At 67.9% G+C, this 87,231-nt stretch carries 81 protein-coding genes and 1 tRNA gene; 47 read left to right on the forward strand and 35 right to left on the reverse strand.

All coding sequences use genetic code 11. The features are described from left to right. The first annotated feature begins 45 nt into the window (after nucleotides 1-45). From ubiG to folE2, 4 genes are all read left to right on the forward strand, one after another. Nucleotides 46-774 (forward strand): bifunctional 2-polyprenyl-6-hydroxyphenol methylase/3-demethylubiquinol 3-O-methyltransferase UbiG, encoded by a 729-nt coding sequence (gene ubiG / locus IQ458_RS10115; protein ID WP_192198895.1) that lies wholly within the window; start codon nucleotides 46-48, stop codon nucleotides 772-774. A 5-nt stretch (nucleotides 775-779) separates the two neighbouring features. Next, a complete protein-coding gene (locus tag IQ458_RS10120) occupies nucleotides 780-1,481 on the forward strand; it encodes a phosphoglycolate phosphatase (RefSeq protein ID WP_203322749.1) in 702 nt (233 codons plus the stop codon). Between the two features lie 40 nt (nucleotides 1,482-1,521). Continuing rightward, complete coding sequence (locus IQ458_RS10125) at nucleotides 1,522-2,226, forward strand: isoprenoid biosynthesis enzyme family protein (RefSeq protein WP_192198897.1); 705 nt, start codon at nucleotides 1,522-1,524, stop codon at nucleotides 2,224-2,226. A 128-nt stretch (nucleotides 2,227-2,354) separates the two neighbouring features. After that, nucleotides 2,355-3,287, forward strand: a complete 933-nt coding sequence (gene folE2, locus IQ458_RS10130; protein WP_203322699.1) for a GTP cyclohydrolase FolE2 — start codon at nucleotides 2,355-2,357, stop codon at nucleotides 3,285-3,287. 248 nt (nucleotides 3,288-3,535) lie between these two features. Here folE2 and IQ458_RS10135 read toward each other — a convergent pair whose 3' ends face one another. The 3 genes from IQ458_RS10135 to yidD all read right to left on the reverse strand — a co-directional run bounded on the left by IQ458_RS10135 (nucleotide 3,536) and on the right by yidD (nucleotide 6,027). Beyond that, on the reverse strand, nucleotides 3,536-4,351 hold the full coding sequence (locus IQ458_RS10135) for a M23 family metallopeptidase (protein ID WP_484573278.1): 816 nt from the start codon (nucleotides 4,349-4,351) through the stop codon (nucleotides 3,536-3,538). A gap of 77 nt (nucleotides 4,352-4,428) precedes the next feature. Beyond that, on the reverse strand, nucleotides 4,429-5,775 hold the full coding sequence (locus tag IQ458_RS10140) for a dihydroorotase (protein WP_192198899.1): 1,347 nt from the start codon (nucleotides 5,773-5,775) through the stop codon (nucleotides 4,429-4,431). Continuing rightward, nucleotides 5,776-6,027: a membrane protein insertion efficiency factor YidD gene (yidD, locus tag IQ458_RS10145; RefSeq protein WP_141452428.1), complete on the reverse strand. Its 252-nt coding sequence runs from the start codon at nucleotides 6,025-6,027 to the stop codon at nucleotides 5,776-5,778. It lies immediately after the preceding gene. Between the two features lie 96 nt (nucleotides 6,028-6,123). Here yidD and dksA point away from each other — a divergent pair, with 96 nt between their 5' ends. The 9 genes from dksA to IQ458_RS10190 all read left to right on the forward strand — a co-directional run bounded on the left by dksA (nucleotide 6,124) and on the right by IQ458_RS10190 (nucleotide 17,161). After that, nucleotides 6,124-7,164, forward strand: a complete 1,041-nt coding sequence (gene dksA / locus IQ458_RS10150) for an RNA polymerase-binding protein DksA (RefSeq protein ID WP_203322750.1) — start codon at nucleotides 6,124-6,126, stop codon at nucleotides 7,162-7,164. 80 nt (nucleotides 7,165-7,244) lie between these two features. Beyond that, nucleotides 7,245-7,694 carry a nucleoside deaminase gene (locus tag IQ458_RS10155; RefSeq protein ID WP_203322700.1) on the forward strand — a complete coding sequence of 150 codons (450 nt, stop codon included), beginning with the start codon at nucleotides 7,245-7,247 and terminating at the stop codon, nucleotides 7,692-7,694. Nucleotides 7,695-7,849: 155 nt separating this feature from the next. Continuing rightward, nucleotides 7,850-8,509 carry an RNA polymerase sigma factor gene (locus IQ458_RS10160; protein ID WP_192198901.1) on the forward strand — a complete coding sequence of 220 codons (660 nt, stop codon included), beginning with the start codon at nucleotides 7,850-7,852 and terminating at the stop codon, nucleotides 8,507-8,509. Nucleotides 8,510-8,552: 43 nt separating this feature from the next. Beyond that, complete coding sequence (locus tag IQ458_RS10165) at nucleotides 8,553-9,620, forward strand: FecR family protein (protein WP_203322701.1); 1,068 nt, start codon at nucleotides 8,553-8,555, stop codon at nucleotides 9,618-9,620. Nucleotides 9,621-9,879: 259 nt separating this feature from the next. Next, on the forward strand, nucleotides 9,880-13,278 hold the full coding sequence (locus tag IQ458_RS10170) for a TonB-dependent receptor (protein WP_203322702.1): 3,399 nt from the start codon (nucleotides 9,880-9,882) through the stop codon (nucleotides 13,276-13,278). Nucleotides 13,279-13,489: 211 nt separating this feature from the next. Then, on the forward strand, nucleotides 13,490-14,035 hold the full coding sequence (locus IQ458_RS10175) for a hypothetical protein (RefSeq protein WP_203322703.1): 546 nt from the start codon (nucleotides 13,490-13,492) through the stop codon (nucleotides 14,033-14,035). A gap of 159 nt (nucleotides 14,036-14,194) precedes the next feature. After that, the gene (locus IQ458_RS10180; protein ID WP_203322704.1) at nucleotides 14,195-15,106 is read left to right on the forward strand and encodes a hypothetical protein; all 912 of its coding nucleotides are present in this window, start codon (nucleotides 14,195-14,197) and stop codon (nucleotides 15,104-15,106) included. A gap of 103 nt (nucleotides 15,107-15,209) precedes the next feature. Beyond that, nucleotides 15,210-16,154 (forward strand): hypothetical protein, encoded by a 945-nt coding sequence (locus IQ458_RS10185; RefSeq protein ID WP_203322705.1) that lies wholly within the window; start codon nucleotides 15,210-15,212, stop codon nucleotides 16,152-16,154. A gap of 50 nt (nucleotides 16,155-16,204) precedes the next feature. After that, entirely contained in the window at nucleotides 16,205-17,161 is a 957-nt protein-coding gene (locus tag IQ458_RS10190; RefSeq protein ID WP_203322706.1) for a hypothetical protein, read from the forward strand. 22 nt (nucleotides 17,162-17,183) lie between these two features. Here the strand turns inward: IQ458_RS10190 and IQ458_RS10195 are convergent, their stop codons facing one another. The 3 genes from IQ458_RS10195 to cysS form a co-directional block, all read right to left on the reverse strand. Beyond that, the gene (locus IQ458_RS10195) at nucleotides 17,184-18,428 is read right to left on the reverse strand and encodes an MFS transporter (RefSeq protein ID WP_183637329.1); all 1,245 of its coding nucleotides are present in this window, start codon (nucleotides 18,426-18,428) and stop codon (nucleotides 17,184-17,186) included. After that, nucleotides 18,425-18,862, reverse strand: a complete 438-nt coding sequence (locus IQ458_RS10200) for a SufE family protein (RefSeq protein ID WP_183637326.1) — start codon at nucleotides 18,860-18,862, stop codon at nucleotides 18,425-18,427. Before IQ458_RS10200 ends, IQ458_RS10195 begins: the two co-directional genes overlap by 4 nt. A gap of 95 nt (nucleotides 18,863-18,957) precedes the next feature. Beyond that, nucleotides 18,958-20,337 (reverse strand): cysteine--tRNA ligase, encoded by a 1,380-nt coding sequence (gene cysS, locus IQ458_RS10205; RefSeq protein ID WP_203322707.1) that lies wholly within the window; start codon nucleotides 20,335-20,337, stop codon nucleotides 18,958-18,960. Nucleotides 20,338-20,517: 180 nt separating this feature from the next. Here cysS and IQ458_RS10210 point away from each other — a divergent pair, with 180 nt between their 5' ends. The 13 genes from IQ458_RS10210 (at nucleotide 20,518) to IQ458_RS10270 (ending at nucleotide 32,224) form a co-directional block, all read left to right on the forward strand. Then, on the forward strand, nucleotides 20,518-21,006 hold the full coding sequence (locus IQ458_RS10210; RefSeq protein ID WP_225562472.1) for a hypothetical protein: 489 nt from the start codon (nucleotides 20,518-20,520) through the stop codon (nucleotides 21,004-21,006). Between the two features lie 243 nt (nucleotides 21,007-21,249). Next, on the forward strand, nucleotides 21,250-22,263 hold the full coding sequence (locus IQ458_RS10215; RefSeq protein WP_203322708.1) for an N-acetylornithine carbamoyltransferase: 1,014 nt from the start codon (nucleotides 21,250-21,252) through the stop codon (nucleotides 22,261-22,263). Nucleotides 22,264-22,330: 67 nt separating this feature from the next. Next, nucleotides 22,331-23,572, forward strand: a complete 1,242-nt coding sequence (locus IQ458_RS10220; RefSeq protein ID WP_183637316.1) for an argininosuccinate synthase — start codon at nucleotides 22,331-22,333, stop codon at nucleotides 23,570-23,572. Then, nucleotides 23,572-23,841: a hypothetical protein gene (locus tag IQ458_RS10225; RefSeq protein WP_203322709.1), complete on the forward strand. Its 270-nt coding sequence runs from the start codon at nucleotides 23,572-23,574 to the stop codon at nucleotides 23,839-23,841. The genes IQ458_RS10220 and IQ458_RS10225 overlap by 1 nt, the downstream gene beginning before the upstream one ends. Then, complete coding sequence (locus IQ458_RS10230; protein ID WP_203322710.1) at nucleotides 23,834-24,928, forward strand: acetylornithine deacetylase; 1,095 nt, start codon at nucleotides 23,834-23,836, stop codon at nucleotides 24,926-24,928. Before IQ458_RS10225 ends, IQ458_RS10230 begins: the two co-directional genes overlap by 8 nt. 18 nt (nucleotides 24,929-24,946) lie before the next feature. Next, a complete protein-coding gene (locus IQ458_RS10235; RefSeq protein WP_183637310.1) occupies nucleotides 24,947-26,263 on the forward strand; it encodes an acetylglutamate kinase in 1,317 nt (438 codons plus the stop codon). A gap of 1 nt (nucleotide 26,264) precedes the next feature. Continuing rightward, nucleotides 26,265-26,882, forward strand: a complete 618-nt coding sequence (locus IQ458_RS10240; RefSeq protein WP_203322711.1) for a GNAT family N-acetyltransferase — start codon at nucleotides 26,265-26,267, stop codon at nucleotides 26,880-26,882. Beyond that, a complete protein-coding gene (gene argC, locus IQ458_RS10245) occupies nucleotides 26,879-27,850 on the forward strand; it encodes an N-acetyl-gamma-glutamyl-phosphate reductase (RefSeq protein ID WP_203322712.1) in 972 nt (323 codons plus the stop codon). Before IQ458_RS10240 ends, argC begins: the two co-directional genes overlap by 4 nt. Continuing rightward, nucleotides 27,847-29,145, forward strand: a complete 1,299-nt coding sequence (argH, locus tag IQ458_RS10250; RefSeq protein ID WP_203322713.1) for an argininosuccinate lyase — start codon at nucleotides 27,847-27,849, stop codon at nucleotides 29,143-29,145. Before argC ends, argH begins: the two co-directional genes overlap by 4 nt. Nucleotides 29,146-29,148: 3 nt before the next feature. Further along, nucleotides 29,149-29,505 carry a cupin domain-containing protein gene (locus IQ458_RS10255; RefSeq protein WP_203322714.1) on the forward strand — a complete coding sequence of 119 codons (357 nt, stop codon included), beginning with the start codon at nucleotides 29,149-29,151 and terminating at the stop codon, nucleotides 29,503-29,505. Next, nucleotides 29,502-29,762 carry a YciI family protein gene (locus tag IQ458_RS10260; protein ID WP_203322715.1) on the forward strand — a complete coding sequence of 87 codons (261 nt, stop codon included), beginning with the start codon at nucleotides 29,502-29,504 and terminating at the stop codon, nucleotides 29,760-29,762. The genes IQ458_RS10255 and IQ458_RS10260 overlap by 4 nt, the downstream gene beginning before the upstream one ends. A 22-nt stretch (nucleotides 29,763-29,784) precedes the next feature. Next, on the forward strand, nucleotides 29,785-30,927 hold the full coding sequence (gene proB / locus IQ458_RS10265; protein ID WP_203322716.1) for a glutamate 5-kinase: 1,143 nt from the start codon (nucleotides 29,785-29,787) through the stop codon (nucleotides 30,925-30,927). Nucleotides 30,928-30,964: 37 nt separating this feature from the next. Beyond that, nucleotides 30,965-32,224, forward strand: a complete 1,260-nt coding sequence (locus IQ458_RS10270) for a glutamate-5-semialdehyde dehydrogenase (RefSeq protein WP_203322717.1) — start codon at nucleotides 30,965-30,967, stop codon at nucleotides 32,222-32,224. A 105-nt stretch (nucleotides 32,225-32,329) separates the two neighbouring features. Here IQ458_RS10270 and IQ458_RS10275 read toward each other — a convergent pair whose 3' ends face one another. From IQ458_RS10275 to pgaA, 5 genes are all read right to left on the reverse strand, one after another. Next, complete coding sequence (locus IQ458_RS10275; RefSeq protein WP_203322718.1) at nucleotides 32,330-33,613, reverse strand: CynX/NimT family MFS transporter; 1,284 nt, start codon at nucleotides 33,611-33,613, stop codon at nucleotides 32,330-32,332. Nucleotides 33,614-33,698: 85 nt separating this feature from the next. Continuing rightward, nucleotides 33,699-34,166, reverse strand: coding sequence for a poly-beta-1,6-N-acetyl-D-glucosamine biosynthesis protein PgaD (gene pgaD, locus IQ458_RS10280; protein WP_183637285.1), 468 nt, complete (start codon nucleotides 34,164-34,166; stop codon nucleotides 33,699-33,701). Continuing rightward, complete coding sequence (pgaC, locus tag IQ458_RS10285) at nucleotides 34,163-35,410, reverse strand: poly-beta-1,6-N-acetyl-D-glucosamine synthase (protein ID WP_203322719.1); 1,248 nt, start codon at nucleotides 35,408-35,410, stop codon at nucleotides 34,163-34,165. Before pgaC ends, pgaD begins: the two co-directional genes overlap by 4 nt. Nucleotides 35,411-35,412: 2 nt before the next feature. Further along, nucleotides 35,413-37,284 (reverse strand): poly-beta-1,6-N-acetyl-D-glucosamine N-deacetylase PgaB, encoded by a 1,872-nt coding sequence (gene pgaB / locus IQ458_RS10290; RefSeq protein ID WP_183637279.1) that lies wholly within the window; start codon nucleotides 37,282-37,284, stop codon nucleotides 35,413-35,415. Beyond that, on the reverse strand, nucleotides 37,284-39,320 hold the full coding sequence (gene pgaA / locus IQ458_RS10295) for a poly-beta-1,6 N-acetyl-D-glucosamine export porin PgaA (protein WP_183637276.1): 2,037 nt from the start codon (nucleotides 39,318-39,320) through the stop codon (nucleotides 37,284-37,286). Before pgaA ends, pgaB begins: the two co-directional genes overlap by 1 nt. 625 nt (nucleotides 39,321-39,945) lie before the next feature. Here pgaA and IQ458_RS10300 point away from each other — a divergent pair. Together IQ458_RS10300 and IQ458_RS10305 are read left to right on the forward strand one after the other, a co-directional pair. Further along, on the forward strand, nucleotides 39,946-41,295 hold the full coding sequence (locus IQ458_RS10300; RefSeq protein ID WP_328805149.1) for a glycosyltransferase family 2 protein: 1,350 nt from the start codon (nucleotides 39,946-39,948) through the stop codon (nucleotides 41,293-41,295). Further along, complete coding sequence (locus IQ458_RS10305) at nucleotides 41,292-42,224, forward strand: hypothetical protein (RefSeq protein ID WP_183637270.1); 933 nt, start codon at nucleotides 41,292-41,294, stop codon at nucleotides 42,222-42,224. The genes IQ458_RS10300 and IQ458_RS10305 overlap by 4 nt, the downstream gene beginning before the upstream one ends. A gap of 133 nt (nucleotides 42,225-42,357) precedes the next feature. On the opposite strand, the gene IQ458_RS10310 is transcribed toward IQ458_RS10305, so the two are convergent. Continuing rightward, nucleotides 42,358-42,434 (reverse strand) — tRNA-Pro (locus tag IQ458_RS10310). A gap of 126 nt (nucleotides 42,435-42,560) precedes the next feature. Between IQ458_RS10310 and hisS the strand changes: the two genes are divergently transcribed. Further along, nucleotides 42,561-43,955, forward strand: a complete 1,395-nt coding sequence (gene hisS, locus IQ458_RS10315; RefSeq protein ID WP_203322721.1) for a histidine--tRNA ligase — start codon at nucleotides 42,561-42,563, stop codon at nucleotides 43,953-43,955. A gap of 385 nt (nucleotides 43,956-44,340) precedes the next feature. Here the strand turns inward: hisS and IQ458_RS10320 are convergent, their stop codons facing one another. Then, a complete protein-coding gene (locus IQ458_RS10320) occupies nucleotides 44,341-46,146 on the reverse strand; it encodes a sensor domain-containing diguanylate cyclase (RefSeq protein ID WP_203322722.1) in 1,806 nt (601 codons plus the stop codon). Nucleotides 46,147-46,331: 185 nt separating this feature from the next. Here IQ458_RS10320 and IQ458_RS10325 point away from each other — a divergent pair, with 185 nt between their 5' ends. The 11 genes from IQ458_RS10325 to IQ458_RS10375 all read left to right on the forward strand — a co-directional run bounded on the left by IQ458_RS10325 (nucleotide 46,332) and on the right by IQ458_RS10375 (nucleotide 56,151). After that, on the forward strand, nucleotides 46,332-46,664 hold the full coding sequence (locus IQ458_RS10325; protein ID WP_183637261.1) for a YerC/YecD family TrpR-related protein: 333 nt from the start codon (nucleotides 46,332-46,334) through the stop codon (nucleotides 46,662-46,664). 10 nt (nucleotides 46,665-46,674) lie between these two features. Beyond that, a complete protein-coding gene (gene hisG / locus IQ458_RS10330) occupies nucleotides 46,675-47,589 on the forward strand; it encodes an ATP phosphoribosyltransferase (RefSeq protein WP_203322723.1) in 915 nt (304 codons plus the stop codon). Beyond that, a complete protein-coding gene (gene hisD / locus IQ458_RS10335) occupies nucleotides 47,586-48,878 on the forward strand; it encodes a histidinol dehydrogenase (RefSeq protein WP_203322724.1) in 1,293 nt (430 codons plus the stop codon). The genes hisG and hisD overlap by 4 nt, the downstream gene beginning before the upstream one ends. Further along, nucleotides 48,875-49,984, forward strand: coding sequence for a histidinol-phosphate transaminase (hisC, locus tag IQ458_RS10340; RefSeq protein WP_203322725.1), 1,110 nt, complete (start codon nucleotides 48,875-48,877; stop codon nucleotides 49,982-49,984). The genes hisD and hisC overlap by 4 nt, the downstream gene beginning before the upstream one ends. Continuing rightward, nucleotides 49,981-51,054, forward strand: coding sequence for a bifunctional histidinol-phosphatase/imidazoleglycerol-phosphate dehydratase HisB (gene hisB / locus IQ458_RS10345; RefSeq protein ID WP_192198926.1), 1,074 nt, complete (start codon nucleotides 49,981-49,983; stop codon nucleotides 51,052-51,054). The genes hisC and hisB overlap by 4 nt, the downstream gene beginning before the upstream one ends. Then, nucleotides 51,051-51,650, forward strand: coding sequence for an imidazole glycerol phosphate synthase subunit HisH (gene hisH, locus IQ458_RS10350; RefSeq protein ID WP_203322726.1), 600 nt, complete (start codon nucleotides 51,051-51,053; stop codon nucleotides 51,648-51,650). Before hisB ends, hisH begins: the two co-directional genes overlap by 4 nt. Continuing rightward, entirely contained in the window at nucleotides 51,650-52,417 is a 768-nt protein-coding gene (hisA, locus tag IQ458_RS10355) for a 1-(5-phosphoribosyl)-5-[(5-phosphoribosylamino)methylideneamino]imidazole-4-carboxamide isomerase (RefSeq protein WP_203322727.1), read from the forward strand. Before hisH ends, hisA begins: the two co-directional genes overlap by 1 nt. Then, the gene (hisF, locus tag IQ458_RS10360) at nucleotides 52,411-53,187 is read left to right on the forward strand and encodes an imidazole glycerol phosphate synthase subunit HisF (protein WP_192198929.1); all 777 of its coding nucleotides are present in this window, start codon (nucleotides 52,411-52,413) and stop codon (nucleotides 53,185-53,187) included. The genes hisA and hisF overlap by 7 nt, the downstream gene beginning before the upstream one ends. After that, nucleotides 53,177-53,779, forward strand: a complete 603-nt coding sequence (gene hisIE / locus IQ458_RS10365; protein ID WP_183637219.1) for a bifunctional phosphoribosyl-AMP cyclohydrolase/phosphoribosyl-ATP diphosphatase HisIE — start codon at nucleotides 53,177-53,179, stop codon at nucleotides 53,777-53,779. The genes hisF and hisIE overlap by 11 nt, the downstream gene beginning before the upstream one ends. An 82-nt stretch (nucleotides 53,780-53,861) precedes the next feature. Then, the gene (locus tag IQ458_RS10370; protein WP_203322728.1) at nucleotides 53,862-55,523 is read left to right on the forward strand and encodes a calcineurin-like phosphoesterase C-terminal domain-containing protein; all 1,662 of its coding nucleotides are present in this window, start codon (nucleotides 53,862-53,864) and stop codon (nucleotides 55,521-55,523) included. A gap of 43 nt (nucleotides 55,524-55,566) precedes the next feature. After that, nucleotides 55,567-56,151 carry a YdeI/OmpD-associated family protein gene (locus IQ458_RS10375; protein WP_203322729.1) on the forward strand — a complete coding sequence of 195 codons (585 nt, stop codon included), beginning with the start codon at nucleotides 55,567-55,569 and terminating at the stop codon, nucleotides 56,149-56,151. 163 nt (nucleotides 56,152-56,314) lie between these two features. Here the strand turns inward: IQ458_RS10375 and mtnC are convergent, their stop codons facing one another. From mtnC to IQ458_RS10400, 5 genes are all read right to left on the reverse strand, one after another. After that, nucleotides 56,315-57,013: an acireductone synthase gene (mtnC, locus tag IQ458_RS10380; RefSeq protein ID WP_183637209.1), complete on the reverse strand. Its 699-nt coding sequence runs from the start codon at nucleotides 57,011-57,013 to the stop codon at nucleotides 56,315-56,317. Between the two features lie 91 nt (nucleotides 57,014-57,104). Then, a complete protein-coding gene (locus IQ458_RS10385) occupies nucleotides 57,105-57,665 on the reverse strand; it encodes a 1,2-dihydroxy-3-keto-5-methylthiopentene dioxygenase (RefSeq protein WP_203322730.1) in 561 nt (186 codons plus the stop codon). Between the two features lie 101 nt (nucleotides 57,666-57,766). Further along, the gene (locus IQ458_RS10390; RefSeq protein WP_203322731.1) at nucleotides 57,767-58,411 is read right to left on the reverse strand and encodes a methylthioribulose 1-phosphate dehydratase; all 645 of its coding nucleotides are present in this window, start codon (nucleotides 58,409-58,411) and stop codon (nucleotides 57,767-57,769) included. A gap of 79 nt (nucleotides 58,412-58,490) precedes the next feature. Continuing rightward, entirely contained in the window at nucleotides 58,491-59,915 is a 1,425-nt protein-coding gene (locus IQ458_RS10395; RefSeq protein WP_203322732.1) for an amino acid permease, read from the reverse strand. A 116-nt stretch (nucleotides 59,916-60,031) separates the two neighbouring features. After that, a complete protein-coding gene (locus IQ458_RS10400) occupies nucleotides 60,032-61,504 on the reverse strand; it encodes an amino acid permease (RefSeq protein WP_183637199.1) in 1,473 nt (490 codons plus the stop codon). A 146-nt stretch (nucleotides 61,505-61,650) separates the two neighbouring features. Here IQ458_RS10400 and IQ458_RS10405 point away from each other — a divergent pair, with 146 nt between their 5' ends. After that, a complete protein-coding gene (locus IQ458_RS10405) occupies nucleotides 61,651-62,250 on the forward strand; it encodes an NUDIX hydrolase (RefSeq protein WP_203322733.1) in 600 nt (199 codons plus the stop codon). 89 nt (nucleotides 62,251-62,339) lie between these two features. Here IQ458_RS10405 and IQ458_RS10410 read toward each other — a convergent pair whose 3' ends face one another. Together IQ458_RS10410 and serA are read right to left on the reverse strand one after the other, a co-directional pair. Next, the gene (locus tag IQ458_RS10410) at nucleotides 62,340-63,023 is read right to left on the reverse strand and encodes an HAD family hydrolase (protein WP_192198935.1); all 684 of its coding nucleotides are present in this window, start codon (nucleotides 63,021-63,023) and stop codon (nucleotides 62,340-62,342) included. A gap of 86 nt (nucleotides 63,024-63,109) precedes the next feature. Beyond that, nucleotides 63,110-64,351: a phosphoglycerate dehydrogenase gene (serA, locus tag IQ458_RS10415; RefSeq protein WP_203322734.1), complete on the reverse strand. Its 1,242-nt coding sequence runs from the start codon at nucleotides 64,349-64,351 to the stop codon at nucleotides 63,110-63,112. A 186-nt stretch (nucleotides 64,352-64,537) separates the two neighbouring features. On the opposite strand from serA, the gene IQ458_RS10420 reads away from it, so the two are divergent. From IQ458_RS10420 to IQ458_RS10430, 3 genes are all read left to right on the forward strand, one after another. Next, nucleotides 64,538-65,929: an FAD-binding oxidoreductase gene (locus tag IQ458_RS10420; protein ID WP_203322735.1), complete on the forward strand. Its 1,392-nt coding sequence runs from the start codon at nucleotides 64,538-64,540 to the stop codon at nucleotides 65,927-65,929. Nucleotides 65,930-66,164: 235 nt separating this feature from the next. Continuing rightward, nucleotides 66,165-66,464: a DUF2388 domain-containing protein gene (locus tag IQ458_RS10425; protein ID WP_183637183.1), complete on the forward strand. Its 300-nt coding sequence runs from the start codon at nucleotides 66,165-66,167 to the stop codon at nucleotides 66,462-66,464. Beyond that, complete coding sequence (locus tag IQ458_RS10430; RefSeq protein WP_425504668.1) at nucleotides 66,461-68,353, forward strand: DUF7844 domain-containing protein; 1,893 nt, start codon at nucleotides 66,461-66,463, stop codon at nucleotides 68,351-68,353. Before IQ458_RS10425 ends, IQ458_RS10430 begins: the two co-directional genes overlap by 4 nt. A 2-nt stretch (nucleotides 68,354-68,355) precedes the next feature. Here the strand turns inward: IQ458_RS10430 and IQ458_RS10435 are convergent, their stop codons facing one another. The 9 genes from IQ458_RS10435 to IQ458_RS10475 form a co-directional block, all read right to left on the reverse strand. Continuing rightward, entirely contained in the window at nucleotides 68,356-68,817 is a 462-nt protein-coding gene (locus IQ458_RS10435; protein ID WP_203322736.1) for a GNAT family N-acetyltransferase, read from the reverse strand. A 75-nt stretch (nucleotides 68,818-68,892) separates the two neighbouring features. Continuing rightward, nucleotides 68,893-69,459 carry an elongation factor P-like protein YeiP gene (gene yeiP, locus IQ458_RS10440; protein ID WP_183637177.1) on the reverse strand — a complete coding sequence of 189 codons (567 nt, stop codon included), beginning with the start codon at nucleotides 69,457-69,459 and terminating at the stop codon, nucleotides 68,893-68,895. A gap of 96 nt (nucleotides 69,460-69,555) precedes the next feature. Continuing rightward, the gene (locus IQ458_RS10445) at nucleotides 69,556-70,326 is read right to left on the reverse strand and encodes an SDR family NAD(P)-dependent oxidoreductase (RefSeq protein WP_203322737.1); all 771 of its coding nucleotides are present in this window, start codon (nucleotides 70,324-70,326) and stop codon (nucleotides 69,556-69,558) included. A gap of 69 nt (nucleotides 70,327-70,395) precedes the next feature. Next, the gene (locus IQ458_RS10450; RefSeq protein ID WP_225562459.1) at nucleotides 70,396-72,993 is read right to left on the reverse strand and encodes a sensor domain-containing protein; all 2,598 of its coding nucleotides are present in this window, start codon (nucleotides 72,991-72,993) and stop codon (nucleotides 70,396-70,398) included. Next, a complete protein-coding gene (locus IQ458_RS10455) occupies nucleotides 72,990-73,883 on the reverse strand; it encodes a hydroxymethylglutaryl-CoA lyase (RefSeq protein ID WP_203322738.1) in 894 nt (297 codons plus the stop codon). Before IQ458_RS10455 ends, IQ458_RS10450 begins: the two co-directional genes overlap by 4 nt. Then, a complete protein-coding gene (locus tag IQ458_RS10460; RefSeq protein ID WP_183637169.1) occupies nucleotides 73,880-74,500 on the reverse strand; it encodes a hypothetical protein in 621 nt (206 codons plus the stop codon). Before IQ458_RS10460 ends, IQ458_RS10455 begins: the two co-directional genes overlap by 4 nt. Next, the gene (locus IQ458_RS10465) at nucleotides 74,497-76,488 is read right to left on the reverse strand and encodes an acetyl/propionyl/methylcrotonyl-CoA carboxylase subunit alpha (RefSeq protein WP_203322739.1); all 1,992 of its coding nucleotides are present in this window, start codon (nucleotides 76,486-76,488) and stop codon (nucleotides 74,497-74,499) included. The genes IQ458_RS10460 and IQ458_RS10465 overlap by 4 nt, the downstream gene beginning before the upstream one ends. A 47-nt stretch (nucleotides 76,489-76,535) precedes the next feature. Then, nucleotides 76,536-76,928: a VOC family protein gene (locus IQ458_RS10470; RefSeq protein ID WP_183637165.1), complete on the reverse strand. Its 393-nt coding sequence runs from the start codon at nucleotides 76,926-76,928 to the stop codon at nucleotides 76,536-76,538. A gap of 51 nt (nucleotides 76,929-76,979) precedes the next feature. Then, nucleotides 76,980-77,780 (reverse strand): enoyl-CoA hydratase-related protein, encoded by an 801-nt coding sequence (locus tag IQ458_RS10475; RefSeq protein ID WP_203322740.1) that lies wholly within the window; start codon nucleotides 77,778-77,780, stop codon nucleotides 76,980-76,982. 109 nt (nucleotides 77,781-77,889) lie between these two features. Here IQ458_RS10475 and IQ458_RS10480 point away from each other — a divergent pair, with 109 nt between their 5' ends. The 3 genes from IQ458_RS10480 to IQ458_RS10490 are packed head-to-tail and all read left to right on the forward strand — an operon-like array spanning nucleotide 77,890 to nucleotide 80,238. After that, nucleotides 77,890-78,135 carry a FeoA family protein gene (locus IQ458_RS10480; RefSeq protein WP_221188910.1) on the forward strand — a complete coding sequence of 82 codons (246 nt, stop codon included), beginning with the start codon at nucleotides 77,890-77,892 and terminating at the stop codon, nucleotides 78,133-78,135. After that, nucleotides 78,132-79,982, forward strand: a complete 1,851-nt coding sequence (gene feoB, locus IQ458_RS10485; RefSeq protein WP_203322741.1) for a ferrous iron transport protein B — start codon at nucleotides 78,132-78,134, stop codon at nucleotides 79,980-79,982. Before IQ458_RS10480 ends, feoB begins: the two co-directional genes overlap by 4 nt. Nucleotide 79,983: 1 nt before the next feature. Next, nucleotides 79,984-80,238, forward strand: coding sequence for a DUF6587 family protein (locus tag IQ458_RS10490; RefSeq protein ID WP_183637156.1), 255 nt, complete (start codon nucleotides 79,984-79,986; stop codon nucleotides 80,236-80,238). Nucleotides 80,239-80,242: 4 nt separating this feature from the next. On the opposite strand, the gene IQ458_RS10495 is transcribed toward IQ458_RS10490, so the two are convergent. The 6 genes from IQ458_RS10495 to IQ458_RS10520 form a co-directional block, all read right to left on the reverse strand. Further along, the gene (locus IQ458_RS10495; protein ID WP_203322742.1) at nucleotides 80,243-81,739 is read right to left on the reverse strand and encodes a J domain-containing protein; all 1,497 of its coding nucleotides are present in this window, start codon (nucleotides 81,737-81,739) and stop codon (nucleotides 80,243-80,245) included. Nucleotide 81,740: 1 nt separating this feature from the next. Beyond that, nucleotides 81,741-83,435, reverse strand: coding sequence for a molecular chaperone HscC (locus tag IQ458_RS10500; protein ID WP_183637149.1), 1,695 nt, complete (start codon nucleotides 83,433-83,435; stop codon nucleotides 81,741-81,743). 100 nt (nucleotides 83,436-83,535) lie between these two features. Then, complete coding sequence (locus IQ458_RS10505) at nucleotides 83,536-83,901, reverse strand: hypothetical protein (RefSeq protein WP_183637146.1); 366 nt, start codon at nucleotides 83,899-83,901, stop codon at nucleotides 83,536-83,538. Between the two features lie 3 nt (nucleotides 83,902-83,904). Beyond that, nucleotides 83,905-84,438, reverse strand: a complete 534-nt coding sequence (locus IQ458_RS10510; protein ID WP_203322743.1) for a bactofilin family protein — start codon at nucleotides 84,436-84,438, stop codon at nucleotides 83,905-83,907. A 155-nt stretch (nucleotides 84,439-84,593) separates the two neighbouring features. After that, nucleotides 84,594-85,343: an SDR family oxidoreductase gene (locus tag IQ458_RS10515; protein WP_203322744.1), complete on the reverse strand. Its 750-nt coding sequence runs from the start codon at nucleotides 85,341-85,343 to the stop codon at nucleotides 84,594-84,596. Nucleotides 85,344-85,346: 3 nt separating this feature from the next. Beyond that, nucleotides 85,347-86,954: a carboxyl transferase domain-containing protein gene (locus IQ458_RS10520; RefSeq protein ID WP_203322745.1), complete on the reverse strand. Its 1,608-nt coding sequence runs from the start codon at nucleotides 86,952-86,954 to the stop codon at nucleotides 85,347-85,349. Between the last annotated feature and the right edge of the window lie 277 nt (nucleotides 86,955-87,231).

Below are 87,231 nucleotides of genomic sequence, written 5' to 3' on the forward strand. Positions count from 1 at the left end.
GTGTGTCCGCACGCCGCGGCCACCGGCTCCTGCCGAGGTGACCCCATGACCTCCACCGCTTCATCCGCGCCCTCCGGCGACAACTTCGATCAGGCCGAACTGGACAAGTTCGGTGCGCTCGCCAATCGCTGGTGGGACGAGCAGGGTCCGCAGAAGGCGCTGCACGCGCTCAATCCGGTGCGCCTGGACTACGTGCGCCAGCGCGCGTCGCTGGCCGGCGCGCAGGCGCTGGACGTGGGCTGCGGCGGCGGCCTGCTCAGCGAAGCGCTGGCGAAGGCCGGCGCGCACGTCACCGCGATTGACCTGGCGCCGGAACTGATCAAGGTGGCGCGCCTGCACAAGCTCGAGTCCGGCGTGCAGGTCGACTACCAGCTGCGTCCGGTCGAATCGCTGGCCGAGGAGCGTCCCGGCAGCTTCGACGTGGTCACCTGCATGGAAATGCTGGAGCACGTGCCGGATCCGGCGGCGATCATCGAGGCGTGCGCGCGCCTGCTGAAACCCGGCGGCCGGCTGTTCCTGTCCACCCTCAACCGCACCCCGGCCGCGTTCGCCCTGGCCATCGTGGGCGCCGAATACGTCGCCCGCCTGCTGCCGACCGGCACCCATCACTACCAGGACTTCATCAAGCCGTCCGAACTGGCCGCCTGGCTGCGCCGGTCCGGCCTGCAGCTGGAGGACGTCAGCGGCCTGGCCTACGAGCCGTGGCGGCAGCGCGCGCGGTTGGCGCGCCGTACCGACGTCAATTACCTGGCCTGCGCGGTGAAGGCGGCATGAGCCGGATGGATGGCGACGCCCCCAGGATCGGGGCCGGATTCCCGGCGGTGGCCCTGTTCGATCTCGACGGCACGCTGCTGGACAGCGCGCCGGATTTCGTCGCCACCGCCAACCGCATGCTCGCCGCGCGCGGCCGCGCGCCGGTGACCCTGGCCGACCTGCGTCCGCACGTGTCCAAGGGATCGCGGGCGATGGTGGGCGCGGCGTTCCCGGATCTGGATGTCGCCGCGCGCGACGCGCTGGTGCCGGAATTCCTGGTGATCTACCAGGAGGAACTGGGCCGCCACAGCCATCCTTTCGAAGGCGTGGAAGCGATGCTGGCCGCGCTGGAAGCCGCCGGCACGCGCTGGGGCATCGTCACCAACAAGCCCGAGTACCTCGCCCGCGACGTGCTGCCGGCCGAAGGCTGGCAGGAACGCTGCGCGGTGCTGATCGGCGGCGACACCCTGGCCGAGCGCAAGCCGCATCCGCTGCCGTTGCAGGTGGCCGCCGAGCGGCTGGGCGTGGCTTGCGGCGACTGTGTCTACGTTGGCGACGACGAACGCGACATCGTCGCGGCGCGCGCGGCAGGCATGCCGTCGATCGCGGCGCTGTGGGGCTACCGTCTCGATGGCGACGATCCCGAAAGCTGGCAGGCCGAACGGATGTGCGACCAGCCCGCCGAACTGCTCGACCCGGACGCCTGGCCGACCTCGGTCGGCGCCTGAGCCCATCTTCACGACCGACTTCCAGCACGTTCCCGTTCCCGTGTCCGATTCCTCCGCCCTCGAAAGCTTCCTCGACAAATGGCGCCAGCGCTGGCCGGAATGGCAGGTCGCCGAGATCTTCGTCGCGCCGGAACGACGCGCGCTGGCCGAAGCGTGGTTCTCGCTGCTCCAGGAATTCGACGACATCCTCAATATCGCAGGCGATCCGTTGCCGGCCGATGCCAAGTTGGCCTGGTGGGGCGAGGAATTGCGCAGTTGGGCGGATCGCCGCTCGCGTCATCCGTTGGGGCGGCGGCTGGAGCCCGTGCCTGCGCCGTGGGCGGAACTGGCCGATGCGCTGCCCGCGCTGATCGCGGCGCGCGATGCCGCCGCCGACGGCGACGACGCCTTCGCCCAACTGCGGGTTTACGGCGCGGCGGTGGCCGCGGTGGAAGCCGCGGTCCTGGGCGGAACGCCGGATGTCGCGGCGGTGATTGCCCGGACCCTGGCGACCCGCCTGGCCGACACCGCGACCGCGGCGCTGCCGCGGTCGGCCGCGGGCAATGACGATCGCACGCGGCTGCGTGACTGGGCGCGCACGCTGGACCGACGCTGGCCGGCGGCATCCGGCGCAAGCCGGGAGCGGCGCATCGCCGACGCCTTCGCCCACGCCCGCCTGCGCCGGTTCGCCAGGGCAGGGGAGGCCACCGCGCTGCCGTCCCGCCTGCGCCTGCTGCTGGGCGCCTGGAACGCCGCGCGCGGCTGAGCGGGAAGCCCGCGATGGACGCGAGCCATCGCTGCGATAGGCATGCGGATTCGCCGTAACGGACTGTTTCATCTGGCGATTCGGGGCTGGGGGTACAATGCGGGCCTGTTTTTCTCCCCCGTACCGACATGGCCTCCGTCCCTCCCGTGGCGCCACGCGCCGATCTTCCCGACGTCGCCCACCAGAGCGTGCCGTTGGCACGCGCGCTGGACTGGGTGGGCATGGAAGGCATCGCCCTGCCGGTGCGCATCGGCGATGGCGAGGGTGGGCAATTGCAGGTGCCGGCGAACATCGACGTGTTCGTCAACCTGACCAATCCGGACGCCCGCGGCATCCACATGTCGCGCCTGTACCTGCACCTGCAGGACGGGCTGTCGCGCGAGGCCATCACCCCGGCCGGGTTGCGCCACCTGTTGCAGGAAGGCGTGGCTTCGCAGCAGGGGCTGGCGAACCAGGCCCGCATCCGCCTGCGCTATGACGCGCTGTTGCGCCGGCGCGCGCTGGAAAGCGAGTACTCGGGCTGGAAGCGCTATCCGGTCGAGATCGACGCCACCCTGGTCGACGGTCACCTGCACCTGGCGCTGTCGTTCTCGGTCGAATACTCCAGCACCTGCCCGGCTTCGGCGGCGCTGTCGCGCCAGGCCAACGCCGAGCGGTTCGCCGAGGACTTCGCCGCCGCGCACCCGCTGTCGGTCGGCGTGGTCCGCGACTGGCTGTCTTCCGAGCGCGGACTGGCGGCGACGCCGCACGCCCAGCGCAGCCGCGCCAGCGTGCGCGTCGAATTGCGTCCGCAGTTCGAGGAACTGCCGCTGGTGGCGCTGATCGACGCGATCGAGGCCGCCCTGGGCACGCCGGTGCAGACCGCGGTCAAGCGGGGCGACGAACAGGCCTTCGCGCGCCTGAACGCGGAGAACCTGATGTTCTGCGAGGATGCCGCGCGCCGCGTGGCCGCCGCGCTCTCGCAGGATCCGCACGTGGCGCGCTACGACGCCACCGTCGCCCATTTCGAAAGCCTGCACCCGCACGACGCGGTCGCCCGCGTCAGCGGCAGCAACGGCTGAGCCGTCTCCCGCGCAAACCGGGAAAAGCTCGCGACTCACGTCGCTCCCACAAAAAGCTTCCCCTGTAGGAGCGACGTCAGTCGCGACCGTAACCTGCGCGTTGCCCGTACCTGTCATCGGCGACGCCTGCCCGCCTCGCTTGCCATTACTCCATCGCAATCGGACCGAAAAGCTCGCGACTTACGTCGCTCCTGCAAGGGGAATTCTTGTGGGAGCGACGTGAGTCGCGAAAGCCGGTGAACCCACAATCACTTCGCCGCAGCCGCCTGCGCGCGCTCCAGCACCAGCAGCGGATCGATGCGCACGTCGAACCAGTTCATGCCCCAGTGCAGGTGCGGGCCGGTGGCGCGTCCGGTGGCGCCGACCGCGCCGATGACCTGGCCCTGCTCGACGCGATCGCCCACCTTCACGTCGATGCGTGACAGGTGCAGGAAATTGGAGCTGACCCCGTAGCCGTGATCCAGCAACAGGGTGCCGCCGGTCAGGTACAGATCCGGGCCGGCGAAGGTCACCACGCCCGCCGCAGGCGCCTTGACCGGCGTGCCATTGGGTGCGGCGATGTCCATGCCCGAATGGCCGGAACCGGGTTGTCCGTTGTAGACGCGCGCGTTGCCGAAGCGGCCGCTGATGCGGCCCTGCACCGGCCAGATGAAGGACTGGGCGAAATCGGTGCGATCGTCGTCGCGCGCGCGCGCGGCGGTGACCTGCGCCTGCTCGCGCCGGATCCGCTCGGCGATCGCCGGTGGCGGATTGACCGTCTTCGGCGGCACGCCGTTGACCCGCTCCACCGGCCAGTCGCGCGGCGTCACCGTGATGCGCGCGGTTTCCCGACGCCCGGAGGGCGTCGTCACCTCGACACTCAGCGGGCCCGCTTCATCGCGGCCGACCCCGAACACCACCGTGCCATAGCCGCTGGTGCGCAACGCGCGGTTGGCATAACGCACCTGGCTGCCGGGCGGCACCTTGCCGAACACCAGCGCGCCCTGCGAGACCTGCGGGGGAAACACCACGCGCTCGTCCTGCGCACCGGCGGACGCGGGGCCGTAGGTACCCTCGGACAGCACCTCCTGCGCCAGCGCAGGACGGGCGGGGGAGAACAGCAAGACCAGGCCCAGCGCGCAGGCCGCGCCGGCCAGGCGCGTCACCGATCGAACTCCAGCCGCTGGCCGTTCGGCGTGCCGACCAGATGCTCGCCGTTCCAGACCAGCCGGCCGTTGACCCAGGTCGCGCCGATGCGCGAACGGAAGGTGGTGCCCTCGAACGGCGACCAGCCGCACTTGGACAGTACGTCCTCGCGGCGCACGGTGAACTCGGCGTCGTCCACCAGTACCAGATCCGCCCAATAGCCTTCGCGCAGGAAGCCGCGCTCGTGCACGTCGAACAGCTGCGCCGGGGCGTGTGACACCTTCTGCACGATCTCGGTCATCGTGGCGCGGCCCTCGTGGACCAGTTCCAGCGCCGCCACCAGCGCGTACTGGACCAGCGGCAGGCCGGACGGCGCCTGCGCGTAGGGCTTGGACTTCTCCTCCAGCGTGTGCGGGGCGTGGTCGGTCGCCAGCACGTCGATGACATCGTCGGCCAGCGCCTTGATCAGCGCCTCGCGATCGCTGGCGTCCTTGATCGCCGGGTTGCACTTGATGAAGTTGCCCAGCCGCGCGTAGTCGGCGCGATCGAAGCGCAGGAAATGGATGCAGGTCTCGGCGGTGATGCGCTTGCGCTTGCCGGACGCGTCGATCAGGGGGCCGGGCGTGAACAGGGCCAGTTCGTCGGCGGTGGAGATGTGCAGCACGTGCAGGCGGGTGTCGTGGCGGCGGGCCAGTTCCAGCGCCAGCCGGGTCGACTTGATGCAGGCTTCGCGGCTGCGGATGTCCGGGTGGTGCTCGGCGGTCAGCGCATCGCCGTAGCGGGCCTGGAACGCGGCCATGTTGGCATCGATGGTCGGCGTGTCCTCGCAGTGCGTGATGATCGGAGTCGGCGCCTCGCGGAAGATGGCGTCCAGGGTCTCCGGGTTGTCCACCAGCATGTTGCCGGTCGAGGCGCCCATGAACACCTTGATGCCCGGCGCGGTCTTCGGGTCGAGCGCGCGGATGGCCTCCAGGTTGTCGTTGCTGGCGCCCAGGTAGAAGCCGTAGTTGCCCCAGGCCCGGCCCGCCGCCCGCTGGTACTTGGCTTCCAGCGCGGCCGAATCGAGGGTCGGCGGCACCGTGTTGGGCATGTCCATGAAACTGGTCAGGCCACCGGCCACCGCGGCGGCCGATTCGGTGGCGATATCGCCCTTGTGCGGCATGCCAGGCTCGCGGAAGTGGACCTGGTCGTCGATCATGCCCGGCAGCAGCCAGCGGCCGGCGGCGTCGACGACCTTTTCATCCGCCCCGGCGGACAGGCCGCTGCCGATGCGGGCGATGCGACCGTTCTCGATGCGCAGGTCGCCTTCGAATTCGCGGCCTTCGCTGGCCATCCGGGCATTGACGATGAGGGTGGAGGGCATTCAGTGCTTTCCTGTGCAGGGGGCGGAGGTTTCACCGGCGGGCGGCACCGGGTCGTGGCCGCCGGGATGCAGGGGATGGCAGCGGCCGATGCGGCGGGCGGCGAGCCAGCTGCCTTTCATCGGACCGAACCGGGCGATCGCTTCCATCGCGTATTCCGAACACGATGGCACGAAACGGCAGCGCGGACCCAGCAGCGGGCTGATGAAGCGCTTGTACACCCGCAGGACAGCAATGAGTACCCGGCCGATCATGTCCGGATGATAACCGTGTTGGGTTGCCGCTGCCCGCCGGGTAGGCTATAAAGTCGCGCTTTCCCGATGCTCGGGAAGAACAAGGAAGCGCTGTTCGTGGCTGCTAAGAAACCTGCAAAGAAGGCCGCCAAGGCCGCCAAGAAAACCGCCAAGCCCGTCGCCAAGAAGCCTGTCGTGAAGAAGGCTGTCGCCAAGAAACCGGCCGCCAAGCCGGTGGCCAAGAAGGCGGCGCCCAAGCCCGTCGCCAAGAAAGCCGTGGCCAAGAAGCCGGCCGCAAAGCCGGCGGCCAGGAAGGCGGCGCCCAAGCCCGCGCCCGCCAAGGCAAAACCGGCCGCCAAGCCGGTGGCGAAGAAGGCCATGGCCAAGAAGACCGCTCCCGTCGCAGCACCGAAGACCAAACCCGCACCGAAGCCCGCCCCCAAGCCGGCTCCGGCCAAGACTGCTCCCCCGAAGGCCCCCGCACCGCGCTCGACCGCTCCCGCCGCACCCCGGCAGGAGGCCAAGCCCGCGCCGGCTCCGGTGGCCAAGGCTCCATCCCCCGCAAAGCCAGTGCCCGCACCGAAACCGACCAGCAAGACAACCAATTCCGCCCCCGTGACCAGCAAGCCTGCCATCGCTCCCCGTTCCACCGGCAAGGTGGCCGTGGCCGTGGCCGCCAAGCCGCAGGCTCCCGTCGTCCGGGAAAAATTCAAAGTGGTGCCCTACAAGACCGATGACGCCACCGGTCGCCCGATCGTTCCCCAAGGCTACAAGCCGGCCGTGGACGAGGAGTACATGAGTCCGCTCCAGCTCGAATATTTCCGCCAGCGCCTGCTGCAGTGGCGTGCGGATCTGGTCGAGGAATCCAAGCAGACCATCGAGAACCTGAAGGACGAGGTCCGCGACATCGGCGACGAAGCCGAGCGCGCCACCCGCGAAACCGAGAACTCGCTGGAACTGCGTACCCGCGATCGCTACCGCAAGCTGATCGGCAAGATCGACAGCACGCTCAAGCGCGTGGATGCCGGCGACTACGGCTACTGCGTCGACACCGGCGAGGAAATCGGCCTGGAGCGCCTGGAGGCGCGCCTGACCGCCGAGCGCACCATCGATGCGCAGGAGCGCTGGGAACACATGCAGAAGCAGCAGGGCGACTGATTCCGCGCCCCTCGTTGCCATCCCCGCGAACCCCGCCCAGGCGGGGTTCGCTTTTTCCGCGACCCGCGACAGGAGGCGGCATGGATCACGAGCAGTTCATGCGCGAGGCAATCGCGCTCGCCAGGGCCAACATCGCCGACGGAGGCCGTCCGTTCGGTGCGGTGCTGGTGCGGGACGGCGAAGTCATCGCCCGCGCCGCCAACGGCATCCATCGCGACCACGATCCCATCGCGCACGCCGAACTGCTGGCCATCCGCCAGGCCGGCGCACGCCTGGGCACGCCGCGCCTGGACGGCTGCGTGATCTACGCCAGCGGCCACCCGTGCCCGATGTGCCTGGCCGCCATGCACCTGTGTGGCATCGGCGAGGCGTGGTTCGCCTATTCGAACGAGGACGGCGCGCCGTACGGCCTGTCCACCGCCGCCGTGTACGCCGAGATGGCGCTGCCGCCGGATGCGCACGCCACCTTGCGGCTGGCACGGCTGCGGCCGGCCGGCGAGGACGGCCTGTACCGGGAATGGCAAAAGTAGAGCCGAGCTTGCTCGGCTCTGCCGCCAACTTCGAACCGGGCCGCTACTGGATGGGAAAACGCGGTGCCGCCTACGGCCCGCCGGCCCGTTGGATATTGCGTTGCAACGTGCGCGGCCCCCGGCGTGTGCCTAGGCTGGCGCACGTACCCGACCGTATGCGCCGTGCCGGCCCGCCCACGGGCACCCGCCGGACGGAGGTCGGATTTCCTTTACTCAGGACGATCGCCAGACAGGGGATGCCGGTGTCCGAACCATCGCCTTTCGCCCAGGGTTCCCCTCGCATCGACGAGGGCAGCGACGGGCGCGACGACCTGCTGAACACCATTTCGCTGCGCTATCGCGCGCCGTTGCGCGGTTTCTTCGCCAAGCGGGTCCGGGATGCCAGCGAAGTCGACGACCTGACCCAGGAAGTGTTCCTGCACCTGCTGCGGCGCGCCCGCGGTGGCGCCATCGAGCATGTGGAGCAGTACGTGTTCCAGGTGGCGGCCAACGTCCTGCGCGACTGGGCACGCCGGCGCAAGGTCCGGGCGATGGATGTCCAGGAGTCGTTCGACGAGGATCTTCACCAGCCCGCTACGGATATTTCGCCGGAGCGCGTCTTACTGGGAGAGGAGGCGGTCCGGGTGATGACCGCCGTCCTGCGGAGCCTGCCCGAACGGACCCGCGACGTTTTCGTGCTGAGGACCATGGAAAAGCGCAAATACACTGAAATCTCGGTCATGCTGGGCATCTCCGTCCGGGCCGCCGAGAAACACATGGCCAAGGCGCTGGCCCGGTTGGGCGGCGCGCTGGGCGGGATGCCGGAGGGCGCATGACCCCGCCGGACAGGCACACGACAGAGGCTGGCGAAACGCACCCATGAACTCGCGGACTCCTCCAACGACCTGGGCGATGGACTTCGCGGCGGACAGCGCCGACGAGGCGGCCGCGCGCTGGAGCGAGATCCTGCGCGACGCGCCCGACCAGCCGCGCCTGCGCGAGGGCTTCGATGCCTGGCATGCGCGGTCGCCGGAGAACGCGGCGGCCTGGCGGCGCATCCAGGCCGCGAATCACTGGGTACGCACGCTGTCGGATTCACCGGAAATGCAGTCGCTGCGCCGCGAGACGCTGGCGCGCGTGGCCGAAGGCAGGCTGCGCTCCTCGCGGCGATGGCGGCGGCTGTCGATTGCCGCCTCGCTGCTGTTGCTCACCGGCGTGGGTCTCATCGCGCTGAGGCCGGAGGCCACCCGCGGGTTGTTCTCCGGCGCGGGCGACACCCTGGCCGGGAATGTCTACCAGACCGGCGTGGGCCAGCGCAGCGTGGTGACGATGGACGACGGTTCGGTGGTGACCCTCAACACCGACAGCCGGCTGTCGGTGCATTACCGCGCTGACGTCCGCGCGGTGACACTTGAACGTGGGCAGGCCCTGTTCAAGGTCGCCAAGGATCGTTCGCGCCCGTTCGTGGTCACCGCGGATGGAAAGCGGGTTACCGCGCTGGGCACCGAGTTCGACGTGCGGGTCGGGGAACGCCTGTTCGAAGTCACCTTGCTGGAAGGCCGCGTGGGTGTCGCGCCGGCGCAGGGCGTCGCACCATCGCCGGCCAATGCGGCGACGCTGGCGGAATTGCATCCGGGCCAGCAGTTCGTCGCCACCGACGGATCCCGGCCGGTGGTGCGGGTGGCCGACGTGGGGCGCGTGGTCAGCTGGCGCACCGGCCAGATCGTATTCGACAACGAGCGATTGGACGCCGCGATTGCCGAAGTGAACCGCTATTCGCGGAGAAAGGTAGTGCTGGGCGACCCACAGCTCGCTTCGCTGAAGATCAGCGGCGCGTTCAATGCCGGCGATACGCATACGTTCGTCGAGGCGTTGACGAATTACTTCCCCATCCAGCGCGATCCGCGCGAAGACGATCGCGTGGTGCTCGAGTCGCGCTCCCGGTGAGCGCACGCACATCCCCGCGCCATGGCGTGCGCGGAATGATCCCGGACTGACGCAGGCCTCCACCCGGCGATTCTTGTTGCGTCGCAAAACAGATCCCGCGGGTCCAGTATTCCAGTCGTGATCTTTTTTTCCGATCACGGTTCGGGTTTTGCGCGGGAGCGCGTCTGTATGGAAGTACGTCGCCATCACGACGTGGCCGCGTGACAAAAAAACTCGGGGAGGAAGCATGGGAGTTCGTTCGTCTCGATTCGCAAAGCACGTGCTCAGGCCTTGTGCCCTGGTACTGGCGCTGTCGCCGATACTCGCGGCGCAGGCGCGAGACGGCACCGACCCGCCCGCGCGTTTCGAGATACCCCAGCAGACCCTCAGTGCGGCCCTGTCCGACTATGCGCGCCAGAGCGGCAAGCAACTGTTGTATTCGCCCGAACTTGCGGTCGGGAGAAGCGGGCGCGCGGTGGTGGGCAGCAAGGCGCCGACACAGGCACTGGAAGAACTGCTCGAAGGCACCGGACTGACCTATACCGTCAGCCCTTCGGGGGCGATCCTGATCAGGGATCCCGCGCAGGCCGCCCGCGAAGCGGCGGCGAAGAAGGACAAGCCGGGCGGGCCGCAGGGAAACGGACAGGAGGTCGCCGCCCTGCAGTCGGCGACGACCTCCGGGACCGTGGCCCAGCAGACTGCAAGCGAAACCGCGACAAGAACTGCTGAAGCGCGCAACGAGACCACGCTGGATACCCTGGTGGTCACCGCGCAGAAGAAGGTGGAGAACATCCAGAAGGTTCCCATCGCCATCAGCGCCTTCAGTGGCGACGATCTCAATGATCGCAAGATCGAGACCGGTGGCGATCTGGTCACGGCGACGCCGAACGTCACCTTCTCCAAGACCAATTTTGCCAGCTACAACTTCCAGATCCGCGGCATCGGCACGCAGGCGCTGTCGGTGACCACCGATCCGGCGGTCGCGGTCAGCTTCAACAGCACGCCGATGATCCGCAACCGCCTGTTCGAGCAGGAATACCTGGACGTGGAACGGGTGGAAGTGCTGCGCGGTCCGCAGGGGACGCTGTACGGGCGCAACGCCACCGCTGGCGTGGTCAACATGATCCCGAACCTGGCCGATCCGGAAGCCTTCGACGCCAGCACCAAGGTCGAGCTCGGCAACTATGACTCGCGCCGGGTCAACGCGATGATCAACGTCCCGCTGAGCGAGACCTTCGCCTTCCGCGTGGCCGCGCAATACACCAAGCGTGACGGCTACGACCACAACACCGTCACCGGCAAGGACGTCAACGATCGCGACCTGATGACCACGCGCCTGTCGGCGACGTTCCGGCCCAGCGAACGCTTCAGTGCCAGCGTGGCCTGGGAGCATTTCCAGGAAGACGACATGCGCGCCCGCACCGGCAAGCAGATCTGCCACAACGATCCGGGGCCCGCCACGATCGGTGGCTACGAGCCGGTCTTCGGCAATGCCCGCAACTATCTCAGCCAGTCCTGCAAGGACGGCTCGCTTTACGGCAACGACGCGTTCGGCGTACCCAATGCCGCGAGCCTGCCCTACATCCTGGGCGCGTCGCCGGTGAGCCTGGGGCTGCTGGTGGACGAGAACGGATTCCCGATCGGCGGATTGCCGCTGCTTCCGCTCGGCGTGGACCCTTACGCCGGACTGCGGCAATCGACCGACCTGCGCGAAATCGCCACCACCTACGACCCCCGTTTCGAGGCGAAGAACGACGTCGTGCAGATCAACCTCGATTTCGGCCTGACCGATCAGCTGAATCTGGTGTCGCAGACGCTGTACACGCGTGACCGTTACTACTCCACCCAGGACTACGGAAGGTTCCAGTCCAATCCGATCTTCAACGACAGCAATGATGCCCTGCAGTTCCTGCCGGACTTCACCCTGGGGCCGGCCTATCCGGCCACGCCGGGTGGCATCTTCTGCGACCCGCAGTTGGGTTGCTCGAACCGGCTGCTGAACGTCGACCTGGTCGATTCCTACAGCACGCAGTGGTCGCAGGAGTTCCGCCTGCAATCGGCGTTCGACGGCAAGTTCAATTTCAGCGTGGGCGCCAACTATCTGGAGTACGAGGTTGACGAAAGCTACTACGTATTCAGCAACATGTTCAGTGCGCTGGCGCAGCTGTTCTTCAACGGCAACGGCAGCGGCACGGCGCCAGGGAATTGTCCCGCGGGAACCGCGACACGGTTCGATCCGAATCAGGGCATCGACGTGCCCTGCGTGTATATCGACCCCAATCCGCTGCGCTCCATCAATGGGCAGGGACACAATTACTTCCGTAGCCGCAACGTCGCCAAGACGCGGTCGGCGGCGATCTTCGGTGAAGGCTACTGGCAGCTGTCCGATACGCTGCGGCTGACCGCCGGTGTGCGGCTCACCCGGGATCGCAAGATCACAACGCCGTACGCGAGCCAGACGCTGCTGGGCGATTCCACCGTGGGCGGCAACTCGTCGCTGTTCGGCGGGTACACCGGATATGGCTATCCCGCCGGCCCGGACATCCGGCAAACCTGGACCGAGCCGACCGGACGCCTGGTGCTGGATTGGTCGCCGGACCTGTCCTTCACCGACAGCACGCTGGTCTACGCATCGATATCGCGCGGCTACAAGGCAGGCGGCACCAATTCGCCAGGCGTGGGAGCCAATCCGGAGGCGCTCAGCTTCGAACAGCGCAACCCCGAGTTCCGGCCCGAGTACGTCAACGCGTTCGAGATCGGCACCAAGAACGTGATGGCCGGCGGCCAGCTGATGTTCAACGCCACTGCCTTCTACAACGACTATAAGGACTACCAGGTCTCGCAGATCCAGGACCGCGCCACCCTCAACGAGAATTTCGATGCGCGCACCTGGGGCGCGGAGTTCGAACTGGTATGGAAGCCGACCGACGCCTTCCAGATCAGCGGCAACGTGGGCCTGCTGCGCAGCCGTATCGGCGCCAACCAGTACTCGATCGACGTGATGGACCGGACCGCGGGAAATCCCGAATGGACCACCGTGCGTCCATGGATGCAACTGGCGTCGAACTGCATCGCGCCGACCGCGCTGGTATCGATGGCGCTGGAGAACTACTTCGCCGACCCGTTCAACCAGATGTACAGCAATGCTGGCTTCCTCAACAGCTTCTGCACCGTCAACTACTACACGGCGATGGGTGGGTTCACGGCGGATCGCGGTTTCAATGGCGGTCCCGGGCCGTACGCCTATCTGTTGAATGGCGCCTATTACAACCCGGAAACCGACGCGCCCAACGGTGGTGCAGGTTTCGCCAAGAACGTCGGTGGAAATGAACTGCCGAACGCACCGCACATTACGGTCAGCCTGAGCCCGCAGTACACCTTCCTGCTGGCGGACAGCGAGCTGACCCTGCGCGCGGATCTCTACTACCAGGGCAAGAGCTGGGCGCGCATCTACCAGGACCGGATCGATCGGCTCAAGGAATGGGGCAACGTCAACCTGTCGCTGACCTGGTACAAGCCGGCCACCGATCTGACCGTGCAGCTGTACGTGAAAAACGCGCTGGATGAGGAGGCCATCACCGGCACCTTCCTCAACAGCGACGATACCGGCCTGACTTCCAATGTCTTCATCCAGGATCCCCGGATCATCGGGTTGTCCATCCGCAAGGGATTCTTCTGACCGACCGAACGGTCCGCGGATGGCGGGTCGAGACAAACCAGACAACAGCAAGCGATGTTTCCGAGGACGCCATGGATGGCGTCCACCTCGGATGACCTCTCCGCTTCGAACACGAAAAAGCCATTTGGGTGCGTCCGCATTCAAATACACCAGCAACCCTCCATCGGAGAAAGGCACCATGTCAAAGTTCAAGGTAAGCTTGCTTGCAGCCATGTCCGCCGTTGCGATGTTCGGCGCCGCATCGGCATCCGCCGCCACGTTCCAGGTTTGGAACGGCAGCAGTTGGGGCGATGGCACCACCCACTTCGTCGGGACCACGACGGCCTCGTATTTCGGCAACTCGCTCCCGTGCTCGTCCGCTGACTTCACCGTGGTGGTAACCAGCGGTGTGGCGCGCATCACCGCGGTCAGTTTCGGTGGCAGTGCCGCATGCGCGGCGATCGTCCCGCGCGGCCTGCCGTGGAAGGTCAGCATCACCGCCACCAGCGGTACCGGCGGTACGCTCACCATCGGCGACACCGCCAGCACGACGACCAATGTGGGTGGCGTGAACGTGTTCATCCCCGCGCCGCTGAACGCGAACTGCCCGAGCGCCGCCGGACGAGCGCCGTTGCCCAACGTGGCGATGACCAACGGTTCGTCCTCCACGGTCGCGAGCATCCAGTTCAGTGGAACGCTGGGCGGTTGCGCCGTCGCTTCGACCGCGCCCACCCATCTGCGTACCACCGGCTACCCGGCGGCGCGGGTGATTCCGTGATCTGAGCCTGTTCCATGCCAGGGGGCTGCCCAGGGGCGATGCCGTCCGTGGCGAGCCCCTCCCGCCACGGTCACACGCATCGAGGCAGCCCCCTGGGCACTTCATCCATCCCGTTGCCGACCCGGACACGCGTCCGGAACGCACATGCAGGAGTCCGTCATGTTGAAGACGTCGTTGTCCGTTGTCCTCGCGGGATTGGCGGCGATGGCCGCCATGCCCGCGGCCATCGCGGGTACGCCATCCGGTCCGTATGCGATGTTCAAGTATTGTCCGTACACGAATCCCAGCGTGGGTTCCTGCGTGATCAACACCACCGACTCGGGCGTGTTCGTCATCGGCAACACCACCTTGCCGATCGACAAGCCCATCGTGCTGCAGGGCGGGGTGGAGAACCTGGGACCGTCGCCGCTGTACCAGGCGGTGGGCGCACCGACGCTTTCGGCGCCGCCGGCCAAGGTGCCGGGTGGCCTGCTGGGCATCATGAACCCCGCCCCCAATTGGCCCGGCCCTCTGTGGACCGCATTCTGGGCGATCGTGGCCACGGTCAACGACGTCACCGCCACCATGGAGCCGGTCGCGTTGGCGCAGACGAACTTCGGCAACGCGCTGTTCCCGCCGACCGACGGCAGCGATCCCACCGCGGCGCAGCTGGCGGTGCGCGTGCACCTGCAGAATCCGTTCCTGGGCAACAACTGCTACATCGGTTCGCCGCAGAACCCGATCATCATCAAGCTGCAGACCGGTACCACCCAGCCGCCGCCGCCGAACCAGCCGATCGCGGGCAATCCCGGCACGGTCGAGACGATCATCACCGACGAAGAGAACTTCATCGGCTATCTGCAGGTGACCGACGCGACCTTCGTCGACAACTCGTTTGCGGTCCCGGCGGCGACCGGGTGCGGCAACATCGCGCTGGGCCTGCCGATCCTCACGCCAATCCTGGAATCGCTGGTTTCGGGCGCAGTCAACCTGAAAGTCGGACTGCCGTCGGCGGCTGGCAAGAACACCGCGGTGCTCAACAGCGATGCCGCGATCGCCGCTTCGGCGTTCGTGCTGGGGAGCGAGCAATAAACGGATGCACGCCGAGGTGAAACGGCGGGGCAGGATGCCAGGGCCAGGGACGGGCGGCGCAGGGTGGCCAGGGAAGGCCGCCTTGCGCGTATCCTGCTAATCCATGCGCAGCAACCGCCTCGTCATTCCCTTGATCGTGGTCGTCCTGGCCGCGCTCGCGGGCGCGTACTGGCTGGGGCGGTCGCAGCCACACGCATCGCAGGGCGATGCGGAATCTTCCGCGTTGGCCGTACCGGCTGATCGGCGAGCCAGATCCGCGCAGCCGGGCCTGCGGAACGGATCTCGCGCACGGGGCTATTTCGCCGAACTGAAGATCGCCGCCGACGGCGGCGACCTGGCGGCGTCGACACGCCTGTATCGCAACCTGGACCTGTGCCGTCGCCTGCGCTCGGCGGACTGGGGCAACGCCATGCTGACCAGCGAGTTGCTCGACACACAGACCCGCGGCATGAGCGCCGCGCAGTTGGAGAATTACCGGGCGCAACTGGATGGAATCGAATCGCGCCGGCAGAACGCGCGACGGATGAGCGAGCTTTGCGACGGCGCCGATGCGGCGACCCTGGACTCGCTGGTACCGAGCCTGCACCAGGCCGCGCAACTGGGAGAACCGTACGCGCGTGCCTGCTATCTGGCGATGGGACCCGGGTTGGACATGCGCGCGCTCGCCAGGCATCCCGAATGGATCGATACCTATCGCACCAGCGTTCCGGGAATGGTCGAGGCCGGCCTGGCCGCCGGTGACTGGGCGATGGTGAATGTCCTGCGAACCGCCTTGCAGCCTGGTGCGGAGGGCTTGCTGGGCGGCGCGCTGGATGCCGATCCCGCGCAACACTTCCGTTATCTCAAGCTCTACCGGCTGGGCGCGGGAGCCGGCGACATCGCGGTGCTGGACCAGCAACTGGCGGTGGCCGCCGCGCGGCTGTCGCCGCAGCAGCGCGCCGAGGCCGAAACCTGGGCCGACACCACGTTCCGGCGCGACTTCGGCGGCCGTCCTTCGGCCGGCGCACCGGGACTGGACCGGGATCCCTGCGTGTTCCCGCATGAGTGAGGGGAACGGATGTACATCGACGAGGATTTGACCGTGGGACGATCCGGACAATGAAGTGGAAACACGCAATCATGGCCTGCACCGCGCTGGTGGCGGTCGCGGGTGTCTACGCGCTCGGCCGCTGGAGCGCCTTGCCGACGCCGGAAACCGCTCCGCGCACCGCGCAAACGCGCTCGGCCGGAGACGGGGCAGGCGGCGCGGACGCCGCACCGGCAACACCTGCGAAGGGCGGCGTCCTGCCGCCGGTCTCCGCATCGCTCGGCGCGACCTTCAGCGATTTGCAGGCCCGCGCGAACGCTGGCGACCTCGACGCCGCGCGCCGGCTGGTTCGCGACCTCGACCGCTGCAGCCGCCTGCGCGCCAACGAGTGGCGCAACGCGGGCACCACCCAGGCGCTGCTGGATCGCAAGACCGATGGCATGAGCGCGGCGCAACTGCGGACCTACCAGGTGTTGCTGGACGCGATGGACGTGCGCCAGCAGACCGCGGGCAGGAACCGGGAAATGTGCGCCGGCGCGGACGACAAGATGCTCGCGACCCTGGTGGCCAACATCGCCCAGGCGGCGCGGCTGGGCGATGCCGACGCACGCGCGTGCTATCTCGGCCGGGGGCCGCTCTACGACGTGCGTGGCCTGATCGAGCACCCCGGCGTGCTGCAGGGCTATCGCCGCGATGCCACCGCGATGATCGACGCCGGTCTGGCGGCGGGCGACTGGCGGGTGGTGGATCTCCTGCAACGCGCCTATGAACCGGGCGCCGAGGGGCTGCTGGCCGGCATGCTGGGCCCCGATCCGGCGCAACACTATCGCTATCTCAAGCTGTACCGGCTGGGTGCGGAGCCCCATCGCGTGGCGCAACTCGATCGGCAGATCGCCGCGATTGCCGCCAGCCTGTCACCGGAACAGCGCTACGACGCCGACCGCTGGGCGCAGGGCACGTTCGAAGACAAGTTCAGCGGCAGCTCGACGACTTCGACGCCGCCAGGCTGGGAGGCGTGCAGCTTCTGATCGCGGATGAGAAACCCTGCGCTCAGTGCAGATCGTTCAAATCGAGCCGGCGCAGCCGCGGTGCCCGCCACGCGGTGGCGGCGACCACCACCAGGATCGCGCCGCCGCCCAGCAGTACCGCCGGAATCAATCCCAGCAGCCGCGCCATCGTGCCGGCGTAGAACGCCCCCAGCTCGTTGGACGAACTGATGAAGATGCCGTTGATCGAGGACACTCGCCCGCGCATCTCGTCCGGCGTCGACAGCTGCAGGATGGTCGAACGCACCACCACCGACACGCCGTCGCACATGCCATAGGCCAGCAGGATCAGCGCCGACAGCCAGAAACTGCGGGACAGCCCGAACGCGATCACGCACAGGCCGAAGCCCGCCACTGCGAACAGCAGTACCCGGCCGGCGTGCTGCTGCAACGGATGCCGCGCCAGCCACACGCCCACGCACACCGAACCCAGCGCTGGTGCCGCGCGCAGGATACCCAGGCCTTCGGGACCGTAGCGGAGAATGTCGTGGATGAATGCCGGCAGCATCGCCACCACGCCACCCAGCAGTACCGAGAACATGTCCAGCGCCATCGCGCCCAGCATGATCTGGTTGCCCCAGACGAAGCGCGCGCCCTGGGCGATGCTGGCGAAGATCGGCAGGCTGGTTGCCGGCGGGCCTGGTTCCTCCACCCGCAGACGCGCGAGCACGCCGCCGGCCAGCACCGCCAGCACCGCCGCCACGGCATAGGACAGCGCGTTGCCGCCGAATCCCACCAGCAGACCACCGATGGCCGGACCGGTCACCATCGCCGCCTGGAAGATCACCGTGCCCAGGCCGGCGCCGCGGACGAAGTCCTCGCGTGCCAGCACCTTCGCGAACAGCGCGTTGTAGATGGGACTTAGGAACGAGCGCGCCATCCCGGTCAGCGCGATGGCGGCGTAGATCGGCCACAGCCGCGTGGTCGGCAACCATCCCGCCGCCGCAAGCACGAGGATCACCGCGGTCAGCGTCAACGCCGCGCAGGCCGCCACGCCCAGCTTGCGTCGCGGCAGGTGGTCGACCAGATAGCCGGCGAACGGCGCCACGCAGAAGAACGGCAGTACTTCGGCCAGGCCGATCAGGCCGAGCGAGAACGGATTGCGGGTGAGTTCATAGATGTGCCAGCCGACCGTCACCGCGACGATCTGGTAGGACAGCAGCGCCAGGATGCGGTAAGCCAGGACCGTGGTGAATCCGCGGTTGCGCAGCAGCGCCCTGACCGGAGAGGAGCTATTGGCCGCGCTCACCGGGCCGCCGCGGCGGTCTCGCGGATGAAGGCCAGCAGCGAGGCCAGTCCGTTGCTGCGGGTCGGCGAGAGATGCTTGGCCAGGCCGATATCGGCGATGTAGTCCGCTTCGGTGGCGAGGATTTCGCTGGCCGGACGGCCGGAGTAGACCCGCAACGCCAGGAAGATCAGCCCGGACACGATCGCCGAATCGCTGACAGCGCGGAAATCCAGCCGGCTGGCGTCACCCTGCGGCACGATCCAGACCAGCGACTGGCATCCGAGCAGGCGATGTTGCTCGGTCTTCCACTCCTCCGGGAACGGCGGCAGCTTGCGGCCCAGGTCGATCAGGTACTGATAGCGCTCGGCCCAATCGCCGAAGAACGCGAATTCGTCCTTGATGGCGTGCTGGGCCTCGGCGGCAGTGGGTTCGAGCGGGAAGACGGTGTCGGTCATGGCGATTCGGAATGCGCCCTTCCGGGGAAGGGAGGCGGCGGCGCTCATCGGCCGCCTGTCCCGGCGCGGTCAGGCGCCGGGGCGGAGGGGAGGACTCAGGCCCGCTTCCAGCGGACGCCCTGCGGGGTATCTTCCAGCAGGATGCCTTCGCTGGCGAGCTGATCGCGGATGGCGTCGGAGCGGGCGAAGTCGCGGGCCCGCTTGGCGGCGGCGCGTTCCTCGATCAGGCCCTGGATGCGCACGTCGTCGTCGTTGGAGGCACCGCGCGCGAACCATTCGGCCGGCGCCTGCTGCAGCAGCCCCAGCGCGAAACCGGCGCCGAGCAGTTCCGCCTTCAGTCGCGCGCGGTCGTCGGCAGTGGAGGCCTTGCGGGCCTCGGCGGCGATGCGGGCCAGTTCGGCCAGCGCCAGCGGCGTGTTGAGGTCGTCGTCCAGCGCTTCCTCGATGGCGGCGGGAATCGAGTTGGCGGCGGAAGCCGGCGCATTGGCGTCGTGCAGATCCCGCAGCGTGCCGTACAGGCGATCCAGGGTTCGCACCGACTGCTCGATCAGCGCGTCCGACCAGTCCAGCGGCTGCCGGTAGTGTGCCGACAACAGGGCGTAGCGCAGCGCCTCGGGCGGGTGCTGTTCCAAGAGGTCGTGCACGCGTTCGATGTTGCCCAGCGACTTGCTCATCTTGGCGCCGCCGAAGTTGAGCATGCCGTTGTGCAGCCAGAACCGGGCGAAGGTCTTGCCGCCGTGGGCGCATTCGCTCTGCGCGATTTCGTTCTCGTGGTGCGGAAATTGCAGGTCCACGCCGCCGGCATGGATGTCGATGGTCTGGCCCAGGTGGGCCGCCGCCATCGCCGAGCATTCGATGTGCCAGCCGGGCCGGCCGCGGCCCCAGGGGGATTCCCAGCCCGGCAGTTCGTCGCTGGAGGGCTTCCACAGCACGAAATCGCCGGGATCGCGCTTGTAGGGCGCCACGTCCACGCGCGCGCCGGCCAGCATTTCCTCCGGGTCCCGGCGCGAGAGCTTGCCGTAGTCCGGGAACGAGGCCACCGCGAACAGTACGTGGCCCTCGGCCGCGTAAGCGTGCCCGCCGGCGATCAGGTCCTGGATCATCGCGACGATCTGCGGAATGTGGGCGGTCGCCTCGGGCTCGATGTCCGGCGGGGCGACGCCCAGCCGCGCCATGTCCTGACGGTAGGCGGCGGCGAAACGGTCGGTGATGGCACTGATCGGCACGCCCTGTTCCAGGGCCGCCGCGTTGATCTTGTCGTCCACGTCGGTGATGTTGCGGGCGTACCGCAGCGCGCCATGGCGCCGGCGCAGCAGCGCCGCCAGCACCCCGAACACCACCGGGCCGCGGGCGTTGCCGATGTGGACGTAGTTGTAGACCGTGGGCCCGCACACATACAGGGTGGGGCAGGCGGGATCGAGGGGGACGAAGTCCTCGACCCGGCGGGTGAGGTTGTTGTGGAGGCGAAGGCTCATCAGGCTGCGGCGTGGGGAAGCACGGTGATTCTACAGCCTGGCGGGGTCCGGCCGGCCGCCGGCCGGGCGCAGGAGGGGATGGTTCAGCCCCTCTCCAGCCTGGTCGCCTACACTAGTGCGCAGGGATTTCCACCAACGGGTCGCATGGGTCGTTTCCGTCATTGCTTGCTGCCACTGCTGATGTTGCCGATCGCCATGGGCGCGATGGCGCAGGAGCGCGTGGTCCAGGCGGAGAACGTGCGGCTGGACTACGCCCAGGTGCTCAACGTCGAGCCGGTCTACCAGACCCTGCGGGCCAGCCGGACCGAGGAAGTCTGCGACGAACTGCCCACGCTGCCGACCACCACGGTCCATCCGACCCGGGAACAGAGCCGCTGGGCGCGGTTCCTGGACTCCATCAAGGGTGTGTTCTCCGGCGACGACGAGGCCAAGGCGGAAGACGCCGACGCGCAGGCCGGCCAATCCACCGAACCGGCCAAGCTCAATTGCCGCAGCGTGCCGGTCGAGCGCGAGTTCCGCCGCCCCATCGCCTACGACGTGGACTACGTCTACAAGGGCACCAAGTACCGTTCCCGCCTGGCCGAGGATCCGGGCAACCGGCTCCGGATCCGGATTTCGGTGATGCCCTACGTGCCGACCGTGCCCCCGGTCGAGGCGCCCGCGCCCTGAGCCTTGCGCTGCGCCGCAGCACGTGCGAGGATTCGCCCCCTATGAAGATGAACGCCCACGCCCATGCTGACAGCGCGGCCCGCCAGGCCTCGGGCATGACCTCGCGTGCGCGTCGACCGGAATCCTGCTCCTAGCTGGGTCGCCCGGACGTTTTCGCCTGTCTTGACGGAACCCAGCCAGAGGCTGGGTTTTTTCGTTTTCCGCCCCCGAATTTCCGCAACATTCCCGAACCAGGATGCCTTGATGAAGCACTTCTTGAACACGCAGGACTGGAGCCGCGCCGAGCTGGATGCCTTGCTGGCGCAGGCGGCGCGATACAAGCAGGACAAGCTGGGCGATGCGCTGAAAGGCAAATCGATCGCGCTGGTGTTCTTCAATCCCTCCATGCGCACCCGCACCAGTTTCGAGCTGGGCGCCTTCCAGTTGGGCGGGCATGCGGTGGTCCTGCAGCCGGGCAAGGACGCGTGGCCGATCGAGTTCAACCTGGGCACGGTGATGGACGGCGATACCGAGGAGCACATCGCCGAGGTGGCGAAGGTGCTGGGCCGCTATGTCGACCTGATCGGCGTGCGCGCGTTCCCGAAGTTCATCGACTGGGCCCATGACCGCGAGGACATCGTGCTGAAGTCGTTCGCCAGGTATTCGCCGGTGCCGGTGATCAACATGGAGACGATCACCCATCCCTGCCAGGAACTGGCGCACGCGTTGGCGCTGCAGGAACACTTCGGCACCACCGATCTGCGCGGCAAGAAGTACGTGCTGACCTGGACCTATCATCCCAAGCCGCTGAACACCGCAGTGGCCAACTCGGCGCTGACCATCGCCACCCGGCTGGGCATGGACGTGACCCTGCTGTGCCCGACCCCGGACTACATCCTGGACGAGCGCTACATGGGTTGGGCCGAGCAGAACGTGGCCGAGAGCGGCGGCTCGCTGGCCGTCAGCCATGACATCGAAAGCGCCTACCGCGGCGCCGACGTGGTCTACGCCAAGAGCTGGGGCGCGCTGCCGTTCTTCGGCAACTGGGAGCCGGAAAAACCCATCCGCGACCAGTACAAGCACTTCATCGTCGACGAGGCCAAGATGGCGCTGACCAACAACGGCGTTTTCTCGCATTGCCTGCCGTTGCGCCGCAACGTCAAGGCCACCGACGCGGTGATGGATTCGCCGCAGTGCATCGCCATCGACGAGGCGGAGAACCGCCTGCATGTGCAGAAGGCGATCATGGCCGCGCTGATGAGCAGCCGGGATTCGTGATTCGGGATTGGGGATTCGCATGAGCGAATCCGGCGTCCCTGACCAACTTCAACTGAGAGATACCCCCATGTCGCAATCGAACGCTTCCACGAATCCCCAATCCCCGACCCCCAATCCCGGCTCCAAGGACATCGTCCTCGCCTTCTCCGGCGGCCTCGACACCAGCTTCTGCATTCCCTATCTGCAGGAGCGCGGCTGGGCCGTGCATACCGTGTTCGCCGACACCGGCGGCGTGGATGCCGAGGAACGCGCCTATATCGAACAGCGTGCCGCCGAACTGGGCGCGGCCAGCCACGTCACCGTGGATGGCGGCCCGGCGATCTGGAACGGCTTCGTCAAGCCGTTCGTGTGGGCGGGCGAGGGCTACCAGGGCCAGTATCCGCTGCTGGTCTCCGACCGTTACCTGATCGTCGATGCCGCGCTCAAGCGCGCCGCCGAACTTGGCACCAACGCGATTGCCCACGGCTGCACCGGCATGGGCAACGACCAGGTCCGCTTCGACCTGGCGGTCAAGGCGTCGGGCGACTACCGCATCGTCGCGCCGATCCGCGAAATCCAGAAAGAGCACACCCAGACCCGCGCCTACGAGCAGCAGTACCTGGAAGAGCGCGGGTTCGGCGTGCGCGCCAAGCAGAAGAGCTACACCATCAACGAGAACCTGCTGGGCGTGACCCTGTCCGGCGGCGAGATCGACAAGTGGGAAGCCCCGGGCGAAGGTGCGCGCGGCTGGTGCGCGCCGCGCAGCGAGTGGCCGGAGCAGGCCCTGCGCGTGACCGTCGGCTTCAAGCAGGGCGAAGCGGTGAGCCTGGACGGCCAGGCGCTGGACGGCGCCCAACTGCTGGCGAAGTTGAACGCGCTGTTTGCCCCGTATGGCGTGGGGCGTGGCATGTACACCGGCGACACCACCATCGGCCTGAAGGGCCGCATCGTGTACGAAGCACCGGGCCTGATCGCCCTGCTGGCGGCGCACCGCGCGCTGGAGGAGGCGGTGCTGACCAAGCAGCAGAACCGCTTCAAGCCGGAAGTGGCGCGCAAGTGGGTGGAAGTGGTGTACGAAGGCTTCTTCCACGATCCGATCAAGACCGACCTGGAAGCCTTCCTGGCGTCCTCGCAGGCGACCGTCAATGGCGAGGTCGTGCTGGAAACCCGCGGCGCCCGCGTCGACGCGGTGGCGGTGAAGTCGCCGCACCTGCTCAATGCAAAGGGCGCGACCTACGCCCAGTCGGCCGACTGGGGCGTGGAGGAGGCGGAAGGCTTCATCAAGCTGTTCGGCATGAGCAGCACGCTGTGGGCCGAGATCAACCGCTGATGGTCTTTCTGGCGCGAACGCGTTCGGGCTTGCGGGAAGCGTTGGATTTGGCGACCGTTGCTGGTGGCGCCGTCTCGTGTAGCGCGGCCGCGATCTCCGAGAATGGTTTCAGGAGTCACCAGGGCGTGCCGCTGACCCGCTTCTCCGATTCGATTTCGTTCGCGCATGTAGAAGATATCGCACGGGCGATCGCGACCATAGATGAGCATCATCCGGGTGTCCGGATATGGCTAGAACAGCACGAGACAAGGGCGGGCTCCAATGAGTGAGTTGCTTGAAAGCAGTTTGCGTCATCTCGAACAGTTGGTGTCCCACGACACCCGCAATCCGCCGCGCGCCATCACCACCGGCGGCATCTTCGACTACATCCGCGCGCAGTTGCTGGACTTCAATGTCGAGGTGATCGACCATGGTGCCGGCGCGGTGTCGCTGTTCGCCGTGCGCGGGCAGCCGAAGCGGGTGTTCAACGTGCACCTGGACACGGTGCCTTCGTCGCCGGCGTGGACCGCCGATCCGCTGAAGCTGCGGGTCGAGGGCGACCGTGCCATTGGCCTGGGCGCCTGCGACATCAAGGGCGCCGCCGCCGGCCTGATCGCCGCCGCGCAGGTCACCTCGGGCGACGCCGCGTTCCTGTTCTCCAGCGACGAGGAAGCCAACGACCCGCGCTGCATCGCGGCGTTCCTCGCACGCGATCATGGTTTCAGCGAAGCCATCGTCGCCGAGCCCACCCAGGGCCAGGCGGTGCTGGCGCATCGCGGCATCAGCGCGGTGCGGATGGCGTTCAAGGGGCAGGCCGGGCACGCTTCGGCCGAGAACGCGTTGTCGCTGAGCGCGCTGCACAACGCGATGCGCTGGGGCACCACCGCGCTGGATCATGTGCAGGCCCAGCACCACCTGCGTTTCGGTGGTCTGACCGGACTGCGCTTCAACATCGGCCGGGTCGAGGGCGGCATCAAGGCCAACATGATCGCGCCCAGCGCCGAAGTGCGGTTCGGCTTCCGGCCGCTGCCGTCGCAGGACATGGACGCGTTGCACGCGCAGTTCCGCGCGTTCGCCAACCCCGACGCGCTGGCCGAGTACGAGGAGACCTTCCGCGGCCCATCGCTGCCTTCAGGCGACGTCGCCCGCGCCGAGGAGCGACGCCTGGCCGCGCGCGATCTGGCCGACGAACTCGGCTTGCCGGTCGGCAACGCGGTGGACTTCTGGACCGAGGCCTCGCTGTTCTCGCAGGCCGGCCTGACCGCGCTGGTGTACGGCCCGGGCGACATCGCCCAGGCGCATACCGCCGACGAATGGGTCGCGCTCGACCAGCTTCAACACTACGCCGCCACCGTGCAGCGGATTTTCACCGCATAACCGAGACCCGCAGAAACGATGGAATCGAACAAGCAAACCCGGCAGACCATCATCCGGCTGCTCTCCAGCATGGCCAGCGCGAAGGAGATTTCGCAGTACGTCAAGCGCTTCTCGCAGCTGGACGCCAAGCGCTTCGCCGTGGTCAAGGTCGGCGGCGCGGTGTTGCGCGACGACCTGGAGGCGCTGACCTCCTCGCTGACCTTCCTGCAGGAAGTCGGCCTGACCCCGATCGTCGTGCACGGCGCCGGCCCGCAGCTGGACGAGGAGATGAACGCCGCCGGCATCGTCAAGCAGACCGTCAACGGCCTGCGCGTGACCACGCCGGAAGTGCTGGCGATCGTGCGCAAGGTGTTCCTGCAGCAGAACCTGGCGCTGGTGGAGGCCCTGCAGCAGGGCGGCGCGCGGGCGACCTCGATCGTGTCCGGCGTGTTCGAGGCCGAATACAAGGACCAGCCGACCTACGGCCTGGTCGGCGACGTCACCCGCATCAACCTGGCGCCGATCGAGGCCAGCCTGCACGCCGGGTCGATTCCGGTCATCGCCAGCATGGGCGAGACCGTCGGCGGGCAGATCCTCAACATCAACGCCGATTTCGCCGCCAACGAACTGGTGCAGGTGCTGCAACCCTACAAGATCATCTTCCTGACCGGCACCGGTGGCTTGCTGGGCGCTGACGGCAAGGTCATCGACTCGATCAACCTGTCCACCGAGTACGACGAGCTGATGGCGCAGCCGTGGATCAACGGCGGCATGCGGGTGAAGATCGAGCAGATCAAGGACCTGCTGGACAAGTTGCCGCTGACCTCGTCGGTGTCGATCACCAAGCCGGCGGAACTGGCCAAGGAACTGTTCACCCATCGCGGCTCCGGCACGCTGGTGCGGCGCGGCGAACGGGTGCTGCGCTTCGATTCCTGGGAAGGCGTGGATCGGCAGCGCCTGCGCGAGCTGATCGAATCGAGTTTCGGGCGGCGCCTGCTGCCGGACTATTTCGAGCGCACCGCGCCGCATCGCGTCTACATCAGCGAGAACTATCGCACTGCGCTGATCCTGACCCACGAGGACGGCTTCGCCTACCTGGACAAGTTCGCGGTGCTCGACGACGCGCAGGGCGAAGGCCTCGGGCGTGCGGTCTGGCACGTAATGCGCGAGGAAAACCCGCAGCTGTTCTGGCGTTCGCGCCACAACAACCCGGTCAACATCTTCTACTACGCCGAGTCCGACGGCTGCTACAAGCAGGAGAAGTGGAAGGTGTTCTGGTACGGCATCGACAGCTTCGACGACATCGAGCGTTGCGTGGCCCATTGCCGCACGCGCCAGCCGACCCTGGTGGATTGAGATGACGACGGACACGACTGGCCTCTGGCAGCAGGTTCCCCGGCTGGAAGGACGCCACGCACGCCTGGAGCCGCTGCAGCGCGCACACGCGGACGGCCTGCGCGCGGCACTGGAAGGCGATGCCCTGGCCGCGCTCTGGTACACCAATGTGCCGCGCGCGGCCGAGGTCGACACCTACCTGGATGGCGTGTTCGCCACCCAGGCGCAGGGCAGGATCCTGCCGTTCGTGGTGCGGGATGCCGCCGGCGACATCGTCGGCAGTACGCGCTTCTATGATCTGGAACCCACGGTGCCGCGCGTCAGCATCGGCTACACCTGGTACGCGCCGCGGGTGCAGCGTACCGGCCTCAATACCGAAGCCAAACTCCTGCTCTTGACCCATGCGTTCGAAACGCTGGGCTGCATCAGCGTGATGTTCGAGACCAGCTGGTTCAACCAGCGCTCGCGCGCGGCCATCGCCCGCCTGGGCGCGAAACAGGACGGCGTGCTGCGCAACCATCGGCGTCATGCCGATGGCAGCCCGCGCGATACCGTCATTTTCTCCATCCTCGACAACGAATGGCCGGCGGTGAAGCGCAACCTGCTTTCGCGCCTGGCCCAGCATGAGTCCTCCCCATGAAAACCGTCGGCATCGTCGGCGCGCGCGGACATACCGGCGCCGAACTGATCAAACTGATTGCCCGCCATCCGCAACTGGAACTGGCGTTCGTGTCCTCGCGCGAGCTGGACGGACAGAAAGTCAGCGACCACATCGCCGATTTCGCCGGCGGACTGCGCTACGAAAACCTCAGCCATGAACAGGTCGGCGGCAGGGGCGCCGACGCCGTGATCCTGGCGCTGCCCAACGGCAAGGCGGCCGAACTGGTCGCCGCCATCGATACGCAGGCGCCGGAGACGGTGGTGGTGGACCTGTCCGCCGATTATCGCTTCAACTCCGACTGGTACTACGGCCTGCCGGAACTGACGCGCGACGCCTATGCCGGGCAGAAACGCATCAGCAATCCAGGCTGCTATGCCACCGCGATGCAACTGGCGATCGCGCCGGTGCTGGACCAACTGGCAGGCCCCCCCCAGTGCTTTGGTGTTTCTGGCTACTCCGGCGCCGGCACCACGCCGTCGGACAAGAACAATGTCGAGCTGCTGCGCGACAACCTGATGCCGTACGCGCTGACCGATCACATGCACGAACGCGAGGTCAGCCGGCACCTGGGCGTGCCGGTGGAGTTCATGCCGCACGTGGCGCCGCATTTTCGCGGCATCACCATGACGGTCAACCTGTATCTGCAACAGGCGGTCAAGCGGGACGACATGCGCGATCTGTACGGGCAGCGTTACGCCGGCGAACCGCTCGTCCGCGTTACCGATGACGCGCCATGGGTGAGTCGCATCGCCGGCCGGCATGGTGTGGAAATCGGTGGATTCACCGTGGCGCCGGGTGGCAAGCGCATCGTGGTGGTGGCGACCCTGGACAACCTGCTGAAGGGCGCGGCGACCCAGGCAATGCAGAACCTCAACCGCGCCTTCGGCTTCGACGAACTGGAGAGCATTCCGGTGGACACATTCCATCACGAGGAGGGCAGGGCATGAGCGACCTGTTGTGGCAGAAGCCCGGCATCACGGTCGACGCGGAAATCCAGCGGTTCCTGGCCGGCGACGACGTGTTGCTGGATCGCGAATTCTTCCTGCACGACATCCAGGCCAGTACCGCGCATGCGGAGGGGCTGCAACATATCGGCATCCTGTCGGCGGACGAGCTGGCCGGGCTGAAGCGCGAGCTGGCTGCACTGGCCGAGGATTTCAGCACCGGCCGCTTCGTACTGGACGAGCGCTACGAGGACGGCCATTCCGCCATCGAGGCGCGGTTGACCGAGCGTCTGGGCGACGCCGGCCGCAAGATCCACACCGGCCGCAGCCGCAACGACCAGATCCTGGTCGCCACCCGCCTGTGGCTGAAGGAAAAGCTGGCGCGCACGGCGGCGCTGTGCCGCGAGGTCGCCAAGGTCGCCCTGGATCGCGCGGTGGCCGAGCAATCGCTGCCGCTGCCCGGCTACACCCATATCCAGCGGGCGGTGGTGTCGTCGGCGGGCATGTGGTGGGCCGGCTGGACCGAGGCGTTCATCGACAACGCCATCCGTGCCGGCGATACCCTCAAACTGGTCGATGCCAATCCGCTGGGCACCGCGGCCGGCTATGGCGTTAATCTGAAGCTGGATCGCGAGCACACCACCGTGGCGCTTGGCTTCGAGCGCATGCAGATCAGCCCCATCTACGCGCAACTCTCGCGCGGAAAGTTCGAGATGGCCGCGCTGGAAGCACTCGGCGCCGCGACCCTGGACCTACGCCGCATCGCCTGGGATCTGTCGCTGTTCACCAGCGCCGAATTCGGTTTCGTCGCGCTGCCTGCGCAGTACACCACCGGCAGTTCGATCATGCCGAACAAGCGCAATCCCGATGTGATCGAACTGATGCGCGCCACCCACGCCAGCGTGGCGGCGGCGCGCACCGAGATCGAACAGTTGCTGTCGCTGCCATCCGGCTACCACCGCGATCTGCAGGCCAGCAAGGGTGCCATCTTCCATGGCTTCAGTCGCGGCCTGCCGGCGCTGGAACTGTTGCCGGCGTTGCTGGCCAACCTGGAATGGCGCGAGGACCGGCTGCGCGCGGCGATCGATTCGGGCATGTACGCGACCGACGTGGCGGTGGAAGCCGCGGTGGCGGGCATACCCTTCCGCGAGGCCTACAAGGCCGCTGCCGCGGCGGCGGACACGGCCGGGCAGGGACGTACCCCGGAAGGCAGCCTGGATGCGCGGGTGTCGCCGGGCGCCGCCGCCGACCTGCGGCTGGATACCCTGCGCCGGCGCCTGGTCGCGTTGGAGGGTTGACTCATGTCGCCGGTCAGTCGCGCCAATGCCGAACACTACGCGTGGGGCCAGGGCTGCGATGGCTGGCATCTGCTCAAGGATGCGGGCCTGAGCGTGATCGAGGAGCGGATGCCGCCGGGTACGGCGGAAGTCAGGCACTTCCACGCCCAGGCGCGCCAGTTCTTCTACGTGCTGGATGGGCAGGCCGAACTGGAAGTGGAAGGCGCCGTTTCCCTGCTCCAGGCCGGACAGGGGCTGCACGTCGCGCCGGGGCAGGCGCACCGGATGCGCAACCGTGGCGGCACGGATGCGCGCTTCCTGGTGATTTCGTCCCCGCGTGCGCACGGCGATCGCCATCCCGCGCCGGAGAATCGTGCATGAAGACCCGCTACCTGGTGATGGCGATGCGGACGCCGGACTTCCGCGATGACGTCATCGCGCCGCACCACGCTTTCCTGGATGGCCTGCGCGAGGCGGGCCTGCTGGAAATGACCGGCGGTTTCAGTGATCGCAGCGGCGGCGCCTATCTGCTGGCGGGCATCGGTTCGCTCGATGAGGCACGCGCCATCGCCGCGCGCGATCCGCTGGCGATCACCGGCAGTTCGCTGCTGACCGTGTACGAATGGAACACCCGTTGAAGAAGCCGCCACCGAGTCCGACATGAGCCACGCCGCCATTCCGTTCGCTGCGCAGACCCTGCCGACGTGGAAGCGCGCGGTGCTGAAGGTCGGCAGCAGCCTGCTGGCCAACGAAGGCGAGGGGCTGAGCCCGAGGCATGCGCTCAATCTTGCGCAGTTCGTGTCCTCCAGCTTGCTGGTCGGCCGTGAAGTGGTGATCGTGTCCTCCGGCGCGGTCGCCGCCGGACGCGGGTTGCTGCATCGCAAGCCGGCCGCGGGCGTCGCGATGGCGGAACGGCAGGCGCTGGCCGCGCTCGGGCAGGCGCAGCTGATTGGCCTGTGGCAGCGCTTCTTCGAGCGTCCGGTCGCGCAGGTGCTGCTCACCCATGACGATTTGCGCAACCGCCGGCGCTATCTCAACGCCCGCGCCACCCTGCAGGAACTGCTGGCGCTGGGCGCGTTGCCGGTCATCAACGAGAACGACACCGTGTCGGTGGACGAACTGAAGCTGGGCGACAACGACAACCTGGCCGCGGTGGTGGCGGCGCTGGTCGATGCGGATGCGCTGTTCATCGCCACCGACATCGACGGTTTCTATTCGGCCAACCCGCGCACGCATGCGGATGCGAGGCCCATACTCGACGTGGAAGCGTTGACGCCCGAATTCTTCGCCATGGCCGGTGGCGCCGGCAGCGGGGTCGGCACCGGCGGCATGCACACCAAGCTCGAAGCCGCGGCCAAGGCGGCGGCGGCCGGTATCGAAACCTTCCTGTTCAACGGTACCCGCGCCGAGACCCTGTCCGCGCTGGCGGCCGGGCGCCTGCACGGCACCCGCTTCCGACCGGCCCAGAACCGCCTTGCCGCGCGCAAGTACTGGCTGCGCAACGTACCGGTGGAAACCGGCGCGATCCTGGTCGATGCCGGTGCGGCCGGCGCGGTGCGCGAGCGCGGTGCTTCGCTGCTGCCGGGGGGCGTGGTCGGCGCCGAAGGCGATTTCCGTCGCGGCGACATGGTCGAGGTGCGCCTGCGCGAGGGCGGTGACCAGTGCATCGCGCGCGGCGTGAGCCAGTACTCGGCCATCGACATCCGCCGCATCGCCCGCCGGCACTCGCGCGAGATCGAGGCCATACTCGGCTACAGCTACGGCGAGAACGTCGTGCACCGCGATGATCTGGTCGTGCTCTGAGCCGGCCATACGAATACCAGCAACGGGACCGAACACGATGAGCACCATCCAGCAACAGGCCCTGCAATGCCGCGACGCCGCGCATTCCATCGCGCAGCTGTCCAGCGACGCCAAGAACACGCTGCTGCGGGCGATGGCCGACGCGCTGGAGGCCGACCGCGAAGCGATCCTGGCCGCCAACGCGCGCGACATGGAAGCCGCCGCCGCCAAGGGTATCACCGGCGCGATGCTGGATCGGCTGAAGCTCGACGACAAGCGCCTGGCCGGGATCGCATCCGCCGTGCGCGAAGTGGCGGATCTGCCGGATCCGGTCGGGCAGGTGACCCGCGAGGAAATCCGCCCCAACGGGATCCGCATCCGGCGCGTACGCGTGCCGCTCGGCGTGGTGGCGATGATCTACGAAGCGCGTCCCAACGTCACCGCGGACGCGGCCACGTTGTGCCTGAAGGCCGGCAACGGGGTGATCCTGCGCGGTGGCTCGGAGGCGATCCATTCCAACACCGCCATCGCGGCTGTGCTGCGCGGCGCGCTGCGTGCGCAGGGCCTGCCGGAGGCGGCGCTGACCCTGGTCGAGGATCTGCGGCGGGAGACCATGGTTGAACTGCTGCAACTCAACGACGTCATCGATCTGGCGATCCCGCGCGGTGGCGAAGGACTGATCCGGTTCGTCGCCGAACACGCGCGGGTGCCGGTGATCAAGCATTACAAGGGCGTCTGCCATCTGTTCGTGGACGCCAGCGCGGATCCGCAACTGGCCCTGCGCCTGCTGCTCGACGGCAAGGCTTCCCGGCCGGGCGTGTGCAATGCGCTGGAGACCCTGCTGGTGCACGGTGACATCGCCCCGGTCTTCCTGCCGCTGGCGGCGGAAGCGCTGCGTGGTCGCGGCGTGCAACTGCGTGCAGACGAGGCGGCGCGGAACTGGATGCCGGAAGCGGCGGCGGCGACCGAGGACGACTACGCGGCCGAATTCCTCGATCTGATTCTCGCGGTGCGGGTGGTGGACGACCTGGAACAGGCCATCGCGCATATCCGCCGGTTCGGTTCCGATCACACCGAGGTGATCGCCACCAACGACGCGGGCAACGCGGACCGGTTCGTGCAGGCGCTGCGTTCGGCGGTGGTGATGGTCAACGCCTCGTCACGCTTCAGCGACGGCGGCGAACTGGGGCTGGGCGCGGAAATCGGCATCTCGACCACCCGCCTGCACGCCTACGGCCCGATGGGCGCCGAGTCGCTGACGGTCGAACGCTTTGTCGTCCGCGGCGAAGGCCAGGTCCGCCACCCCGACCTGCTGTAGAGCGGAGCTCGCTCCGCTCCGTCGGTTTCGGATGGAAGAGCAGCCGAGCAAGCTCGGCTCTACGCTTCTACCAATCCCGAATCCCGATTCCCCAATCCCGGCCCCTCACCACGTATCCTCCAGGAACCGCGGCTTGCAGGCCAGGTAGCCACCCACCAGCAGCACGCCAATGCACAGCACCAGGAAACCGAACGGCCACGACCAGCCGTGGGTATGCTCGTGCAGCAGGCCGAACATCAGCGGTCCCAGGCAGGACAGCGAATAGCCCACGCCCTGCATGAAGCCAGACAGCGACGCGGATCCGGCCGGTGTGCGCGTGCGCAGGTTGATCATCGTCAGCGCCAGCGGGAAGGTACTGGGTCCCATGCCCAGCAGCGCCACCCACAGGGCCGGCGCGGCCATCGGTGCCCACAGCAGGCCGGAAAAGGCGACCGCGTAGAATGCCGCGCACGCGAGCACGACCGTATAGGGATTGCGCATCCGCACCGCCAGCGCCGGCATCGTCAACGACGCGACCAGGCCGAGCGCGGAAAACAGGCCGACCATCGTGCCGCCCAGCGCTTCGCTGCCGCCGGCCTCGATCAGCAACTTCGGCAACCAGGTGAACATCGAATACGTCACCAGCGAGGTCATGCCGAACATCAGCGCCATGCCCCAGGCGACCGGCGATCGCCAGACCCGGCCGCGTGCGGCGGGCGCGGACAGTTCCGGTGCCTCGTCGCCGCCGGTGACGGCCTGGTCATGCATTTGCGCCATCGGCGTGTCGTGGCGCCGTTCGATCCACAGCACGCCGATCCACGGCAGCGCCGCGGCCACCGCGAACAGTGACCACAGGCCCAGCGAAATCTGCCAGTTGCTGGCCGCCATCACCGGCACGGCCAGCAGGGCCGGCAGGATGGTGCCGGCTTGCAGGACGGTGATGTAGAGGGTGCTGACCGTGCCCACACGGTCGGCAAAGTAGCGCTTCACCAGCGGGGGCAGCACGATGTTGCCGATGCCCATGCCGGCCAGCGCCACCGCCGAGGCGGCAAGCAGCGCGCCGCTGCCACCGGCCAGGCTGCGCAGCAGCAGGCCGACGGCGGCCAGCGCCATCGCCAGCAGCGCGGTGCGTTCCAGGCCGATGCGGTGGGCGATGCCGGGCGTGAGCACGCCGAACAGCGCGAACGCGGCGGTCGGCAACATGCCGAACACGCCGGTCATGGTGGCGCCGAAACCGAACAGGTGGCCCAACTGGTCCAGCAGCGGCGTCAGCGAGGTCACCGCCGTGCGCAGGTTGAACGCGGACAGCACGATGCCGGCCAGGATCAGGCCACGTCCGGACCATAGCGGAACGGAGGAACCCGGTGGGGAGGGGGAAGTCGAGGGGGAGGCGTGTTGCGGGGATTTCATCGCCCGCATTATCGCCGATGCGCGCTGGCGACGGTGTGCCGCCAAGGCGACACACCGTCCCGGCAATCCCGTGCGAGGTCCGCGATCAGCCGCCGGTGTTGGCGCTCAGGGCCGGACGGCTCATCGATTCGGGAATCGCGTGATCGTTCATGTGCAGCAGGGTGACCTTGGACTGGCCAAGCTGATTCGCCAGCGCCAGGCTAGCGCCCAGGCGTTCTGCCACCTCGTCCACGCCCACGTCCTCCTGCGGGCTGCGCCGATCCTGGGAAGCGAAGCGCCAGCGGTTGTACTCGGCCCAACCGATCAGTGCGAGTGCGCAGACCGCGGCCATCACCGGGATGGCGACGATCAGGAACGGTTCCACCTGGTGCTGGCGCGTGTACAGCTCGAAGAACGCCGTGCGCACGCCCAGCAGCCACAGGATCAGGGTGACCAGTGGCAGCCACAGGTAGATGTACAACCCCCAGAAGGCGGCGGTGACGAAGCCCCACGCAGCGCGCTTCAGGCGCGGCTGGGCATACGGTTTGCGGATGAGGCGGGAATCGTATTTCATCGGATACCTCGATCAGGACTGACCCACGTGGCGCGCTTGCCGCGCCGTTTCAACAAGGTCTTGGGAAGCGCGACCACGGTGGTGAACAGGCTCAGCAGCCAGTACGCCATCGGGTACCAGATCATCCAGAAGTAATTGCGGCCGACCTGGGTTTCGTAACGGCGGTCGATGATGATGCTGCTGGCGAACTGCGCCATGCAGACCATCGCCAGGATCACGCCGTGCCAAGAGGGCAGGATGGTGTGCACGTACAGCGCCGGCGGCAGGGCGATGAACTTGCCCAGCGCCCACAGCACGATGATCAGCAGCATCGTGTAGGCCCACAGCACACTGAGCAGGTACTCGAGCAGGACGCCCCACATCCGCCGCTTGCGCCAGCTGAGGAAGTCGCGGCCGTGGCGCAGCAGCACTTCCACGCCACCCTGCGCCCAGCGCAGGCGCTGCCGCCACAGGCCCTTCAGGGTCTCCGGCATCAGGATGAAGCACAGCGCGTTCGGCTCGTAGCGGATGTCCCAGTGATCCAGTTGCAGGCGCCAACTGATGTCGATGTCCTCGGTCACCATGTCATCGGCCCAGTAGCCGATACGGTGCAGGGCGGTGCGGCGGAACGCGCTGATCACGCCGGAGACGGTGAAGATGCGTCCATACACGCGCTGGGCGCGCTTGATCATGCCGATGATCGAGGAGAACTCGCCGACCTGCAGCCGGCCCAGCAGGGTCGAGCGGTTGCGGATGCGCGGGTTGCCGGTGACCGCGCCCACGCGCGGGCCGGAGGTCAGGTGCCAGACCATCCAGTGCGCGGCGTATTCGTCCAGCAGCGCATCGCCGTCGATGCAGACCAGGTATTCGGACTGCGCGGCGAGCGCGCCCATGCGCAGCGCGTTGGCCTTGCCCAGGTTGCGATCCAGGTGGATCACCCGCAGCCGGTCGTGGCGCTCGGCCATGGCATTGAGTGCGGCGGCGGTGTTGTCGCGGCTGCCGTCGTTGATCGCGATGACCTCGAAGTCGGGATACTTCTGCAGCAGCGCGCTGCCGATGGTTTCCTCCGCGTTGTCACCCTCGTTGTGGCAGGGGATGAGGATCGAAACCTTCGGGAAGGCGGCCAGCGGCGGCGGATCGGTGCGCTGGCGCGCGTGGCGCTCGCGACGGAAGTAGTAGTACAACCCGCCCGACATCCAGAAGAACGACATGATGATCGGATACAGGAAGGCGAATTCGAAAAGGACGGCGAGGATCTTGTCCATGATCAGCGCTCCTCGTACGGGAAGCCACGGGCGGAGATGCCGGCACGGGCATCGGGCATGCGCGGCAGGTCGGCGATGAAGTCATCCGGGTACCAGCCCAGATGGCGAACGCCCTGGGCCTGCAGGCGACGGATGAGGGCATTGATGCGCGGGCCGGGAATCGGCTTGCGGGTATTCCAGTCGACGGTCTGCAGTTCGAACAGGGTCTGCGACAGTTGCGGGTCCTGCTTGCGTACCGCCGCCACCAGTTCGTCCAGCCACTTCTCCGGACGCCGGCTGCCTTCCATCCACGGCATCGCCATCAGCGCGGTGTGATCGTAGGCGCGGTTGAACAGATCCAGCCGCTGCGCGAACCAGGCCTGGCTCTGCGGTTCCAGCACGGGGCGCGCGTACATGTTGCGCACGGTCTTGAGCTTGGGACGCCAGCGCTCGGCGGCGTTCCTCAGTTCCAGGGTGAAGTCGATCAGCGCCTGCGTGCGCGCCTCGGTGTTGCCGGGAGCGAGCGTGGCCAGTTCGGTGTCGCGCAGGTAGGCATCGTCATGGAACAGGAGTCCTTCCATGTACGAGGCGACCGCCAGGTCCTCGTAGATGCCGGCGATGGTCCGGCGCACGTCCGGACGGGTGAAGTCCAGCCGCGGGATGCCGTCGGCCTCGCGGCTGGCGATGGCCATGCCGGGCACCTGCTGCGGGAGCTTGTAGGCCATCACCGGCAGCCAGGCGAACACCTTGACATGGGCGCGGGTGTACAGCTGCCAGGCGACCCGGTTGTACAGATCCGCGCGTACCGGCATGAAGCGGTTGGGGAAGTACAGCGCGTCGGCGGCACCATCGCCATCCGGGTCGGCGAAGGCCTGCAGGAACACATGCGAGGGGCCGATGCGGTTGACGCGCTCGATCAGCAGGTCCAGGTTGCGCGCCTGCTGTTGCGGGTCAGGGTCGTAGACCGCGTCCAGGTCGATCTGCAGGGCACGGATGCCTTCGGCTTCCGGATCGTGGCGGAGCTCATAGGCCAGTTCGGTGACGGTCGGATTGTCCATCACCAGCAGGCGGGCCAGGCCGTGCAGGTCCGCGGTCACCGGCGTGCTGGGGCCTTCCAGATCGAAGGACACCGGCATGCCCAGCGATTCGGCGATGTCGTTGCTCACGCTGCTGTAGGCGGCGTAGGGCCACACGATGGCGCGCGGCGCCTGGCCCAGGTGCCGGCGGATCAGATCGCTGCTGGTCGCCAGATCCGAGCGCACGCGCTCGCGGTACGCGGCTTCGGTTTCATAACGCCCGGCTGCCGGATCGTAGATGCGGGTGATCGCGGCCGGGGTCTGGTTGCCCTGCGGGTTGGACTGCACGCCTTTGTGCAGGGCGTTGGTGTGGCTGGCGACTTCGACCAGCCCGCTGGCCTGCATCTCCCGCAGTTGATCCCAGGTGACGAAATCGTCGCGGGTGAACATGCGCGGACCGTAGTCGATCTCCTGGCCGGCGGGCATGTCGACCCAGCCGGTGATCACCGCCGCCAGCGCCGGGTAGTTGTAGGCGCGCAGCAGCGGGAAGGCATGCGTGTACAGGCTGCGCAGGCCGTCATCGAAGGTCAGCAGGACCGGCTTGGCCGGCAGCGGCTTGCCGCCGCGGGAGGCTTCCACCACCTGCGACAGCGACACCGGGTGGTAGCCGTGCCCGGCCAGCCAGTCCAGGTGCGCGGCGAAGTTCTGGGTGCTGACCGCGTAGGCGTCGGCGTCGCCTTTCTTGGCGACATCGTCGCGGATGTCGTGATAGCTGAGCACCAGCAGCGGCTCGGCGGCACGCGCGGCGAGCATCGGCGCGAACAGCGCCAGTGCGCACAGGGCCAGCAGCAACCAGGTTGGACGTACGGACTTCATCATCATTCTCCCCACCGCAGTTCGGCATCGAAGCCGAAGCGTTCTTCACGGACCCCGTCGTAGACCGGGCGCGACCAGCTGACCCCGTAGGTCAGCACCCGGCCGAGCGCGAATTTCCATTCGTGCTCGTAGCGCAGCGCCGGCACCCAGTGGGTGCCGAAGCCTTCCTGCCAGTAGCGGCCGGCGGTGGCGGTGAGGCGATGGCGGAAATGGCGCTCGTATTCGCGCCACACCAGGTGATCCGCGCGCAGGCCCAGTTCCAGCGAACCGTCACGCGAGGGATTGAAGTACGGTGTGTCCCGGCGGCTGCCGCGGCTGCCGTAGAGACCGGCCAGGCCGTCGAGCAGGAAGTAGGGACGGGTCCACAGGCGCTGTTCGGCATTGAGGTTGAGCGCGGTGCGGCGGTTGCCGTCCTCGTAACGCCAATGGGTGAGCCCGCCACGGAATTCAGTGCGCTCGTTGCGCTCGTACACCAGGTTGATCGCGGCGCTGTCGGCGGTGATGCCGGCGTCACGCGCCTGCAGCGAGGCGTCGGCGTCATTCCGGCGCAGCGAAAGCTGGCCGTCGAGGGTATCGCTGAAGCGCCAGCCCACGTCCAGCGACACGCCGGTGCCGCCGACGCGGTCACTGGCGTGGTAGACGCCCAGGTGGGTGTCCAGGCGGTCGTAGGCGTAGCGCACGCCGACGCCCTGCCGGCGATGATGGATGCGATCCCGATCGAAGTCCGCCCAGCGGTCGTCGGCCACGGCGGTTAGGCGCCAGCGGTCATCGAACAGCGGCGATTGCACTTCCACGCCATATTCGCCGTCGCGGTTGCCGAACGGTGTGTTGCCGCTGCCGCCGTTGCTGCGCGCGCCGGCCACGTAGGCGCGCCATTGCCAGCCGCGATGATTGCGCCAGAGTTCGTCCATGCGCTGTACGTTCGGCTGGTCGCCGTATTCCCTGACCAGCAGATCGTGCAGATCGCGGGCCTGGTCGTCGCGGCGCAGGGTGACCAGCGCCTCGACCTGGCCGACGCGCGCATTGACGTCGCGTTCGTCCAGCGTGGAGGCCATGCGGAAGCGCTCCAGCGCCCGCTCCGGCCAGCCGCGCATCATGTAGACCTGGCCGAGCGAGGTCTGCATGCCGGCGTTGTTGGGCGCGATGCCCAGCATGGCGGTGATGTCGCGTTCGGCGCTGGGCAGGTCCTCGGAGAAGGCGCGCAGCATCGCCAGGGTGCTGTCCGTGTCGGCGCGGCGCCAGTTCTGGCTGCCCTGGCGCGCGCCCGGCGCGTACAGCCAGGCCGGCTGGGTCTCGCGATAGGCTTCCAGGCCGCGGATGGCGGTGGTGGGCCGCTCGCTTTCCAGATAGGCGTAGGCCAGTTGCATGCGCACGTCGCTGTTGTCCGGATCGGCCTTGAGCGCGGCTTCCAGCACCGGCGCGGCCTCGAACGGACGCTTGAGCGCCATGAACGAATCGCCCACCGCGGGTAGCGCGTAGGCGGGCACCGCGAGTCCGGCGGTGTCGTTCAAGGCCTGGTATTCGTCGACCACCTGCTGGTGGCGTCCCAGCTTCGACAGCAGGATCAGCCGGTCATAACGGATGCGGGTCGGCAAGGTTGGATCGTTCGCCGGACTCCGTCGCAGATATTCCTCGATGGCGCTGTCGGCCACACGCGCCTCGGCCAGGCGGTTGCGCTCGTTTTCCGGGTAGGCCTGCGACCACAGGATCAACCGGGCCAGGTAGTTGGCTTCGAACTGCTCGCGCTGCGCGGCATCGAACAGCTCGGGGCGGGCGCGGTACATCGCCCAGGCCTGGTAGCTGTTGCCGACATCGCCCAGGGTCAGGGTACGCAGGCGGTACAGCTCGGGATCGTCCGGGCGCTGGGCCTGCAGGCGTTCGAATATCGCCAGGGCGTCCAGCCAGCGCGACTCGTCGCGCAGGCGGGCGGCCTGCGCAAGCGAGGCCTCGTGCCCCGGATCGTTGCCGGCGCCGGCCGGCGGGAAGGTGGGAGTGGTGGCGGGTGCCGCTGCCAGAGCCGGCAGGCCGGTCGCACCCATGGCGCATGCAAGCGCCCAAGACAATGTGGTTCTTTTCAAAACGTTCCGCCCCTGTCGCTAACAGTTGGGTCCCCCGGGGGAGACCGTGCTGGTGGTCCTTGGATTTGTGATGAGTCGCACAAATCCTGCCAAGTCTAGGAAGCGGTACCCAAAGGGCGCCCAAACGGGACGATTCTGTTAATAATCCATAAATTTATGTGATGTAACTCACTAAAAATCACGATCAATCGGCCTTGCTTGCCCGGTTTCCCGCCGAAAACACGAGTCGGGGTGGGGTTTGTGAGCGATACGTGACAGGTTCCGCGTGAGGCTCGAAAGCATCCCGAAAAGCGGAACTCCCGGGGCGGGCGGGCCTGAGCCACCGGAAATGCGGCCTTCGGAGCCATCAGGTGGGCAGGACCAAAAGTGACCCTTTGCGTCACAAAACGGTGATTTGAATCACGAAACTGTAACGAAGGCTCGGAGAGGCGATGAGAGGTCACATTGCCCGGCCCGCCGGGTTGGCACGCGAATTGCTCGATGACAGGCACATCCGCTCCGTGTCCACGCCGCCATGTACGACGCCCATTCGCCTTCAGACGCCCCTCCGTGGGACGGTGCCCGTACCCGGCCGCCGGAGCCGCCCGTGCCCGCGCCGGTTCCTGTGCCGGAATTCCGTCGCTTCTATGTGCCGATCCGCCTCAAGTACGTGCTGGTGCTGGCCGTCGCGCTGGCGTGGGCCGGACTGAGCGTCAAGCTGTCCCAGCCCTGGCTGCATGAATTGTCCGCCCACGTGGGCTTCGCCCTGGCGCTGGTCGTGATCATGTTCATCGCCTACGTGCCGGGCTTCATGAACGCGTTCCTGATCGGCTCCATCCTGGCCGACCGCCGTCCGCGCCTGCGCAGGTTCGAACGCCTGCCCGATGTCTGCGTACTGGTCGCCTGCTACAACGAGGCGGAGAACATCGCCGACACCCTCACCAGCCTGTCGCGCCAGGATTACCCGGGCGAAATCGAAGTGGTCGTGATCGACGATGGTTCCATCGACGACAGCGCCGCGATCGCCCGCGCGACCGCGGCCGACCAGGCGCGCCCCGGCCTGCGCATCCGCGTGCTGAACCAGCCGAAGAACGGCGGCAAGTCCAAGGCCCTCAATCGCGGCCTGGCGGAAACCCGGCAGGCGCTGGTGGTCACCGTCGACGGCGATTCCTATCTGCGTCCGGACGCGCTGCGCAAGCTGGTGGAACGGTTCCTGTCGGATCCGGCCGGCACCGTGGCGGTGGCCGGCGCTGTGCTGGTGCGCAACTCGCGCGAGAACTGGCTGACCCGCAGCCAGGAATGGGATTACTTCCACGGCATCGCCGCGGTCAAGCGCATGCAGAGCATGTATCACGGCACGCTGGTCGCGCAGGGCGCGTTTTCGCTGTACACCCGCGAGGCGCTCGAACAGGCCAACGGCTGGCCGGAGTGCGTGGGCGAGGACATCGTGCTGTCGTGGGCGCTGCTGAAGACCGGCGCGCGCATCGGCTACTGCGAGGAAGCCTGCCTGTTCACCCGCGTGCCGGAGAAGCTCGGCCAGTTCTCCAAGCAGCGCCAGCGCTGGTCACGTGGCCTGATGGAAGCTTTCGCTCGCCACGGCAGCCTGCTGTTCAAGCCGCGCATGACCACCTTGTTCATCTGGTGGAACCTGCTGTTCCTGCCGCTGGATCTGGTCTACACGCTGGCCTTCATTCCCGGCTTGATCCTGGCGCTGTTCGGCTTTTACTGGATCGCCGGTATCATGACGCTGCTGGTACTGCCGCTGGCGGCGTTGTGGAACCTGATCATCTTCCGCGTGCAGTCGAAGATGTTCAAAAGCCAGGATCTGCGCGTACGCCGCAACATCAGCGGATTCCTGTTCTACACCCTGGCCTACACCATGATCCTGCAGCCGGTCTGCGTCCTGGGGTATGCCGCCGAAATCCTGCGCCTGCGCAAGACCTGGGGGACCAAATGAGAAAGTGTGCCGTCGCCGCCGCCCTGGGATGGGCGCTGGCGATTCCCGTGTTGTCCGCCCATGCCGCCGAGGATGCGCCGGCCGCGCGCCCGGCGCTGCGGACGGACTTCTGGATGGGCTCCGATGCGGACGACAACGAAACCCGCAAGCTGGCACTGGGCTGGGACATCCAGCACCGCGATATCGAGCACTGGTGGGGCGTGAAGGTCGAACGCGCGCGCTTCTCCGGACGCGACTGGTCCGAATCCGAGAACCGCGCCTACCTGAGTGGCGCCGGCAGCCTGGGCAAGGACTGGCGCTGGGACGGCGACATCGGCAGCAACGGCGACGACCTGCTGGGCCGCGCCTCGATCCACAGCACCGATCCCTGGCGGAAGGAAATCTTCGTCGAGCGCGAAGTCCTGGAAACCCGACGCGGCGTGCGCGAGGGCTGGGTGCAGACCTTCGCCGGCGCGGCCATCGACATGCCCTTCAGCGATCGCTGGTCCGCCAGCCTGGTCGCCGGCGTGCAGGACTTCGGCACCGGCGACAACCTGCGCACCCACCTGCGCGGCAACCTGGTCTATGCGTTCGCGCCGGAGTACGGCCTGAGCGCGCAGCTGCGCACCCGCTACTACCGCAACAGCGAAGCCTTCGAGGCCGACTACTATTCGCCCCCTTGGTACGGCGAAGCGCTCGGCGTGCTGGCCTGGCGCCGCCACATCGGCGGCTACCAGTGGAGCGCGCGCGCCGGCTGGGGCCGCCAGCGCAGTTCCGAGGAGGGCTGGAAGCGCGCCCGCCTGGCCGAGTTCGGCGTGGAGACCCCGCGCTGGAAGGACGCCTGGCTGCGCCTGGACGCCGGCTACACCGATACTCCGGTACTGACCGATACCGGCACCGGCAGCTACGCCTACCGCTACGTGCGCCTGCAGGCGTTCGTGGTGTTCTGAGATCCGGGAAGGTCTTGCCGGCCGGCGAGGTGCCTGCCGGCCTTCGGCCCCGTGGAATGGGGGACTTTCGGTCTTCGGGCACAAAAAAACCCGAAAAACATTCGTTTTCCAGGCTTGATTGCGACCTATCGATTGGTCGGGGAGACAGGATTCGAACCTGCGACCTCTACGTCCCGAACGTAGCGCTCTACCAGACTGAGCTACACCCCGTGTGAGCCGGCTATTCTATTCAGGACGCCGACGGACGGCAACAGTTTTTTGCATGCCTGCCCCCGGCGCGCCGTTCAGTCTTAGAATGACGGCCCTCGATATCGCTCGTCCCCCCGGAGTTTTCGCTTGATCAAGCCACGCACGCCGCCAGGAGTGATGGAACTGCTGCCGCGCGAGCAGATCGCGTTCCAGCGCATGCTGGACACCATCCGCCGCAACTACGAGCGCTTCGGGTTCCTGCCGGTGGAAACCCCGGTGTTCGAGCTCTCGGAAACCCTGCTGACCAAATCTGGCGGCGAGACCGAGCGCCAGGTCTATTTCGTGCAGTCCACCGGCGCGCTGGCCAAGACCGAGGCGGGTTCCGCCGAGGGCCTGCCGGAACTGGCGATGCGCTTCGACCTGACTGTGCCGCTGGCCCGCTACGTGGCCGAGCACGAGCACGAACTGACCTTCCCGTTCCGGCGCTACCAGATCCAGCGGGTGTACCGGGGCGAGCGTGCCCAGCGCGGCCGGTTCCGCGAGTTCTACCAGTGCGATATCGACGTCATCGGCAAGGACGCGCTCAGCATCCGCTTCGACGCCGAGATTCTGGCGGTCATCCACGCGGTCTTCAGTGATCTGGGCATCGGCAAGTTCACCATCCAGCTCAACAACCGCAAGCTGATGCGCGGCTTCTTCGAGGCCCAGGGCATCGCCGACGGCGAACGCCAGGCGCTGGTGCTGCGCGAGGTCGACAAGCTCGACAAGCGCGGCGCCGACTACGTGCGCGAGACCCTGCAAGGTCCGGATTTCAACGTGCCGGCCGAAGCGGTCGCGCGGATTCTCGAATTCGTCGCCGTGCGCTCGACCAGCCATGCCGACGCATTGGCCCGCCTGGAAGCGCTGGGGCAGGGCAACGAGACACTGGCCCGGGGCGTGGCCGAGCTGCGCGAAGTGCTGGAACTGGTGCATGCGCTGGGCGTTCCCGAGAGCGACTATTGCCTCAACTTCTCGATTGCACGCGGCCTGGATTACTACACCGGCACCGTCTACGAGACCCAGTTGGACGACTACATCCAGATCGGCTCGATCTGCTCGGGCGGCCGCTACGAGGATCTGGCCAGCCACTACACCAAGTCGAAGTTGCCCGGCGTGGGCATCTCCATCGGCCTGACCCGCCTGTTCTGGCAGTTGCGCGAGGCCGGACTGATCGCCGGCAGCGACGAGAGCAGCGTGCAGGCGATGGTGGCGCTGATGGACGATGACGCGCTGGCCGATTCGCTGGACATCGCCCGTCGCCTGCGCGTCGCCGGCATCAATACCGAAGTGCAGATGGAAGCGCGCAAGTTGGCCAAGCAATTCCAGTACGCCTCGCGCGCGGGCATCCGGTTCGTGGTGCTGGCCGGCGAGGACGAACGCGCCCGCGGCATGGTCACGGTGAAGGATCTGGTCCGCGAACAGCAGTTCGAGGTCAAGCGCGAGGAACTGGCCAGCAGCCTGAAGGTGGAGCTGGAGCAGGCCCGCGCGCTCGCGGGCCGCTGAAAGCACGCGAACGGTAGAGCGGAGCTTGCTCCGCTGCTTTTCGCGCGTGGTTTGAGTCCGCGCAGCCGAGCGAGCTCGGCTCTACATGGGTAGAGCGGAGCTCGCTCCGCTGCTTTTTCGCACGTGGTTTGAGTCCGCGCAGCCGAGCAAGCTCGGCTCTACATGGGTAGAGCGGAGCTTGCTCCGCTGCTTTTCGCACGTGGTTTGAGTCCGCGGAGCCGAGCGAGCTCGGCTCTACGTGGGTAGAGCGGAGCTCGCTCCGCTGCTTTTCGCGCGTGGCTTGAGTCCGCGGAGCCGAGCGAGCTCGGCTCTACATGGGTAGAGCGGAGCTTGCTCCGCTGCTTTTCGCGCATGGTTGAGTCCGCGGAGCCGTGCAAGCCCGGCTCTACAGCGTGCGCACGCAATCGCGGCCTTCGGCCTTGGCGGTATAGAGCGCCTGGTCGGCGACCTGCAGGGCGGAATCGATGCTGTTCTTGTCGATGTCCACGCAATGCACGCCGATGCTGGCGGAGATGGGAATGTCCAGATCCCCGCTGCGGCAGGGCCGATCGCGCAGGCGCTGGCGCAGTTCCTCGGCCACATTGCTGGCCTCGTCCAGATCCATGTCGGGCAGGGCGGCGATGAATTCCTCGCCACCGAAGCGCGCAACCAGCGCGCCGTAAGGCCGCAGCGTTTCGGCCATCGTGTTGGAAGTCCAGCGCAGGCAGTCGTCGCCGACCAGATGGCCGTAGGTATCGTTGATGCGCTTGAAGTGGTCCAGATCGATCATCAGCAGCGAGATGGGCTGCTGGCTGTTGCGCGCCTGCGAGAGCAGGTGTTCGAAGGCTTCGCGGAAGTGGGTGCGATTGTAGAGTTCGGTCAGCCCGTCCAACTGGCTGAACTCGCGCAGGCGCAGGTGCGCGGCTTCCAGTTGCTCCAGCGCGCTGCGCAACTCGCCGGTGCGTTGTTCGACCTTGATTTCCAACTGGTCGCGCGATTCGCGCACGATCCGCTCGTTCTCGTTGCGCAGCGAGGCGTAGCGGTAGCCCAGCGCGACCGACAGCAGCAGCATTTCCAGGGCCGAACCGATCTGCACGCTGTACTCGGTGACGAAGTTCTTGGGCAGCGCGCCGAAGGCGACCATCGCGACCATCGCGATGCCCGCCAGGAACATCGACCAGGCCAGCAGGAACAGCTTGGCCGGCTTGTAGCCGCTGCGCATGGCAACCACCGCCTCGACCGCGATCCAGGCCACGCTCAGGATCACCGCGACCACCGCCAACTGGGTGGATAGCCGGATGGGAATCCAGGTGGTGGCGACGCTCAGCACCACGAACAGCGCGATCATGCCCAGGCCGATGCGGTCACCCAGCGGCCAGCGCCGGGCCAGGCCTAGGAAATTGCGTGCGAACTGTTGCATGCCGATCTGCGCCAGGCAGATCGAAAGCGGTACGGCCTTGTCCGCCAGCCACGGTGAATGCGGCCACAGGTACTCGAAGCCCAATCCGTACAAGGTGAACAGCACCAGCCCGAACGCGCTGATATGGAACATGTACCAGAAGTAGCTGGCGTCGCGCAGGGTCAGCCACAACACCAGGTTGTAGGTGAACAGCGCCAGCAGGATGCCGTAGTACACACCCATCGCGAACTGTGCGTCGCGCGAGAGTTCGGCGAAGGCGGTTGGCGTGTACAGGGCCAGCGGCACCTGCATCGAGCTCTGGCTTTCCACCCGGACGAACAGATCCGCCGGCTGTCCGGGCGGCAGGTCAAGCTGGAAGTTCGGATGCCGGTAGCGCACGCTGCGCTGCTCGAAATGCAGGTGATCGCCACCGGCCTGGTGGAACAACTGGCCGTCGGGGTAGCGCACGTACACGTCCAGCCGATCGCTCAGCGCGTACTGCTGGACCAGCAGCCAGCGCGGTTCCTGCAGGTTGCGATTGAGCAGGTTGACGTGGAACCAGTAGGCGCCGGGCTGGAAACCGAAGGATGCATCGTCGCCTGGCAATGGCCGGAAGCGTCCCGCCCGCAGGCTGGTCTCGATCGCCCGGATATCGGCCCGGCCATCGCTGTCGTGGAAATAGGTCGTATGGGGACCCAGGGCATGGGTGGCCGCATCGCCTGACATCACCAGTGGTGCCTGCGCCTGCGCGAGCGCGCAGAACAGCATCAGCGCGGCCAGCAGCCAGCGAAGTCCGCGGATGGCTTCCCTCATTCCCGTCCCCGATCCAGAGCACCCGCCGGGCCGGCGGACCGGCCGCCAGTTTAACCGTGGGACCGGGGGAGGCCGGGAGGGGCCGGACTTGACGGGGCCTGGAGGCTCAACTAATGTATTAACGCATTAGTACATTGATTGGGCCGGTCGCCGGTCCCTGATTTCCCGGACCCCACTGACTCCCCATGAAGCGCCGCCCCGCCATTCCCGACGATGACCGCGCCGAAAGCGCCTCCCTGCAGGCGCTTTCCCAGGCGCTGGCCAGCCTGGGCGAAGCCGGGCAGGTGCGGGCATTCCTGGAAGACCTGTGCACACCGGCCGAGTTGGAGGCCATGGCCGACCGCTGGCGGGTGGTGCCGCTGCTGCTCAAGGGCGTGCCTTACCGGGAAATCCATGAGCTGACCCAGGTCAGCGTGACCACCATCGGGCGGGTCGCCCGCACCCTCGAACGGGGCACCGGCGGCTACGCCACCGCGTTCCAGCAGCAGCAACCGCGCGCCAACGGCGCCTCCCACTGAGTTTCCTCCCATGAGTCCCAGGGTTGTACCCGCGACGCGCGATCGCCTGCGCATCGCCATCCAGAAAAGTGGCCGCCTGGCCGAACCCGCGCGCGCGCTGCTCGCCGCCTGCGGACTGAGTTGGCGCGAGAGCCGCGACAAGCTGTTCTGCTACGGCGAATCGCTGCCGATCGACCTGCTGCTGGTGCGCGACGACGACATTCCGGGCCTGATTGCCGACGGCGTGTGCGACTTCGGCGTGGTCGGCCGCAACGAACTGGACGAACAGGCCGGCGAACGCGCGCGCATCGGCCTGCCGGCGGCCTACCGGGAACTGCGTCCGCTCGGCTTCGGCCAGTGCCGGCTGATGCTGGCGGTGCCGGACAACTGGGAATGGCTGGGCGCGGCGCAACTGCAGGGCCTGCGCATCGCCACCAGCTATCCGGCAATCCTGTCGGACTGGCTGCGGCGCCAGGGCGTGGAAGCGGGTGTGGTGGAGTTGTCGGGTTCTGTGGAAATCGCCCCGCGCCTGGGCACCGCCGACCTGATCTGCGATCTGGTTTCCAGCGGCGCGACCCTGGCGGCCAACCAGCTCAAGCCGGTGGAAACCCTGCTGGACAGCGAGGCCGTGTTGGCCGGTCCGGTCCGCGAGTTCGAGGACGAGCGCGCGGGACTGGCGGCGATGCTGCTGCGCCGGGTCGACGGCGTGCTCAAGCTCAAGGACAGCAAGCTGCTGATGTTCCGCGCCAACCGCGACACCGTCGCCGAACTTTCGCGCCTGCTGCCGGATGCGGAACCGCTGGTCCAACTGCCCGGTTCCGGCGAAGGTCCGCTGTCGCTGCAGACCATGTGCCACGGCGCCATCACCTGGCAGCGGCTGGAAGAACTGGAACGCGCCGGCGCGCAGGGATTGATGGTGCTTTCGGTCGAGAGGTCGCTGGCATGAATCGCTTGATCTGGTCCCGCCTCGATGGCGAACAACGCCGCGCCGCCCTGCGCCGTCCGGTGCAGGTGGTGGCCCAGCGCACCCGCGACGCGGTCGCCGCGGTGCTGGCGGAAGTGCGCCAGCTCGGCGACCCGGCGCTGCGCGAATTCACCAGCCGTTTCGACGGTGTGGCGCTGGACGATTTCGAAGTGCCCGCGGCGGAGTTCGCCGCCGCCGAAGCGGCGGTGGCGCCGGCGCTGAAGCAGGCGATGGAGGAGGCGGTCGCCCGCATCGAAGCCTTCCACCGCGCGGGCATGGCCCAGCCGTACGCGGTCGAAACCGCACCCGGCGTGCTTTGCGAACGGATGATCCGGCCGATTGCGCGGGTGGGCCTGTACGTCCCGGCCGGCAGTGCGCCGTTGCCTTCCACCGCATTGATGCTGGGCGTGCCGGCGCGCCTGGCCGGTTGCCGCGAGGTGGTGCTGTGCACGCCGCCGCGCGCCGACGGCAGCGCCGATCCCGCCGTGCTGGTGGCCGCGCGGATGACCGGTGTGACCCGCGTGTTCAAGTTGGGCGGCGCGCAGGCGATCGCGGCGATGGCGTTCGGCACCGCCAGCGTGCCCCGCTGCGACAAGCTGTTCGGACCGGGCAACAGTTACGTGACCGAGGCCAAGCAGCAGGTCGCGCAGGCCGGCGTGGCCGCCATCGACATGCCGGCCGGGCCGTCGGAAGTGCTGGTGATCGCCGATGCCGGCGCGGATCCCGCGTTCGTCGCGGCGGATCTGCTGTCGCAGGCCGAGCACGGCCCGGATTCGCAGGTGCTGCTGTTGTCGGACGCGCCTTCGCTCATCGACCGCGTCGCGGTGGAACTGGAACGCCAACTCGCGGCGTTGCCGCGCGCGGCGATCGCGCGCCAGGCGCTGTCCGCCTCGCGCCTGATCGAAGTGGAACGGCTGGACGATGCGTTCTCGGTCAGCAACGAATACGCGCCCGAGCACCTGATCCTGGCCCTGCGCGACCCGCGCGCCTGGCTGGAGCGGGTGGAAGCGGCAGGCTCGGTGTTCCTGGGCGATTACACGCCCGAAGCGCTGGGCGACTATTGCAGCGGCACCAACCACGTGCTGCCGACCAGCGGCGCCGCGCGCGCCTACAGCGGCGTGAGCGTGGCCAGCTTCCAGAATTTCGTCAGCGTGCAGGCGGCCAGCCGCGCGGGCATCGGCCGCATCGGCGCGTGCGCCTTGACCCTGGCGCGCGCCGAGGGACTTGATGCGCATGCCAACGCGGTCGCGCTGCGGCTGGAGGCGGCATGAATACGCCCGACAACAAGGCGGCAAATGCCGGAGTGCTGAGTCTGGTCAGGCCCGACCTGCGCGGTTTCGGTGGCTACAAATCGGCCCGCACCGAAGCCTTGCGCGGGGATGTCTGGCTCAACGCCAACGAGTCGGCCTGGTCCAACCCGGCCGACGCGGGCGCGACCTGCCAGCGCTATCCGGAACCGCAACCAGCAGCCTTGCGCGCGGCGCTGGCCGACTTGTATGGCTGTGCCCCGGAGCAGTTGCTTATCGGCCGCGGCAGCGACGAGGCCATCGATCTGCTGGTGCGCGCGCTGTGCGTGCCGGAACGCGACGGGGTGGTGATCAGCTCGCCGGTCTTCGGCATGTACGCGGTGTCCGCGCGATTGCAGAACGCACCGCTCATCGATGTGCCGCTGCGCGATACCGAGCAGGGCTTCGAGCCAGATTTGGATGGACTGGCCGCCGCCGCGCTGGCGAACGGCGCCAAGCTGGTGTTCCTGTGCTCGCCGACCAATCCCACCGGACGCGCCTGTACGCGGGAGGAAATCGCGGACCTGGCCGGGCGCCTGGCCGGTCGTGCGCTGCTGGTGGTCGACGAGGCCTATGTGGAGTTTTCCGATGTTCCCTCGGCCAGCAACTTGATTGCGCGGTTCCCCAATCTGGTGGTGTTGCGCACGCTGTCCAAGGCGCACGCGCTGGCGGCCGCACGAATCGGCGTGGCGATCGCCGCGGAGGAACTGATCGCCGTGCTGCGTGCCTGCCAGGCGCCGTATCCGGTGCCTGCGCCCTGCGCGGAACTCGCGCTCGCCGGCCTGGCGCCGGCGGCGCTGGCGCAGACCCGGCAGCGGGTGGAACGGGTGCGGCGCGAACGCGAGCGGATGCGGGGGGCGCTGGCGGCGCTTCCCGGCGTGCGTCGCGTCTATCCCTCGCAGGGCAACTACCTGCTGGTGCGGTTCGACGATGCCGACCGAGTGTTCACCGCGCTGCTGTCCACCGGCGTGGTGGTGCGCGACCAGCGCGCCGCGCCGCAACTGGGCGATGCGCTGCGGATCAGCATCGGCAGTCCGGAGCAGAACGAACGGGTGCTGGCGGCACTGGCCGTGCGGGAGGCGGCGGCATGACTCCGATCCTGTTCATCGATCGCGACGGCACCCTCATCGAGGAACCGGCCGATTTCCAGATCGACGCCTACGAGAAGATCCGGTTCGTGCGCGACTGCATTCCGGCGTTGCTGAAGCTGCGCGACGCCGGTTACCAGTTCGTCATCGTCAGCAACCAGGACGGACTGGGCAGCGAAGGCTATCCGCAGGCGTCGTTCGATGGTCCGAACGATCTGATGCTGCAGATCTTCGAAAGCCAGGGCATCCGTTTCCGCGAAGTGCTGGTCGACCCGAGCTGGCCGGAAGAGAACCGTCCGACCCGCAAGCCCGGCATCGGGCTGGTCCTGCACTATCTCCAGGATCGCGACATCGACTGGGCGCGCTCGGCGATGGTCGGCGACCGGCCCACCGATATCCAGTTCGCCGACAACCTGCGCATCCGCGGTTTCCAGCTGAAGACCTCGCAGTTCGGCGGCGACTGGGACTGGCCGTCGATCGCGCATGAACTGGCCGATGCGCCGCGCCGGGCAGATGTCCAGCGCAATACGAAGGAAACCCGTATCCGCGTGGAGTTGGATCTGGATCGGGTGGCCGAGCCGGTCATCCGCACGGGACTGCCGTTCTTCGACCACATGCTGGAACAGATCGGCAAGCACGGCGGTTTCGCCTTGCGCATCGACACCGAGGGCGATCTGCACATTGACGAGCACCACACGGTGGAGGACACCGGCCTGGCGCTGGGACAGGCGCTGAAGCAGGCGCTGGGCGACAAGCGCGGCATCGGCCGCTACGGCTTCACCCTGCCGATGGACGAAACCCTGGCCAGCGCGGCGCTGGATTTCAGCGGCCGGCCGTACTTCGTGTTCGACGGTGAATTCCGCCGCGAGCGGGTCGGCGATCTGCCCACCGAACTGGTGCCGCATTTCTTCCGCTCGCTGTGCGACGCCTCCGGCCTCAACCTCAACCTGAGCGTGCGCGGCGACAACGACCACCACAAAATCGAAGCCTGCTTCAAGGCGCTGGCGCGCGCGTTGCGCCAGGCGATCCGGCGTGAAGGCGCGGAACTGCCCTCGACCAAGGGAGCGTTGTGATGCAGGTGGCGTTGGTGGATGCCGGTGGCGCCAACATCGGTTCGGTCCGCTACGCGCTGGAGCGCCTCGGCGTGGCCGCCACGCTCACCGCGGATTCGGCGGTCATCCGCGCCGCGGACCGGGTCATCCTGCCTGGCGTGAGCACCGCGGCCACGGTGATGGCGCGGCTGCGCGAGCAGGGACTGATCGAGGTGCTGCGGCAACTGGAACGCCCGTTGCTGGGGGTCTGCGTCGGAATGCAGCTGTTGTTCGAACATTCGGAAGAAGACGACACGCCCTGCCTGGGCCTGTTGCCGGGGCGGGTGGCGCGATTGTCGCCGGGTCCCGGCATCCGGGTCCCGCACATGGGCTGGAACACGCTGCGTACGCAGCGCGGATCCGGTCTGACCACTGGCCTGGACGGCGGCCATGCCTATTTCGTGCACAGCTACGCCGCGCCGGTCGGTGCGGATTGCCTGATGAGCACCGAGCATGGCCAGCCGTTCGCGGCGGTGGTGCAGCGTGGCCGCGTGGCCGGTGCGCAGTTCCATCCGGAGCGCTCGGCCGAGGTCGGTGCGCGGCTGATCCGGAACTTCATCGAAACGGGATTGCAATGATGGCCGCGGTATCGGCGGGCGCGCGCGCGCAACAGGACTTCCAGGCCTATCCGGCCATCGACATCCGCGACGGCCGGGTCGTGCGGCTGGCGCAGGGCGACTATGCGCGCGAGACCCGCTATGGCGACGATCCGCTGGCGGTCATCCGCGGCTATGCGGAACAGGGCGCGCGCTGGCTGCATCTGGTGGATCTGGATGCGGCCCGCGCTGGCGGCTACACCCTGGCGCCGCTGCTGCGCGATATCGCCACCACCACCGGGCTGCGGGTCCAGACCGGCGGCGGCGTGCGCTCGCGCGAGGATGTCGCGCGCCTGCTCGATGCCGGCGCGGCGCGGGTGGTGATCGGGTCGCTGGCGGTACGCGAACCGGAGGCGGTGCTGGCCTGGTTGGCCGAGTTCGGCGCCGAGCGCATCACCGTGGCGCTGGACACGCGCCAGGACGCCGCCGGCGTCTGGCGATTGCCGGTGCACGGCTGGACCGAGGACGCCGGCGTGACCCTGGATGAACTGGCGGTCCGCTTCGAGGCCGGCGGACTGGTCCACGCGCTGAGCACCGATATCGCCCGTGACGGGATGCTGTCCGGCCCCAACCTCGATCTGTACCGGCACCTGGGCGCGATTGCGCCGCGGCTGCGCGTGCAGGCGTCCGGCGGTGTCCGCGCGCTCGACGATATCGTCGCCGCGCGCGCGCAGGGCTGTGCCGGCATCGTGCTGGGGCGCGCGCTGCTGGAAGGCCGCTTCAGCGTGGCCGAGGCGCTGTCATGCTGAGCCGGCGCATCATCCCGTGCCTGGACGTGCGCGACGGCCGCGTGGTCAAGGGCGTGCGCTTCCGCGATCACGTCGACATGGGCGACATCACCGAGCTGGCATTGCGCTACCGCGATGCCGGCGCCGATGAACTGGTGTTCTACGACATCGGCGCCAGTCCGGAAGGGCGCTCGGTGGACTACGCATGGGTGGAGCGGGTCTCGCGCCTGCTCGACATTCCGTTCTGCGTGGCAGGCGGTATCCGCGACGTGGATACCGCGCGGCGTGTGCTGCACGCCGGCGCGGACAAGATTTCGGTCAACACGCCGGCGCTGGAACGTCCCGCGCTGATTGGCGAACTGGCAAAGGCCTTCGGCGTGCAATGCGTGGTGGTCGGTATCGATTCGGTGCGCGAGGCCGACGGCGAATGGCGGGTGCGCCAGTACACCGGCGATCCGGCACGTACCCGCGCGCTGCCGGTGCGTACGCTGGACTGGGTGGGCGAGGCGCAGCGGCTGGGCGCGGGCGAAATCGTGCTCAACTGCATGGACAGCGACGGCGTGCGGCGTGGCTACGACATCGAGCAACTGACCGCCGTGCGCGCGCTGTGCGCGGTGCCGCTGGTGGCTTCCGGCGGTGCCGGGGAACCCGAGCATTTCGCCGAGGTATTCCAGCGTGCCGATGTCGATGGCGCGCTCGCCGCCAGCGTGTTCCACAGTGGCCGGATCGCCATTCCGGATCTGAAGACCTACCTGCGCGGGCAGGGCACCGAGGTGCGTGATGTCGCTTGAACCGGAACAACTGGATTGGAACAAGGGCGACGGCCTGCTGCCGGTGATCGTGCAGGATGCCTCGACCCGCCGCGTGTTGATGCTCGGTTACATGAACCGCGAAGCCCTGGAGGCGACCCTGGCCAGCGGCCGGGTGACCTTCTACAGCCGCAGCAAGCAGCGCCTGTGGACCAAGGGGGAGAGTTCCGGCCACGTGCTGGAAGTGCGGGCCATCGAGGCTGATTGCGACAACGACACCCTGCTGGTCCAGGCGGTGCCGCACGGGCCGACCTGTCACCTCCAGCGCGCCAGTTGCTTCGCGGAGGCGCCGGGCTCGTTCCTGGCCGAACTGGACGCGCTGGTGGCGCGCCGCGAGCGCGAGCGCCCGGCGGGCAGCTATACCACCCGGCTGTTCGAGGAAGGCGTGCGCCGGATTGCGCAGAAGGTCGGCGAGGAAGGCGTGGAGACGGCGTTGGCCGCCGTGGCGCAGGACGAGGCGGCGCTGCTCGGCGAAAGCGCGGACCTGCTGTATCACCTGCTGGTACTGCTGCGCAGCCGCGGGCGGGGTTTGGCCGACGTCGAGGCGTTGCTCGCGGCCCGCCATTCCGCCTGAACCTGCATCGCGGTGGCGAGGTACGCCGCTGCCGCACGATAATCGGCGGGTTGCCCGAGGGGCGTCGCCGGAATCCGTGGATATGACCCAGCGCGTGGTATGGCTGCCGCTCGTCGTCCTGTCGTTGTTGGCCATTGCGGATGCGTCCGCGTCGTCGCGGGCAGAGGACGCCACCGCGGCCACGCAGGAGGCGGCCGCGGCCACCGGACAGGCGTTGGCCGAAGTGACCGGGGTGATCTACCTGGATGCCAACGGCAACGGCCGCCGCGATCCGCGCGAACAGGGCCTGGCCGGAGTGAAGGTCTCCAACGGCCGCGATGTCGCCGTCAGCGACGCGCGGGGGGGCTACCGGCTACCCGGACGCGAGCGCGCCACCGTCTTCGTGATAAAGCCGCCGGCGTACGCCGTGCCGACGGGCGCCGACGGCTTGCCCCGGTTCTGGCAGCATCTGTTCCCGCAGGGGTCGCCCGCGCTGAAGTACGGCGGCATTCCGGCCGCCGCCGTCCCGGCCCAGGTGGATTTCGGCCTGTTGCCCGCCATGCGGCGCGGGAGCGGCTCCAGCCTGGAGATGCTGGTGTTCGGTGACCCGCAACCGAAGACGCGGACCGACGTGGATTACTACGCGCGCGACATCGTGGTGCCGTTGGTCGGCCGGCACGGCGCCCGCCTGGGACTGAGCGTGGGCGATATCGTCAATGATGATCTGAGCCTGTATCCGGCCATGAACCAGGTGACGGCGAAACTGGGCGTGCCTTGGCTGCACGTGGCCGGAAACCACGATCTGGATTTCGACGCGCAGGCCGACGAGGACTCGTTGCTGAGTTTCCGCAACGTCTACGGTCCGGACACCTATGCGTGGGAGGAGCCGCAGGCCAGCTTCATCGTGCTGGACGACGTGGTCTATCGCCCCGGCCAGAAACCGGCCTACATCGGCGGCCTGCGCGAGGAGCAGTTCGATTTCCTGCGCCAGTATCTGGCGACCTTGCCGAAGGATCGCCGGGTGGTGATTGCCGCGCACATCCCGTTCTTCGATCCCCTCCCGGGTGTGGAGACTTTCCGCCGTGCCGACCGCGAACGCCTGTTCACCCTGCTGCGGGAACATACGCAGGTGCTGCTGATCAGCGCGCACACCCACAACCAGCGCCACTACCGTCATGGCGCGGACACCGGCTGGCAGGGCGCGCAGCCACTGCACGAGTACAACGTCGGCGCCACTTGCGGCGCGTTCTGGTCGGGGGTGAAGGATGCGCAGGGCATCCCCGACACGACCATGAGCGACGGCACTCCCAACGGCTACGCGTGGCTGACGATCCAGCCGGATGGCGGCTATGCGTTGCGCTACCACGTGGCGCGCGCCGCCGGTGATCCGGCGATCGGCCTGCACGCGCCGAAGGTGTTGCGACAGGGCGCCTATCCGGCCTACGGCGTATACGCCAACGTCTACATGGGTGAAGCCGATACGCGGGTCGAATATCGCATCGACGGCGGTGAATGGAAACCGATGCGGCGTGTACTGCAGGCCGATCCGGCGCTGCTGGCGGAGAACATCGCGGATGACACCGCGACCGCGTTGCGTGGCTACGATCGTTCGCCGGAAGCGGACACCTCCACCCACCTCTGGCGCGGCGCGCTGCCGACGGATCTGGCAGCGGGCGAGCACCGCATCGACGTGCGGGCATTCGATCGGTGGCGGGGCGAGCAGGCCACGTCCACCACCTATCGGCTGCAGCAGGCGGCCGAATAGCGGCACGCGCCGGGACAGGCGAAAACCCGACAGGAACATGCCGATGGCCAACGATGCGCTCGACCTTCCGATCAAGCTGTTCCGCAACGCCGCGGCCTGGGAAAAATGGCTCGCCGCGAATACGGGTACTCCGGGCTTGTGGCTGAGGATCGCCAAGAAGGACGCGGGCGTGGTTTCCGTGAGCTATGCCGAGGCCCTGGAGGTGGCGCTGTGCCATGGCTGGATCGACGGTCAGCGCCGCACGTTCGACGAACAGAGTTTCCTGCAACGGTTCACCCCGCGACGCCCGCGCAGCCTGTGGTCGAAAATCAACGTCGGCAAGGCCGAGGCACTGATCGCCTCGGGCCGGATGCGCGAGGGCGGCCTGCGTGAAATCGAACTGGCACGCGCCGACGGACGCTGGGCTGCGGCCTACGCAAGCGCGGCGGTGATGGAGGTGCCGGCGGAACTGGCGGCGGCGCTGGCGAAGGCACCGAAGGCCGCGAGCTTCTTCGAAACCCTGGACCGCACCAACCGCTACGCGGTCTGCTGGCGCGTGCACACGGCGAAGAAGGCGGAAACCCGGGCGGCCCGCATCGAAAAACTGGTCGCGATGCTGGCGCGCGGCGAGAAGATCCACGCGAAATAGCGGCGCAAATGAAAAACGCCCCGGCGGGGCGTTTTCGGTTCCCGGCTGGCTGGCGAATGCTGGCTGGCGGGACGTGCTGGCGAGCGCGGGCTGGCTGGCAACGGCGCGCAGTCTAGCCGTTGTCGCTGCCGGATGATGAAATGCGAATCGCTCGCAACAAGCGTCAGTGCGGCAGTTCGATGGCGTCGAACGCGGTGACGCGCGGATGGCCGTTGGCGGCGCCGTCAAGCCGGGGCTGCGGATAGTCCTGCGGACGATCGATCAACTGGGTGCGCATGCCGGCTTCACGGGCCGCGTCCAGTTCCTCGACCACGTCGGACAGGAACAGGATTTCGCCGGCCGGCGCGCCAATCCGCTCGGCGATGCGGCGATAGCTGTCCGCCTCGCGCTTGCCGCCGATTTCGGTGTCGAACCAGCCCGAAATCATCGGGGTCAGGTCGCCCGCGTCGCTGTGGCCGAAAAACAGCTTCTGCGCCGGCACCGAGCCGGAGGAATACACGTACAGCGGATAGCCCTGCTCGTACCACCGGGCGAGCGCCGGCGCCGCATCCGGGTAGATGTGCGCGGTGAAGTCCGCGTCGCGGTAGCCCGCGTCCCAGATCATGCCCTGCAGCGCCTTCAGCGCGGTGTGCTTGCGATCCTGATCGATCCAGCCCTGCAGGGTCTCCACGATGACATCGTCACTGCAGATCGCGCCGTGTTCGGTGGCGACCGCATCCAGCCAGCGGCGCACCTCCGGTTCCTGTCCGTGTTCGCGGACGAAGCCGGGCAGGGCGCGGCGGGCGTAGGGAAACAGCACGTCCTTGACGAAGGAGATGCTGCTGGTGGTGCCTTCGATATCGGTGAGGATGGCGCGGAGCATGGGGCGGGTGGATTTCGGGAATGGGGAATGAGTTGGGAACGGCGGCGCCCGGCGGCGGGCACGCCACCGCGTCGCGGGAGGCGGAACGGGCTTACTCGGGCCGGGTCGGACCGTTGTAGCGCGGGAACTGCTGGGCGATGGTGGTGCCGGTGAAATGGCCGACCCAGCCGTCCGGTTCGGTGAAGAAACGGATCGCGACGAAATGCGGTTCCGGCCCCATGTCGAACCAGTGCAGGGTGCTGTCCGGCACGGCGATCAGATCGTCCTGGACGCACTCCACCTCGTAGACCTTGTCGTCCACGTGCAGGGTGAACAGGCCCGAGCCGGCGACGAAGAAGCGCACTTCGTCTTCCTTGTGGTAATGCTCGTCGAGGAACTTGGCGCGCATTTCCTCGCGCTTGGGGTTGTCCGGCGCGATGCTGACCACGTCCACCGTCTTGAACCCGCGTTCGCTGACCAGCCGGTCGATGTCGGTGCGGTAGGCGTCCATCACGTCCTCCGGCGCGGCGCCCGGCTGGATCGCCTTGTTGGCTTTCCAGCGCTCGAAGGTCACGCCGACCTTCTGCAGCTCGGTGGCGATGAAATCGGGATCGTAGCTGGCGAACTCGGGGGTGACCGGGTCGCTTTCATGGAAGATGCGGAGGCGGCTCATGGCGATATGGCTCGACGCGTGGGGAATACAAGGGTAGCAGGCACCTGGTTCCGGTCCAGTTACCGCGCAGGCGCGCGGCGTGGCACGGGGTTATCAGCGGCTCAGCGCCGGCAACCCAGCTTGCGCAGCTCCAGTTCGCAGTGGAACAGGAACTCGAAGGCTTCCAGGTGGCGGCGAGCTTCGGCCATGTCGCGGCCCCAGGCGTACAGGCCGTGGCCGTCGATCAGGTAGCCCCACAGCGGCTGCCGGTCCAGCAACGCGTCGACCTGGGCGGCCAGGGTCGGCATGTCCTGGGTGTTGCTGAACACCGGCACCTGGATTTCGGTCTCGTGGGTGGTATTGCCGTGGAACGCCTTGAGCAGCTCGTAGCCTTCCAGCCGGATGTGGCCGGCGCCGGCGTACAGCCGCGAGGCGATGGTCTGCACCGGCGAATGGGTGTGCAGCACGCAGCCGATCTCGGGGAAGCGGCGATACAGCTGGGTGTGCAGCAGGGTCTCGGCGGAGGGACGGTGGTCGCTGCCGACCGCCTTGCCGTCGAAGTCCACCACCATGATGTCGGCTTCCTCCAGCCGCCGCTTGTCGCGCCCGGATACGGTGATGGCGGCGTGGCGATCGTCCAGCCGGTGCGAGAAGTTGCTGCTGGTGGCCGGCGTCCAGCCGGCCTGCGACAGCTCGCGGATGTTGCTGATCAACAGCTTCGCCAGTTCGCTCAGGCGTCCGGCGTCATAGGGCAGGGGGGCGTTCATGGCGCCATTTTAGCGCCTGCCGCCCCGGCTGGGCGGGACGGCGCGAGGACGGGGCGCAGGCGCGGCCCGGTGGCGTGGTTCAGCGCCGCAGCTTGCTGTGGCGGTGACCGTACAGGAAGTAGATCGCGAAACCGACCGCCGTCCAGACCGCCATCAGGAACCAGTTGTGCGCGGTCATCGCCGACAGCAGCGCCAGGCAGCACAGGATGCCCAGGGTGCAGATCAGCCAGGCGGCCGGAATCCGGAACGGGCGCGGCAGGTCGGGCTGGGTCCGGCGCAGGATCAGCACGCCCAGGCAGACCGCGGCGAAGGCGATCAGCGTACCCATCGAGGTCAGCTCGCCCAGCACGTCCAGCGGGAACAGCGCCGCCAGCAGGGCGATGCCGATGCCGGTGATGACGGTGTTGATGTGCGGGGTGCGGTACTCGGGATGGATCCTGGTGAACACCGGCGGCAGCAGGCCGTCGCGGGCCATGATCATGAAGATGCGCGGCTGGCCGATGATCATCACCAGCACCACCGAGGACAGGCCGACCAGCGCGCCGATTTCCACCACCACGCGCAGCCAGCCCAGTTGCGGATGCGCGGCCACCGCGGTGACCACCGGTTCGTCGGTGCCCAGCAGGGTGTAGGGCACCAGTCCGGTCATGACCGCGGCCATCGCGATGTACAGCACCGTGCAGATGGCCAGCGACAGCAGCATGCCGACCGGCATGTCGCGTTGCGGACTATGCGACTCCTGCGCCGCCACCGAAACCGCCTCGAAGCCGATGTAGGCGAAGAACACCATCGAGGCGCCACGCAGCACGCCTTCCCAGCCGAACTTGCCGGGGCCTTCGTTGGCCGGGATGAAGGGCTGCCAGTTGGCCGGATCCACGTACTTCCAGCCGACCACGATGACCAGCACGATCAGGCCGCTCTTGAGCAGCACCATCGCCATGTTCATCGCCGAGGACTTGCGGATGCCGACGTAGCACAGCCAGGTCAGCAGCAGCACGATGGCGGCGGCGGGCAGGTTGGCGATGGCGCCGGTCGGTTGCAGCTTGGCGTCCAGCGGCGCGCTGACCAGCGCCGCGGGCAGGTGGATGTCGAAGTGTTCCAGCAGGCTGAGGAAATAGCCGGTCCAGCTGACCGCGACCGCCGAGGCCGAGACGCCATATTCCAGTACCAGCATCCAGCCGATGAACCAGGCCGCCAGTTCGCCGAGGGTGGCGTAGGTGTAGGTGTAGGCGCTGCCGGACACCGGCACCATCGCCGCGAACTCGGCATAGGCCAGCGCGCAGAAGGTGCAGCAAATCGCCGCCAGCACGAAGCTCAGCATGATCGCCGGGCCGGCGTGGTTGGCCGCCGCCTGGCCGGTGATGACGAAGATGCCGCCGCCGATCACCGCGCCGATGCCCAGCGCGGTCAGGCCCCACGGTCCGAGGGTGCGGCGCAGGCTCAGGCCTTCGGCGTCGCTATGGCTGGCATGGGGGTGCTTGGTGGCCCAGAGTTGTCCGAACATCAATCCACTTCCAATCGTCGTTCCTCATCAAGACGTATGGACGGGCGATATCCCGGCCACCGTCATGATGCATGCAATGAAAAAGGCCGGCGCCGTGCGCCGGCCCGTTCGGGCCCTCAGGCCTTCTGCCGCAGTTTGCTGTGGTGGTAGCCGTAGCTGAAATAGATCAGCAGGCCGAACACGGTCCAGCCGACGAAGATCGGCCAGTGCTCCACGAAGGGCTGCCAGAACAGATACAGGCAGGCGAGCGCGCCCACGGGGCAGATGATGTTCGCCAGCGGCACGCGGAACGGGCGCGGCAGTTCGGGGCGGGTATAGCGTAGTACCAGCACGCCGATGCAGACGGTGGCAAAGGCCAGCAGGGTGCCCATCGACACCAGCTCGCCCAGCACGTTGAGCGGCATCAGGCCGGCCAGGATGGCGGCGAGCACGCCGACGATGATCGTGCCGACGTAGGGCGTGCGGAACTTGGGATGGACCTTGCCGAACAGCTTCGGCATCAGGCCGTCCTTGGACATGCTGTAGAAGATGCGCGGCTGCGCCATCAGCATCACCAGGATCACCGAGGACAGGCCGGCGATGGCGCCGATTTCCACCGCGGTCTTCAGCCACGACAGATCCGGGAACGCTTCCAGCGCGGTCGCCACCGGCTTGGGCGTGCCCAGCAGGCTGTAGTGGGTCATGCCGGTCAGCACCGCGCACACCACGATGTAGATGACCGTGCAGATCGCCAGCGAGCCGAGAATGCCGATCGGCATGTCGCGCTGCGGGTTCTTGGCCTCGCCGGCGGCGGTGGAGACCGCGTCGAAACCGATGTAGGCGAAGAACACGATCGCCGCGGCGCGGGTCACGCCCTCGAAGCCGAACTTGCCCGGGCCTTCGTTCGGCGGAATGAACGGGGTCCAGTTGGCCGGATCGATGTGCTGCAGGCCGAAACCGACGAACAGGCAGATGACGGTGACCTTGATCGCCACCACGATCGCATTGACGAACGCGGACTGGGTGATGCCGACGTAGCAAAGGCCGCTGATGGCGGCGACGATCAGGATCGCCGGCAGGTTGAACAGGCTGCCGGTGGAAACGAAGTCGGTGCCGTTCCAGTCGATCGGCGCCTGGGTGAGCTGCATCGGGAAAGGCAGGTGCAGCGTGGTGGTGATGAAGCTGACCAGGTAACCCGACCAGCCCACCGCGACGGTGGAGGAGGCGAACAGGTACTCCAGCACCAGGCACCAGCCGATGAACCAGGCGACGAATTCGCCCAGGGTGGCATAGGAGTAGGAATAGGCGCTGCCCGACACCGGCATCAGCGCGGCGAATTCGGCATAGCACAGGCCGGCCAGGGCGCAGGCGAAACCGGCCAGCACGAAGCTCAGCATGATGGCCGGACCGGCATGGTTGGCCGCCGCCTGGCCGGTGAGCACGAAGATGCCCGCGCCGATGACCGCACCGACGCCCAGCATGGTCAGGTGCTTCGCTGTCAGGGTCCGTTTGAGGGTGGCCTCGCCATCGAGGCTGCCTTCGAAGGGTTCACCGGCATCCACATGGCCGGCCGGTTCGACCGGCTTGACCCTGAACAAAGATTTGAGCATTCGCGACTTCCCCGGAGTTGGCGACCGGTCTTGGCCGGTGCCTGTCATTTGGCGGTCACGGGTGTGTGGGTCACCCGCACGGAAGCGCTGTACCTTGCCAAAGCGAGCCGGGGATCACAAGCGCGGATGCAGCACGGGGAGGGATAATGGCGGCGAGCATCATTCTCCGCATAACTGAACAGGGCAGGCGCGTGTTTGAATCACCGTTGATGGAACAATTGCAGGTCTATCGGGCGCGCTGGCCCGAGGAGGCCGCGGTCGTGGAGGACTTCCTCGAACTGCTGGCGGATTCGCGCAATCCGTTCCTGCGCGAACGCCTGGAGGGGCATTTCACCGGCGGCGCCTGGCTGGTCAGCGCCGACGGCCGGCGCACCCTGCTGACCCACCACCGCAAGCTGGCGCGCTGGCTGCAACTGGGCGGCCATGCCGACGGCGACACCGACATGGGCCAGGTCGCGCTGAAGGAAGCCGAGGAGGAATCCGGCTTGCCGGATCTGAAGCTGGACGACACCGCCATCTTCGATCTGGACCGGCACTGGATTCCGGAACGCAAGGATGTGCCGGGACACTGGCACTACGACGTCCGCTACGTGATTCGCGCCGGCGCGGACGAACGCTACGTGGTTAGCGAGGAATCGCTGGACCTGGCTTGGCGCGAGATCGCGCCGATCGCCGACGAGCCCGACGAATCGCTAAGCCGGATGGCGCGCAAGTGGCTCGCCGCCCAGGCGCAGGCCGGGGCCTGATCGACCGTTGACGATTGAATCGCGCGTCGCGGCCTGGACGCGCGGCCGATGGTTTTGCCGGGAGACATCGGTGGTGGAAGGCCCCGCGCTCAGCTGCGCGCCACCACCTCGTCGATATGCCGCAGCAGATCGGCCGGATCCTCGTAGACACGGAACGCGCCCGAGCGCTCCAGTTCCTCCTGGCCGTAGCCACCGGACAGCAGGCCCACGCCAAGCGCGCGGGCGCGCTGGGCGGCCAGCATGTCCCAGATGCTGTCGCCGATCACCAGCGAGCGGGTGATGTCCACGCCCAGCCGATCGGCGGCGGCGATGAACAGATCCGGATCCGGTTTGGCATGGCGCACCAGATCGCGGGTGATCACCGGCACCTGCGCCGGATCCACCCCCAGTGCATGCAGGTTGTGCGCGGCGGTCTCCATCCGGCCGCTGGTGGCGATGCCCCAGGGGATGCCCTGTTCGGTCAGGAACGCCAGCAATTCGCGCGCGCCCGGCAGAGGCTGCACCGCGCGCTGTTCCGATTGCCGCGAATACGCCTCGGCGTGCCAGCGGCGCAGGCGATCCAGCCGATCCTCGGTGATGTCCAGGCCGGTCTCGCGCAGCAGGATGTGGGTGAACAGGCCGCCGCTCATGCCGATCTTGCGATGAATCCGCCACACCGACAGATCCACGCCCTCGCGATCGAGGGCTTCCTTCCACGCCAGCACGTGCTGGTAGACGCTGTCCACCAGCGTGCCATCGAGATCGAACAGGAATGCGGTATCCGCGCGGGCCATCGTTTTTCTCCTCCGGAAACGTTGCGAGCGGCCAGTAGCCGCTTCAAAACGATGCGGGCGGCCAGTGGCCGCCCGCGGGAATGAACTCAGTACAGGATGCGCGTCCGCAAGGTACCGGGAATCGCCGACAGCGCGTCCTTCAACTCGGCGCTCTGCTCCTCGGTCGCGGTGACGTCGATCACCACGTAGCCGACCTTGGGATCGGTGCGCAGGAACTGGCCGTCGATGTTGACGTTGTGCTTGCTGAAGATTTCGTTGATCTGCGACAGCACGCCCGGCACATTGCGGTGGATATGCAGGATCCGGCGACTGCCGTCGTGGCCGGGCAACGTGACCTCGGGGAAGTTGACCGCCGACAGGGTCGATCCGTTGTCGCTGTAGCGCACCAGCTTGGCCGCCACTTCCACGCCGATATTGTCCTGCGCTTCCAGCGTGCTGCCGCCGACGTGCGGGGTCAGGATCACGTTGTCGATACCGCGCAGCGGCGATTCAAAGGCCTCCGCATTGCCCTTGGGTTCGACCGGGAAGACGTCCACCGCCGCGCCGCCGACCGCGCCGGACCTCAATGCCGCGGTCAGCGCATCGATGTCGACCACGGTGCCGCGCGAGGCGTTGATCAGGTGCGCGCCGTGTTTCATCTTCGCGATCTGCGTGGCGCCGAACATGCCCTGGGTCGCGGCGGTCTCCGGCACGTGCAGGGTCACCACGTCGCTGCGCGCAAGCAGATCGTCCAGGCTGGTGGCAGAGCGCGCGTTGCCCAGCGAGAGCTTGGTTTCGATGTCGTGGAAGATCACGTTCATGCCGATCGCCTCGGCCAGCACGCCCACCTGGGTGCCGATATGGCCATAGCCGATGATGCCGAGCGTCTTGCCGCGCGCCTCGTGGCTGCCGGCGGCCGACTTGGACCAGCCGCCGCGATGGCATTCGGCGTTCTTCTGCGGGATGCCGCGCATCAGCATGATCGCCTGCGCGATCACCAGCTCGGCCACGCTGCGGGTATTGGAATAGGGCGCGTTGAACACCGGGATGCCGGCCAGCTCGGCCGCTTCCAGATCCACCTGGTTGGTGCCGATGCAGAAGCAGCCCACCGCGATCAACCGGCGCGCATGCGACAGCACGTCCCCGGTCAGGTGGGTGCGCGAACGGATGCCGATGATGTGGGCCTCGGCGATGCGCTGCTTGAGCTCGTCCTCCGACAGCGACTTGTCGTGGAAATCGATCTGCGTGTATCCGGCGGCGCGGAAGGTTTCCACGGCGGTCTGGCTCACTCCCTCCAGCAACAGCACGCGGATGTCCTGCTTCGGATAGGAGGTCTTCTTGGTCGACATTGCGGCGGGCGCGAGGTGGCGGGGAAGGGCTTTCCACTATGCCAGAAGCGGCGCGCCTTTGCTGCATCGCCACATGCCCCGGAACGCTGGTTCCCAAATGGTTTCGGCTGCAACCGGCGCGCCGTCTGGACGCGCCGCAGCATCGCTGGCACGCTGGCGTTCCCCCGATGCCGTCCGTACGAATCAATGACCGATCCGCGTTTGCAGGCGCTGCAGCAGGCCGTGCCCGAGTTGCGCCTGACCACCGAAGCCGCCGAGCTGGAACATTACGGCCGCGACTGGACCCGCCGCTGGACGCCGGCGCCGCTGGCGATCGCGCTGCCGGCCACAGTGGAGGAAGTGCAGGCCATCGTGCGCTGGGCCAACGAAAACGGCGTGGCGGTGGTGCCGTCCGGCGGCCGCACCGGCCTGTCCGGCGGCGCGGTGGCGGCCAACGGCGAACTGGTGCTCAGCCTGGAGCGGATGAACAAGGTGCTGGCCTTCGACGCGGTCGATCGGACCCTGACGGTGCAGCCGGGCATGGCGCTGGAGGCGGTGCATAACGTTGCCCGCGAACACGGACTGGTCTACCCGGTCGATTTCGCCGCGCGCGGTTCCTGTTCGATCGGCGGCAACATCGCCACCAACGCCGGCGGCATCCGGGTCATCCGTTACGGCAACACCCGCGAATGGATCGCCGGCCTCAAGCTGGTGACCGGCACCGGCGAATTGCTGGATCTCAATCGCGGGCTGATCAAGAACTCCAGCGGCTACGATCTGCGCCAGCTCGTCATCGGCTCGGAGGGCACCCTGGGCGTCGTGGTCGAGGCCACCCTGCGGCTGACCGACCCGCCGCCGCCGACCAACGTGATGCTGCTGGCGCTGCCCTCGTTCGAGGTGCTGATGCGGGTGTTCGCCGAGTTCCGCGCGCGCCTGCAACTGGAAGCCTTCGAGTTCTTCACCGAGCGGGCGCTCGAGCACGTGCTGGCGCACGGCGCGCAGCCGCCGTTCGCGGAAGTCCATCCCTATTACGTGGTCACCGAATTCGCGATCGGCGACGAGGCGAAGGAAACGGCGGCGATGGCCGCGTTCGAGGCCTGCCTGGAGCAGGGCTGGGTCAGCGACGGCGTGATCAGCCAGAGCGACGCCCAGGCCGCCCAGCTGTGGCGCCTGCGCGAGGGCATCACCGAGGCGCTGGCGCGCTACAAGCCGTACAAGAACGACGTGTCGGTGCGGATTTCGGCGATGCCGGCGTTCCTGGCCGAGACCCAGGCGCTGCTGGGCGATGCCTACCCGGATTTCGAGGTGGTCTGGTTCGGCCACATCGGCGACGGCAACCTGCACATCAACGTGCTCAAGCCCGATGGCCTGGACGATGCCGAATTCGTCCGCCAGTGCGAACACGTGACCAAGCTCCTGGCGGCCTCGCTGCGGCGGCACGGCGGCAGCATTTCCGCCGAGCATGGCATCGGCCTGGTCAAGAAGCCCTACCTGGACAGCACGCGCGGCGCCGCGGAAATCGTGGTGATGCGCGGGATCAAGCGGGTGCTGGATCCGAACGGGCTGATGAACCCGGGCAAGCTGTTCGACCCGGACTGACGGAACCTGCTTTTGTAGGAGCGACGTTAGTCGCGACCGTGCAAGGTCGGGGCAAGCGCGGTCGGCATTCAAGCGGGAAGGTCCGGGTCAAGGTCCATGAGGACCGATCCCGGCTTGGGGTGCCGGCCCGGACGACACGGTCGCGACTGACGTCGCTCCTACAAGGAGGGATTCAGGCGATTCGGGAGATTTGCGGTAGTCTTTGCCAACCCCTGATTCGAGTGTCTTTCCGCGCATGAAACGCCTGCTTGTCGCCAGCGCGCTGCTGGTCCTTTCGATTCCCGCTTTCGCCGGCAGCTTCGCCGGTTCCTCCGCCGGCGCCTCCTCGGCCGGTTCCTCCGCCTCGTCGGGCAGTTCCTCCGGCGACGACAAGGTGGTGCTGCAAGCCCGTGACGACGCCGCCAGCTTCGTGGCCAGCGAAGGCCGCATCCGCGGCGCGCGCCTGGAAGCTGCGCTGCGGCACCTGCGCGAACGCGACACGAACGCGCGCGAGGCCAGCGACATGGCCCTGGCGCAGGCCATCCTGGCGCTGTGAATCCGGGCGGCCGGAACCCGCGCCGCGCCGGCGCGGGCTTCCGCGCCCTGGCCCTGCTGGCGGCGCTCGCCTGCGTCGCCGGGCACGCGCAGGCATCGCCGCGCCTGCGGCTGGATTCCGCCGGTCTCCAACCCGATGAAATCGCCGCCAGCGAACGACTGCTGGCCGAGGCGGTCGCGCGACTGACACCGGCGATGCGCGCGACGCTGGATCGCGACATCCGCGTGCAGTGGAGCCCGCGCCTGGACGCGCAGGTGCATGGCCGCGCCACCGGTGATCGCCTGCTGCTCAACCGGAACCTGCTGGCTGGGCTCATGGCCTCGCCCGCAGTGGGCGAGGGCGACGGACGTCCGGCCCTGGCCGCGCTGCTGCACGAACTGGGACATTTCCTCGATCGCTCCGCGAGCGGCGCGATGTCACGGGATCCGCGCCTGCTGGATCTGGCCGGCTGGCAGATCCGCGCCACGCCGGGCCTGACCCGGCTGATGGGGCGCCGGCGCGGCAACGATTTCCGCGAACGCAGCCCGGATCCTTACGAACTGCACAATCCCCGCGAATACGTCGCGGTGAACCTGGAGCATTTCCTGCTGGATGCCGACTACGCCTGCCGGCGACCGGCGCAGTACCGCTACTTCACGCAGCGCTGGGGGGCACCCGCGGTCGCGAGTGCGGCATGCGCGGATGGATTCGCCTACGTCGATGCGGGCGACGTGGGCGCGGGCGCGGATGCGGCGTCGGCGACCGGCGGACGGCTGGGCACGCTGGATCCAGAACGGATCTACCAGGTGGATTACCTGCTGGCCGAAGGCAACGACGCGATGATGAGCCGCTGGGGGCACAGCATGCTGCGGCTGGTGATCTGCGCGCCAGGGCGGCCGCTCGGCCCGGATTGCCGGCTGGACCTGGAACACCACCGGGTGCTGTCGTTCCGCGCCTTCGTGGGCGATCTGCAGATTTCCAGCTGGCGTGGGCTGACCGGCCGCTATCCCTCGCGCCTGTTCGTGCTGCCGCTGGATCAGGTGATCGACGAGTACACCAAGATCGAGCTGCGCGGCCTGCAATCCGTGCCGCTGCGGCTGGAGCGCTCGGAAATCGCAACGCTGGTCGAGCGTGCCGCGCAGCTTCACTGGAGCTATGACGGCCACTACTTCTTCCTCGGCAACAATTGCGCGGTGGAAACCTACAAGCTGCTGCGCGACGGCGCGCCCCGGCTCGGCGACGCGGATCTGGGCGGCATCACCCCGACCGGGCTGGCGCGGCGATTGCAACGCGCCGGCATCGCCGACGGGACGGTGCTGGCGGATCCGGCGCGGGCGCTGCGCGAGGGATACCGCTTCGATTCACTGCGCGAGCGTTTCCAGGGCCTGTTCGAGGTCGCCCGCGCGCGGACGGACCTGCCGCAACGCGAAGTCGAGGAGTGGCTGGCCACGTCCCCGCAACAGCGGCGTCCGTGGCTGGAACGTGCCGATCTGAAGGCGGCCGCCGCGTTGCTGGTGCTCGAACAGGCGGCGCGACGGCAGCAGGAATCGCGGTTCCGCGAGGCGTTCAAGCGTCGCTACCTGCAATCAGGTGGCGATGAGCTGGGCGCGGCGGCCGGGACCTTGCGGACATTGCTGCGGGAAACCGCCTGGATGAGCCGCCCCGCGGATCTGCTCGAAGGCGCCGGCTATGGCTTGCCGCAGGCGGAAGAACGGACAGCGCTCCAGGCCGGCAGCGCGGCCCGGCGCGAACGCCTGCGCGATCTGGAGCGGCAGCTGGACCAGCAGGCCCGATCGCTGCTCAGTCCGGCCCAGGCCCGAGATCGCGAGGCCGTCGATGCCAACATCGCATGGCTGGGCGCGCACCTGCGCGAACTGCATCGCCAGGCCGGCGGACTGCAGCTGAACTGAGCTCAGGCGTTCTCGTCCAGCCAGCGGGTCATCAGCCGGCGCGGATGCGCGTCGTAGCCGCTGCGCTGGTAGATGCCGTGGGCGTGCTCGTTGTCGTCGCTGACTTCCAGCCGTACCGCGCGCAGGCCTTCGCGCCGGCACAGCGCTTCCACCTCGGCCAGGGCCAGCTTGCCCAGGCCGCCGCTGCGCTGGGTGGGCAGGACGTACAACTCGTCCAGCAAGCCGTAGCGCCCGCCGAACTCCAGGCTGAAGCAGAAGCCGACCACGATGTAGCCGGCCAGCGTGCCGCCGCGTTCGATCAGCAGCAGGCGACCGTTGGCGGGATCGCGCAGCAGGGCGTCGAGCGCCTCGCGCAGCATCGCCTCGTCCCACGGAATGTCCTCGTCGGCGTAGAACTCGCGGACGATCGGAACCAGCGTGTCAATGTCATCGGCGGTGGCGAGACGGAAGCGGGGCTCGGACATGACGCGTTGCAGGTTGAAGAATGAAAAACAAAAAGGGCGGGCCCTCGCGGACCCGCCCCGGAACCGTGGGCGGCGTCAGTCGGCGCGGCCGCCGAATTCGCCGGTGGTGGTGTTGACCAGGATGCGTTCGCCGTTGGTGATGTACTCGGGCACCATGATTTCGATGCCGGTGCTCAACTTGGCCGGCTTCGGGCGCTTGGTGGCGGTGCCGCCCTTCAGTTCCGGCGGGGTTTCCACCACTTCCAGGGCCACGTGCTGCGGCAACTGAAGGGCCACCGGCAGTTCATCGATGACCTGCACGTAGCAACCGGCCAGCCCGTCGGTGATGTAGCCGGCGTCATCGCCCAGCACGTCCGCATCCAGCGTGTACGGCGTGTAGTCCTCGTCGTCGAGGAACACGAAGGCGTCGCCGTCCTTGTACGAGAACGTGGCCTGGCGGCGCAGCAGTTCCACTTCGGTCAGGTTGTCGTCGGCATCGAAGCTGGCGTCCAGCTTGTTGCCGCCCGGCACGCTGTACATGGTGAAGCGGAAGCGCACGTTGCCGCCACGCCCCTGCGGCGAGCTGCGGTCGATGTCGCGGATCTGGTACACGCCGCCGTTGTGCTCGACGACGTTTCCTTTCTTGATGTCGAATGCTTTCATGGGATTGGGAATTCGGGATTGGGGATTCGGGAAAAGCGGGATGGGTTTCGGTGGAGTGCTTCTGCGAATCTCCAATCCCGAATCCCCAATCCCGGCTTACTTGGGTGCCAGCCGGACGGCGCCGTCGAGGCGGATCGTCTCGCCGTTGAGATAGGTGTTGCAAAGGATGTAGGCGACCAGGTCGGCGAATTCGTCGGGCTTGCCCAGGCGCGAGGGGAACGGGATCGATGCGCTGAGCGATTGCTGCACGGCCTCGGGCATCCCATCGACCATCGGGGTCCAGAAGATGCCCGGAGCGATGGTCATCACCCGGATGCCGAAGCGCGACAGCTCGCGCGCCATCGGCAGGGTCATGCCGACCACGCCGCCCTTGGAGGCCGAGTAGGCGGCCTGGCCGATCTGGCCTTCGTACGCCGCCACGCTGGCGGTGTTGATGATCACGCCGCGTTCGCCGTCGGTGCCGGCCTCGTTGTGCTGCATCAGGTTGGCGGCGGCCTTGGCCACGTTGAAGCTGCCCACTAGGTTGACCAGCACCGTGCTCTGGAAGGTCGACAGCGGCATCGGCGCTTCCTTGCCCAGCACGCGACCGGCGCCGAGGATGCCGGCACAGTTGACGGCGGCGTTCAGCCCGCCGAGGAATTCGCTGGCGGCGGCGATGTTCGCGGTCACGCCGGCCTCGTCGGTGACGTCGGTGCGGAAGTAGCGGGCATTGGCCTCGCCCAGCGCGGCGACCGCGGCCGCGCCCTTGTCGTCGTTGACGTCGAACAGCGCGACCTTGCCGCCCTGCGCGACCAGATGCTGGGCCACGGCGAAGCCGAGGCCGGAGACGCCGCCGGTGATGACGGCGCGGGTAGCGGACACTTGCATGCGGGAAACCTGGGACGGAAAGACCCGCATTTTACGCGAATGACCGGTCGCCCCGGCAGCGGTGCGCGCTCAGCCGTTGGAGGCGCGGTCCAACGGCAGGTCCAGGCGGCGGGCGAACTCGTCCGGCGACAGCCCCGGGGCGAACAGGAAGCCCTGGCCGACCGGCACGCCCAGTTGCAGCAGGAACTGGCGCTGGGCCTCCGATTCCACGCCCTCGGCGACCAGTCCCAGGCCCAGGCTGCGGGCGATCGCGGAAACCGCCTGGCAGACCGCCACGTCGGAACGGTTGTTCGGCACGCCCTCGGTGAACAGCTGGCTGAGCTTGAGCCCGTGGATGGGCAGTCGGCGCAGGTAATTGAGCGCGCTGTAGCCTTCGCCGAAATCGTCGATGGTCAGCACCACGCCCAGCGCCTTGAGCCCGGCAAAGGTACGCAGGGTGGACGGCGCGTCCTCGATCAGCACGCGTTCGGTGAACTCCAGCTCCAGCGCCGAACCCGGCAACTGGAACTCTTCGAGCAGGCGGCGCACCTTGTCGGCCAGATCCTCGCCGACGAACTGGCGATAGGAGACGTTGACCGCCACCCGCACGATGCCCAGGCCCTGATCGCGCCACTCCGCGACCTGGCGGCAGGCCTCGCGCAGCACCCAGCTGCCGATGTTGACGATGTCGCCGGTGGTTTCGGCGTGACTGATGAACAGGTCCGGGCGCAGTTCGCCGAGCTGGTGGTTCTGCCAGCGGATCAGCGCCTCGGCGGCGACGATCCGGCCCTGGCGCAGATCCACCTGCGGCTGGTAGACCAGCCGGAATTCCTGGTTGTCCACCGCGCGCCGCAGCTGGGTCTCGATCTGCAGGCGATCCTGCTGGCGCTGCGCCAGTTCGGGCGAGAACACCTGCCAGCCGTTGCGGGCGCGGTGCTTGCTGTCGTACATCGCGATGTCGGCGTTCTGGATCAATTGCTGCGGGCGCAGGCCATCGTCGGGCGCACGCGCGATGCCGATGCTGGCGGTGATCGAAAATTCGTCCTGGTCGAAGCGGAAGGCTTCGGCGAACGCCCGCAGGATGGCGTCGGCGAGGCGCTCGGGCAGGGCACGGTCGCCGCCGGCATCGCAGACCACCAGGAACTCGTCGCCGCCGAAGCGCGCGATCATGCCGTGCTCGCCCACCGCATCGCGGATGCGGTTGGCCGCCTGCACCAGCAGCTCGTCGCCGGCGTTGTGGCCCAGCACATCGTTGATCATCTTGAAGCGGTCGAGATCGATGTACAGCACCGAAGCCTGCGGGTGGACGGGATCGGCCAGGCGCTCGGCGATTTCGGTCAGCACCGCGTCGCGGTTCATCAGGCCGGTGAGCGGATCGGTGCGGGCCTGGATGCGCAGGGTCTCTTCCGCCTGCTTGTCGGTGGAGATGTCCTGCAGGGTGCCGGTGATCCGCGAGTTGCCGGGGTCGCCGGGCTCGGCGTCGCCGATCACCCGGATCCAGAACGGCTGGCCGTCGTGGCGGCGTCCCTGCAGCTCGAGATCGAAACCGGCGCCACCGGTGGCGACCCGTTCCACCATGCAACGCAGGCGCCGCCGATCCGGCTCGCGCAGGCAGGCCAGCAGCGCATCGAGGGTATCGGGGGGCAGGGCGGCACCGAGGATGCGGATGGCTTCCTCGGTCAGGTACAGGCGGTCGCGGGCGATGTCCCATTCCCAGCCACCGATGTGCGCCAGCGACTGCGCGCGATCGAACAGCGCGCTGTCGCGCTTGAGCTCGGTCACGTCGCTGAACAGCGAAGTCACCTGTGCCGGCCGGTTGCCGCCGGGCAGGAACTGCGGCACCGAGGTGACCGTCAACCAGATCATCTGCCGGCGCTGGCGGTGGTACATACCCAGCAGCGCGCTCTCGACGACATGGCCGGTATCCAGCGCGCGCTGCGCCGGAAGTTCGTCGCGGCGCAACTCGCGACCATCCGCCCCGACGATGCGCCAGTGTTCGATGCCCAACTCGTCGGCCGTGCGCTGATCCTCGCGGATGCCGAAGATGCGCATGGCCGCGCCGTTGCAGTACTGCAGGCCCAGATCGTGGTCCTGCACCACGATGCCCTTGTCGATGGTTTCCATCAGTTCGCGGTAGCGCATCTCCGCTTCCCGCCGCGTACTGATGTCGCGTGCCACCGCGACGATGCTCTTGCGCCCGTCGAAATTGATGTTGGCCGAATGCACTTCGACCGGGAAGCGGCTGCCGTCGCCGCGCATGTTGGTGACCTCGATGACATAGGTGTCACCACGGTTGAGCGTCTCCCAGACCGGCATCAGGTGATCGCGCGGCAGATCCGGGTTGAGCACGTTGATGTTCTTGCCGACGATCTCCTCGCGCGGCCGGCGGTAGGCGCGCATGCCGGCGCGATTGAGATCCATCACCGTCCCGTCCTCGGCGATGATGCTGACCGGATCGGGCACGGCGTCGAAAAGATTGCGGTAGCGCTGGCGTTCGGCTTCCGCGCTGGCCAGCGCGGCAAGCAGGGTCTCGCGGGCGCGGGCGAGCAGGGCGCGGGTTCCCTCGTCGACCGCGGGATCGGCCATCGCGCGGGCGATGGCCTGCAAGGTGGCTTCGGTCTCCGGCGCGACGGGGACGGCCGCCGGGCTGGCGGCATCGTCCGGGGCCGACGCGCCGGCGACGTTCATGTGGCCGCCATCGCCTTGCCGGCCTTGCTGCCGGTCTCGCGGCCGAGCAGGGCGGCGAGCCAGCGGCCGGTTTCGCCCAGCCGGTCCAGGTCGACACCGGTGGCGATGCCCATGCCGTGCAGCATGTAGACCACGTCCTCGCTGGCGACGTTGCCGCTGGCGCCCTTGGCGTAGGGACAGCCGCCGGTCCCCGAGACCGCGGCGTCGACCACCCGCACGCCTTCCTCCAGGCATGCCAGGATGTTGGCCAGCGCCTGGCCGTAGGTGTCGTGGAAATGCACCGCCAGCGACGATAGCGGCACCACGCTGGCGACCGCCTGCAGCATCACGCGCGCCTTCAGCGGGGTGCCCACGCCGATGGTGTCGCCGAGCGAAATCTCGTAGCAGCCCAGTTCGTGCAGCCGGCTCGCGACCCTGACCACGTCGGCCACCGGCACATCGCCCTGATAGGGGCAACCGAGCACCGTGGACACGTAGCCGCGAACCCGCACTCCGTCGGCGGCGGCGCGCGCCAGCACCGGCCGGAAGCGCTCGATGGATTCGTCGATGCCGGCATTGATGTTCTTGCGGTTGAACGCTTCGGAAGCGGCGGTGAACACCGCGATTTCCTCCACGCCGACCGCGCGCGCGCGGTCGTAGCCGGTCTCGTTCGGCACCAGCACCGGATAGGCAACACCCGGTTCGCGATGGATCCCCGTGAACACTTCCGCCGCGTCGGCCAGTTGCGGCACCCAGCGTGGACTGACGAAGCTGGTGGCCTCGATGGTGCGCAGGCCGGTACGGGAGAGGCGATCAATGAGTTCGATCTTGTCGGCGGTGGCGATCACCGCCTTCTCGTTCTGCAGGCCGTCGCGCGGACCGACCTCGACGATGCGGACGAAGTCGGTCATGGCGCGGCCTCCATGCCGGCGCGGCGCAGGCGCGGATTGCGCGAGGCGGGATCGAAGCTGTCGAACAGCCCCGGATCCGCCGCCAGCGTCGCCCGCAGTGCGTCGGCCTCGCCTCCCAGCAGGTACACCATCGTGTCGACCTCGCGAATGCCCGGGTCGCCCTGCTGGATGCGTTCGAGCGCGCGGCTGGCCCGCGGCATCGCCACTTCCAGCACGTCGTCGGCGATGCGGTACTTGAGCAGCAGCACGCTGGTGGCGGGCAACTTGCTGTTTCCCGCCGGCGCTTTCGGGTCGTTGAACAGATCGCGCATGTCGTCCTGGTCCAGCGCCAGGTAGCGCGTGCCGTCGAGTTCGAAACCCAGCGCGCGGAACCGGGTGCGCGGCGTCTTGCCGCTTTCGACCAGCGAGACCTGGCACTGCGCGTCGATCTCGGCGTAGTCGCCGGAGCCCAGCGGCATCTTTTCCGGATCCGCGCCGGGCAATGGCAGCCAGCGGCCGGCCAGGGCCGGGTCGCAGCCCAGTTCGGCGGGAGCGCGTTCGAACATCAGGCAGCCGGGCAGGGCCGGCAACGCGAGGGCCAGCAGGAACAACAGCGGCATGCGGCGGCGGCCCGTCATTCCAGGGTCACCAGGACGGCATCGGCTTCGACGAAGTCGCCGGCGCTGGCGCGCAGCTCGCCCACCACGCCATCGCGCGGGGCCTTCAATGCCAGCTCCATCTTCATCGCTTCCATCACCAGCAGTTCCTGGCCCGTGGTCACCGTGTCGCCGGCCTTGGCGCGGACCACCACCACGCGGCCGGGCATCGGCGCGCGCACGCGGTGGTCTCCCCCGGCATCGGCGGTCGCGGTCCTGCGATAGGCGGGCACCTGTTCCAGCACGACCCGCTGCCGGCCGTCGTGGACGGTGATGCGCTCGCCTTCCCGCAGGACGCGGAAACGCCGTGCTTCATGATCCATACGCAAACCGAGCAGGTCGCCGGTCAACCGCGCGCCCTCGATGGCGTGGGTGCGGCCGTCGTGTTCGATGGCATAGCGGCCCTGGGTACCCTGTGCCTTCAGGGCGAAGGTCTGTCCCCGGTGGACGAAACTCAGCGGCCGCTGGCCGGCATGGCCCAGCCGCCAGCCGTCGGCGATGGCCCAGGGCGAACCCGGATCGGCGGACGCGCGCGCGGTATCGCCGGCAGCGGCCTCCTGCGCGAGCAGGGTGGCGGTGGCGGCGGCCAACAGGGCGGCCGGGTCGGGTTCGCCGGCGGCGAGGAACTCGTCCAGGTGCCGATCCAGGTAGCCGGTATCGATGCGCCCCTCCAGCACCGCCGGGTGGCGCGCCAGCCGCTCCAGGAACGCGATGTTCGACTTCGGCCCGATCACGTCGCACTGTTCGAGCGCGTCGCGCAGGCGCGCCAGCGCGGCGGGGCGGTCGCGGTCGTGGACGATCAGCTTGGCAATCATCGGATCGTAGAAAATGGTGACCGTATCGCCTTCGGTCACGCCCGAATCGATGCGCACGTGCGGGTCCGTCGGCGGCAGCCGCAGGCGCTCCAGCCGGCCCGAACCGGGCAGGAACCCGGCTTCCGGATCCTCGGCGTACAGGCGCACCTCGATGGCGTGGCCCTGCTGCGGAATCGCGTCCTGCGCCAGCGGCAGCGGCTCGCCGGCCGCCACCCGCAACTGCCACTCCACCAGGTCCAGGCCGGTGGTCATCTCGGTGACCGGGTGCTCGACCTGCAGGCGGGTGTTGGTCTCCATGAAGAAGAATTCGCCGTCGGGTGCGACGATGAATTCGACCGTGCCGGCATTGACGTAGTCGATCGCCTGCGCGGCAAGGATGGCGGCCTGGCCCATCGCCGTGCGTTGCGCCGGGGTCAGGAACGGCGAGGGCGCTTCCTCCAGCACCTTCTGGTAGCGCCGCTGCGCCGAACACTCTCGCTCGTTGAGATGCAGGGTATGGCCGTGGCGATCGGCGAACACCTGGATCTCGATGTGGCGCGGCGTGGACACGTAGCGTTCCAGCAGCACGCGGTCGCGGCCGAAGGCGTTGGCCGCCTCGCGCTGGCAGCTTTCCAACTGGGCGATGAAGTCGTCCAGCCGGTGCACGATCCGCATGCCCTTGCCGCCACCGCCATGGGCGGCCTTGATCATCAGCGGGAAGCCGATCCGTGCGGCCTCGCGCGACAGCGTGTTGGGCGATTGATCCTCGCCGGTGTAGCCCGGCACCACCGGTACGCCGGCGGCGGCCATCAACTCCTTGGCTCCGGCCTTGCTGCCCATCTTGCGCATCGACGCCGCGCCCGGGCCGATGAAGACCAGACCCGCCGATTCCACCGCCTCGGCGAAGTCGGCGTTCTCCGACAGGAAGCCATAGCCGGGATGGATGGCCTGCGCGCCGCAGCGGCGCGCGACTTCCAGAATGGCGTCGCCGCGCAGGTAGCTGTCGGCCGGCCGCGGCCCGCCGATCGGCCAGGCCTCGTCCGCCTGGCGCACGTGCTGTGCGTCGGCGTCGGCTTCCGAATACACCGCAACGGTGCGGATGCCGAGGCGACGGCAGGTGCGGATCACGCGGCAGGCGATTTCGCCGCGGTTGGCGATGAGGATCTTGTCGAACATGCGGGTCGGGATTTCCGTGTCGGTTCGGTAGGAAAGCGAGGCGAGGATCAGGCCGGCGCGTGGCAGACCGCTTCGACGTTGTTGCCGTCGGGATCGATCACGAACGCGGCGTAGTAATCGGGATGGTAGTGCGGGCGCAGGCCCGGGGCGCCGTTGTCGGTCGCGCCCGCAGCCAGGGCCGTGGCATGGAAGGCATCGACGGCGCCGCGGTCGGGGGCGACGAAGGCGACATGGGTGCCGGTGCCCGGACGCGCGCCGGTGCCGACCCAGAACGCCGGTTTGCGCGGCGGTCCGAATCCGCAGCCCTGGTAGCCACCCGGGCCGGTTTCGCGCTCGGTCACTTCCATGACCACCGCGTAGCCCAGCGGTGCGAGCACCCGTTCGTAGAAAGCGCGGCTGCGCGGATAGTCGGCGACGGCAAAACCAGCATGGTCAATCATGTCGGCACACCTTGGAGGGAAGAGGGCGGCGCGCTCCCCGCGCCAGTGGCGTCAGCGCGCGGGCACCCAGGCCGGCGCGCGTTTTTCCAGGAAGGCGGACAGGCCTTCCTGGCCTTCGGCCGACACCCGCAGGCGCGCGATCAGCGCGGCATTGTCGGCATCCAGGCAATCACGGTCCGCCTGCGCGGCGACCCGGGTGACCAGTTGCTTGGCGGTGGCGGCGGCCTGCGGTCCGGCCTTGAGCAGCAGATCGATCTGGCGTTGCACCGCCGCATCCAGCGCGTCGGCTTCGACCACCTGGTGCAGCAGGCCGATGTCCAGCGCGGTGGCGGCGTCGAAAATCTCGGCGGTCGCGAACCAGCGCCGGGCCTGGCGCGGCCCGATCGCGGCAATGACGTAGGGCGAAATCACCGCCGGCAACAGACCGAGTTTGCTCTCGGTCAGCCCGAACTTCGCCTCCGGCACGCCGATGGCGATATCGCAGCAGGCCACCAGACCGACCCCACCACCGAACGCCGCGCCATGCACGCGTGCGAGAGTCGGACGCGGCAGTTCGTCCAGCGTGCGCATCAGTCGGGCCAGCGCCAGCGCGTCCTCGCGGTTCTCGGCTTCGCCGGCGGCGGCCATGCCGCGCATCCAGTTCAGATCGGCCCCGGCCGAGAACGAGGCGCCGGCACCTTCCAGCACCACCACCCGGACATTGGGGTTGGCTCCAGCCCCTTCCAGTTCACGGGTCAGCTGCGTGATCAGGCCGGCGTCGAACGCGTTGTGCAGTTCCGGGCGGTTCAGCCGCAGCCGCAACACGCCATCATCCAGATGGCTGGCCAGCGCCGGTGCGTGCGGCTCCGTCATGTCTGCTCCTCCCGAAAGCGGCAAATGATAGCCCCTGCGCCGATTTTGGCCTTCGTGCGCTGCGGCGATGCTACAATGAGAATAGTTCGCATTTGAGAGTTGCCGCGTGATGCTGACCGAATTGCCTCCCCGGACCCTGGCCATCGTCGAATCGGTCGACGACAGCCACCCCAACGACAACATCGCCCGCCGCCTGCGCGAGCTGGGTTTTGTCGACGGCGAGGAGGTGCAGATCGTCGCCAAGGGACCGCTGGGCGCCGAACCGCTGCTGGTGCAGGTGGGCTTCACCCGTTTCGCCCTGCGTCGCAGCGAGGCGGCGCGGATCCGGGTCCGTCCGGCGGGAGCGGCGGCATGAGCGCGCAGCCATTGCGGCTGGCCCTGGTCGGCAACCCGAACTGCGGCAAGACCGCGCTGTTCAACCAGCTGACCGGCAGCCGCCAGAAGGTTGCCAACTATGCCGGCGTGACCGTGGAGCGCAAGGAAGGCCGCCTGCACACCGCATCGGGACGCAGCTACGCGTTGCTGGACCTGCCCGGTGCCTACAGCCTGCATGCCGCCAGCCTGGACGAGGCGGTCACCCGTGATTTCTGCCGTGGCTTCCTGCCCGGCGAGGCGCCGCCGGACGTGCTGGTCTGCGTGGTCGATGCCACCAACCTGCGCCTGCACCTGCGTTTCGCGCTGGAAGTGCGCGAGCTCGACAAGCCGATGATCCTGGCGGTCAACATGATGGACGCCGCGCGCCGCCGCGGCATCCGCGTGGACCTGGAGGCGCTGTCGCGCGAACTCGGCGTGCCCGTGGTGGAGACGGTGGCGGTCAAGCACAACGGCGCGCGCGCGCTGGTCGAGCAGATCGAGCGCATGGCCGATGCGCCGCATCCGCCGAAGCACCGGCTGGGCGGCGACGCCGACCTGCACGCGGAAACGCGCCGTCTGCTGTCGCTGGCGGTGGACATGCCGCAACGCACCGCCCAGGTGGACGACGCGCTGGATCGCTGGCTGCTGCACCCGGTGATCGGCTTCGTCGCGCTGATCGTGGTGATGTTCCTGATCTTCCAGGCGGTGTACGCCTGGGCCACCCCGTTGATGGATCTGATCGAAGCGGGGACCGGCGCACTGGGCGAATGGGTGGGCGGCACGCTGCCGGAAGGCCCGCTCAACAGTCTGCTGGTGGACGGCATCATCGCCGGCGTCGGTGGCGTGATCGTGTTCCTGCCGCAGATCCTGATCCTGTTCGCCTTCATCCTGGCGCTGGAGGAATCCGGCTACCTGCCGCGTGCGGCGTTCCTGCTGGATCGGATGATGGCCTCGGCCGGCCTGTCGGGGCGTTCCTTCATCCCGTTGCTGTCGAGCTTCGCCTGCGCCATTCCCGGCATCATGGCGACCCGTTCGATCCAGGATCCGCGCGATCGCCTGGCGACAATCCTGGTCGCACCGTTGATGACCTGCTCGGCGCGCCTGCCGGTGTATGCGCTGCTGATTGGCGCGTTCGTGCCGGAAAAGAAGATCGGCATGTTCAACCAGCAGGGCCTGGTCCTGTTCGGCCTGTACGTGGCGGGCATCCTCAGCGCGCTGCTGGTGGCCTGGGTCATGAAGAAGTGGCGCCGCGACAAGAGCGAGCATCCGCTGATGCTGGAGCTGCCTTCCTACCGCATTCCCCATCCGCGCGATCTCGCGATCGGCCTGTGGGAGCGCGCCTGGATTTTCCTGCGCCGGGTCGGCGGCATCATCCTGGCGATGACAGTGCTGCTGTGGGTGTTGCTGAACTTCCCCGCGCCACCGGTCGACGCGGTGGGGCCGGCCATCGACTACAGCTTTGCCGGCCGCATCGGTCATGCGATGGCGGTGTTCTTCGCGCCGCTGGGCTTCAACTGGCAGATCTGCATCGCGCTGATTCCGGGCCTGGCGGCACGTGAAGTGGCGGTGGCGTCGCTGGCCACGGTCTACGCGCTGTCCGCGGCCGACGACGACGCAGCCGCGCAGGCGTTGTCGCCATTGATCAGCGATGGCTGGTCGCTGGCGACCGCGCTGTCGCTGCTGGTCTGGTACATCTATGCGCCCATGTGCCTGTCCACGCTGGCGACCATCAAGCGGGAGACCAACTCGTGGAAGCAGATGTCGTACGCGGCGTTCTACCTGTTCGCGATGGCCTATGTCGCCTCGCTGCTGACCTACCAGATCGCCAAGGCGCTGGGAGCGGGCTGACGTGGACGGCTCGCTGATCCTGCAATACGCGATCATCGGCCTGCTGGCGCTGGCCAGCGTGTGGGTGGTGCTGAAGAAGCAGTTTCCGGGCACGCTGCGCAAGGCGCGGGTGGCGTTGGCGCTGCCGTTGCTGCGCGAGGGTCGTCCAGGCTGGTTGCATGCGCTGGGGCGCTGGATCGCGCCGGAGCCGCGCGGTTCCGGTGGTGGCGATGGCTGCGGCGGCTGCAACAGTTGCGGGCCGTCGTCGAAGGTCTGACCGCCTAGAACACCCGCGCCAGCACCCAGCCGACGAAGAAGCCGTACGAGGCCAGCGTGGTCCAGCCATTGCCCGCGGCGGCGGACAATGGAATCCGCTGGCTGCGCGCGTAGAGTCCGTCAAACAGCGCAAGGCCCAGTGGGACCATGGCGAAGCCGACCGCCCCGGCCGACCACAGATCGGGAAGCGTGTCGGGCAACAAGGGCTGCATGGCGATGCCACCCAGCAGGAATCGCAAGGCATCGAAGCTGCGTCGCCAATGAATCAGGGCGGCGGGAACAACCAGCGGGTACGCCAGCCAGTCCACTCCCGACAGCGCGGCCAGGACCAGGCCCGTCACTGCCAGCAACACCGGTATCAGCGCGCGTCGGTTCTCGTTGGCGGAACCGTTGTCGCCGAGGCTGATCGCGTGTAGCCACACCATCAGGCGCCAGCCGCCCTGGATTGCCAGGGCAACTCCACCGACCACCAGCGCGGTCGGCAGGGCAGGGCGCGATTGCGCGAACACGACCGGTGCGAGCAGATAGCCCAGCAGCGCCAACAGGACGGCGCGTGCCAGCATCGGCAACCAGCGCCAGACGCCGAGATAGTCCTTGCGGGCAAGTTGCCGGAAGAACTGATCCTGGCCCGGATCAATGCCATCCGGCAGATCGCCGTAGTCCTCGCTCAGGCGTTGCGACAACCGGGCGATGCGCGCGGACATTCCCGGCACGCAGGCGATGGCCAGCGCCTGCGGCCATCGGAAAGGGCGCTTGAGCTGGCGGATCGCCAGCGGACGTGGCTCGTCGTAGCGGGAAGTCTGCTCGCGTTCGATCGCCCAGCGCACCGCCATCCGTTGCTCCAGCCAATAGTCCTGCTGGCCGAAGAAGGTCTCCAGCGCGGACAGGTTCGCGGGTGGAATCGTGACGCCGTCGTAACCCAGGCGCTGGAACAGCGCATCGCCGACCGACTGTTTCAGTTCCAACTGGTAAAGGTCGTCGTGTGCCGCCAGCCAGGCCGACAGTACGGCGGGAGGTGTATCGCGGGCCCGTTGCACGGTTTCCGCGAAAAAACCATCGAAGTCGAAGCGTCGCGTGGTCGCATCCGCAACCGCGGAGGCCGCTGCTGCGGCGGCGCTGGCGACCGGCGATGGCAGGTGCGGCGTGCGCCCGGAGATCAGCGCGTCCAGTTGTTCCGCGTCGAGCAGGACGGTGTGCGCCGTCGCGGGATCCGCCAGCAGTTCCGTTTCCCCGTGTCCATGTTCCCGTCCGGCCTGCGGCTGGTCGTCATCGCCGACCGCGGCTACGTCCGCCGCTTCGATGTCGTCTTCCTCTTCCTCCCAGGCGGCTGCCATCGCCCGCTGCCGGCAATGCTGGAGGGCTTGTTGGTAGGCCTCGTGCAGGCGCTGGAAACCTTCCGGATCGTCATCCGGCCGGGTGACCTTCAGGCGTCGCGCGTAGGCGCGCTTGATCGCGCTTTCATCCGCGTCGCGGGGAACGCCCAGCAGATCGAACGGAGCCATCTCAGGCCTGCGACTCGATGTGCTGGAGCATGGCGGCGAAATGGGTGCGGTGTTCGCGGATCACGTCGGGATCCTGGCTGTCGAGCGCGCCGCGGAAGCGCACCAGCGCGTCCTGCAGATCGCCGCGTGCCCACAGCAGTTCCTCGTACAGGCGCTCGGCGCGGGCGATCAGGCTGAGGTTCTCCTGCTGGTCGCGCGGGTGGATCTTCAGTGCCGCCAGCGTCGCCAGGCGTTCGCGGATCTCGGCCTGCGAGAGGATGCCCGGGTTCTGTTCCAGGATGACCTCGTGGGTCTCGCCGGTGGCGACCACGGTGGCCTCGACCTGGAGCAGGCCGTTGACGTCGTAGGTGAAACGGATGTCCACCGGGTTCTCGTGCGCGGCCTTGGCCGGGACCGCCACGCTGATCTTGCCCAGCCGCACGTTGTGCTCCACCCGCGGGCTTTCGCCCTGGAAGATCTCGAATTCCACCTGCCGTTGCCAGTCCTGCAGCGGCTGGTAGCGCTCGACCCGGCTGACCGGCACCGTGCTGTTGCGGTGGATGATTGGCGAGAAGATGCCGCTGGTGACCTGGCCGTTGGCCCCCTGCTGGCTGGTGCCGACGCCGAGGGTGTGCGGACAGACATCGGTGAGGATCACTTCCTCCAGCTTCTCGTCGCGCGCCTTCATGCCGGCCGCGATCGCCGCGCCCACCGCGATGGCTTCGTCGGGATTGATGTGGCGCAGCGGCAGCCGGCCGAACATGCGCGACACCAGCCGTGCCGTCAGCGGCATCCGCGAAGCGCCGCCGACCAGCACGATGTCGTCCAGCTGCGCGGGTGTGAGCCGGGCGTCGCGCATGGCGCGTTCCAGCGGCGCGCGCAGGCGCTGCACCAACGGCTCGCAGATGCGGGCGAAACGGGCTTCGTCCAGCTGCCAGCTGCGTGCCTGCCCGGCCAGCGTCAGTTCGACGGCATGTTCGGTAGCCGACGCGTGCGAGAGCTCGCGCTTGAGCAGTTCCAGCCGGCGCAGCAGTTGCGCCGATTCGGCCGGTTGCAGGGTGCCCGGGGCGATGCCGAGATCCTGCAGGCAGGCATCGCGCAGCGCATGCAGGAAATCCTCGCCGCCGAGGAAGTTGTCGCCGGCGCTGGCGTGCACTTCCATCACGCCCTCGAACATTTCCAGGATCGACACGTCGAAGGTGCCGCCGCCCAGATCGAACACCAGGAAGCGTCCGCCGCCTTCGCGTTGCTGCAGGCCGTAAGCCAGCGCCGCCGCGGTGGGTTCGTTGATCAGCCGCTCGACCTTGATGCCGGCTAGCTCGCCGGCGATGCGGGTCGCCTTGCGCTGGGCGTCGCCGAAGTAGGCGGGCACGCTGATGACGGCTTCGCCGACCTTCTGGCCAAGGTGCGCCTCGGCGTCGGCGATCAGCGCGCGCAGCACCAGCGCCGATAGTTCCTCCGGCCGGAAGGAATGCTTGCCGAGCCGGGTGACCCGATCAGTGCCCATCCAGCGCTTGAAATGCGCCACGCTGGACTGCGGATGGGTAATCAGGCGCTCGCGCGCGGCTTGCCCGACCAGCACCGCGTCCTGGCCATCCACGCTGACCACCGACGGCGTCAGGTAGCTGTTCAGCGCATTCGGAATCAGCTGTGGTCCCTGTTCGCCATACACGCCCACCAGCGAATGGGTGGTCCCCAGATCAATGCCGACAATCATTCAGTCCCCTGGATCCTTCCCTGCATCGGCGATCAGTGTAAGGGCAGGGAAGCAGTGGCGGGTACCCGGAGGATGCGGCGCGCTCGCCCGCAGGCGGTCTTCAGCGACGCGGCCCGCGGCCACCCGGCCGCGGGAACATCTCCACGCTCAGGGTGAAGGTGCGCTGCTCGCCCGGCTGCATCGCGCCCACGCCGACCACCTGGCGGGTGACTTCCTCGCCACGATCGTTGCGGATGCTCATCACCACCGAGTACTCCCAGGGACCGCCATCGGCGGGATGGCGGACGCTGCCCTCCACCTTCAGCGGCACCACCGTCTGCGCCGTGCGCGCGGCCGCCAGCGACGCCTCGTCGAAGCGCAGGTGGTGGCGGCACGCCGGGCAGACCGCGGCGCTTTCCAGGATGGTGGTCTTGCAGTGCGGGCAGGTACGGGTCGCCCCGGCCATCCCCGGGCGCGGGCTGCTCATGCCTTAGCCGGCGTCTGGACCATTGGCCGCCTTGGCGGCGCGCGGCGCGGCCTTGTCCTCTTCCCAGCCGAAGTCGGCCTGGCCGCGCATCCGCGAACCGGCCGCGACGGTCAGCGAGCCGGCCTTGACGTCGCCGACCAGCACGCCGGAGGCGAGCAGCTCCACCCGCGAGGCGGATTCGATGTTGCCCTCCAGCTCGCCGGCGATGATCACCTTCTTGGCACGCACGCCGCCGTTCAACTTGGCGCCGTTCTCGATGGTGAGGTCGCCCTGCACATTGACGTCGCCCTTGAACTTGCCGGCGATGCGGATGTGGCCGGTGCCCTCGATCTTGCCCTCGATGGTCAGGTCGGCGGCGATCAGCGATTCCTTGACTTCGCGCTCGGGGGCGGGGGCCGCGCGCATGCCCGGCGGATTGCTGACGGTCGGGGAAAAATCCGCGGCCGCCGTGGATTCGCGCGCAGGCGCGGGCGAAGGTTCCGGCGGCAGCGGAACGGCATCCTTCTTGGCGGGGCCTTGGTCTTTCCAGATGGACATAAAGCGGCAACTCCGGGCGATGTGAACGGCCGACTATCGCCCGTCGCCGGGGTCAAGGTTGTGACCGTCTTTGCCCATTGGTCGGTTCGTTGCCCTGATTCATGCGAGGGTCGGCGATGTGCAGGCCGTACTCACGCAGCTGAAGAGGGGGGCGGTCAGCGGCCGCCGGCGACGTCGAGGAAGGTGCCGCTGGTGTAGCTGGCTTCCTCCGAAAGGAGCCAGAGGATTGCCCGGGCGACCTCTTCGGGCTGGCCGCCGCGTTTCATCGGCACAAACGCCTTGACCCGTTCCACCCGGTCCGGTTCGCCGCCGCTGGCATGCATGTCGGTATGGATGAACCCGGGACGCACCGCGCTGACCCGGACACCGTCGGCGGCGACTTCCTGGGCCAGCCCGACCGTGAGCGTATCCAGCGCCCCCTTGGAGGCGGCGTAGTCGACGTACTCGCCGGGGGAACCGGTGCGCGCCGCCACCGAGGACACGTTGACGATCGCGCCGCCACGGCCGCCCCGGCGGGTCGACATGCGCCGGATCGCCTCGCGGCAGCAGAGCAGGGGGCCGACCACGTTGGTGGCCAGGATGCGCTGCACGCGGGCCGCGTCCATCGCCTCCACCCGCATCTGGGTTTCCAGCACGCCGGCATTGTTGACCAGCGCATCGAGCGGCCCGAAGGCGCCGTCCACTTCCGCGAACAGGCGTTCCACTTCGGCTTCCACCGCGATATCGGCGACGAACGCGGCGGCCCGCCCGCCGTCGGCGCGGATGCGCTCGACCAGCGCGTGCGCGGCGACGGCATCGCGCCGGTAGTTGATCGCCACCGTGTAGCCGCGCGCGGCGGCCAGGCGGGCGGTGGCGGCGCCGATGCCGCGGCCGCCGCCGGTCACCAGCAGGACAGGCGCCGCCATGGATTACATCCGGAACACGCCGAAGCGCGCCGGTTCGATCGGTGCGTTGAGCGAGGCCGACAGGCCGAGGCCGAGCACGCGGCGGGTGTCGGCCGGATCGATGATGCCGTCGTCCCACAGCCGCGCGGTGGCGTACCAGGGACTGCCCTGGGTTTCGTATTGCTCGCGGATGGGGGCCTTGAAGGCTTCTTCCTCTTCCGCCGCCCAATGGCCGCCGCCGGCCTCGATGCCATCGCGCCGGACCGTGGCCAGCACGCTCGCGGCCTGCTCGCCGCCCATCACGCTGATGCGCGCGTTGGGCCACATCCACAGGAAGCGCGCGCCGTACGCGCGTCCGCACATCGCGTAGTTGCCGGCGCCGAAGCTGCCGCCGATGACGACGGTGAACTTGGGTACCGACGAACAGGCCACGGCGGTGACCATCTTGGCGCCGTCCTTGGCGATGCCGGCGTTCTCGTACTTGCGGCCAACCATGAAGCCGGTGATGTTCTGCAGGAACACCAGCGGGATGCCGCGCTGATTGCACAGTTCGATGAAGTGCGCGCCCTTGAGCGCGCTCTCGGAAAACAGGATGCCGTTGTTGGCGACGATGCCGACCGGATAGCCGTGCAGGTGGGCGAAGCCGGTCACCAGGGTCTTGCCGTAGCGCGCCTTGAATTCGTCCAGTTCGCTGCCGTCGGTGATGCGGGCGATGACCTCGCGGATGTCGAACGGGCGGCGGGTGTCCTTCGGCACGATGCCGTACAACTCGTCGGCCGGATGCAGTGGCTCGCGCGCTTCGCGCACCGCGACCGGTACGGCCTTGCGCCGGTTGAGGTTGCCGACCAGGCGGCGGGCGATCTGCAGGGCGTCGCGATCATCCTCGGCGAAGTGATCGGCCACGCCGGACACGCTGGTATGCACGTCGGCGCCACCCAGCGCCTCGGCATCGACGACTTCGCCGGTGGCGGCCTTCACCAGCGGCGGGCCGCCCAGGAAGATGGTGCCCTGTTCCTTGACGATGATCGATTCGTCGCTCATCGCCGGCACGTAGGCGCCGCCGGCGGTGCAACTGCCCATCACCACTGCGATCTGCGGAATGTTGTCGGCGCTCAGGCGCGCCTGGTTGTAGAAGATCCGGCCGAAGTGCTCGCGATCCGGGAACACTTCGTCCTGCAGCGGCAGGAACGCGCCGCCGGAGTCGACCAGGTAGATGCAGGGCAGGCGGTTCTCGCGCGCCACTTCCTGCGCGCGCAGATGCTTCTTCACCGTCATCGGGAAGTACGTGCCGCCCTTGACCGTGGCATCGTTGGCGACCACTACCACTTCCTGGCCCATCACCCGGCCGATGCCGCAGACCATGCCGGCGGCGGGCGCGGCGCCGTCATACATGTCCTCGGCGGCCAGCGGGGCGATTTCCAGGAACGGCGAACCGGGATCGAGCAGTGCGGTGATGCGGTCACGCGCCAGCAGCTTGCCGCGCTCGGTATGGCGCTGGCGTGCCTTGTCGCCACCGCCGTCCGCGGCCCGGGCCAGGCGGCGATCGAGTTCGGCGACCAGCGCACGATGGTATTCGGCGTTGTCGAGGAATTCCTGCGAACGCGGATCGAGTTGCGAAGTGATGGCGGACATGCGGCGACCGGAACGGGAAAGGCGGCATGTAAACACAAAGCCGCAGGTCCGCCAAACTTTCCGCGCCGCAAAAAAACAAGGCCCGCTTGCGCGGGCCTTGTCGTGTTCGGCGTTGGCCGGACGATTACTTCTTGGCTTCTTCAGCCTTGGCGTCAGCCTTGTCGGCCACTTCGGCAGCCTTGTCGGCGGTCGCCTGGGCGGCGTCGGCCACGGCGCCAGCCGCGGTGGCGGCAGCGTCGGTGGTGGCAGCGGCAGCGGCGTCGCCAGCCTGGGCGGC

The organism is Pseudoxanthomonas beigongshangi, from assembly GCF_016820515.1.
Classification (GTDB): domain Bacteria; phylum Pseudomonadota; class Gammaproteobacteria; order Xanthomonadales; family Xanthomonadaceae; genus Pseudoxanthomonas_A; species Pseudoxanthomonas_A beigongshangi.

Bases quoted from the DNA above. Each gene is read 5' to 3' on its own strand.
- ubiG (WP_192198895.1), top strand. From the start codon at position 46: ATGACCTCCACCGCTTCATCCGCGCCCTCCGGCGACAACTTCGATCAG.
- IQ458_RS10120 (WP_203322749.1), top strand. From the start codon at position 780: ATGGATGGCGACGCCCCCAGGATCGGGGCCGGATTCCCGGCGGTGGCC.
- folE2 (WP_203322699.1), top strand. From the start codon at position 2,355: ATGGCCTCCGTCCCTCCCGTGGCGCCACGCGCCGATCTTCCCGACGTC.
- IQ458_RS10140 (WP_192198899.1), bottom strand. From the start codon at position 5,775: ATGCCCTCCACCCTCATCGTCAATGCCCGGATGGCCAGCGAAGGCCGC.
- yidD (WP_141452428.1), bottom strand. From the start codon at position 6,027: ATGATCGGCCGGGTACTCATTGCTGTCCTGCGGGTGTACAAGCGCTTC.
- IQ458_RS10155 (WP_203322700.1), top strand. From the start codon at position 7,245: ATGGATCACGAGCAGTTCATGCGCGAGGCAATCGCGCTCGCCAGGGCC.
- IQ458_RS10160 (WP_192198901.1), top strand. From the start codon at position 7,850: ATGCGCCGTGCCGGCCCGCCCACGGGCACCCGCCGGACGGAGGTCGGA.
- IQ458_RS10165 (WP_203322701.1), top strand. From the start codon at position 8,553: ATGAACTCGCGGACTCCTCCAACGACCTGGGCGATGGACTTCGCGGCG.
- IQ458_RS10175 (WP_203322703.1), top strand. From the start codon at position 13,490: ATGTCCGCCGTTGCGATGTTCGGCGCCGCATCGGCATCCGCCGCCACG.
- IQ458_RS10180 (WP_203322704.1), top strand. From the start codon at position 14,195: ATGTTGAAGACGTCGTTGTCCGTTGTCCTCGCGGGATTGGCGGCGATG.
- IQ458_RS10185 (WP_203322705.1), top strand. From the start codon at position 15,210: ATGCGCAGCAACCGCCTCGTCATTCCCTTGATCGTGGTCGTCCTGGCC.
- IQ458_RS10190 (WP_203322706.1), top strand. From the start codon at position 16,205: ATGAAGTGGAAACACGCAATCATGGCCTGCACCGCGCTGGTGGCGGTC.
- IQ458_RS10200 (WP_183637326.1), bottom strand. From the start codon at position 18,862: ATGACCGACACCGTCTTCCCGCTCGAACCCACTGCCGCCGAGGCCCAG.
- cysS (WP_203322707.1), bottom strand. From the start codon at position 20,337: ATGAGCCTTCGCCTCCACAACAACCTCACCCGCCGGGTCGAGGACTTC.
- IQ458_RS10210 (WP_225562472.1), top strand. From the start codon at position 20,518: ATGTTGCCGATCGCCATGGGCGCGATGGCGCAGGAGCGCGTGGTCCAG.
- IQ458_RS10215 (WP_203322708.1), top strand. From the start codon at position 21,250: ATGAAGCACTTCTTGAACACGCAGGACTGGAGCCGCGCCGAGCTGGAT.
- IQ458_RS10220 (WP_183637316.1), top strand. From the start codon at position 22,331: ATGTCGCAATCGAACGCTTCCACGAATCCCCAATCCCCGACCCCCAAT.
- IQ458_RS10225 (WP_203322709.1), top strand. From the start codon at position 23,572: ATGGTCTTTCTGGCGCGAACGCGTTCGGGCTTGCGGGAAGCGTTGGAT.
- IQ458_RS10230 (WP_203322710.1), top strand. From the start codon at position 23,834: ATGAGTGAGTTGCTTGAAAGCAGTTTGCGTCATCTCGAACAGTTGGTG.
- IQ458_RS10235 (WP_183637310.1), top strand. From the start codon at position 24,947: ATGGAATCGAACAAGCAAACCCGGCAGACCATCATCCGGCTGCTCTCC.
- IQ458_RS10240 (WP_203322711.1), top strand. From the start codon at position 26,265: ATGACGACGGACACGACTGGCCTCTGGCAGCAGGTTCCCCGGCTGGAA.
- argC (WP_203322712.1), top strand. From the start codon at position 26,879: ATGAAAACCGTCGGCATCGTCGGCGCGCGCGGACATACCGGCGCCGAA.
- argH (WP_203322713.1), top strand. From the start codon at position 27,847: ATGAGCGACCTGTTGTGGCAGAAGCCCGGCATCACGGTCGACGCGGAA.
- IQ458_RS10255 (WP_203322714.1), top strand. From the start codon at position 29,149: ATGTCGCCGGTCAGTCGCGCCAATGCCGAACACTACGCGTGGGGCCAG.
- IQ458_RS10260 (WP_203322715.1), top strand. From the start codon at position 29,502: ATGAAGACCCGCTACCTGGTGATGGCGATGCGGACGCCGGACTTCCGC.
- proB (WP_203322716.1), top strand. From the start codon at position 29,785: ATGAGCCACGCCGCCATTCCGTTCGCTGCGCAGACCCTGCCGACGTGG.
- IQ458_RS10270 (WP_203322717.1), top strand. From the start codon at position 30,965: ATGAGCACCATCCAGCAACAGGCCCTGCAATGCCGCGACGCCGCGCAT.
- IQ458_RS10275 (WP_203322718.1), bottom strand. From the start codon at position 33,613: ATGAAATCCCCGCAACACGCCTCCCCCTCGACTTCCCCCTCCCCACCG.
- pgaD (WP_183637285.1), bottom strand. From the start codon at position 34,166: ATGAAATACGATTCCCGCCTCATCCGCAAACCGTATGCCCAGCCGCGC.
- pgaC (WP_203322719.1), bottom strand. From the start codon at position 35,410: ATGGACAAGATCCTCGCCGTCCTTTTCGAATTCGCCTTCCTGTATCCG.
- pgaB (WP_183637279.1), bottom strand. From the start codon at position 37,284: ATGATGAAGTCCGTACGTCCAACCTGGTTGCTGCTGGCCCTGTGCGCA.
- pgaA (WP_183637276.1), bottom strand. From the start codon at position 39,320: ATGGGTGCGACCGGCCTGCCGGCTCTGGCAGCGGCACCCGCCACCACT.
- IQ458_RS10305 (WP_183637270.1), top strand. From the start codon at position 41,292: ATGAGAAAGTGTGCCGTCGCCGCCGCCCTGGGATGGGCGCTGGCGATT.
- IQ458_RS10320 (WP_203322722.1), bottom strand. From the start codon at position 46,146: ATGAGGGAAGCCATCCGCGGACTTCGCTGGCTGCTGGCCGCGCTGATG.
- IQ458_RS10325 (WP_183637261.1), top strand. From the start codon at position 46,332: ATGAAGCGCCGCCCCGCCATTCCCGACGATGACCGCGCCGAAAGCGCC.
- hisG (WP_203322723.1), top strand. From the start codon at position 46,675: ATGAGTCCCAGGGTTGTACCCGCGACGCGCGATCGCCTGCGCATCGCC.
- hisD (WP_203322724.1), top strand. From the start codon at position 47,586: ATGAATCGCTTGATCTGGTCCCGCCTCGATGGCGAACAACGCCGCGCC.
- hisC (WP_203322725.1), top strand. From the start codon at position 48,875: ATGAATACGCCCGACAACAAGGCGGCAAATGCCGGAGTGCTGAGTCTG.
- hisB (WP_192198926.1), top strand. From the start codon at position 49,981: ATGACTCCGATCCTGTTCATCGATCGCGACGGCACCCTCATCGAGGAA.
- hisA (WP_203322727.1), top strand. From the start codon at position 51,650: ATGGCCGCGGTATCGGCGGGCGCGCGCGCGCAACAGGACTTCCAGGCC.
- hisF (WP_192198929.1), top strand. From the start codon at position 52,411: ATGCTGAGCCGGCGCATCATCCCGTGCCTGGACGTGCGCGACGGCCGC.
- hisIE (WP_183637219.1), top strand. From the start codon at position 53,177: ATGTCGCTTGAACCGGAACAACTGGATTGGAACAAGGGCGACGGCCTG.
- IQ458_RS10370 (WP_203322728.1), top strand. From the start codon at position 53,862: ATGACCCAGCGCGTGGTATGGCTGCCGCTCGTCGTCCTGTCGTTGTTG.
- IQ458_RS10375 (WP_203322729.1), top strand. From the start codon at position 55,567: ATGGCCAACGATGCGCTCGACCTTCCGATCAAGCTGTTCCGCAACGCC.
- mtnC (WP_183637209.1), bottom strand. From the start codon at position 57,013: ATGCTCCGCGCCATCCTCACCGATATCGAAGGCACCACCAGCAGCATC.
- IQ458_RS10385 (WP_203322730.1), bottom strand. From the start codon at position 57,665: ATGAGCCGCCTCCGCATCTTCCATGAAAGCGACCCGGTCACCCCCGAG.
- IQ458_RS10390 (WP_203322731.1), bottom strand. From the start codon at position 58,411: ATGAACGCCCCCCTGCCCTATGACGCCGGACGCCTGAGCGAACTGGCG.
- IQ458_RS10395 (WP_203322732.1), bottom strand. From the start codon at position 59,915: ATGTTCGGACAACTCTGGGCCACCAAGCACCCCCATGCCAGCCATAGC.
- IQ458_RS10400 (WP_183637199.1), bottom strand. From the start codon at position 61,504: ATGCTCAAATCTTTGTTCAGGGTCAAGCCGGTCGAACCGGCCGGCCAT.
- IQ458_RS10405 (WP_203322733.1), top strand. From the start codon at position 61,651: ATGGCGGCGAGCATCATTCTCCGCATAACTGAACAGGGCAGGCGCGTG.
- IQ458_RS10410 (WP_192198935.1), bottom strand. From the start codon at position 63,023: ATGGCCCGCGCGGATACCGCATTCCTGTTCGATCTCGATGGCACGCTG.
- serA (WP_203322734.1), bottom strand. From the start codon at position 64,351: ATGTCGACCAAGAAGACCTCCTATCCGAAGCAGGACATCCGCGTGCTG.
- IQ458_RS10420 (WP_203322735.1), top strand. From the start codon at position 64,538: ATGACCGATCCGCGTTTGCAGGCGCTGCAGCAGGCCGTGCCCGAGTTG.
- IQ458_RS10425 (WP_183637183.1), top strand. From the start codon at position 66,165: ATGAAACGCCTGCTTGTCGCCAGCGCGCTGCTGGTCCTTTCGATTCCC.
- IQ458_RS10435 (WP_203322736.1), bottom strand. From the start codon at position 68,817: ATGTCCGAGCCCCGCTTCCGTCTCGCCACCGCCGATGACATTGACACG.
- yeiP (WP_183637177.1), bottom strand. From the start codon at position 69,459: ATGAAAGCATTCGACATCAAGAAAGGAAACGTCGTCGAGCACAACGGC.
- IQ458_RS10445 (WP_203322737.1), bottom strand. From the start codon at position 70,326: ATGCAAGTGTCCGCTACCCGCGCCGTCATCACCGGCGGCGTCTCCGGC.
- IQ458_RS10450 (WP_225562459.1), bottom strand. From the start codon at position 72,993: ATGAACGTCGCCGGCGCGTCGGCCCCGGACGATGCCGCCAGCCCGGCG.
- IQ458_RS10455 (WP_203322738.1), bottom strand. From the start codon at position 73,883: ATGACCGACTTCGTCCGCATCGTCGAGGTCGGTCCGCGCGACGGCCTG.
- IQ458_RS10460 (WP_183637169.1), bottom strand. From the start codon at position 74,500: ATGACGGGCCGCCGCCGCATGCCGCTGTTGTTCCTGCTGGCCCTCGCG.
- IQ458_RS10465 (WP_203322739.1), bottom strand. From the start codon at position 76,488: ATGTTCGACAAGATCCTCATCGCCAACCGCGGCGAAATCGCCTGCCGC.
- IQ458_RS10470 (WP_183637165.1), bottom strand. From the start codon at position 76,928: ATGATTGACCATGCTGGTTTTGCCGTCGCCGACTATCCGCGCAGCCGC.
- IQ458_RS10475 (WP_203322740.1), bottom strand. From the start codon at position 77,780: ATGACGGAGCCGCACGCACCGGCGCTGGCCAGCCATCTGGATGATGGC.
- IQ458_RS10480 (WP_221188910.1), top strand. From the start codon at position 77,890: ATGCTGACCGAATTGCCTCCCCGGACCCTGGCCATCGTCGAATCGGTC.
- feoB (WP_203322741.1), top strand. From the start codon at position 78,132: ATGAGCGCGCAGCCATTGCGGCTGGCCCTGGTCGGCAACCCGAACTGC.
- IQ458_RS10495 (WP_203322742.1), bottom strand. From the start codon at position 81,739: ATGGCTCCGTTCGATCTGCTGGGCGTTCCCCGCGACGCGGATGAAAGC.
- IQ458_RS10500 (WP_183637149.1), bottom strand. From the start codon at position 83,435: ATGATTGTCGGCATTGATCTGGGGACCACCCATTCGCTGGTGGGCGTG.
- IQ458_RS10505 (WP_183637146.1), bottom strand. From the start codon at position 83,901: ATGAGCAGCCCGCGCCCGGGGATGGCCGGGGCGACCCGTACCTGCCCG.
- IQ458_RS10510 (WP_203322743.1), bottom strand. From the start codon at position 84,438: ATGTCCATCTGGAAAGACCAAGGCCCCGCCAAGAAGGATGCCGTTCCG.
- IQ458_RS10515 (WP_203322744.1), bottom strand. From the start codon at position 85,343: ATGGCGGCGCCTGTCCTGCTGGTGACCGGCGGCGGCCGCGGCATCGGC.
- IQ458_RS10520 (WP_203322745.1), bottom strand. From the start codon at position 86,954: ATGTCCGCCATCACTTCGCAACTCGATCCGCGTTCGCAGGAATTCCTC.